85 protein-coding genes and 1 tRNA gene are annotated in these 94,320 nt (G+C 65.8%); 25 read left to right on the forward strand and 61 right to left on the reverse strand.

Annotated features, from left to right (window positions below):
* Positions 1 to 56 precede the first annotated feature (56 nt).
* Positions 57 to 1,481 carry a type I glutamate--ammonia ligase gene (gene glnA, locus ARTSIC4J27_RS12555; protein ID WP_050055503.1) on the forward strand — a complete coding sequence of 475 codons (1,425 nt, stop codon included), beginning with the start codon at positions 57 to 59 and terminating at the stop codon, positions 1,479 to 1,481.
* Between the two features lie 253 nt (positions 1,482 to 1,734).
* Here the strand turns inward: glnA (ARTSIC4J27_RS12555) and ARTSIC4J27_RS12560 are convergent, their stop codons facing one another.
* The 4 genes from ARTSIC4J27_RS12560 to glnA (ARTSIC4J27_RS12575) form a co-directional block, all read right to left on the reverse strand.
* Complete coding sequence (locus tag ARTSIC4J27_RS12560; RefSeq protein ID WP_200900826.1) at positions 1,735 to 2,277, reverse strand: GNAT family N-acetyltransferase; 543 nt, start codon at positions 2,275 to 2,277, stop codon at positions 1,735 to 1,737.
* Positions 2,278 to 2,279: 2 nt separating this feature from the next.
* A complete protein-coding gene (locus ARTSIC4J27_RS12565; protein WP_050055504.1) occupies positions 2,280 to 2,717 on the reverse strand; it encodes a VOC family protein in 438 nt (145 codons plus the stop codon).
* Positions 2,718 to 2,802: 85 nt separating this feature from the next.
* Positions 2,803 to 5,811, reverse strand: coding sequence for a bifunctional [glutamine synthetase] adenylyltransferase/[glutamine synthetase]-adenylyl-L-tyrosine phosphorylase (locus ARTSIC4J27_RS12570; RefSeq protein WP_050055505.1), 3,009 nt, complete (start codon positions 5,809 to 5,811; stop codon positions 2,803 to 2,805).
* 9 nt (positions 5,812 to 5,820) lie between these two features.
* Positions 5,821 to 7,161 (reverse strand): type I glutamate--ammonia ligase, encoded by a 1,341-nt coding sequence (gene glnA, locus ARTSIC4J27_RS12575; protein ID WP_050055506.1) that lies wholly within the window; start codon positions 7,159 to 7,161, stop codon positions 5,821 to 5,823.
* A 266-nt stretch (positions 7,162 to 7,427) separates the two neighbouring features.
* Between glnA (ARTSIC4J27_RS12575) and panB the strand changes: the two genes are divergently transcribed.
* Positions 7,428 to 8,324, forward strand: coding sequence for a 3-methyl-2-oxobutanoate hydroxymethyltransferase (panB, locus tag ARTSIC4J27_RS12580; protein ID WP_050055507.1), 897 nt, complete (start codon positions 7,428 to 7,430; stop codon positions 8,322 to 8,324).
* Between the two features lie 157 nt (positions 8,325 to 8,481).
* Here panB and ARTSIC4J27_RS22545 read toward each other — a convergent pair whose 3' ends face one another.
* The gene (locus ARTSIC4J27_RS22545; RefSeq protein WP_152683865.1) at positions 8,482 to 8,649 is read right to left on the reverse strand and encodes an SPOR domain-containing protein; all 168 of its coding nucleotides are present in this window, start codon (positions 8,647 to 8,649) and stop codon (positions 8,482 to 8,484) included.
* Between the two features lie 120 nt (positions 8,650 to 8,769).
* Between ARTSIC4J27_RS22545 and map the strand changes: the two genes are divergently transcribed.
* A complete protein-coding gene (map, locus tag ARTSIC4J27_RS12585; protein ID WP_050055508.1) occupies positions 8,770 to 9,648 on the forward strand; it encodes a type I methionyl aminopeptidase in 879 nt (292 codons plus the stop codon).
* Between the two features lie 151 nt (positions 9,649 to 9,799).
* Positions 9,800 to 10,603, forward strand: a complete 804-nt coding sequence (gene ppgK / locus ARTSIC4J27_RS12590) for a polyphosphate--glucose phosphotransferase (RefSeq protein WP_050055509.1) — start codon at positions 9,800 to 9,802, stop codon at positions 10,601 to 10,603.
* A gap of 126 nt (positions 10,604 to 10,729) precedes the next feature.
* On the opposite strand, the gene nrdR is transcribed toward ppgK, so the two are convergent.
* From nrdR to ARTSIC4J27_RS12605, 3 genes are all read right to left on the reverse strand, one after another.
* Entirely contained in the window at positions 10,730 to 11,236 is a 507-nt protein-coding gene (gene nrdR, locus ARTSIC4J27_RS12595) for a transcriptional regulator NrdR (protein WP_050055510.1), read from the reverse strand.
* Positions 11,237 to 11,380: 144 nt separating this feature from the next.
* The gene (gene hisD / locus ARTSIC4J27_RS12600) at positions 11,381 to 12,763 is read right to left on the reverse strand and encodes a histidinol dehydrogenase (RefSeq protein ID WP_050055511.1); all 1,383 of its coding nucleotides are present in this window, start codon (positions 12,761 to 12,763) and stop codon (positions 11,381 to 11,383) included.
* 4 nt (positions 12,764 to 12,767) lie between these two features.
* Positions 12,768 to 13,304, reverse strand: a complete 537-nt coding sequence (locus ARTSIC4J27_RS12605) for a hypothetical protein (protein WP_050055512.1) — start codon at positions 13,302 to 13,304, stop codon at positions 12,768 to 12,770.
* Positions 13,305 to 13,433: 129 nt separating this feature from the next.
* Here ARTSIC4J27_RS12605 and ARTSIC4J27_RS12610 point away from each other — a divergent pair, with 129 nt between their 5' ends.
* A complete protein-coding gene (locus tag ARTSIC4J27_RS12610) occupies positions 13,434 to 13,934 on the forward strand; it encodes a flavin reductase family protein (RefSeq protein WP_050055513.1) in 501 nt (166 codons plus the stop codon).
* 58 nt (positions 13,935 to 13,992) lie between these two features.
* On the opposite strand, the gene dnaE is transcribed toward ARTSIC4J27_RS12610, so the two are convergent.
* From dnaE to dinB, 23 genes are all read right to left on the reverse strand, one after another.
* Positions 13,993 to 17,550, reverse strand: coding sequence for a DNA polymerase III subunit alpha (gene dnaE / locus ARTSIC4J27_RS12615; RefSeq protein WP_050055514.1), 3,558 nt, complete (start codon positions 17,548 to 17,550; stop codon positions 13,993 to 13,995).
* A gap of 35 nt (positions 17,551 to 17,585) precedes the next feature.
* Positions 17,586 to 18,512, reverse strand: a complete 927-nt coding sequence (locus ARTSIC4J27_RS12620) for an RluA family pseudouridine synthase (RefSeq protein WP_050055515.1) — start codon at positions 18,510 to 18,512, stop codon at positions 17,586 to 17,588.
* Positions 18,505 to 19,074 (reverse strand): signal peptidase II, encoded by a 570-nt coding sequence (gene lspA, locus ARTSIC4J27_RS12625; RefSeq protein WP_050055516.1) that lies wholly within the window; start codon positions 19,072 to 19,074, stop codon positions 18,505 to 18,507. Before lspA ends, ARTSIC4J27_RS12620 begins: the two co-directional genes overlap by 8 nt.
* Before the next feature lie 92 nt (positions 19,075 to 19,166).
* Positions 19,167 to 19,853 carry a DivIVA domain-containing protein gene (locus tag ARTSIC4J27_RS12630; RefSeq protein ID WP_050055517.1) on the reverse strand — a complete coding sequence of 229 codons (687 nt, stop codon included), beginning with the start codon at positions 19,851 to 19,853 and terminating at the stop codon, positions 19,167 to 19,169.
* A 178-nt stretch (positions 19,854 to 20,031) separates the two neighbouring features.
* Positions 20,032 to 20,319, reverse strand: coding sequence for a YggT family protein (locus ARTSIC4J27_RS12635; RefSeq protein ID WP_050055518.1), 288 nt, complete (start codon positions 20,317 to 20,319; stop codon positions 20,032 to 20,034).
* 122 nt (positions 20,320 to 20,441) lie between these two features.
* Positions 20,442 to 20,972: a cell division protein SepF gene (locus tag ARTSIC4J27_RS12640; RefSeq protein ID WP_050055519.1), complete on the reverse strand. Its 531-nt coding sequence runs from the start codon at positions 20,970 to 20,972 to the stop codon at positions 20,442 to 20,444.
* An 89-nt stretch (positions 20,973 to 21,061) separates the two neighbouring features.
* A complete protein-coding gene (locus tag ARTSIC4J27_RS12645) occupies positions 21,062 to 21,799 on the reverse strand; it encodes a YggS family pyridoxal phosphate-dependent enzyme (protein ID WP_050055520.1) in 738 nt (245 codons plus the stop codon).
* Positions 21,792 to 22,481: a polyphenol oxidase family protein gene (locus tag ARTSIC4J27_RS12650; protein ID WP_050055521.1), complete on the reverse strand. Its 690-nt coding sequence runs from the start codon at positions 22,479 to 22,481 to the stop codon at positions 21,792 to 21,794. The genes ARTSIC4J27_RS12645 and ARTSIC4J27_RS12650 overlap by 8 nt, the downstream gene beginning before the upstream one ends.
* An 8-nt stretch (positions 22,482 to 22,489) precedes the next feature.
* Complete coding sequence (gene ftsZ, locus ARTSIC4J27_RS12655; protein WP_050055522.1) at positions 22,490 to 23,728, reverse strand: cell division protein FtsZ; 1,239 nt, start codon at positions 23,726 to 23,728, stop codon at positions 22,490 to 22,492.
* A gap of 184 nt (positions 23,729 to 23,912) precedes the next feature.
* Complete coding sequence (locus tag ARTSIC4J27_RS12660) at positions 23,913 to 24,917, reverse strand: cell division protein FtsQ/DivIB (protein WP_050055523.1); 1,005 nt, start codon at positions 24,915 to 24,917, stop codon at positions 23,913 to 23,915.
* Positions 24,910 to 26,283, reverse strand: a complete 1,374-nt coding sequence (murC, locus tag ARTSIC4J27_RS12665) for a UDP-N-acetylmuramate--L-alanine ligase (RefSeq protein WP_050055524.1) — start codon at positions 26,281 to 26,283, stop codon at positions 24,910 to 24,912. The genes ARTSIC4J27_RS12660 and murC overlap by 8 nt, the downstream gene beginning before the upstream one ends.
* Complete coding sequence (gene murG, locus ARTSIC4J27_RS12670) at positions 26,280 to 27,380, reverse strand: undecaprenyldiphospho-muramoylpentapeptide beta-N-acetylglucosaminyltransferase (protein ID WP_050055619.1); 1,101 nt, start codon at positions 27,378 to 27,380, stop codon at positions 26,280 to 26,282. The genes murC and murG overlap by 4 nt, the downstream gene beginning before the upstream one ends.
* Positions 27,381 to 27,387: 7 nt before the next feature.
* A complete protein-coding gene (ftsW, locus tag ARTSIC4J27_RS12675) occupies positions 27,388 to 28,731 on the reverse strand; it encodes a putative lipid II flippase FtsW (RefSeq protein WP_050055525.1) in 1,344 nt (447 codons plus the stop codon).
* 2 nt (positions 28,732 to 28,733) lie between these two features.
* Entirely contained in the window at positions 28,734 to 30,305 is a 1,572-nt protein-coding gene (gene murD, locus ARTSIC4J27_RS12680) for a UDP-N-acetylmuramoyl-L-alanine--D-glutamate ligase (RefSeq protein WP_050055526.1), read from the reverse strand.
* Positions 30,287 to 31,396, reverse strand: coding sequence for a phospho-N-acetylmuramoyl-pentapeptide-transferase (mraY, locus tag ARTSIC4J27_RS12685; protein ID WP_050055527.1), 1,110 nt, complete (start codon positions 31,394 to 31,396; stop codon positions 30,287 to 30,289). Before mraY ends, murD begins: the two co-directional genes overlap by 19 nt.
* Complete coding sequence (locus ARTSIC4J27_RS12690) at positions 31,393 to 32,859, reverse strand: UDP-N-acetylmuramoyl-tripeptide--D-alanyl-D-alanine ligase (RefSeq protein ID WP_050055528.1); 1,467 nt, start codon at positions 32,857 to 32,859, stop codon at positions 31,393 to 31,395. The genes mraY and ARTSIC4J27_RS12690 overlap by 4 nt, the downstream gene beginning before the upstream one ends.
* 6 nt (positions 32,860 to 32,865) lie before the next feature.
* Positions 32,866 to 34,494 (reverse strand): UDP-N-acetylmuramoyl-L-alanyl-D-glutamate--2,6-diaminopimelate ligase, encoded by a 1,629-nt coding sequence (locus ARTSIC4J27_RS12695; RefSeq protein ID WP_050055529.1) that lies wholly within the window; start codon positions 34,492 to 34,494, stop codon positions 32,866 to 32,868.
* Between the two features lie 66 nt (positions 34,495 to 34,560).
* Entirely contained in the window at positions 34,561 to 36,363 is a 1,803-nt protein-coding gene (locus tag ARTSIC4J27_RS12700) for a peptidoglycan D,D-transpeptidase FtsI family protein (protein WP_050055530.1), read from the reverse strand.
* Between the two features lie 47 nt (positions 36,364 to 36,410).
* Positions 36,411 to 37,121: a hypothetical protein gene (locus tag ARTSIC4J27_RS12705; protein ID WP_050055531.1), complete on the reverse strand. Its 711-nt coding sequence runs from the start codon at positions 37,119 to 37,121 to the stop codon at positions 36,411 to 36,413.
* Complete coding sequence (gene rsmH, locus ARTSIC4J27_RS12710) at positions 37,118 to 38,110, reverse strand: 16S rRNA (cytosine(1402)-N(4))-methyltransferase RsmH (RefSeq protein WP_050055620.1); 993 nt, start codon at positions 38,108 to 38,110, stop codon at positions 37,118 to 37,120. The genes ARTSIC4J27_RS12705 and rsmH overlap by 4 nt, the downstream gene beginning before the upstream one ends.
* Before the next feature lie 166 nt (positions 38,111 to 38,276).
* On the reverse strand, positions 38,277 to 38,705 hold the full coding sequence (gene mraZ / locus ARTSIC4J27_RS12715) for a division/cell wall cluster transcriptional repressor MraZ (protein ID WP_018763545.1): 429 nt from the start codon (positions 38,703 to 38,705) through the stop codon (positions 38,277 to 38,279).
* Between the two features lie 566 nt (positions 38,706 to 39,271).
* On the reverse strand, positions 39,272 to 39,646 hold the full coding sequence (locus ARTSIC4J27_RS12720) for a DUF3040 domain-containing protein (RefSeq protein ID WP_050055532.1): 375 nt from the start codon (positions 39,644 to 39,646) through the stop codon (positions 39,272 to 39,274).
* A gap of 287 nt (positions 39,647 to 39,933) precedes the next feature.
* Positions 39,934 to 41,142 (reverse strand): DNA polymerase IV, encoded by a 1,209-nt coding sequence (gene dinB, locus ARTSIC4J27_RS12725; RefSeq protein WP_050055533.1) that lies wholly within the window; start codon positions 41,140 to 41,142, stop codon positions 39,934 to 39,936.
* Positions 41,143 to 41,231: 89 nt separating this feature from the next.
* Between dinB and ARTSIC4J27_RS12730 the strand changes: the two genes are divergently transcribed.
* On the forward strand, positions 41,232 to 41,759 hold the full coding sequence (locus ARTSIC4J27_RS12730) for a hypothetical protein (protein ID WP_050055534.1): 528 nt from the start codon (positions 41,232 to 41,234) through the stop codon (positions 41,757 to 41,759).
* Positions 41,756 to 42,850 carry a polyprenyl synthetase family protein gene (locus ARTSIC4J27_RS12735; protein ID WP_050055535.1) on the forward strand — a complete coding sequence of 365 codons (1,095 nt, stop codon included), beginning with the start codon at positions 41,756 to 41,758 and terminating at the stop codon, positions 42,848 to 42,850. The genes ARTSIC4J27_RS12730 and ARTSIC4J27_RS12735 overlap by 4 nt, the downstream gene beginning before the upstream one ends.
* Before the next feature lie 23 nt (positions 42,851 to 42,873).
* On the opposite strand, the gene ARTSIC4J27_RS12740 is transcribed toward ARTSIC4J27_RS12735, so the two are convergent.
* The gene (locus ARTSIC4J27_RS12740) at positions 42,874 to 43,227 is read right to left on the reverse strand and encodes an Rv2175c family DNA-binding protein (protein WP_050055536.1); all 354 of its coding nucleotides are present in this window, start codon (positions 43,225 to 43,227) and stop codon (positions 42,874 to 42,876) included.
* A gap of 244 nt (positions 43,228 to 43,471) precedes the next feature.
* On the opposite strand from ARTSIC4J27_RS12740, the gene ARTSIC4J27_RS12745 reads away from it, so the two are divergent.
* Together ARTSIC4J27_RS12745 and pknB are read left to right on the forward strand one after the other, a co-directional pair.
* Positions 43,472 to 44,857, forward strand: coding sequence for a lytic transglycosylase domain-containing protein (locus ARTSIC4J27_RS12745; RefSeq protein WP_050055537.1), 1,386 nt, complete (start codon positions 43,472 to 43,474; stop codon positions 44,855 to 44,857).
* A gap of 102 nt (positions 44,858 to 44,959) precedes the next feature.
* The gene (gene pknB, locus ARTSIC4J27_RS12750; RefSeq protein ID WP_050055538.1) at positions 44,960 to 47,041 is read left to right on the forward strand and encodes a Stk1 family PASTA domain-containing Ser/Thr kinase; all 2,082 of its coding nucleotides are present in this window, start codon (positions 44,960 to 44,962) and stop codon (positions 47,039 to 47,041) included.
* A gap of 32 nt (positions 47,042 to 47,073) precedes the next feature.
* Here pknB and ARTSIC4J27_RS12755 read toward each other — a convergent pair whose 3' ends face one another.
* Positions 47,074 to 48,465: a class II 3-deoxy-7-phosphoheptulonate synthase gene (locus ARTSIC4J27_RS12755; protein ID WP_200900823.1), complete on the reverse strand. Its 1,392-nt coding sequence runs from the start codon at positions 48,463 to 48,465 to the stop codon at positions 47,074 to 47,076.
* Positions 48,466 to 48,530: 65 nt separating this feature from the next.
* Positions 48,531 to 49,250 (reverse strand): lysophospholipid acyltransferase family protein, encoded by a 720-nt coding sequence (locus tag ARTSIC4J27_RS12760; protein ID WP_050055540.1) that lies wholly within the window; start codon positions 49,248 to 49,250, stop codon positions 48,531 to 48,533.
* 111 nt (positions 49,251 to 49,361) lie between these two features.
* Here ARTSIC4J27_RS12760 and ARTSIC4J27_RS12765 point away from each other — a divergent pair, with 111 nt between their 5' ends.
* From ARTSIC4J27_RS12765 to ARTSIC4J27_RS12775, 3 genes are read left to right on the forward strand one after another with little or no spacing between them, the layout of a single operon-like run.
* The gene (locus tag ARTSIC4J27_RS12765) at positions 49,362 to 50,150 is read left to right on the forward strand and encodes an alpha/beta hydrolase (protein ID WP_050055541.1); all 789 of its coding nucleotides are present in this window, start codon (positions 49,362 to 49,364) and stop codon (positions 50,148 to 50,150) included.
* Positions 50,147 to 50,962 (forward strand): alpha/beta hydrolase, encoded by an 816-nt coding sequence (locus ARTSIC4J27_RS12770; protein WP_050055542.1) that lies wholly within the window; start codon positions 50,147 to 50,149, stop codon positions 50,960 to 50,962. The genes ARTSIC4J27_RS12765 and ARTSIC4J27_RS12770 overlap by 4 nt, the downstream gene beginning before the upstream one ends.
* On the forward strand, positions 50,949 to 51,515 hold the full coding sequence (locus tag ARTSIC4J27_RS12775; RefSeq protein WP_050055543.1) for a hypothetical protein: 567 nt from the start codon (positions 50,949 to 50,951) through the stop codon (positions 51,513 to 51,515). Before ARTSIC4J27_RS12770 ends, ARTSIC4J27_RS12775 begins: the two co-directional genes overlap by 14 nt.
* A gap of 17 nt (positions 51,516 to 51,532) precedes the next feature.
* Here ARTSIC4J27_RS12775 and ARTSIC4J27_RS12780 read toward each other — a convergent pair whose 3' ends face one another.
* On the reverse strand, positions 51,533 to 52,624 hold the full coding sequence (locus tag ARTSIC4J27_RS12780; protein ID WP_050055544.1) for an ROK family glucokinase: 1,092 nt from the start codon (positions 52,622 to 52,624) through the stop codon (positions 51,533 to 51,535).
* 188 nt (positions 52,625 to 52,812) lie between these two features.
* Between ARTSIC4J27_RS12780 and ARTSIC4J27_RS12785 the strand changes: the two genes are divergently transcribed.
* Positions 52,813 to 54,621, forward strand: coding sequence for an AMP-dependent synthetase/ligase (locus ARTSIC4J27_RS12785; RefSeq protein ID WP_050055545.1), 1,809 nt, complete (start codon positions 52,813 to 52,815; stop codon positions 54,619 to 54,621).
* Positions 54,622 to 54,730: 109 nt separating this feature from the next.
* Here ARTSIC4J27_RS12785 and ARTSIC4J27_RS12790 read toward each other — a convergent pair whose 3' ends face one another.
* A complete protein-coding gene (locus tag ARTSIC4J27_RS12790; protein ID WP_050055546.1) occupies positions 54,731 to 58,129 on the reverse strand; it encodes a pyruvate carboxylase in 3,399 nt (1,132 codons plus the stop codon).
* 301 nt (positions 58,130 to 58,430) lie between these two features.
* On the opposite strand from ARTSIC4J27_RS12790, the gene ARTSIC4J27_RS12795 reads away from it, so the two are divergent.
* Complete coding sequence (locus tag ARTSIC4J27_RS12795) at positions 58,431 to 59,249, forward strand: ParA family protein (RefSeq protein WP_050055547.1); 819 nt, start codon at positions 58,431 to 58,433, stop codon at positions 59,247 to 59,249.
* Positions 59,250 to 59,312: 63 nt separating this feature from the next.
* Here ARTSIC4J27_RS12795 and ARTSIC4J27_RS12800 read toward each other — a convergent pair whose 3' ends face one another.
* The 5 genes from ARTSIC4J27_RS12800 to gcvH all read right to left on the reverse strand — a co-directional run bounded on the left by ARTSIC4J27_RS12800 (position 59,313) and on the right by gcvH (position 62,407).
* Complete coding sequence (locus tag ARTSIC4J27_RS12800; RefSeq protein ID WP_050055548.1) at positions 59,313 to 59,906, reverse strand: MerR family transcriptional regulator; 594 nt, start codon at positions 59,904 to 59,906, stop codon at positions 59,313 to 59,315.
* Positions 59,907 to 60,143: 237 nt separating this feature from the next.
* Positions 60,144 to 60,647 carry a bifunctional nuclease family protein gene (locus ARTSIC4J27_RS12805; RefSeq protein WP_050055549.1) on the reverse strand — a complete coding sequence of 168 codons (504 nt, stop codon included), beginning with the start codon at positions 60,645 to 60,647 and terminating at the stop codon, positions 60,144 to 60,146.
* A complete protein-coding gene (gene ftsR / locus ARTSIC4J27_RS12810; protein ID WP_050055550.1) occupies positions 60,647 to 61,363 on the reverse strand; it encodes a transcriptional regulator FtsR in 717 nt (238 codons plus the stop codon). Before ftsR ends, ARTSIC4J27_RS12805 begins: the two co-directional genes overlap by 1 nt.
* Before the next feature lie 23 nt (positions 61,364 to 61,386).
* A complete protein-coding gene (locus ARTSIC4J27_RS12815) occupies positions 61,387 to 61,863 on the reverse strand; it encodes an FHA domain-containing protein (RefSeq protein WP_050055551.1) in 477 nt (158 codons plus the stop codon).
* A gap of 157 nt (positions 61,864 to 62,020) precedes the next feature.
* Positions 62,021 to 62,407 carry a glycine cleavage system protein GcvH gene (gcvH, locus tag ARTSIC4J27_RS12820; protein WP_050055552.1) on the reverse strand — a complete coding sequence of 129 codons (387 nt, stop codon included), beginning with the start codon at positions 62,405 to 62,407 and terminating at the stop codon, positions 62,021 to 62,023.
* Between the two features lie 161 nt (positions 62,408 to 62,568).
* Here gcvH and ARTSIC4J27_RS12825 point away from each other — a divergent pair, with 161 nt between their 5' ends.
* From ARTSIC4J27_RS12825 to ARTSIC4J27_RS12835, 3 genes are all read left to right on the forward strand, one after another.
* On the forward strand, positions 62,569 to 63,438 hold the full coding sequence (locus ARTSIC4J27_RS12825) for an Fpg/Nei family DNA glycosylase (RefSeq protein ID WP_050055553.1): 870 nt from the start codon (positions 62,569 to 62,571) through the stop codon (positions 63,436 to 63,438).
* Positions 63,439 to 63,836: 398 nt separating this feature from the next.
* Positions 63,837 to 64,133: a hypothetical protein gene (locus ARTSIC4J27_RS12830; RefSeq protein WP_050055554.1), complete on the forward strand. Its 297-nt coding sequence runs from the start codon at positions 63,837 to 63,839 to the stop codon at positions 64,131 to 64,133.
* A 99-nt stretch (positions 64,134 to 64,232) separates the two neighbouring features.
* Entirely contained in the window at positions 64,233 to 65,387 is a 1,155-nt protein-coding gene (locus ARTSIC4J27_RS12835) for an IS1249 family transposase (RefSeq protein ID WP_083435442.1), read from the forward strand.
* Between the two features lie 108 nt (positions 65,388 to 65,495).
* Here ARTSIC4J27_RS12835 and ARTSIC4J27_RS12840 read toward each other — a convergent pair.
* The 10 genes from ARTSIC4J27_RS12840 to ARTSIC4J27_RS12885 all read right to left on the reverse strand — a co-directional run bounded on the left by ARTSIC4J27_RS12840 (position 65,496) and on the right by ARTSIC4J27_RS12885 (position 75,131).
* Positions 65,496 to 65,572, reverse strand: a tRNA-Pro gene (locus tag ARTSIC4J27_RS12840).
* Positions 65,573 to 65,720: 148 nt separating this feature from the next.
* Entirely contained in the window at positions 65,721 to 67,271 is a 1,551-nt protein-coding gene (gene der, locus ARTSIC4J27_RS12845; RefSeq protein WP_050055556.1) for a ribosome biogenesis GTPase Der, read from the reverse strand.
* A 10-nt stretch (positions 67,272 to 67,281) separates the two neighbouring features.
* A complete protein-coding gene (locus tag ARTSIC4J27_RS12850) occupies positions 67,282 to 67,944 on the reverse strand; it encodes a lysophospholipid acyltransferase family protein (RefSeq protein ID WP_050055621.1) in 663 nt (220 codons plus the stop codon).
* A gap of 79 nt (positions 67,945 to 68,023) precedes the next feature.
* On the reverse strand, positions 68,024 to 68,737 hold the full coding sequence (gene cmk, locus ARTSIC4J27_RS12855) for a (d)CMP kinase (RefSeq protein ID WP_050055557.1): 714 nt from the start codon (positions 68,735 to 68,737) through the stop codon (positions 68,024 to 68,026).
* Positions 68,737 to 69,846 carry a prephenate dehydrogenase gene (locus ARTSIC4J27_RS12860; protein ID WP_050055558.1) on the reverse strand — a complete coding sequence of 370 codons (1,110 nt, stop codon included), beginning with the start codon at positions 69,844 to 69,846 and terminating at the stop codon, positions 68,737 to 68,739. The genes cmk and ARTSIC4J27_RS12860 overlap by 1 nt, the downstream gene beginning before the upstream one ends.
* Before the next feature lie 2 nt (positions 69,847 to 69,848).
* The gene (locus ARTSIC4J27_RS12865; RefSeq protein WP_050055559.1) at positions 69,849 to 71,057 is read right to left on the reverse strand and encodes a pseudouridine synthase; all 1,209 of its coding nucleotides are present in this window, start codon (positions 71,055 to 71,057) and stop codon (positions 69,849 to 69,851) included.
* 114 nt (positions 71,058 to 71,171) lie between these two features.
* On the reverse strand, positions 71,172 to 71,834 hold the full coding sequence (gene scpB / locus ARTSIC4J27_RS12870) for an SMC-Scp complex subunit ScpB (protein WP_050055560.1): 663 nt from the start codon (positions 71,832 to 71,834) through the stop codon (positions 71,172 to 71,174).
* Entirely contained in the window at positions 71,831 to 72,643 is an 813-nt protein-coding gene (locus ARTSIC4J27_RS12875; RefSeq protein ID WP_050055561.1) for a segregation and condensation protein A, read from the reverse strand. The genes scpB and ARTSIC4J27_RS12875 overlap by 4 nt, the downstream gene beginning before the upstream one ends.
* Positions 72,644 to 72,650: 7 nt before the next feature.
* Complete coding sequence (locus ARTSIC4J27_RS12880; protein ID WP_050055622.1) at positions 72,651 to 73,550, reverse strand: ParA family protein; 900 nt, start codon at positions 73,548 to 73,550, stop codon at positions 72,651 to 72,653.
* 234 nt (positions 73,551 to 73,784) lie between these two features.
* Entirely contained in the window at positions 73,785 to 75,131 is a 1,347-nt protein-coding gene (locus ARTSIC4J27_RS12885; protein WP_050055562.1) for a cation:dicarboxylate symporter family transporter, read from the reverse strand.
* Between the two features lie 164 nt (positions 75,132 to 75,295).
* Between ARTSIC4J27_RS12885 and ARTSIC4J27_RS12890 the strand changes: the two genes are divergently transcribed.
* The 6 genes from ARTSIC4J27_RS12890 to ARTSIC4J27_RS12915 all read left to right on the forward strand — a co-directional run bounded on the left by ARTSIC4J27_RS12890 (position 75,296) and on the right by ARTSIC4J27_RS12915 (position 82,104).
* A complete protein-coding gene (locus ARTSIC4J27_RS12890; RefSeq protein WP_050055623.1) occupies positions 75,296 to 76,930 on the forward strand; it encodes a sensor histidine kinase in 1,635 nt (544 codons plus the stop codon).
* Positions 76,927 to 77,640, forward strand: a complete 714-nt coding sequence (locus tag ARTSIC4J27_RS12895) for a response regulator (protein WP_050055563.1) — start codon at positions 76,927 to 76,929, stop codon at positions 77,638 to 77,640. Before ARTSIC4J27_RS12890 ends, ARTSIC4J27_RS12895 begins: the two co-directional genes overlap by 4 nt.
* A 194-nt stretch (positions 77,641 to 77,834) precedes the next feature.
* Complete coding sequence (locus tag ARTSIC4J27_RS12900) at positions 77,835 to 78,473, forward strand: GntR family transcriptional regulator (RefSeq protein WP_050055564.1); 639 nt, start codon at positions 77,835 to 77,837, stop codon at positions 78,471 to 78,473.
* A 12-nt stretch (positions 78,474 to 78,485) separates the two neighbouring features.
* Positions 78,486 to 80,006, forward strand: coding sequence for an MmgE/PrpD family protein (locus ARTSIC4J27_RS12905; RefSeq protein WP_050055565.1), 1,521 nt, complete (start codon positions 78,486 to 78,488; stop codon positions 80,004 to 80,006).
* Complete coding sequence (gene prpB, locus ARTSIC4J27_RS12910) at positions 80,006 to 80,908, forward strand: methylisocitrate lyase (protein ID WP_050055566.1); 903 nt, start codon at positions 80,006 to 80,008, stop codon at positions 80,906 to 80,908. Before ARTSIC4J27_RS12905 ends, prpB begins: the two co-directional genes overlap by 1 nt.
* A gap of 56 nt (positions 80,909 to 80,964) precedes the next feature.
* Positions 80,965 to 82,104: a bifunctional 2-methylcitrate synthase/citrate synthase gene (locus tag ARTSIC4J27_RS12915; protein ID WP_050055567.1), complete on the forward strand. Its 1,140-nt coding sequence runs from the start codon at positions 80,965 to 80,967 to the stop codon at positions 82,102 to 82,104.
* Between the two features lie 34 nt (positions 82,105 to 82,138).
* On the opposite strand, the gene ARTSIC4J27_RS12920 is transcribed toward ARTSIC4J27_RS12915, so the two are convergent.
* Complete coding sequence (locus tag ARTSIC4J27_RS12920; RefSeq protein ID WP_050055568.1) at positions 82,139 to 82,660, reverse strand: 8-oxo-dGTP diphosphatase; 522 nt, start codon at positions 82,658 to 82,660, stop codon at positions 82,139 to 82,141.
* Positions 82,661 to 82,735: 75 nt separating this feature from the next.
* On the opposite strand from ARTSIC4J27_RS12920, the gene ARTSIC4J27_RS12925 reads away from it, so the two are divergent.
* Complete coding sequence (locus tag ARTSIC4J27_RS12925) at positions 82,736 to 83,425, forward strand: hypothetical protein (protein WP_050055569.1); 690 nt, start codon at positions 82,736 to 82,738, stop codon at positions 83,423 to 83,425.
* A 42-nt stretch (positions 83,426 to 83,467) separates the two neighbouring features.
* On the opposite strand, the gene xerD is transcribed toward ARTSIC4J27_RS12925, so the two are convergent.
* From xerD to ARTSIC4J27_RS23235, 9 genes are all read right to left on the reverse strand, one after another.
* Entirely contained in the window at positions 83,468 to 84,472 is a 1,005-nt protein-coding gene (xerD, locus tag ARTSIC4J27_RS12930) for a site-specific tyrosine recombinase XerD (RefSeq protein ID WP_050055570.1), read from the reverse strand.
* Positions 84,472 to 85,131 (reverse strand): NUDIX domain-containing protein, encoded by a 660-nt coding sequence (locus ARTSIC4J27_RS12935; RefSeq protein WP_050055571.1) that lies wholly within the window; start codon positions 85,129 to 85,131, stop codon positions 84,472 to 84,474. The genes xerD and ARTSIC4J27_RS12935 overlap by 1 nt, the downstream gene beginning before the upstream one ends.
* 26 nt (positions 85,132 to 85,157) lie before the next feature.
* Positions 85,158 to 86,927 (reverse strand): CTP synthase, encoded by a 1,770-nt coding sequence (locus ARTSIC4J27_RS12940; protein WP_050055572.1) that lies wholly within the window; start codon positions 86,925 to 86,927, stop codon positions 85,158 to 85,160.
* A gap of 114 nt (positions 86,928 to 87,041) precedes the next feature.
* The gene (gene recN / locus ARTSIC4J27_RS12945; protein WP_050055573.1) at positions 87,042 to 88,781 is read right to left on the reverse strand and encodes a DNA repair protein RecN; all 1,740 of its coding nucleotides are present in this window, start codon (positions 88,779 to 88,781) and stop codon (positions 87,042 to 87,044) included.
* 3 nt (positions 88,782 to 88,784) lie between these two features.
* A complete protein-coding gene (locus tag ARTSIC4J27_RS12950; protein WP_050055574.1) occupies positions 88,785 to 89,810 on the reverse strand; it encodes an NAD kinase in 1,026 nt (341 codons plus the stop codon).
* Positions 89,811 to 89,823: 13 nt separating this feature from the next.
* The gene (locus tag ARTSIC4J27_RS12955; protein WP_050055575.1) at positions 89,824 to 90,639 is read right to left on the reverse strand and encodes a TlyA family RNA methyltransferase; all 816 of its coding nucleotides are present in this window, start codon (positions 90,637 to 90,639) and stop codon (positions 89,824 to 89,826) included.
* Positions 90,639 to 90,908: a hypothetical protein gene (locus ARTSIC4J27_RS12960; protein ID WP_050055576.1), complete on the reverse strand. Its 270-nt coding sequence runs from the start codon at positions 90,906 to 90,908 to the stop codon at positions 90,639 to 90,641. Before ARTSIC4J27_RS12960 ends, ARTSIC4J27_RS12955 begins: the two co-directional genes overlap by 1 nt.
* A gap of 9 nt (positions 90,909 to 90,917) precedes the next feature.
* The gene (locus tag ARTSIC4J27_RS12965; RefSeq protein ID WP_050055577.1) at positions 90,918 to 91,907 is read right to left on the reverse strand and encodes an HAD-IIA family hydrolase; all 990 of its coding nucleotides are present in this window, start codon (positions 91,905 to 91,907) and stop codon (positions 90,918 to 90,920) included.
* A 5-nt stretch (positions 91,908 to 91,912) separates the two neighbouring features.
* On the reverse strand, positions 91,913 to 92,827 hold the full coding sequence (locus ARTSIC4J27_RS23235) for a hypothetical protein (protein ID WP_235436655.1): 915 nt from the start codon (positions 92,825 to 92,827) through the stop codon (positions 91,913 to 91,915).
* On the opposite strand from ARTSIC4J27_RS23235, the gene ARTSIC4J27_RS23240 reads away from it, so the two are divergent.
* Positions 92,780 to 94,033 (forward strand): hypothetical protein, encoded by a 1,254-nt coding sequence (locus ARTSIC4J27_RS23240; protein WP_235436657.1) that lies wholly within the window; start codon positions 92,780 to 92,782, stop codon positions 94,031 to 94,033. The two genes, ARTSIC4J27_RS23235 and ARTSIC4J27_RS23240, sit on opposite strands and share 48 nt — an antisense overlap.
* Positions 94,034 to 94,320 lie beyond the last annotated feature (287 nt).

Genomic DNA, 94,320 nt, shown 5'->3' on the forward strand with positions numbered 1-94,320 from the left:
TGCGTTGGATCCGATGGCTTTCACGCCAGATATTTACATATGCGTTAGGAGCATAGATGTTCAAGACTGCGGACGAAGTCCTCAAGTTCATCAAGGACGAAGATATTAAGTTCGTCGATATCCGCTTCACCGATCTCCCGGGTGTCCAGCAGCACTTTAACGTCCCGGCCAAGAGCGTTGACGCCGACTTCTTCATCAACGGCCAGCTCTTCGACGGATCCTCCATCCGCGGCTTCCAGGGCATCGCCGAGTCCGACATGCAGCTGATCCCGGACGTCACCACCGCGTTCCTGGACACCTTCCGCATGGAAAAGACCCTCGCGCTGAACTTCTCCATCGTCAACCCCCGCACGGGCGACCCGTACCACCGCGACCCCCGCGGCGTGGCTGAGAAGGCCGAGGCCTACCTGGCATCCACCGGTATCGCAGACACCGCATTCTTCGCTCCCGAAGCTGAGTTCTTCGTGTTCGACAACGTCCAGTACCAGTCCTCACCGCAGGGCAGCTTCTACAAGATCGATTCCGAGGAAGCACACTGGAACACCGGCCGCGAGGAAGAGGGCGGAAACCTCGGCTACAAGACCCCCGTCAAGGGCGGTTACTTCCCGGTCTCCCCCACCGACAAGCAGGCCGACCTGCGCGACGCCATGTGCGTTGCCCTGGACGAAGCCGGCCTTGAGGTTGAGCGCAGCCACCACGAAGTTGGTTCTGCCGGCCAGGCCGAAATCAACTACAAGTTCACCACCCTGACGCACGCTGCCGATGACCTGCAGAAGTTCAAGTACGTCATCAAGAACACCGCAGACGCCTGGGGCAAGTCCGTGACCTTCATGCCCAAGCCGGTCTTCGGTGACAACGGCTCCGGCATGCACTGCCACCAGTCGCTGTGGAACGGCGGCGAGCCGCTGTTCTACGACGAGAAGGGCTACGCCGGCCTGTCCGACACCGCCCGCTGGTACATCGGCGGCCTGCTCAAGCACGCCTCCGCCGTCCTGGCCTTCACCAACCCGACGGTGAACTCCTACCGCCGCCTGGTCAAGGGCTTCGAAGCCCCGGTCAACATGGTCTACTCGCAGGGTAACCGCTCCGCCGGTATCCGTATCCCCATCACGGGCACCAACCCCAAGGCCAAGCGCATCGAGTTCCGCGCACCGGACCCCTCCTCCAACCCGTACCTTGCATTCGCTGCCCAGCTGATGGCCGGCATCGACGGCATCCGCAACCGCATCGAGCCGCCGGCACCGATCGACAAGGACCTCTACGAGCTTCCCGCAGAAGAAGCCAAGGACATCCCCAAGGCTCCGGGCACGCTTGAGGAAGCCCTGGAAGCCCTGGCCGAGGACAACGAGTTCCTGCAGGCCGGCGGCGTCTTCACCCAGGACCTGATCGACACCTGGATCGAGTACAAGTACGAAAACGAGATCCGCCCGCTGTCGCTGCGCCCGAACCCCTACGAGTTCGAGCTCTACTACGGCGTCTAGTCTCCACGATCCACGAGACGCCAAAGGCGGCCACCGGAACACTTCCGGTGGCCGCCTTTTTGGTGCCCTGCTCTAATCCTCGCTTGAAGGTGGGAATCCGGCTCCAGACGTGCTGAGACCGGGAGCCGGATCCCCTGGCGAGTGTCCCCCGAGACGAAGACTAAGGAAGCCTTCCCCCCAACAAGGTTTGAAGAACACCGCCAATCCACATGATCTGCCAATCCGGGACTGAGTGCAACGCGGCACCGGACGGTTACGCCTGGCCAACCCCCGCAAACGCCCGGAACATGGTCCGCTGGGGGCCCGAGGATCCGCCCAGGTACTGGCCGCGGTCTTCGAACCCGGCCCGCCGGTACGCGGACAGGCCCGCCGGATTCGCTTCGTTAACGGAGAGGACGACGCCGGCCTCTCCGGTCCCCTGCCGGCGGCTCAGTTTTTCAGCGGCCGCCACAGCGGCGGCAGCACCCAGCCGGCCGTAGCCTCTGCCCTGCTGCCGGCGGTCGATGAGGAACCCGCGCAGCAGCCAGGCGGAATGGTCGTCCGGCCAGCCGGCAAGCCTGGCTGCCCCTGCCTGCAGCGTAAGAACCCCCACGGCCTGGCCGTTGGACTCAATCACGTAGGGACGGCGGGACTCCTCCGCCAGCCCCGCCAGGGCCATCCGCAGCGGGTCACCGACAAACTTCTCCTGCCCGGGCCCCAGCTCCAGTCCCGCCACCGCCTCCAGCTGGATGGCGCGGGCGTCGTCGTCGAGGTCCTGCAGCGATATAAGCCAGACGCTGGATACCGCTCCGTTCAGGACTACTGGCCGGCGGATGCGCTGCCCGCGGTGGACTCCGCGGGGGCTCCGGCAGGGTCCATCCAGAAGACCTCCCACAGGTGCCCGTCCGGGTCCTGGAAACTGTGGTTGTACATAAAGCCGTGGTCCTGCGGGTCCTGGGACGCGGAGCCGCCATTGGCCAGGGCAGTACGGACGGCCTCATCCACTTCTTCCCGGCTGTCCACCGAGTAGGCGATGATTGCTTCCGCCGAGCCTTGGGTGCCGGACACGTCCTTGCTGGTGAAGGTTTTGAAGTAGGCCTCCACCAGGAGCATCACGCAGGCGTTCTCGTTCACGATCATGCACGTGGCATTCTCATCCGTGAAGTCAGGGTTGAAGGTGAAGCCGAGCGCCGTGAAAAAGTCCACGGTGCGGTTCAGGTCCTTGACGGGCAGGTTGAGGAAGAGTTGTTTAGGCATGGGCTCAAACTAGCACCCGCCCCTGACAGGTGTCAGCCCGTCCCCCGGTTCCTCCCGCAAAGGGCTGCCCGGGCCGGGCGCGTGGCTACTGGCCGTAAAAGACCCGCTCGAAGACCGCACGCGCCCGGCGGCTGACCCGCAGGTAGTCCTCCTCCAGGGCGGCGGCATGGCCTGGTTCGTAGCCGCACCAGCGTGCCACAGCTTCCAGGTCGCGCCGAGAGGACGGAAGCAGGTCCGAAGCCTTGCCGCTCCAGATGACGTTGGCGGACCTGATGCGGCTGGCCAGCCGCCAGGCCGCCGCGAGGAGCCGGGCATCTTCCCGCCCGAGCAGCCCAAGCTGCGTCGCGGCCTCCAGTGCAGCCACAGTGGAGGTGGTTCGCAGCTCCGGATGTTTGCCCGCATGCTGAAGCTGCAGCAGCTGGACCAGCCATTCGACGTCGCTGAGCCCGCCGCGGCCCAGCTTCAGGTGCCGGGCAGGGTCAGCGCCCCGGGGCAGGCGTTCCGACTCCACCCGGGCCTTGATCCGCCTGATTTCGCGCACGTCCTGCTCCGCCACGGACTCCGGGTAGCGGATGGGATCGATGAGGTCCAGGAAGTCTGCGGCCAAGGAGTCGTCGCCCGCCATGGGCCGGGCACGCAGCAGTGCCTGCGCCTCCCAGATCAGCGACCAGCGCCGGTAATACTCCGCGTAGGAATCCAGGGAGCGCACCATCGCCCCGCTCTTGCCCTCGGGGCGCAGGTCCGCGTCCACCTGCAGCACCCGTTCGGCCATGATCGCGGGCTTCAGGGGCTGGGTGAGGAGGCTGGAGACCTTGGCAACAATCCGCGACGCCTGCTCCTGCGCTTCTTCCTCGGAGAAACCCGGCAGTGCCCGGTGGACGTACATCACGTCCGCGTCGGACCCGTAGCCGATCTCGCGCCCGCCCTGCCGGCCCATGGCAACAACCAGGACAGCTGTTTTCAACGGCCCCTTGGCGGACACAATTCCTTCGGCCACACGCAGGGCACCCAGGACTGCAGCCCTGTCGGTGTCCGCCAGGGCGGTCCCCACCGCGTCCTGGTCCAGCAGCCCGGCGGAGTCGGCGATGGCGATCCGCAGTGTCTCGCGCCGCCTGATCAGGCGGATCAGCCGCATGGCACTTTCCGGATCGGCGTGGCGGGACATCTTGGACGTGATTTCCTGCCACTGTGCCTCGAAGCTGACCGGCACCAGGTCCTTGTCGTGGCCCAGCCACGCCACCGATTCCGGCGAGACTTCCAGCAGGTCCGCGATCAGCCGGGAGTTGGACAGGACATGGCACAGCCGTTCGGCTGCCGCCTTCGAGTCCCGGAGCATGCCCAGGTACCAGTGGGTGGTGCCCAGGGTTTCGCTGACCCGCCGGAAGGCGAGGAGGCCGGCGTCGGGATCCACGCCTTCGGCCAGCCAATCGAGCAGGATGGGCAGCAGCTGCCGTTGCAGGGCCGCCCTGCGGCTCACGCCGGCGGTCAGGGCCTCGATGTGGCGCATGGCGCCCTGGGGGTCCCGGTAGCCGAGGGCGGCGAGCCGGCCCTGCGCGGCTTCGGGCGTCAGCCTGGCGTCCTCGCTGCTGAGCTTGGCGGCCGTATTGAGCAGGGGACGGTAGAAGATCCGCTCATGCAGTTCACGCACCGAGCGTTTGGTCTTCTGCCACGCCGCGAGCAGGGCGTCCGGGTGCGGGCGCTCGTTCGAAAACGGCCCCAGCACGGCCTTGGCCAGTGCCCGGAGCGCCGGTTCGCCCACGGGCATGAGGTGCGTCCTGCGCAGCTGGAAGAGCTGGATGCGGTGCTCCAGGAGCCGCAAATACCGGTAAGCGTTGTCGAAGGCCGCAGCATCGGCCCGGCCGATGTAGCCCCCGGCGGACAATGCAGCGATGGCGGACGTGGTGTCGCGGCGGCGCAGCGATTCATCGGATTTGCCGTGCACCAGCTGCAGCAGCTGGACGGTGAATTCGACGTCGCGCAGTCCGCCGCGGCCCAGTTTGATCTGCCGCTGCTCCTCCGCGGGCGGGATGTGTTCGGTGACCCGGCGGCGCATGGCCTGGACGGATTCAACAAACCCGTCGCGGCCGGCCGAGCTCCAGATCAGCGGGGTGACGGCCTCTTCGTACAGTTGGCCAAGGGCTGCGTCGCCGGCGATGGTGCGGGCCTTCAGCAGTGCCTGGAACTCCCAGCTCTCCGCCCAGCGCGCGTAGTACGTCTGGTGGGAGGCCAGGGTCCGGACCAGCGGCCCGGATTTGCCCTCCGGCCGAAGGTTCGCGTCCACCTCCCAGAGCCCGGGTTCGCGGGCAACGGATGAGATGGCCCGGGAGATGCCGCTGGCCAGGGCAGTGCCGATGGTGGCAGCAGCATCGTCAAGGCCATCGGACTCCACCACGTAGATGACGTCGACGTCGGAAATGTAGTTCAGCTCGCGGGCTCCGCATTTGCCCATGCCAATGACCGCCAGGCCCACGCCCGCGATGTCGGAGGCACTGAACTGGCTGGCAGCTTCAGCCCGCGAGACGGCGAGGGCGGCCTCGATGGCCGCGCCGGCAAGGTCGGCGAGCTCCCCGCCCACGGACGGCATGAAGTCCAGGGGGTCGGCGGCGCACAGGTCCTTGACGGCCAGGTCCACGATGCCCCTGCGGTAGGCCGTCCGAAGCGCCGCGTAGGCGTCGGTTCCTGTGACGGCGGCGACAGGCCGGGCGGCGCGGGGATCGGCGCCGACGGATTGCAGCAGCGAAGCACGCAGCTCCTGCGGATCCGCCGGCAGCGGCTCAGGGCTGGGACGCACCTCGAAAGCGGCGAGGTGTTCCGGGTGGCGGATGAGGAACTCCCCCAGCGCCTCGGATGCTCCCAGGACCCGGTACAGCGGTTCGCTGGTCTCGGGGTCAGCCGCGGCAAGCTCCCGCAGGGCGGGGTGCTTCTCGATCAGGCGGACCAGGGACTGCAGGGCCGTGTCCGGGCTGGCAGCCATCTGGAGCCCCGCGAACAGCCTGTCTTCGTCCAGTCCTTCGAGCTCGCGGGCAGCGAGGAACCGCTCGCCCTTTTCGAGGTCGCTGAAGCCGGCGGAAATCAGGCGCCGTGCGAGGCTCACCACCGCTCCCTAGAGAATGCCCAGGTTGCGCTGCAGCTCGTAGGGCGTGACCTGGAGCCGGTAGTCCTGCCATTCGGCCCGCTTGTTGCGCAGGAAGTACTCGAAGACCTGCTCGCCCAGGATCTGGGGCATAAGTTCGGAGTCCTCCATGGAGCGGATGGCGTCATGCAGGCTTGCCGGAAGCGGGTCATGGCCCATGGCGCGGCGCTCGGCCGAGCTCAGCGACCAGACGTCGTCCTCAGCGGCGGCCGGAAGGTCGTAGCCTTCCTCGATGCCCTTGAGCCCGGCGCCCAGCAGCACGGCGTACGCCAGGTACGGGTTGGCTGCCGAGTCGATGCCGCGGTACTCGATCCGCGCCGACTGGCCCTTGCCCGGCTTGTACAGCGGGACGCGGACCAGCGCGGAACGGTTGTTGTGTCCCCAGCTCAGGTAGCTGGGAGCCTCGCCGCCGCCCCAGAGGCGCTTGTAGGAGTTCACGAACTGGTTGGTGACGGCTGTGAACTCGGGCGCGTGCTTGAGGATGCCGGCAATGAACTGGCGGGCGGTCTTGGACAGCTGGAATTCCGCCCCGGCCTCGTAGAAGGCGTTGGTGTCGCCCTCGAACAGGGAGAAGTGGGTGTGCATGCCCGAGCCGGGGTGCGACGTGAACGGCTTGGGCATAAAGGTGGCGTACGTGCCCTGCTGCAGCGCCACTTCCTTGATGATGGTGCGGAAGGTCATGATGTTGTCCGCCGTCTGCAAGGCGTCGGCGTAGCGGAGGTCAATCTCGTTCTGGCCGGGTCCGCCCTCGTGGTGGCTGAACTCCACCGAGATTCCCACCGATTCCAGCATGGTCACGGCTGTCCGGCGGAAATCCTGCGCCACGCCGCCGGGGACGTGGTCAAAGTAACCGCCCTCATCAACGGGCACCGGCGCGCCGTCGGGTCCCGGCTCCTGGGACTTGAGCAGGTAGAACTCGATCTCGGGGTGCGTGTAGCAGGTGAAGCCCATGTCCGCGGCCTTCGCGAGCGTGCGCTTGAGGACGTTGCGCGGATCCGCGGCGGAAGGCTCGCCGTCGGGTGTGAGGATGTCGCAGAACATGCGTGAGGTCTGCTCGGTTTCGCCGCGCCACGGCAGGATCTGGAAGGTGGACGGGTCCGGCTGCGCCAGCATGTCGGACTCGAAGACGCGGGCCAGCCCTTCAATGGCCGAGCCGTCGAAGCCGAGGCCTTCCTCGAAGGCACCTTCAACTTCGGCCGGCGCCAGGGCCACGGACTTGAGTGAACCCACGACGTCGGTGAACCACAGGCGCACGAAACGTACGTCGCGCTCTTCGATTGTGCGCAGGACAAACTCTTGCTGGCGGTCCATGATGGCCTCTTCTGTCGGTCAACGTCCATGCCCCGGTCCGCAGAGGAGGAAGCCGGAAAGCAGTTCACCAACACTGTACTAAGCAATTGGCGCCAGTGCTTGAGCCTGCGGGCCCCGTAACACAGCGTTAACACGTGGGCAGAGCCAAGAGCACCGGCCGCAGGGCCCGCGCAAAGCCGCCGCACGCCTGCCCATATGACGCGAATCACCCGGACGGGAGCCGCCGGCGCTGGTAAGGACTGCAGGTGCGGCACTACGCTCATGCCATGGCCACAAGCAACAGCTCCGACTCCAGCGTGCCCGCCGACGTTCCCGCCCCCTATGGCAGCGGTCCTGCCCAGGGCGGCACGGCGGCTACTGCTCCGAAGCCGGCAAAGGTCCGCATCCACCACCTGCAGCAGGCTAAGGATGACGGCACGAAATTCGCCATGCTGACTGCCTACGAGCAGTACACGGCAGAAATTTTCGACGCCGCCGGCATCGAGGTGCTCCTGGTGGGAGACTCCGCCTCCAACAATGTCTTCGGCAACGAAACCAGCCTTCCCGTCACCGTGGACGAACTGCTTCCCCTCTGCCGGGCTGTGGCACGTTCCGCCAGGCGCGCGCTGGTAGTGGCCGACCTGCCGTTCGGCAGCTACGAGGTTTCGCCCGAGCAGGCGGTCGCGGCGGGTGTCAGGTTCCTGAAGGAGGGCCTCGCGCATGCCGTAAAGATTGAGGGCGGGAAGTACTACGCGCCCACCGTCCGCGCCATGGTGCAGGCCGGGATTCCCGTGATGGCCCACATCGGTTTTACTCCCCAGAGCGAGCACGCCCTGGGCGGGTACCGGGTCCAGGGCCGCGGCGACGACGCCCAAAGGTTGATTGACGACGCCGTCGCGCTGGCTGAGGCGGGCGCCTTCAGCGTGCTGATGGAAATGGTCCCAGCGGAGACTGCCGCCGCCGTGGACGCTGCCGTCAGCGTTCCCACCGTCGGCATCGGCGCCGGCAAGGAAACCACCGGCCAGGTGCTTGTATGGCAGGACATGGCCGGCCTCCGGGGCGGCAGGATGGCCAAGTTCGTCAAACAGTACGCGGACCTGCGCACCACGCTCCTTGACGCCGCCGCCGCCTACGGCGAGGACGTCCGGTCCGGCCAGTTCCCCGGCCCGGAACACACCTTCTAAGCCCGGCGGCGCCGACTGACGGCACCGGGCCGGCAACCGTCCGGGCGCCTTGATGGTGTCTTGGGGGTACTGCGGAAGCGGACGTCAAGGTGAGGCCGCCCGCGGCCGAGGCAGTCCGCGGAGTAGTGCCGCCAAGACTCCCTGCCCAGCAAAGCCGTCAGTCGTCGTCGTCCTGCTTGTCCCACGCCTCATTGCGCGCGCGGACCTTTTCCAGGGCGTGCTCGGCTTCTTCCCTGCTTTGGTAGGGGCCGATCAGCTGGCTCCAGTCCGACAGCCGGTCCTCCTCCACCTCGTGGGTCTTGATGTTGTACCAGTACTCGGTCATCGCTGTTCCCCGTTCTGCCGGCAGGAAGCTGCGGCGTGATGCGCGTAACTTAAATTCTTACGCGGCACGGACCCGCCTCCCGGTTGTTAGGCCTTCTGTGGTGCCTTATATGATCAATCTATGCCTTCCCTTGCCTCGACTGCACCCACCGGCACCCTCACCCCGGGAACCGTGAGCCCGCAGCGTCCAGTACCGGCGTCCATCCCCCGCCCGGAGTACGTCGGCAAACCGGCACCGGCCAAATTCACCGGTTCGGAGGTCAAGTCTGCCGAGACGATCGAGAAGATCCGCGTGGCCGCGAAAATCGCCGCGCAGGCCATCGTTGAGGTGGGCAGGCATATCGAGCCCGGCGTCACCACGGACCAGCTGGACAAGATAGGCCACGAGTTCCTCCTTGACCACCACGCATACCCCTCCACGCTCGGATACCGCGGATTTCCCAAGTCCTTGTGCTCGTCCCTGAACGAGGTCATTTGCCACGGGATACCGGACAACACCGTGGTCCGCGACGGCGACATCATCAATATCGACATCACGGCGTACATCGGCGGCGTCCACGGCGACACCAACTACACTTTCCTCGTGGGCGACGTTGACGAGGAATCCCGGCTCCTGGTGGAACGGACGCAGGAATCCCTGAACCGGGCCATCAAGGCGGTCGCCCCCGGCCGCGAGATCAACGTAATCGGCCGTGCCATCCAGTCCTACGCCAAAAGGTTCGGCTACGGCGTGGTCCGGGACTTCACCGGCCACGGCGTGGGCGAAGCGTTCCATACCGGGCTGATCATCCCGCACTACGACGCCGCACCCGCATACAACACCGTCATCGAGACCGGCATGGTGTTCACCATTGAACCGATGCTTACGCTCGGAACCGTGGAGTGGGACATGTGGGCCGATGACTGGACAGTGGTCACCAAGGACCGCAAGCGCACCGCGCAGTTTGAGCACACCCTGCTGGTAACAGATACGGGCGCGGAGATCCTCACGCTGCCCTGACCGGCCCGCCACCGGCATCGCCCACGATCAAATGCCGCCGCCGGTGGCAAGAACCACCGCTGCCGAACAGCAGCCACCGCAGACTTAGCAACAACCGGGCCGGCCGCCCGCCGCCCCTCCCCTGCCCGCCCCTGCCACGAACGGAAACCCATTGGCCAAGAAGGACGAGAAGTCGCACAAGAACGCCCCGCTGATCGGCATCGACATCGGAGGCACGGGAATCAAGGGCGGCATCGTCGACCTGAAGAAGGGCAAGCTCCTGGGTGAACGGTTCCGCGTGCCCACCCCGCAGCCGGCCACTCCCGAGTCGGTCGCCGAGGCGGTGGCGCTGGTGGTTTCCGAGCTCTCTGCCCGTCCCGAAGCCCCCGCCGCCGGCTCTCCCGTGGGCGTAACGTTCCCCGGCATCATCCAGCACGGCGTGGTCCATTCCGCGGCCAACGTGGACAAGAGCTGGCTCAACACGGACATCGACGCCCTCCTGACCGCCCGCCTGGGCCGTCCCGTAGAGGTTATTAACGACGCCGACGCCGCCGGGCTCGCCGAAGCGCGGTACGGCGCCGGGGCCGGGGTTGCCGGCACAGTCCTGGTGATCACGCTGGGCACCGGCATCGGCTCTGCCTTCATCTTCGACGGCAAGCTGGTGCCTAACGCCGAGCTGGGCCACCTGGAGATCGACGGCCACGACGCGGAGACCAAGGCCTCCGCCGTGGCCCGTGAACGCGACGGCCTGTCCTGGGACGAATACAGCGTCCTGCTGCAGCGCTACTTCTCCCACGTCGAGTTCCTCTTTTCCCCCGAACTGTTCATCGTGGGCGGCGGCATCTCCAAGCGCGCGGACGAATACCTGCCCAACCTCAAGCTCCGCACGCCCATCGTCCCGGCGGTCCTGCGCAATGAGGCCGGCATCGTGGGCGCCGCCATCGAAATCGCGCTGAAGCACAAGCTCGCCAAGTAGAAGGCATCCCTGCAAGCAGGCAGCAAGGCCCCTTCCGTTCGGAAGGGGCCTTGCTGCAGCAAAGATGATGCCGGTGGTGGCTGCGGCTTCCCCTCCACTGCCACCACCGGAGATGAGGGCGAGCCCTTAGAGCGGGCTCTTTTCGGTGGTTTTGGCACCCTTCGCAGCGGTGCCGTTGGCGTCGTGTTCGGCTTCCTGGCGGAGCAGGGCGATGGCCGTTTCAAAATCTTCGAGGGATTCAAAAGCCTGGTACACGCTGGCAAACCGGAGATAGGCCACTTTGTCCAGCTTCTGCAACGGCCCGAGGATCACGAGACCAACCTCGTGCGCATCGATTTCGGCCGCACCCGAGGAGCGGATCTGCTCCTCGACTTCCTGTGCGAGCAACGCGAGGTCGTCTTCGCTCACTGGCCGCCCCTGGCATGCCTTGCGGACGCCGTTGATAACCTTGCTGCGGCTGAAGGGCTCCCCTACGCCGGACCGCTTGATCACGGACAGGCTGGTGGTTTCCACTGTGGTGAACCTGCGCCCGCATTCGGGGCACTGGCGGCGGCGCCGGATGGCCGAGCCATCGTCAGCCATGCGGCTGTCCACCACCCGGGAATCAGGGTTGCGGCAGAACGGACAGTACATGGCGTCCCTTCTTTCGCTTGGTGGCGGCTCGAGCGGCGCTCAAGGGCACAGAGGACCTTGCAGCGCCTTTAATTCTATGTCCCGGCATGGGGTAATAACAAGCGTGTAACTACTACATCTTGTGGTGCCCACTACTACATGGCGTTAGAGTGTTCCGGCAGCCCCGGGGAAACGGGCCGTCACAGCTTGCCCGTGTGCGGGCAGGTCTTCGGCACCGGAAAGGCTGACAATGTGTCCGCTGACCTCTGCGAGGGCTTCGCGGCTGTAGTTCACCACCTGGATGGCGCGCAGGAAAGTGGTGACGTTCAGGCCGGAGGAAAAGGCGGCCGTACCGCTGGTGGGCAGCACGTGGTTGGAACCTGCACAGTAGTCGCCCAGGGATACGGGGCTGTAGTCTCCCACAAAGATGGCGCCCGCATTGCGGATCCTCGCAGCCACGGCGGCGGCATCCCGGGTCATAATCTCCAGGTGTTCGGCGGCGTACGCGTCACAGGCTGCGATGCCCTGTTCCAGGCTGTCCACCAGGACAGCCCCTGACTGGGGGCCGGAGAGCGCTTCGCGGACCCGGGCCGAGTGCTTGGTGGCGGCGGCCTGCAGGTCAAGCTCTGCGCGGACGGCGGCGGCGAGGTCCTCCGAATCGGTGATGAGCACCGATGCTGCCTTGGGATCGTGCTCCGCCTGGCTGATCAGGTCCGCTGCTACCAGTGCGGGCTGGGCGCTGGAGTCCGCCAGGATGGCGATCTCCGTGGTCCCCGCCTCGGAGTCGATTCCCACCACGCCCTTCACCAGGCGCTTGGCCGTAGCCACGAAGATGTTCCCGGGCCCGGTTACCACGTCCACCGGCTCCAATGCAGGGCCGGACTCCGTGGCCGGCACCCCATAGGCAAACGCTGCGATCGCCTGTGCTCCGCCGATGGCGTACACCTCGGTGATGCCCAGCAGGGCTGCGGCGGCAAGGATGGTGGGGTGCGGAAGTCCTGCGAACTCCTTCTGCGGCGGCGAGGCCAGGGCGATGGACTCCACCCCGGCAGCGAGGGCCGGCACCACGTTCATGATCACCGACGAGGGGTAGACGGCCAGGCCGCCCGGAACGTAAAGGCCCACCCGCGCCACCGGCACCCAGTTCTGGCTGACCAGGGCGCCGTCGCCCAGTTCGACGTCAACGTTCCGGGGGCGCTGGCCGTCGGCGAAACGGCGTGCACGGCTGATGGATTCTTCCAGTGCCCGCCGCACGGCAGGGTCCAGCTGCTCAAGGGCGGTGGCGAGAGCCTCTTGCGGAACCAACGGGTGGTCCTGTTCCACGCCGTCGAAACGGAGGGCGAACCCGGCCAGCGCATCGAAGCCACGCTGGCGCACCGCTGCAATGATGTCGAGGACCTTCTCCTCAGCATCGGCCACTGTCTGGCCCTGGGCGCGCGGGACGGCGGCCCGAAGCCCCGCAAGGGTCAGGTTCCTGCCCCGGAGGTCAACGGTGCGGAAGCTCACGGCGGCGGCAGGGGTGGCGGGAAACTCCGAAGAAATGGTCACCGCACTATTTTACGGGCCCAGCCGCAGGGTGCCGCTCCTCCTCCGCGCCGCCGTCGTCCTTCCTGCCCAGGAGGTGCATCAGCTCCAGCACAAACACGGACACGGCTGTGGCGGCAGGCCACAGCAGCAGGACCGGCCAGGCGCGCAACGAAAAAGCGATGCTGGCGTTCGCGGTGGCATCCACGGCCGGGCCGAACAACCGGGCGGACAACACCCCCGTCTGCCAGGCCAGGACCGCGCCGCACAGGCCGCCGGCAAGGCCCATCAGGAGGTCCGCCTGCGGATCCTGGCGCTTTTTGTCGGCCAGGAACACAGCCAGCAGGCATCCTGCGAAGGCCAGGAGCCCGGCCAGCGTCAGGTCCCGAGGGAGCCACACTTGCGGGTGCGCGCCGTCGCCGAGGACCGGATCCCGGGTGATCAGGTTGAGGCCGCCCGGCGCCAGCAGCCACCAGAGAATCCCTGCCGGTACGCCGGCCACCGCCGGCAGCACGAGCATGGCCCAGGGCAGCCGCGGACGAGTGCGTCCGGTCCGTTGTGTCATGCAACAAACCTTAACAGTTGTTCCGGCGGCTTAACTCCCGGACGCGGGGCTTCCGGCAATTCCCCGCCTGCCCGGCAGGCCCATAGAGTGGAAGGAGAGAAGACAGCCACACACCATCAGGAGTTCGACGTGACCGACAACGAGGCGCCCTTCGAACGGACGTTCAAGGAAATGTTCCGGCGCCACGCGGCCGGGGTCGCCATCATCACGGTCAACTACCAGGACCGGCCGTTCGGCTTCACCGCCACGTCGGTCGCATCCTTGTCCGCAAAGCCGCCGCGTTTCACCTTCAACATGGCCCGCAGTTCCAGGTCCTGGCCGGCCGTGGCGAACACCACCCACATCGGGGTCCACATGCTCGGCCTCGAAAACCAGGCGCTGGCCGACAAGTTTGCCCGCGGCACCAACCGCTTCGAGGGCGACCACTGGGAAGTGGGGCCGCACGGCGTGCCGGTGCTGAAGGACGTGGCCGGATGGCTGATCGGCGAGGTGCAGATGCGCCTCTCATTCGAGAACAACGCCGTGGTGGTGGTCCAGGTGGTGGACGGCCAGGTGGGCGGCGAAGGATCCCCCCTGCTGTACCACGGCGGCGCGTACGGCCAGCCGGTCCCGCTGGACTACGAAATTTAGTTCCGCCCACGTGGCGGCCGACGGCGGCAGGTGCCTCCCGCCGTCGGCCGTTCCTTTGTCAGGCGTCCAGGCAGGCCGGGCCCAGCAGGACCTTCAGGTCACCGAAGAGCGACGGGCTCGGGTTTACCCGGAGGTGGACCGGCAGGCCCATGATCTCCGTGCGGGTATCACCCTGCAGGTGCAGCCGCACCTCGGAATTGCCGCGGTGCGTCCGGAGCACGTCACCCAGCTCCGTGACCACGGCCTCCGTGGCCTTGTGCGTGGGCATGGTGATCACCAGGGGTCCGCCCAGGCCTTCGCTCAGGTCCGGCACGGAAAGTTCCATGCAGTTCAGGGTGATGGCGCCGTCGTCGCGCTTCTGCAGGCGCCCCTTGACCACCACGATCAGGTCCTCGGCCAATACCGAGGCAATGGGTCCGTAGACCTGGCCGAAGAACATCACTTCCATCGAGCCGCCCAGGTCCTCCACCTCCGCCCGGGCGTAGGCGTTGCCGCTGGCCTTCGCAATGCGCCGGCTCAGGGACGTGATCATGCCCGCGATGGTGATGATGGCGCCGTCCTGCGGGCCGTCTTCCCCCAGGACGGACGTGATGCTCATTTCGGCGTGCTGGCTCAACACCCCTTCGAGGCCCTGCAGCGGGTGGTCCGAGACGTACAGGCCCAGCATGTCGCGCTCGAAGGAGAGTTTGTCCTTCTTCTCCCACTCGGGCAGGTCCGGAATTTCGATGCTCAGCGAGGATTCCGACTCCGCTTCCTCGAAGCCGGCGAAGAGGTCGAACTGCCCGATCGCTTCGTTCCGTTTGAGCGTGATGACCGAGTCGATGGCTTCTTCGTGGATCATCGCCAGGGCGCGGCGGTGGTGGCCCAGGGAATCGAAGGCGCCGGACTTGATCAGCGACTCGATGGTGCGCTTGTTGCAGACCACGGCCGGGACCTTCATCAGGTAGTCCTTGAAGGAGGTGAAGGCGCCCTCACTCTCCCGGGCCGCCACCATGGCCTCCACCGCGTTGACGCCGACGTTGCGGATAGCACCCATGCCGAAGCGGATATCGTTGCCCACCGGGGTGAAGTTCAGCGCGGACTCATTGACGTCCGGCGGCAGCACGGTGATGCCCATGCGCCGGCATTCGTTCAGGTAGATCGCGGACTTGTCCTTGTCGTCGCCCACGGACGTGAGCAGCGCAGCCATGTACTCGGGCGCATAGTGGGCCTTGAGGTACGCGGTCCAGTAGGAGATCACGCCGTAGGCGGCCGAGTGGGCCTTGTTGAAGGCGTAGTCGGAGAAGGGCAGCAGGATGTCCCACAGGGTCTTCACGGCCTCCATGGAGTAGCCGTTGTCCTGCATGCCCTGCGAGAAGCCGGCGAACTGCTTGTCCAGTTCGGATTTCTTCTTTTTGCCCATGGCGCGGCGGAGGATGTCTGCCTGGCCCAGCGAGTACCCGGCCAGCTTCTGCGCCACGGCCATGACCTGTTCCTGGTACACGATCAGGCCATAGGTTCCGCCGAGGATCTCCTTGAGGGGTTCCTCCAGTTCCGGGTGGATGGGGATGACTTCCTGGATCCCGTTTTTCCGCAGCGCGTAGTCCGTGTGCGCGTTGGCGCCCATCGGGCCCGGCCGGTAGAGGGCCAGCACAGCGGAGATGTCTTCGAAGTTGTCAGGCTTCATCAGCTTGAGCAGTGACCGCATCGGTCCGCCGTCGAGCTGGAAAACGCCCAGGGTGTCGCCGCGTGCCAGCAGTTCATAGGACGGGGCATCATCGAGCTCGAGGTTCTCAAGGTCGAGGTCGATCCCGCGGTTCATCTTGATGTTCTCGAGGGCATCGGAAATGATCGTCAGGTTCCGCAGGCCCAGGAAGTCCATCTTGATCAGGCCAAGGCCCTCGGACGTCGGGTAGTCGAACTGCGTGATGACCTGGCCGTCCTGGAAACGGCGCATGATCGGGATGACGTCGATAATCGGATCCGAGGACATGATCACGCCGGCGGCGTGGACGCCCCACTGGCGTTTCAGCCCCTCGATGCCAAGTGCTGTCTCGAACACCTTGGCGGCTTCCGGGTCGGTGCTGATCAGCTGCCGGAAGTCCCCGGCCTCGCTGTAGCGCTTCGCCTCCGGGTTCTGGATGTCCGCGAGCGGGATGTCCTTGGCCATGACCGCGGGCGGCAGCGCCTTGGTCAGCTGCTCGCCCATGCTGAAGGGGTAGCCGAGCACGCGCGAGGAGTCTTTGAGCGCCTGTTTGGTCTTGATGGTGCCGTAGGTGACGATCATCGCCACACGCTCGTCACCGTACTTGCGCGTCACGTAGTCGATGACTTCGGAACGGCGCCGGTCATCGAAGTCGACGTCGAAGTCAGGCATCGAGACACGGTCGGGGTTGAGGAAGCGCTCGAAGATCAGGCCGTGGCGCAGCGGATCGAGGTCGGTGATGCGCATCGCGTAGGCCACCATGGAACCCGCACCCGAGCCACGGCCCGGGCCCACCCGGATCCCGTTGTTCTTGGCCCAGTTGATGAAGTCGGCAACCACGAGGAAGTAGCCCGGGAAGCCCATGGACGTGATGACGCCGAGCTCGTAATCGGCCTGTTTGCGGACCTCGTCCGGGATTCCGGCCGGATACCGGTACTGCAGCCCCTTATCCACTTCCTTCACGAGCCAGGAGGTTTCGTCCTCCCCCGGCGGGCATGGAAAGCGTGGCATGTAGTTGGCGTCCGTGTTGAAGGACACTTCGCAGCGCTCGGCGATGAGCAGCGTGTTGTCGCAGGCTTCCGGGTGGTCGCGGAACAGCTCGCGCATCTCCTGCGGCGACTTGAGGTAGTAGCCGCTGCCGGAGAACGCGAAGCGGGAGCCGCCGTTGTCGTAGGTGGGTTCGAGGAGGGTTGAGCCGGACTGGATGGCCAGGAGGGCCTCGTGGGCCTTGGCGTCGTGCTCGTGCGTGTAGTGGAGGTCGTTGGTGGCGACGAGGGGAAGGTTCAGTTCCTTCGCCAGCCGCAGCAGGTCGCCGGTCACGCGCCGTTCGATGTCCAGGCCGTGGTCCATCAGCTCGCAGAAGTAGTTGTCTGCGCCGAAGATGTCGCGGAACTCGGCGGCAGCCTCAAGCGCTTCGCGGTACTGGCCCAGGCGCAGGCGCGTCTGCACCTCCCCGGACGGGCATCCCGTGGTGGCTATCAGGCCCTCGGAGTAGGTGTTGAGCAGTTCCCGGTCCAGCCGGGGCCACTTGCCGAAGACGGAGTCCAGCGATGCGATTGATGAGGCACGGAAGAGGTTCCGCATCCCCACGTTGTTGTAGCTGAGCAGGGTCATGTGGGTATACGAGCCGCCGCCGGAGACGTCGTCCTTGCGCTGGGACTCCTCGCCCCAGCGCACGCGTCCCTTGTCGGTGCGGGCGGTACCCGGTGTTACATACGCTTCGACGCCGATAATGGGCTTGATGCCCTTGTCCGTGGCCTTCCGCCAGAAATCGAACGCGCCGAAAAGATATCCGTGGTCCGTGGTGGCAAGTGCCGGCATACCCAGTCGTTCGGTTTCGTCGAACAGCTCACCCAGGCGGGCGGCTCCATCCAGCATCGAGTACTCGGTGTGCGTGTGCAGGTGGACGAACGAATCATTGCTGGAAGTCACCGCACTATTCTAAGCGCTGGCCCGAACGGGGACCGTCAGGCCCGCCCCGACTCCAGCACTTGCAGAGCAAACGCCAGGTCCTGCGGGTAGTCGCTGACAACACGCACGGACTCCCCCGTGACCGGGTGCTCAAAACCGAGTTCCCGGGCGTGCAGCCACTGGCGGGTCAGCCCCAGCGTGGCGGCGAGCCGGGGATCGGCACCATAGGTGAGGTCGCCGGCGCAGGGGTGGCGCAATGCGGAGAAGTGCACCCGGATCTGATGGGTACGGCCGGTCTCCAGGTGTACTTCCACCAGGCTCGCTTTGCCGAAGGCTTCCACTACTTCGTAGTGCGTGACGGACGGCCGGCCGTCCTCGATGACGGCAAACCGCCAGTCGTGCCCGGGGTGCCGGCCGATGGGGGCGTCGATGGTGCCCACCAGCGGATCGGGCAGCCCCTGCACCACTGCGTGGTAGACCTTGTCCACGGTGCGCTCCTTGAAAGCCCGTTTCAGGGCTGTGTAGGCGCGCTCCGACTTGGCCACCACCATCGCTCCAGACGTGCCGACGTCGAGCCGGTGGACAATACCGGCGCGCTCCGGCGCACCTGACGTGGAAATCCGGTATCCGGCCCCGGCAAGGCCGCCCACAACAGTGGGCCCCACCCAGCCCGGCGAAGGATGGGCGGCAACACCCACAGGTTTATCAACCACAACGAAATCGTCGTCGTCCAGCAGGATCTTCAGGCCTTCCACAACTTCCTCCACGACTTCCAGGGGGTCACGCCGTTCGGGCAAGCTCACCTGGAGGACATCCCCGGCCACGAGTTTGGCCGACTTGCCCAATGCTTTTCCTTTGCTGAGGATATGGCCCTCGGCGATCAGGGTTGCCGCGAGGGAACGCGAGATCCCCAGGAGCCCGGCTACCCCGGCATCCGCGCGGGACCCGCCGAACTGTTCAGCGACGACGACGCGCTCAAGCATCACCGGACTTTTCCTTCCGTGCCGTCAGCCGGGTTCCGTCCAGGGAGATGCCCCGCAGCGTCAGGATGCAGATGATCGTCACTGCCGAGACCACCGCTGAGTCGGCGATGTTGAAGATCGCGAAGTTCGGCAGCTGGATGAAGTCAACCACGTGCCCCATGCCGAAGGACGGTTCCCGGAAGAGCCGGTCCGTCAGGTTGCCCAGCGCACCGCCCAGCAGCAGGCCAAGCGCCACGGACCACCACAGGGAGCCGAGCTTGCGGACCTGGAACAGGATGGCGACGGCCACGGCGGCCATGATGATGGAGAACACCCAGGTGACGTTTTCCCCGATGGAGAAGGCAGCCCCCGAGTTCCGGATGAAGTACCAGTGCAGTACAGGCGGCAGTACGGGAATCCGCTCCCCTTCCACCATGGCGGACGTGACCCATAGCTTCGTCAGCTGGTCCAGCACGTAGGCAAATACTGCGAACCCGGCAAAGAGGGACAGCAGCACGGCGCGGCGGGGGCGCGGGGAGGGCGGGACAGGGCGCGCGGCGTCGGCGGCAAGTTCGTCAGTCATGATGCTTTCATTCGTAAAACCGGTGTTAATGCCAAAAGCCGGCGGCCGAGGAATCCTCAGCCACCGGCTTTCAGAATACGTGCTTTGACAGACTAGTTGGCTTCGCTGACTTCCGGCGTAGCCACAGAACCACGGGCGTCGAGGTCGCGCAACTGGCCCTCGATGTAGGCCTTCAGGCGTGAACGGTAGTCGCGCTCGAAGCCGCGCAGCTGCTCCACCTTGCGCTCGAGCACAGAACGCTGCTGCTCCAGGGCGCCGAGGATCTTGCGGGACTTCTCCTGAGCGTCGTTCACCAGGCTGCTGGCCTCGATCTGCGCCTCGGCGATGATCTTGTCCTTCTGCGCCTGGCCGTCTGCGACGTGGCGGTCGTGCATCTGCTGGGCCATGGCGAGCAGGCCGGCAGCCGACTCGGCTGAGGCGGTGGCGGCCGGAGCGGCAGCAACAGGAGCGGCAGCAGCCGGGGCAGCCTGCTGGACGTCCTTCTTCTTGCGCTCTTCGGCGGCCTTGGCTTCTGCTTCGGCCTTCTCGCGGGCTTCGTCCTTGTCGGACTTGACGGGCGCGGGGACCTTTTCCACCACGGGCGCGGCAACGGTGCTGGCCGGCACGCTGGAACCGGCTTCGGCGAGCTTCTTGCGAAGTTCGTCGTTTTCCTGGTTCAGGCGGCGGAGCTCGACGACGATCTCGTCCAGGAAGTCATCAACTTCGTCCTGGTCGTAGCCTTCGCGGAACTTGGTCGGCTGAAAGCGCTTGTTGACAACGTCTTCTGGCGTCAAAGCCATCTGGTCACCTCACTGGTCTGGTTAGTCAGTAGGCCTTCCGGCCGTCAAAACTACGGTACCTAAATTTGGTCTTGTTCCTCTAATTCAACACTGCGGTGTCAAACGCGAGTTTTTTCTTCACATGGCATTCGCGGTTCCCTGCGGGTTCCGTCCCTGCCCTGCTGGTCTATCCGGTAAATCAGGCGAGGCCCCTGGTGATCCCCATGGCAATGCTGACGCCGATGAACAGGACCAGGAAGCCCAGATCGAGGGAGATGCCGCCCAGGCGCAGCGGCGGGATCAGCCGCCGCAGGCCGTTCAGCGGCGGATCGGTGATGGAGTACACGGCGTGCGCCACCACCAGGGCTGCTCCCCGGGGGCGCCATTCCCGGGCAAACATTTGGACCCAGTCAAAAACCAGGCGAATGATCAATGCGACAAAGAACAGCAAAAGTGCGAGATAGACAAGCCCGAAAACAATTCCCATGACTTACTTCATATCTCCATGTCCTTTGTGGATACCGCGGTGTCCTGCGGATGTGTCTTGTCTATTTCAGCACAGATGCCAGGCAGGTGTATCCCTGCCTGGCATCTGCTTCAGCCTGCGGCTCAGCTTTGGTTGAAGAAGCTGGCAGTGGTCTCGCTGGCCTTTTTGTCGTCACCGATGACCTCAACGTAGGACGGCGAGAGCAGGAAGACCTTGTTGGTCACGCGCTCAATGCTGCCCCGGAGGCCAAAAACCAGCCCGGCGGAGAAGTCCACCAGGCGCTTCGCGTCAGCCTCACCCATGTCCGTAACGTTCATGATGACGGGGATGCCGTCGCGGAAGCTTTCGCCGATGAGTTTGGCATCGTTATAGGAGCGGGGGTGGATCGTGGTGATCTGGCGGAGGCCGGTGGCCTCCTCGCGGCTCGACGCCGCGCGTTTGATGGGGGTCACTGGGGCGCGGTATTCCTCTTCGGGGGTGTAGGACGATTCGCGGCTGACCTCACGGACGGGTGCAGGCGCACGGCGCTCCTCGCGGTCAGCTTCCATCGTTTCGTCCTCATCCTTACGTGTGGTCTGTTGCTCGGACTCGTAGTGTTCATCGCCGTCGGCGAGCCCAAGATAGATCATTGTCTTGCGCAGAGCGCCGGCCATGGTCGACTCCTAATCGTGTCCGTAAGCGGGCCGCCCAATGGCTTGATAGCACTGGAGTCCCCCGCCCATCACTTCCAATAGCACCGACGCTACCCCACGGGGGGACGCGATCCGAGAATATCGGAGCCGATTCTCAGGTGTGTCGCTCCGAAGGCGATGGCGGCTTCGAGGTCCTGGCTCATGCCGGCGGAAATGGCGGCGGCTGCGGGATGCTCCGCGACCAGCCGGGCTGAAACCCCGGCAAGTTTTTCGAAGGCCGCCTCCGGCGGGACGCCCAGTGGCGCTACCGCCATCACCCCCGCCAGCTCCAGGCCGGCGGAGGTTGCTATCCGTTCGGCAAGGGGCAGCACGTCTTCCGGGACGGCGCCGCCCCGGTGCGCTCCGGCGTCGTCCTCCAGGCTGACCTGGATGAAGCAGCGCAACGCAGCCCGCCCGGTGTTCCCGCGCTCAACCTCGGCGGCGCGGGCCAGTGCGTCCACGAGCTGGGGCCGGTCAACGGAGTGTACGGCCGCTGCGTAGCGGAGCACCGATTTGGCTTTTTTGCTTTGCAGCTGGCCCACGAAGTGCCAGGTAATGCCATACTCCGCCAGCTCAAGCGCCTTCGCCGACGCCTCCTGGTCGCGGTTCTCGCCCACATCGGTGACACCCAGCGCCGAGAGCCGTTTGATGTCCTCGGCGGGGTGGAACTTGGTCACCACTATCAGGGTGGGCAAGTCTTCCTGGCGGCCGGCGGCACTTGCCGCCGTGGCGATGCGCTGGTGCACTGCGGCCAGGCGCGTTCCGAGTTCCTGTGTCCGTGCGTCGCTGCCTGCGGCGGCCTCAGTCATGGCACCACACCAGGCCTGCGAAACGCCCGGTGAACTTGTTCCTGCGGTATGAGAAGAGTGACGGTGTTTCAAGAGTGCAGGGTCCGCTGTATTCGACAGCGACGCCCGCCTGTTCCAGCTGGCTGCGGGCACCCGCCGGCAGGTCCAGCCCCGGAGTTCCCCATGTGGTGGTGCTCAGTGAAGCCGGAACGGCGGCGGTCACCTCAGCCTGCAGTCCGGCCGGCACCTCGTAGCAGTTGCCGCAGATGGAAGGACCCAGCCAGGCGCGGATCCCGCCGGCACCGAGGGACTTCATGCTGTCCACGGCCGCCGGGATAACCCCGTTGGCGATCCCGGGACGGCCTGCATGTACAGCCGCCACAACAGGTCCCTCCGGAGCATCGCCGGCGAGCAGCACAGGGATGCAGTCCGCGACCATGACTGCAAGCGGGACACCGCGGGACACCATTGCGTCGGCTTGCGGCGCGGCGGTGTCCTGGTCCATGACCGCTACGGCATTGCCGTGCACCTGGTTCATGAACCGGAGCCCCTTCGGCGCGACGCCGATGGCCCGTTCCAAGTCCCTGCGGCGCCGGCCCACCTCGTCAGGATCATCCCCCACGTGCAGTGCCAGGTTTCCGGCGTCGGCGTCAGTAAAAGCGACAGAGAGGCCGGGCCGGATCTCGGCGCGCCAGTGGAACAAGCCGGGTCCTACTTCAGAAAGTCGGGGACATCCAGGTCATCCGAGTGGCTGCCGGTGAGGTCCGGCTCCACCACGGAGGGGAGGTCGACGTCGAAGCCTGAGTCAGCCGGGACAGCGGAGGGCCGCTGCTGGCCCCAGTTGCTGAGCCCCGCGGCGCCGACGCCGGCGTGGATGGGCTGGACGCTGGCGTGGTGGCTGCCGGCGGACGGCGCCTGGGCAGGCGCCGGAGCAGTCGCAGGTGCCGCCGGGCGCTGCGGAGCGGCCTGGGGCTGGGACTGGTCCATGGAGGGCGAGGTGGCCTTGACGTCGTCGAAGCCGGCCGCGATGACGGTCACGCGGGCTTCGTCGCCCAGGGCGTCGTCGATGACGGCGCCGAAGATGATGTTCGCCTCCGGGTGTGCCACCTCCTGGACGAGGCGGGCAGCTTCATTGATTTCGAACAGGCCGAGGTCCGAACCGCCCTGGATGGACAGCAGGACGCCGTGCGCGCCGTCGATGGAAGCTTCCAGCAGCGGCGAGGCGATGGCAAGCTCGGCGGCCTTCACGGCGCGGTCTTCGCCGCGGGCGGAGCCGATGCCCATCAACGCCGAGCCCGCACCCTGCATGACGGACTTGACGTCGGCGAAGTCAAGGTTGATCAGGCCGGGGGTGGTGATGAGGTCGGTGATGCCCTGGACGCCGGAGAGCAGCACCTGGTCGGCGGAGCGGAAGGCATCGAGCACCGAGACGTTGCGGTCGCTGATGGAGAGGAGGCGGTCGTTGGGGATCACGATCAGGGTGTCCACTTCGTCGCGCAGGGCGTCGATGCCGGCTTCCGCGGAACCGGCACGGCGGCGGCCTTCGAAGGTGAACGGGCGGGTGACCACGCCAATGGTCAGGGCGCCCAGGGACCGGGCAATGCGGGCGACGACGGGAGCGCCGCCGGTGCCGGTGCCGCCACCTTCGCCGGCGGTGACGAACACCATGTCGGCCCCGCGCAGGACTTCCTCGATCTCGTCTGCGTGGTCTTCGGCAGCCTGCTTGCCTACCTCGGGGTTCGCGCCTGCGCCGAGGCCGCGGGTCAGCTCGCGTCCCACGTCAAGCTTGACGTCGGCGTCGCTCATCAGCAGGGCCTGGGCGTCGGTGTTGATGGCGATAAATTCAACACCTCGGAGGCCGACCTCGATCATGCGGTTGACTGCGTTCACGCCACCGCCGCCGATGCCGACGACTTTGATGACGGCCAAGTAATTCTGCGGAGCTGCCACGTTACGTGTCCCTTGTTCGTGTCTTATTGCTAAATCTGATGAAGAGCTTAATGCCTGCAACCTTAACCTTCGAGTTGAAGGTTATAGTTATGTCAAGTAACTCATGTCTGTGACGGTATTTCCTCTGGTTCACACATTCAATAACCGGCTCCGCGTGTCGGATTAATACCGGAAAGAAAGCGTGTCAGCGGGTCACAGGGTGCCGGGGCACACTGACGTCGTACACCTTGACCGGGTTCTTCGGATCCACCGGAGCCTTGAGCAGTGCCGCCAGCACTTTAGCTTTGAGTTCCTTCTCGCTGGCATTGCCCCAGATGATGGTCTGGCCGTCAACAAGCTTGAGCTCCACCGCGTCCACCGACTGGGCCGAGGCATTGGAGAGCTTGGCCAGCACATCCGGCGGCAGGGCGCCCAGCACCTCTGCCGTGGCCCGGAAAAGATCCTTACCGATGGTACCGGCACCGCCGTCGATGACGGGCAACGACACCGACGCCGGATCAGCTGTCGAGGCCAGCTGGATGCCTTCCACGTCAACCAGCTGGTACTGCTCCCCCTGCTTCACCAGCGCCACCGGCACGCGTTCGCGGACGGCAACGGCAAGGCCCGACGGCGGACGCGCCTCCGCGGATACCGACTTCACCTGCACCAGCGGCTCGAGCAGGCGGCCTACTTCCTCGTCGGTGACCTGCGGCAGCGGTTTGCCGCGCAGGGGTTCCAGCGCGGTTTCCACCTGGGCCGGCGTCAGCAGGTGCGTCCCGGACACCGAGATGGTCCGCACGGCCAGGGCTGGGGAAAAGACCGCAACGGCAAGGAGCCCGGCCACCACGGCGACCAGGATGGCGGCCGCCACCAGGATGTTCTTCTTCCGCCGTTTCCCCTTGGGTTCGGGAAAAGCCACAACGTTCCCGGCGCTGCCGGAGGCCTGCGGGGCCCCGCCCGCATGTTCCTGGTCCGGCGCGCCTTTGCGGAGGGCTCCTTTTTTGGGTGCGTCCTTTTCCGGTCCGCCCTTTCCCAGTCCGGCGAAGGGCGCTTTCCTGGCCTTCGGGGCCGGCTGCGGAGCAGGCTCCGGCGCAGGCCGCGAGGCGGAGATGACGTCGTGGCTGGTGTCCGCATCCGGGCCGGACCGGGTGCCGGGATTGCCCGGCCGCCGGCCTGTGGACGTGTAAGTGGGGCGGCGCGGGCTAGGCACGCAGGGCCTCCACGATCTGCGGCCCGTACGCCGTTACGTCGCCTGCACCGGCGGTAAGGATGATGTCACCCTCCCCCGCCGCACCGGCGAGTGACGCTGCCGCCGCGGCGGCCGGAACCAGCCGCCCGCCCTCGTCCAGGTAATCGGCGATGAGCTGGCTGGTGACGCCGGGAATCGGATCTTCGCGTGCGGGGTAGATGTCCAGCACCCAGGCAGTATCGGCAAGGTTCAGGGCCTCGGCGAACTCCTTGGCGAATTCCCGGGTCCGGGAAAACAAGTGCGGCTGGAAGAGCACATGCACCTTGTTGTCGCCGGCCACCGACCGGGCCGCGGCAAGGGCCGCGCGGACTTCGGTGGGATGGTGGGCATAGTCGTCGAAGACCCGCACGCCGCGCGCCTGGCCTTTGAGTTCGAAACGCCGTGCTGCACCGGAGAAGTGCGCCAGGGCTCCGGCCGCCACGGCAGGCTCCACGCCCAGCTCAAGAGCCACGGCAAAAGCGGCGGCCGCGTTCAGGGCGTTGTGCCGTCCCGGCACCTGCAGCTCAAGCGGGAACCGGCCGGCCGGAGTGGACACCGCAACGTCTCCCGGACCGCCGTCGTGCAGCACCAGGTCCGCTTCGCTGCCCGTGCCGTAAAGGATCACGCGGGTGTTGCCGCGATCCCTGGTGCGCCGCGCCAGGGCCAGGGCGCCGGCGTCGTCCGCGCAGGCCACCAGTACGCCGTCGGCGGGCAGCAGTTCTGTGAACCGGTCGAAGGATTCGTAGACGGCTTCGGCGGTGCCGTAGTAGTCCAGGTGGTCCGGCTCCACATTGGTGACCACAGCGATCTTCGGCCGGTAGTTCAGGAACGACCCGTCGGATTCGTCTGCCTCGGCCACAAAGATGCCGGACGTGCCGTGGGCCGCGTTCACGCCGAGAGCCGGGACGTTGGCTCCGATGGCAAAGGAGGGATCGAGGCCGGCACCCTGCAGCAGGACGGCCACCATGGAGGTGGTGGTGGACTTGCCGTGGGTTCCGGCTACAGTCACCACCACGTCCTCCCCCATGGTGGCGGCGAGGGCTTCCGAACGGTGCAGCACCGGCAAGCCGGCCTCCCTCGCTGCCGCCAGCTCCGGATTATCGGCGCGGATGGCGGAGCCGGCCACCACGGTCTGGGCGTCCGCCAGGTTGGCAGCGTTATATCCGACGGCGATGCGCGCGCCGGCGGCGGCGAGGTCCGCCATCACCGGCAGGTCCTTGGCGTCAGAGCCGCTCACGGGAACACCGCGGGCCACCATGATCCGGGCGACGGCGGACATGCCTACGCCACCGATCCCCACGAAGTGGACCCTGCCCAGCGACGCCAGGGTGGGGATGCCGTGACTCATTTGGATACCGCTTCCATGACAAGACCAGCCATGCGCTGGTCAGCGTTTCGAATACCAAGCCGGTAGGAATTGGCTGCCATGGTGGCGAGCCGGGATTCATCGGTGACAAGCGGGATGAGTTCCCGGCCCACCCACTCGGGCGTGAACTCCTTGTCAGACACCAGCACGGCGCCCCCGGCGGCTACCAGTCCGGCAGCGTTGAGCGCCTGTTCGCCGTTGCCGATGGGCAGCGGTACCAGGACGGCGGGCACGCCGGCGGCGGCGACCTCGCAGACTGTGGCGGCTCCGGAGCGGGCCAGCAGGACGTCGGCGGCCGCGTAGGCGAGCTCCATGCCGTCGATGTATTCCACCTGGCGGTAGCCGTCGGCAGCCAGCGGCCTGCCGGCGTCGTCCAGGACGGACTTGCCGCGGCCGGTGACGTGCAGGGTCTGGATACCGGCCCCGGCCAGCTGCCCCAGGGCGCCGGCGATGGTCCGGTTGATGCTTTGTGCCCCCGATGATCCGCCGGTGACGATCAGCGTCGGTTTGGCCGGGTCCAGTCCGAGGCTTGCGCGGGCTGACGCGCGGGCCGCGGACCGGTCAAGGTGGGAGATTTCGGTGCGCATGGGCATGCCCACGTGCACGGCGGCGCGCAGCGGTGTGGTGTCGAAGGCCACGGCCACGCGTTTGGTGAACAACGCCCCCACCCTGTTGGCCAAGCCTGGGCGGATGTTGGCCTCATGGATCACGATCGGGATGCCGCGCTTCCGCGCCGCGAGGTACATGGGGGTGCACACGTACCCGCCCACACCCACCAGCACGTCCGCTGCGGCGTTGTCCAGGATGGCACCGGCCTGCCGCACGGCTCCGGCGAGGCGTTGCGGAAGGCGCAGGAGGTCAGCGGAAGGCTTCCGCGGAAACGGCACGCGGTCGATCGTGGCGAGCTCAACCCCGGCGGCGGGAACCAGCCGGGTCTCCATCCCGGCGGGGGTGCCGACGGCGAGGATCGCCGCGGCGGGAGCGGCGTCGCGGATGGCTGCTGCGATGGCCAGGAGCGGACTGATGTGGCCGGCGGTTCCGCCGCCCGCCAGGACGATTGAGGGATTGTTCGAGGTCATCTTGGGGTCAGGCACGCTTTCTTGCAGTCTTTTTGGCGGCAGCGGCGGTCCGAGCCGGTTTGGCCTTGAACTTCAGCATCCGCTTGGGGCGGATGGCCGGGGCCATTTGCTCCCGGGCAAGGGAGAGCACCACCCCGATGGCGCAGAGCGACATCAGCAGCGCTGAGCCGCCGTAGGAAATGAAGGGCAGCGGCACGCCGATGACGGGCATCAGGCCGGTCACCACTGACATGTTGACGGTGGCCTGGCCCAACAGCCACACCATGATGGTGCCGGCCAGGACGCGGTGGAACATGTCCTCCTGTGCTACCACCACGCGGTAGATGGCGGCGCCCAGGATGGCGAAAAGGATCAGGACGACCACCGTGCCCACGAGGCCGAGCTCCTCGCCGATGATGGCGAAGATGAAGTCGTTGTGGGCTTCGGGGATCCAGCTGTACTTTTGCCGGCTCTGGCCCAGTCCGACGCCGAACCAGCCTCCGGACGCGAGTCCGTACAGGCCGTTGGTGGCCTGGTAGTTGGCGTCGATGCCGTCGGCGCAGGACTCACCGGTCCACCAGGAGGTGATGCGGCACATGCGGTTTGAACTGGTGACCGCCATGACGGCCGTCCCGGCCGCTGCCGCCAGCCCTGCGATGCCGAAGAGATAAAGGGGCGCCCCGGCAAAGAACAAAGCGGCGGCCGTGATCATCATGATGATCATGGCCGTTCCAAGGTCGTTGCCCACCAGGACCAGGCCAACGATGATGATGGCCATGGGGACGGCAGGAATCGCCACATGTTGCCAGCGGCTGAGCAGCCGGCCCTTCCTGGCCAGGACGGTGGCCATCCACAGCGCGAGTGCCAGCTTTGACGCTTCGGAGGGCTGGAAGGTGATGCCGCCGATGTCGATCCAGTTCTTGTTGCCGTTGACCTCCGCCCCCACGATCTGCACCAGGCCCAGGAGGACCACCGCGGCGATGATTGCCACCCACGCGAGCCGTTTGAGCCACACCACATTGATGCGGGACAGCACAAACATGGTGAAAATGCCGATGGCGGCGAACACCCCCTGCTTCAACGCGTCGCCGTAGGGCGACTTTCCGGCGGCGATGGATTCCACGCTGGAGGCGGAAAGGACCATCATGATCCCGATCGCCGTCAGCGCCAGGGTTGAGCCGAGGATGAGGTAGTAGGTGGAGCCGTTCTTGGAGGTCCCGGTGCCCTCCAGTGCCGACCAGAATTTCCGGTAGGCAGCTTTGATGCGCACGGGGGCGGAAACCGGGCCTTGCACCGGTACTGCCGAGGAGCCAGGGCCTGGCTTGCCGGCCTGCCGTTTGTCTGGCTGGGGCCGGGTGGGCGTGCTGACCATTGTTACTCCTCGCCGGTCTGGGCCTGCCCTTCCACCAGCTCGCGGACAGCTTCGATGAAAGTGTCACCACGGTGAGCATAGGAAGAGAACTGATCCATGGAAGCAGCTGCCGGAGCCATCAGCACAGTATCGCCGGATTCAGCGAGCTGCGCTGCTGACGCAACAGCACTGGCCATCACCGTCCCACCGGAGGAACCGGCGTGGACGGCACCAGCCGCTGCGGCAGTCTGCACCTCTTCAGTTTCGCCCGTGCCCGGGATGATCACCGGGACATCGGGCGCGTGTCGCTGGAGGGCCTGGCTGAGGGCAGAGGTATCGCTTCCGATGAGCACCACGGCCTTGAGGCGCTGGACGTGCTCACGGATCAGGTCGTCGTAGCTGACTCCCTTGGAGAGGCCGCCGGCAATCCAGACGACGTTGCTGAAGGTGGCCAGCGAGGCCGATGCAGCGTGCGGGTTGGTGGCCTTGGAGTCGTTGATCCACAGGACGCCGTTGTGGCGGGCTACCGGCTGGATCCGGTGGTCGCCGGGGATGTAGTCCTGGATGCCCTTACGTACCGCCTGCGCGTCCACGCCGTAGGCGCGCACCAGGCCTGCGGCTGCCAGGGCGTTGGCCACCATGTGGCGGGGTGCGAAAGCGCCGAGGTCGGTCATGGAGGCGAGTTCCGCGGCGCTGTCCTTGCGCTCGGCGATGAACGCCCGGTCCACCAGGAGGCCTTCCACCACGCCGAGCATGCTGATAGCGGGAGTGACGGTGGTGAAACCGACGGCCCGGCAGCCCTCCACGACGTCGGCGTCTTCCACCATCCGCTCTGTTTCGATCTGCTCGGCGTTGTAGATGCAGGCCTTCTGGGTCTGCCCGTAGACCTTGGCTTTGTCCGCCAGGTAGGAATCGTAGGAGCCGTGCCAGTCAACGTGGTCCTCGGCGACGTTCAGGCACACACTGGCCACCGGCGACAGCGAGTGCGCCCAGTGCAGCTGGAAGCTGGAGAGTTCGACGGCGAGGACGTCGTACTCGACGGGGTCGCGGAGGGCGTCAAGGATGGGGGTGCCCACGTTCCCCACGGCGATGGCCTTCAGGCCGGCCGCCCGGAGCATGGACTCGGTGAGGCCAACCGTGGTGGTCTTGCCGTTCGTTCCGGTAATGGCGAGCCAGTCGGCGGTCTTGCGGCCCTCGCGGACCCGCACCCGCCAGGCCAGCTCGACGTCGCCCCATACCGGGATGTGGGCACGAGCGGCCGCGGCGAGGAGCGCCTGGTCGGGACGCCAGCCCGGTGAGGTCACAATCAGTTCGGGCAGCTCACCGTCGATCCTGGGGATGCGGGTGACCGCGTCCTCCCCCAGCAGGACATCGGCGGCGCCCACGATCTTCAGGGTTTCGGCATGGGCTTTGGCGGTGTCGGACGTGGCAGCGTCAACCACCACCACCCGCGCGCCCAGTTCGATGAGGGTATCGGCGGCCGCAAAGCCGGAAACGCCGATGCCGGTCACCACAACGCGGAGGCCGGACCAGTCGGAGTCCCAGCTGACGAGGTCCTTGAGGCGGGGAGAAACAGTCACAGCAGCACAACCCATTCAGCGTAGAAGATGCCCAGGCCCACGGCCACAAAAAGTCCGCCGAGGATCCAGAACCGGACCACCACGGTTACTTCGGCCCAGCCCTTCAGTTCGAAGTGGTGCTGCAGCGGTGCCATCTTGAAGACGCGTTTACCGCCGGTAACCTTGAAGTAACCCACCTGGATGATGACGGACAGGGTGATCAGGACGAACAGGCCGCCGATGATGCCCAGCAGCAGCTCGGTCCGGGACAGGATGGCGAAGCCTGCGATGGCCCCGCCAATCGCCAGCGAGCCGGTGTCGCCCATAAAAATCTTTGCCGGCGACGTGTTCCACCACAGGAAGCCGACCAGGGCCGCGCTCATGATGGCCGCCAGCAGGGCAAGGTCCAGCGGATCGCGGACCGAGTAGCAGCCGCTGCCCGCCTCCCGCGGCGATCCGCAGGCCTGGTTGCTTTGCCAGATTCCCATCAGCGTATATGCGCCGAAGACCATGACTGACGCACCTGCAGCGAGCCCGTCGAGCCCGTCGGTGAGGTTGACGCCGTTTGTTGCGGCGGTGACGATCAGGTTGGACCACACCACAAAAAGGATTGCCCCGAGGACCGTGCCGCCGAAGGCCAGGTCCAGCCAGGGAAGATCGCGGACCAGGGAGATTTTGGTGGAGGCCGGGGTGACTCCGGCACCGTTGGGAAAGTTCAGCGCGAGGACCGCGAAGATGATTCCCACGGCACCCTGCAGGATCAGCTTGGCCTTGGCGTCCAGGCCAAGGCTGCGCTGCCGCGAGATCTTGATGAAGTCGTCGAGGAAGCCCACCAGCCCCATCCCCACCATCAGGAACAGCAGGATGAGGGCGGAGGCTGAGGGCCCGGGAGCACCCGGGTTCACCATCAGCATGATCAGGTGGGTGAGTCCGTAGCTCAACAGTACGGCTGCCACCACCACGGTTCCGCCCATGGTGGGGGTGCCGCGCTTGGTGTGGTGCGAGGTGGGTCCGTCATCCCTGATGAACTGTCCGTAGCCGCGGCGGACCAGCAGCCGGATGAAAAGCGGTGTCCCCACCAGGGCAAACAACAGGGCCAGGCCGGCGCCGATCAAAAGTGCAATCACAGCAGAGTGCTCCCTTCGTCGGCCAGTTGGGGGGTTTGTGGGGGTAATGCTATCCGATCACCCAGATGCCGCAGTCCCACGCTGTTCGAGGACTTGAACAGCACCAGGTCCCCGGGTTCGAGTTCGATGTTCAGCACGTCGTAGGCCTCGTCCACTGTTTCGGCGAAGAGGCATTCGTCGCCCCAGGAGCCTTCCTGGACGGCGGAGACATAGAGCGCGCGCGCTTCCCTGCCAACCACCAGCAGGCGGGAGATGTTGAGCCGGACCACCTGGGTGCCCACGGCGGTGTGTTCCCGGATGGAGTCATCACCGAGTTCGAGCATGGCTCCGAGCACCGCCCAGGTGCGGCGTCCGCGGCCGAGGTCTGCCAGGGTGCGCAGGGCGGCGCGCATGGATTCGGGGTTCGCGTTATAGGCGTCATTGATGATGGTGACGCCGTCTGCCCGTTCGGTGCGTTCCATCCGCCAGCGGCTTGCGGCGGCCTGGCTGCTGAGGGAGGACGCGACGTCCTGTCCTGGAACGCCGGCCGCCCAGGCTGCCGCGGCGGCGGCCAGCAGATTGCCCACGTGGTGCGCGCCGATGAGGCGGCTGCTGACGTGCAGGCCGCTTTCGCCGTCCGGAAGCTGGAGATCGAATTCCGGGTTGCCGTCACCGTTGGTGTCGGCGTTGAGTGCCTGCACGGCCGCATCGGCGCGGCCTTCCGCGGAGAATCCGAGTACTTTTGCGGTGGTGCGGGTGCGCATGGCGGCCACGCGGTCGTCGTCGAGATTGATAATCGCGGTGCCGGCGGGAGCGAGTGCCTCCACAAGCTCACCCTTGGCCAGGGCGATGTTCTCCACTCCCCCGAACTCGCCGGCGTGCGCGGTTCCCACGGCCAGCACCACTCCGATGTCGGGTTTAACCATGTCTGCCAGGTAGCGGATGTGTCCGATTCCGGTGGCGCCCATCTCGATCACGAGGTAGCGCGTATCCGGGCCGGCCCGGAAGACGGTGAGCGGAACGCCGATCTCACCGTTATAGGAACCCTGCGGCGCAACGGTGTTCCCCTGCGTGGACAGTATTCCGGCGAGGAGGTCCTTGGTGGTGGTTTTCCCGGCCGAGCCGGTGATTCCCACCACTGTCAGCTCGCTGCCCTGCTCGGCGCGGGCCTTGCGGATCCGGCGGACGGCCTCTGCAGCCAGGGCCCCCATCGCCAGGACCGCGTCCGGAACCACCACGGAGGGGTAGCTTGTCCCGTCCGCAGCCGCGACAGGGCGTTCCACGAGGGCAAGGCTGGCACCGGCCGAAAACGCGACGGCCACGAAGTCGTGGCCGTCGGCGTGCTCGCCGGGCTTTGCGACGTAGAGCGAACCGGGCATGGCTTCGCGTGAGTCCGTGACCACCGAAAGGGGCGTGATTCCGGGATCGGCGTCCAGGCGCCCACTAGTGATTTCGGCGATCTCCGCCGCAGTAAAAGCAATCATCTCGGTCTAGGACTCTATCCGGTCGTCTTGGAGAGCGTTGAATCCCCTGGCTGTCAAGGCGCTGCGAAGCTCCACCCTGTCGTCCAGGGCATGGTTGACGCCTTTTACTTCCTGCCACACTTCATGGCCACGGCCGGCCACCAGGATGGTGTCCTGCGGCCGGGCCAGTTCAACGGCACGCCGGATGGCTTCGGCGCGAGGGAAAACTTCCAGGACCTCGCAGGCCAGGGAGCCTTTCTCCTGCGCTTCCCGGGCTCCGGCGAGGACATCGGCGCGGATGGCGGCCGGATCCTCGTCGTGGGGATCGTCGTCGGTGATGATGACGGTATCGGCAAGGCGGGCGGCGATGGCACCCATGGCCGGCCGTTTGCCCTGGTCGCGCTGGCCTGTGGCGCCGAACACCACGATGAGGTTGGAGTCTTTTTCCGGGGACCGCACGGCTTCCAGTGCCCTGGCCAGCGCGTCGGTGTTGTGGGCAAAATCAACAATGGCAGCGGGTTGGGCGGACACCAGCTGCATGCGTCCGGGGACTGCCACGGTAAACGGATCCGACTCGTCAAGCGCCGCCTGCAAGGCTGCGGCGTCCACTCCTGCCGTCAGCACCATGACTGCCGCAAGCGCTGCGTTGGCCACGTTGAAGCTGCCGGGCAACCCGGTGTGCAGGGTGAGCCGCGCGCCGTCCGGGCCGCTCAGCGTGAACTCCGTCCCGAGTCCGCGCGGGGCAGTTCCTGAGACAGTCCAATCCGCAGCCGCTCCGGCGGTGCTGAGGGTGGTGACCGGCACGGCGGTGGTGCCGGCGAGCTGCCGGCCCCACTCGTCGTCGACCGTTACCACTGCGGCGCGGGCACGGCGCGGCGTAAACAGCTCCGCCTTGGTGGCGAAGTAGTCATCCATGGTGAGGTGCAGGTCCAGGTGGTCCTGGGTGAGGTTCGTGAAGCCTGCAACGTCGAACAGCACACCGTCCACGCGCTGGAAGGAGATGGCGTGGGAGGAGACTTCCATCGCAGCGGCCGCAAGCCCCCGTTCGCGCATCAGGGCGAGCAGTGCGTGGACATCGGTGGATTCCGGCGTGGTGAGGAGGCTGGGAATCGGATCGCCGCCGGCGTGGATCTCGATAGTGCCGATCAGTCCGGTACTGCGGCCGAGGGCGCGCAGCAAGGAATTGATGAAGTAGGTGGTGGTGGTCTTCCCGTTCGTGCCTGTCACGCCGAACAGCTGCGGCTGGCCGGCACCCGGCTGGCTGCGGTAGATCAGTGCGGACAACGGACCCACCACGTTGCGCGGCGACTCCACGATCACCACGGGTACCGGGGTCTCGGCGGGTGCCAGCAGCCTGGCACCGGCGTCATCGGTGAGAACTGCCACCGCCCCTGCCTCGACGGCCTGCGGCACGAAGTCTGCACCGTGCCTGGTGGCGCCGGGGAGGGCCACGTAGAGGTCGCCGGGTTCCACCGCACGCGAATTCAACGAAATTCCGGTGACTTCCACCCCGGCAGCCGGGCCGGGGACCGCAACATCGATAGCTTCGCCGATGCTTGCCAGCCGTACCGGTTCCACAACAGAGGGGCGGAAGCGGCCCTGGCCGGCGGGTCCCTCCGGGACGGCGCGGTTGTTGGGCGGGTTGATCTCTGTCAAGGAATCTCCGATGGTGCTAGTCGTGCCGGCATGGGTGGGCCGGTGGTGGTGCTCTACGCGGGACTGCTACTTGGCGAACTGGGGCAGCCTGGCCGGTTCGCCCGTGGACGGCTGGACGTTGTACATCCGCAGTGCCTGGCTCATGACCGACCGGAAGACCGGCCCGTTGGTAATCCCGTAGATGCTGCCCTTGGGCCGCTGGAGTACCACCTCCACAATAAACCGCGGATCATCCATCGGTGCCATTCCCACCATGGAGGCGGTGTATCCGCAGAAGCCGGACTTCCCGTCGTCGCACGGTGATTCCGAGGTGCCGGTCTTGGCGCCGACCCGGTATCCGTCGATCCCTGCGTCCTTGATCTGGCCTTCCGTAACGGCACTTTCCAGGATGTCCCGGACCTGCTGGGCCGTGTTCTCCGAGACCACCCGGGTGGACGGTGCGGCCGGCACCTTTTCCTCGGTGCCGTCCGGGGAGACGTAAGAATCGATCAGTCGGGGCTGGAGCATCACGCCGTTGTTGGCGACCGACTGGAACGCCCGGACCGTTTGCAGGGTGGACTGCGAAACGCCCTGGCCGAACAACACGGTGTATTCCTGGCGCCCGTCCCACTGCTCCCAGGGCGTGAGGATCCCGGACGCCGTTGCAGGGAGTCCGATGTCCGGAGCCTCGCCGATGCCGAATTTTTTCAACCAGTTGTAGCGCTGTTCCTTGCTCAATTCCTCGCCGGCCATCACGGTGCCGGTGTTCATCGAGTAACCCAGGATGCCGGCGAGAGTACGCTTTTCGGTGCCGTGGGAAAAGGAGTCGCTGAAGGTCTGGCCGTTGACCGTGTAGGACGGCGGCAACGTGTACTCGCTGAGCGGATTGGCTTTGCCTTCCTCGATCAGCGCCGCCGCCGTGAGCATTTTTTCAACGGAACCGGGCTCGTAGGCTGCAGTGACCGCACGGACGCCGCGGTCCTTGGCAGCCACCCGGCCGGGGTCATTGGGATCCGGGGCGTTGGTATCGGCCATGGCCACCAGGTTGCCCGTTTTGACGTCCATCACGATGATGACGCCCCACTCTGCGCTGAGCTTGTCCGTCTGGCTTTGGATGGCCTGCTGGGCGAAATACTGCAGGTCCGAGTTGATGGTGAGCTTGACGTCCTTGCCGTCTTGCGGTGGGGTCAGTTCATCCATGCCCACCGGGATGCGCAGGCCGTCGGCACCGATTTCGAACAGGCGCTTGCCGTCCGTACCCTTCAGGAGCCCGTCCTGGGTCTGTTCGATACCGGCCTGGCCAGTGCTGCCGTCCTGCAGGAACCCGATAATGCCGCCCGCCACCGAGCCATTGGGGTAGACGCGCTTGCTGACGCCTTCGGTGACGATGCCGGGAATCTGGAGCTTGGAGATGCGGTCCTCAATGTCAGGCTTCACATCCTTGGCCACAATGTAATACGGCTGGTTGCCGGTGACGGCGTCGCGGATGGCATCCTTCTCCATGCCCAGTGCGGCTCCGAGCTCAGTCAGTCCCTGGTCGCGGCTGACGTCCACCAGTTTTTCCTTGCCATCCACCGTTTCCAGGCGCTTGAAGGTCTCCGTTTTGGTGTTGACGCGCTGGTCCACCACTACGTTGTAGCGGATCACGCTGTTGGCCAGGACGGTGCCTGTGGAGTCCAGGATGCTGCCCCGCTCGGCGGGAAGCACGGTCTGCTTCATCCGGCTGTTAAGCGCGGCCTCGGCCATTCCCCCAACGTCCAGCCCCTGGACCAGGAAAAGCTTTCCGCCCACCACCAGCAGGAGCGAGAGCATGATCCCGAGGCCGAGCCGGAGGCGTTTAGTGGCGTTGGGCACCTTGCTGCTTCTTGCCTTGCCGGTCCTCTGCGCCACCGTGATATTCCTTGCTGCTCGACCCTGTTGCCTGCCAGACCTGCCTGTTACTGCCCGGGAACCTTCTGCTCCGGCGCGGGAATCGAGCCGCCGTGGAGTTCCACGGGCGGCACCGCCGCCGCGGCCGGGGCCTGGGCTGCCGCATCCGGAGCAGCACCTGCGGCAGTGCCTGACGCACCGCCGCTTGGGGTGTCCGGCGATGCAGCGGCCGGAGCCGGGGTCTCTTCTACCGGCTTCTGGGCTTCCTGCGGATCGCTCTTGCTTGCCGGCGGAACCACTGTCAGCTGGCCTGCAACAGCCGGCGCCGGGATCACGGCACCGGCGGCACCGTCCTTAACCGCCGGTGTTGCCTTGCCGGTCACCGAGAGCGTGGACAGGTCGATCTGGCCCTTCACCGTGGAGGGCACCATCCCCAGTTTTGTCGCCTGGGCGGCAAGATTCTGCGGAGCCTCGAAGTTCTGGACCTGCTGGGTGAGGTCCTGGTTCTGCTTGGTCAGGGTGCTCTGCTTTGCGCGCAATTCCACCAGCTGGTACTGGGCGGTGGAAACCGAGATGTTCAGTACCAGGACGGCGATCAGGGCCACCGCGAGCAGGCCGAAGCACAGCACCACAAATGGCGCGCGGCGTTTGCGGGGAACGGTCCGGACAACTGAGAGGGGCGTCCGGCTCCGGCGTGGCGCTTCGGGCGAACCGGCAGGAAGCTTCTTCGCCGCCGCACCGGAGACGACGGGAAAGTTCTTCACGGCAGCGGTGCTCATTCAGCTCTCCTGGCTCGGATTCGTTCCACCGCGCGGAGCCTTGCTGAGGCTGCGCGGGGGTTTTCGGCGATTTCGACGGCGGTTGGCACTTCGGTGCCTTTGGTCAGGGTCTTCAGTTCGGGTTTGTGTTCTTCCAACTCCACGGGGAAGCCCAGCGGAGCGGAGGATTTCGATCGGGCCTGGAAGACTCCCTTGACGATCTTGTCCTCGAGGGAGTGGTAGGACATCACCACAATGCGGCCCCCGAGTGCTGTGGCCTCCACTGCGGCAGGCACAGCACGTTCCAGCACCTCGAGTTCCTCGTTGACCTCGATCCTCAGGGCCTGGAAGGTCCGCTTGGCGGGATGTCCGCCGGACTTTGCCGCCCCCGCCGGAACAACGGCACGGATCTGCTCCACGAGTTCGCCGGTGGTGGTGAACGGCTTGGCGGCGCGGGCGGTGACGATCCTGTTGGCAATCCGGCCGGCGAACTTCTCCTCGCCCCACTTGCGGATAATCCGGACCAGTTCCTCTTCGCTGTACGTGTTCACCACGTCCGCAGCTGTCTGCCCGCGGCTGGTATCCATGCGCATATCCAGCGGAGCGTCGAATGAGTAGGCGAAGCCTCGCTCACGCTCGTCGAGCTGGAGCGAGGAAACGCCGAGGTCCATCAGGATCCCGTGCACCTCACGGACGCCGAGGTCAGCCAGGACATCCCCGATTTCGTCATAGACGGCGTGCACGAGGTCGGTGCGTGCTTCAAAGGGCGCCAGCCGTTCTCCGGCCAGGGCAAGGGCTTCTTCATCACGGTCGATGCCGATCAGGTGCAAGTCAGGGAAACGCTGCAGCATGGCCTCGGAATGGCCTCCCATGCCCAGCGTGGCGTCAATGGCCACCGGTGTTTCGCCGCGGCTCCTGGCCGCTTCGAATCCGGGCGCCAACAAATTGATGCACCGGTCCCGAAGGACCGGCACATGGCGTTCGGACGTGGGCTTCGGTTGATCGTTCATGCCTCGTCCTTTCTCGCCGTCGCTGTCACCTGGATGCTTCTTGACCCGGATCCCCATCCGCGCCTACCGTCCTGCCCGCCTGGCTCCGGGGAAGGTGAGCCAGGTTGGCCGGCTGATGGGCCGGCTGGAGATCCCAACCAAGAAGGTGTCCGCTGTCCTGTTCCGGTCACAAAATGCCCGGAATGGGGTCATCGGTTTCAGAGAAGGCCGTTTCCTTCTCCGCAAGGTATTCATTCCAAGCCTGGGCGTCCCAGATCTCGGCGCGGGTTCCGGCACCAATCACGGCCAGCTCCCTTCCGAGTCCTGCATACTCCCGGAGCGCCGGCGGAATGGTCACGCGCCCCTGCTTGTCAGGTACCTCGTCCGAGGCTCCAGAGAGAAAGACGCGGATGTAGTCCCGCGCCTGTTTAGAGGAGATTGGCGCCTCCCGCATTTGCTCGTGGACCCGGGCAAATTCCTTCTCGCTGAAGACGTAGATGCAACGTTCCTGGCCCCTGGTCAGGACCAGTCCGCTGGCAAGTTCCTCCCGGAACTTCGCGGGGAGAATGATCCGCCCCTTTTCATCCAGACGCGGCGAATGTGTGCCCAGAAACACTGGCCCACCGCCTGTCCGATGTCAGGAACTGCACATCCCCTGTGTTGCAACCACCCTCTTATGTCCTCCACATTACTCCACTTTCCCCCACAGTCAACGTGAATTGGCGTCCGGGACACGCATTCTTTGGGATAGCAGGCCCGAAATGGCAAGGAATTATGCCGGTGGTGGGAAGTGGAGGACTTTCCACCACTCCGGTGGAATTCAGGTTGGCGCCCGGCCCTGATTCAACTTTGCTTTTCACCCTGGCGGCGTTGATGCCTGCAAAAGGCCCCGCCCTTAAACGCAAAAGACCCGCCGACGGGGGTCTATTTACTGCCTGCACCATGCGGGGGAGCAAAGTGGGGAGGATGCGTTCGGATCAGCATGTTGACCGGCTCAAAGCCCTGCTGCCCGGACGCGTCATCAGCTTTTGCCACTTTCTGCACAGCGCTCCATCAGCTCCTGCGGCTTTCAGCACCTGCTCAAACACAAAAGACCCGCCGAAGCGGGTCTATTTGTTGAATCTCCCCTATTCCAAGGGAGCAAAGTGGGCGGAATAAGTCCCGCCACGCCGGCCGAACGGCTTAGGGTTCTCCCCTGCGCCTTTCGTCCCACCGTTCCTCGAGGCTGCTCATGAATGAGCTGCGCTGCTTGCCGGCCTTGCCGCTGCCGGGCTTCGAGCCCTTGGCCCCGGATGAGCTGCTCCGCATTGTGGCGAAGTACACGCCGCCGCCCATCACAATGAAACCGAGGACACCAACGAAAATGTTCTGGAGGGTGACGCCGACGAGCAACAGGAAGACGCCGGCCAGCGCACAGAGGACGCCGATCACGACGTGTCTTGTCGACCACGAACGTCCTGGGTCCGATCCCATTGAATTCGCGAACTTCGGGTCATCCTCGTGAAGCTGCTTCTCAAGCTGCTCAAGCAGCTTCTGTTCGTGCTCCGACAGCGGCATCACGACCTCCTTTTGTAGGCCAACGTCCGGGCTGGTCCCAGCCACTACTTCTGCTCCAATAACGTCTGGTATGCCCTGGTGGTTCCCGTACCCGCCGGCTGTGGCGGTAAACGAAAGCCAGGCATGCAGACCCGGAGCGGGAGCATGTCCAAGAGAGTCCGGCAGTATGTCCAGTCACTCAAAAACTTTGTATTTATAAGGATAGTTTGTTGAGGGCTGTTCTGAAAGACGGCAATGACTTTCGCCGGTACTCCGGAGGAGCCCATTTGAGGCCCTGAACCAAAGCCTCATTCGGTGCCGCTTTCCGGCTCCAGGAGCCGGGCAGGAAGGACGGATTTGCTCCCGAATTTGCGGGCTACCTGGTCAAGTGCCTGCTCGGCGGCCCGCCAGTTGTCGTCCCGCCGGTCGATGCTGAGCTGGAGGGAGGTAGTGGCTGCGTCTTCGAGGTGTTCGGCCCGCACGCCCACCAGCCTCACTGCCATTGGCCGGTCCACCGATTCCAGGAGCTGCAGCGCGACTCCGTAGATGAGCTGGGCACTGTCCACGGGTGTCTGGATTGTCCGGCTGCGGGTGATGGTGGAAAAGTCGGCGAAGCGCAGCTTCAAGGCGATGGTCCGGGCCACCATTCCCGAAGTCCGGAGGCGCCCTGCCGTCCGGTGCGCGAGGCGGAGCAGTTCCCGGTGGAGGAGGGCGTCGTCAACTGTGTCAACGGCGAACGTTTCTTCGGCACCGATGCTCTTTTCCAGCCGGACCGGCGTTACGGGACGCGGGTCTTGTCCCCAGGACAGTTGATGCACGTGCACTCCAGTGGCACCCAGCATCTTCCGGAGCGAGGAGACCGGCGTGGCGGCCACATCAGCAACGGTCCGGATGCCCATCCTTGCCAGGACGTCCGCGGTTTTGGCTCCGATGCCCCAGAGTGCGCCCACCGGCAGGCTGTGGAGGTAGGGCACCGTCTGGTCGGGGCCGATGAGCAGCAGCCCGTCCGGCTTGCACCGGGTGGAGGCGATCTTGGCCACGAACTTCGTCTCCGCTATCCCGACTGAAGCCGTGATGCCCAGCTCGGCGGCAACCCTGCTGCGGATCAGTTCCCCAATCGCCCGGGGCGGACCCAGCCTGCGAAGGGCGCCAGTCACGTCCAGGAATGCCTCATCAACGCTGAGCGGCTCCACGAGCTCAGTCACGGATTCGAAGATGGCCATCAGCTGCGCCGAGACTTCGTAGTAGACCTTGTGGCGCGGCTCAATGATGACTGCCTGCGGGCACATCCGCATAGCCACAGCCATCGGCATTGCCGACTTCACACCAAAAGCCCGGGCCTCGTAGGACGCCGACAAGACCACTGAGCGCTCCGCGGGAAAGCCGACGATGACGGGCTTACCCCGGAGTTCCGGCCGCGTTCGCAGTTCCACGGAGACGAAAAAGGCGTCCATGTCCACGTGCATGATGCACTTGCGCCTGCGGGCCCGGAGACCGGCTCCGGCCGGCTCATTCATCCCAACAGGTCCCACGGCTGCAATCCTATCGCTTTGTACTGACTAAACTGGAGGCTGAATCCGGCATCAACACCAGGAGGAAAGTCCCTGTGACGGTCTTTGGAAACCTCAAGCCAGCAGCCCTGGCCGCTTTCGCTGCCGCGGCAGCACTGGCCCTCGCTGCCTGCAGCCCAACACCGTCAGGAACCCCTGGTCCCACTGCTTCCGATTCCTCGCCGGCAACAGCCCAGTCAACCACCACAGCCTCCGCCAGCCCCTCCGCTTCCCCCAACACCTCCGCCACGGTAGGCGCCGTCGTCGAAGGCTTCCCCCAGCAGCTTCTGCCCCTCATGCCGGGCGCCAGTGTGGTGTCCAGCAGCTTCGACAAGGCCTCCACGCCTGCCACTGCCGCCCTGGTTGCGACCATCAGCTCCCCCACTGCCGCTGTCCTGGACTTCTACACCAAGGAGCTTGAGGCACGGGGATTCAAGGCTGTGCCGGGCGAGGCGGTGGGGGCCGTTGCTTCCAAGGATTTTGTCCGGGGGGACAACGAGACGGTCAATCTGTCTGCGGTGGAAGCGGCCGGTGTGGTGACCTTCGCCATCGGCGCCAACGTGGCAGCTGAGTCAGCCAAGTGACGGCGGCCGAGCAGCTAAGAAATGAACAAGCCGCCTTTGTGGCGGCGGTGGCCGGCGAACTGACCGATTTCCTCACCTCCCGGCAATCCGTTATGTCCGGGATCTCCCCGGACATCGAGCCCATCATGGGCTCCATCTCCAACCTGGTCACGGGCGGCAAGAGGCTTCGGGCGCTGATGTGCTACTGGGGCTGGCGCGGCGCCGGTGGCGAGTCCGGCGCCCAGCAGGTGGTGACTGCGGGAGCGGCCCTGGAACTGTTCCAGGCGGCCGCACTCATCCATGACGACATCATTGACCGCTCGGACACGCGGCGCGGCGGCCCCAGCGTACACCGCCGCTTCAGCCAGCTGCACGGCACCCATGGCTGGGCACTGGACAGTGAGCGGTTCGGCCAGGCTGCGGCCATCCTCACGGGCGACCTCTGCCTCTCCTTCAGTGAAGAGGCCTTCACGGACATTGGCGAGCGTGCTGCTGCGGGCAGCCGGGCGCGGCTGATCTTCAACCTCATGCGCGCCGAAGTCATGGCGGGACAGTACCTGGACATCCTCGAAGAGGTTGCCGGACCGGTCCGCGACCGTGCCGGTGCGGTGAGCCGGGCGCAGTCCATTATCAGGTTCAAGTCTGCCAAGTACTCCACTGAGCATCCCCTGGCGTTGGGCGGTGCCCTCGCGGGAGCCTCGAACGAACTGCTCCGCGGCTATTCGGCGTTTGCCCTGCCCCTGGGCGAGGCCTTCCAGCTCCGCGACGACGTGTTGGGCGTTTTTGGTGATCCGCTCACTACCGGCAAGCCTGCCGGCGATGACCTCAGGGAGGGCAAGCGCACGGTACTCGTGGCGCTGGCCCTGGACCAGGCCTCGGCAGCCGAGTCCGCCTTTATCGATGCCCGGCTGGGAAGCCCGGATCTCACGGATGAGGACATCCGTGAGATCCGGCGGATTATCGAAGAATCGGGAGCCTTGCAGGCCACCGAGGTCCTGATCAACGAATTCGGCGAAGCGGCTTTTGACGCCCTCGAAATGCTTCCCCTGGACGACCTGCCTAAAACCGCGCTGCGGAGGCTGGCTGAAGCAACGGTCAGCCGGGCGTCCTGATTCCTTAGTTTTTAGACTGGCAATTACCAGGCAAGGGTTTGCGCCCTGCGCCTGATTTCAGTTTTGCGGCCCTCCCGCAAAGCGTCGATGGGCCGTCCCCGCAGTGACTCGTCAGGCGTGAAAAGCCAAATGATGAGGTCCTCGTCCGAGTAGCCTGCGTCAGCGAGCACAACAATGGTGCCTTTGAGGCTGTCCACCACCTGGCCGTCCTGAATAAATCCAGCCGGGACTGAGCGGATCTTCCGTTCCCCCACGCGGACAGCAGCCAGCGCCCGCTCGTCAATCAGGCTGTGGACTTTGGTGATGGAAACGTCCAATAAACGGGCGACGTCAGGAAGGGGCAACCATTCGCCCACGAGGTTTTCTACATTACTCACGGATCAAGGTTGCCACGCTGCCCGCCGTGGCGCCTAGTCAGGAATTACTGCCGGGCAATGCTGACGTGGGGACACTCCGGAAATTCTGCCATCCCGGCAAAGCGCGAATTCTTGTGCTAACCGCGAATCCGTGAGAGATTCACATACATCACTTTCGTAACAGAAATAACAGCAGTAACAGTAGTATCGAAAATGACAGCGGCATCCCCGTCCGCGCCCGCAGTTGAGAAGAGGATCCCTTCACATGACGATGTCCCGCTCGCCGAAGCAGCCCCCGAAGCCGAGCCTGCCTATGATTGCTGCCACAACGGCAGCGCTGCCAGCGGTCGTATTGTCGTCTTTAGCCCTCGCCCAGCCCGCCGCGGCCCAGCAGCCGGCCCGTCCTGTTCCAGCCACGCTCGCAGCGGCCATGAAGGCCCAGGCAGCACAGGCGACGGCGGCCGTCATCCCGGCGTCGTCTGTTTCCACCACCATTCCCGCCGCCTTTAAGCCGGCCCAACCGGCCGCACCGGCGGAGTACACCATTGCCCGGGGTGACACCATCAGCGCCATCGCAGGCAGGTTCGGGCTGAACACCGGCGAGATCCTGGCGCTGAACAACCTCCAGGCCAACACCATCATTTACCCCGGGCAGAAGATCAAGCTCTCGGGCTCGCCGGCCGCACCGGCCGCTCCCGCCGCCCAGCCGGCCCCCGCCGCACCTTCGAATGCCGGAGCGGGCGCAACGTACACCGTGAAGCCGGGCGACACACTGGGGGCGATCGCGGCAAAGCACAATGTGAGCCTTTCGGACGTGTTCTCGTGGAACAACCTCAACATGCGCTCCATCATCCACCCCGGGCAGAAAGTCAAAGTAGGCGCAGGTGGTGCTGCCCCGGCCCCGGCTCCAACAGCACCGGCAGCCCTGGCCAACGCGTCTGCTCCTCCGGCCAGCCCGGCCGCGCCCGCTCCGGCAACGGGATCCTACACCGTCAAGGCCGGTGACACGCTGTCCGCCATCGCGTCCCGCCACAACGTCAGGCTTTCAGAGCTCCTTTCCGCGAACCAGCTGAGCATGTCGTCGGTGATCTACCCGGGAAACAAGCTGGCGATCCCGGGCGCGGCCGCCCAGCCGGCCCCGCAGCCGGCGGCGTCAGTCACGCCGCTGGTTCCCAATTCCTTCCTCGGCTTCACGTACCCGGCAGCTGTCGTGAGCTCGGCCAACGAGAACAAGGCGCTCCTGAACGCTTCGCCGGTCCCGTCCAGGGAACAGATGAAGGTCATCGTGGCGGACACTGCCCGGGCGATGGGCGTGGAGCCCTCGCTTGCCCTCGCCTTCGCCTACCAGGAATCCGGGTTCAACCAGCGGGCTGTGTCACCCGCGAACGCCATCGGGACCATGCAGGTGATTCCCAGCTCCGGCCAGTGGGCCTCGGATCTGGTGGGCCGGAAACTGAACCTCCTGGATCCCCATGACAACGCAACGGCCGGTGTGGCGATCATCCGCCAGCTCCTGGCCACCAGCAAGGACCGGGACACGGCCATCGCCGGTTATTACCAGGGCCAGTACTCAGTGAGCAAGTACGGCATGTACGACGACACCAAGACGTACGTTGAAGCCATCAAGGCGCATCAAAAGAACTTCGGCTGACACCCGCGGCAGCCCGCTGGAAAACGGGCGCGAGGGGACATCGGCACGGGTCCGGACCAGTATGGGTTCGGACCCGTTTCATTGCTGGCTTACGATCGTAGGGTGACGGAACACGTGTCAGACCCGCTGGTAGGAACCCTGGTGGACAACCGGTACGCGGTCCGGTCCAGGCTGGCACGTGGCGGAATGTCCACGGTTTACGTAGCGACCGACCAGCGGCTGGATCGGGACGTGGCCCTGAAAGTGCTGCACCCGCATCTGTCCGCTGACGAAAGCTTCCTGGGCAGGCTGGGCCGCGAAGCGAAGGCCGCCGCCAGGCTGTCACACCCCCACGTTGTGGGAGTGCTGGACCAGGGCACCGACAACCACACCGCGTACCTGGTCATGGAGTACGTCAAGGGCCACACGCTCCGGGAGGTCATCAATACCAAAGGGGCGCTTCCGCCCAGGCTTGCCCTGGCACTGATCGATCCCGTGGTGGAGGGCCTCGGCGCCGCCCACGCCGCCGGGTTCATCCACCGGGACGTCAAACCCGAAAACGTCCTGATCGCGGATGACGGCAGGATCAAGGTTGCCGACTTCGGCCTGGCGCGTGCCGTCACCACGTCCACCAGCACCGGAGCCCTGCTCGGGACCGTGGCCTACCTTTCGCCTGAACTTGTCCTGGGCAAACCCGCTGACGCGCGCAGCGACGTGTACTCCGTGGGCATCATGCTCTATGAAATGCTCACCGGCCAGCAGCCCTTCACGGGCGAGGTTCCCATCCAGGTGGCGTACCAGCATGTCAACGGTACGGTCGGCCCGCCGTCGGCGCTGGTGCCCGGCCTCGCGGCCGAGGTGGACGAACTGGTGCAATGGTGCACTGCCAACGATCCCGAGAACCGGCCGATCGACGGGAACGCGCTGCTCCAGGAGCTGCGGCACATCAGGACCAACCTCAGCGACCGTGAATTGGACCTGCAGCCTCCGGCGGCCGCAGGGATGGCGTCCCAAGGCCATACAGAAGTCATAGCCCGGACCAGCAGTCCAACCAGTGTTATGCCTTTTGGCCGCCCACCTGCCCCGCCTCACGGCCCGCCCCAGAACCCTGCCGTTAGGCACGGGGACCAGGAAGGACGCCCGGCGCCCTCGGGTGCGCACCACAACCTCACTCCCCCGGACTCAGACGACGAGGCATGGGCTCCCGCCGCCGCTGCCCCGCTGAGCAAACGGGCGCAGCGCAAGGCGGAGAAGGAAGACGGGAAGGCCCGGGCACGGGCTGCCGCCGTGCCGGCGCGAAGCCTGCGCGAGGGCAGTGCGCGCCGCCGGGGAGTCCTCTGGGTTGTTGTCCTGGTCTTAGCCGCGCTCCTGGCCACGGGCGCCGGCTGGTTCTTCGGCATGGGCCCCGGTTCTGCCGCGGCTATCCCGGCGGTAGCCAACAAGACGGTGGCTGAAGCTCAGGAGTTGCTGAGCAACGCCGGGTTCCGGTCCACCACCAGCGATGTCTTCGACGACGATGTGCCCAACGGGCTGGTAGTAGGGACGGAACCGCCGGCCGGTTCAGAGATCCGGAAGTTCCAGCCGGTCTCCCTGTTTGTCTCCAAAGGCCCGCAGCTTTTTCCAGTGCCGGAGCTGGCAGGCGGGACTCTTGAAGAAGCCAAGAACGGGCTCAACGCCGCCGAGATGGCGTTGGGAGGGGTCACGGAACAGTTCAGCGAGACGGCCGCGGCGGGCGTTGTCCTCTCGCAGGATCCCGCCCCCGGGACGCCCGCACGGCATGGCACACCCGTATCGCTGGTTGTGTCCAAAGGCCCCGAGCCCATCCCGGTACCGAACGTGGTGGGCCGGGACGAGGACGCAGCCGTGGATGCCATCGAGGCAGCCGGGCTGAAGGCTGACGTGGCTCGGGAGGAGGTCTTCGACAAAAACGTCCCCGAAGGCGCAGTGGTGAGCCAATCCCCCGCGAACGGAACTCTCACCCGCGGCGGAACGGTGACCCTCACCATTTCGAAGGGCCCGCGCATGGTGGAAGTACCGAGCTTCATCGGCAAGCAGGCCGCGGAGGCAAAGAAGGCCCTTGAAAGCCTCGGCTTCCAGGTCAAGGTGAACAACATCCTGGGCGGTTTCTTCGGCACAGTCCGGGACCAGGATCCCGTTGATACCGAAGTTCCTGAGGGTTCAGTCATCACCCTGACCGTGGTGTAGGCGGACCTGCCGCCCACACCACCATCACGGCATCAGCGTTTGGCGAGGGCTCCGGCCACCAGGAAGGCCATCTCCAGCGACTGCATGTGGTTCAGCCGCGGATCGCAGACAGACTCGTAGCGGTCCAGGAAGGCCTCCTGGTCGATGGGGTCCGCCCCGCCGAGGCATTCGGCAACGTCGTCGCCCGTCATTTCCACGTGCAGGCCGCCCGGAACCGTGCCCAGGGAGTGGTGCACCTCGAAGAAGCCGCGCACTTCGTCAATGACGTCGTCGAAGTTTCGGGTCTTGTAGCCGTTCGGGGACGTGACGGTGTTCCCGTGCATGGGGTCGGTGACCCAGAGGACCTGCGCACCCGAGGCAGTGACCTTCTCGACGACGGCGGGCAGCTTCTCGCGGATGTTGCCTGCGCCCATGCGCGTGATGAAGGTGAGGCGGCCGGGCTCCCGCTCCGGGTCCAGCTTGTCGATCAGGCGGAGGGCGTCGTCACCGGTAGTGGAGGGGCCCAGCTTCACGCCGATGGGGTTCCGTACGCGGGAGAGGAAGTCAACGTGGGCGTGGTCCAGTTCCCGGGTCCGCTCACCGATCCAGAGGAAGTGCGCCGAGGTGTCGTACGGGAAGCCGGTCCGGGAGTCGATGCGTGTGAGGGCACGCTCGTAGTCCAGCAGCAATGCCTCGTGGCTGGCGAAGAATTCAACGCGCTTGAGCGCCTCGAAGTCAGCCCCGCAGGAAGCCATGAACTTGATGGCCCGGTCGATGTCCCGTGCCAGGGACTCGTAGCGGGCGTGCGCAGGGTTCTCAGTGAAACCCTTGTTCCACTGGTGCACCGAGCGCAGGTCTGCGAACCCGCCCTGGGTGAAGGCCCGGATAAGGTTCAGCGTGGACGCTGAGGTGTGGTACGCGCGGAGCATGCGGGCGGCGTCGTGGCCGCGGGACTCAGGGGTGAAGTCGTAGCCGTTGACGATGTCGCCACGGTAGGCCGGAAGCGTTACGCCGTCGCGGGTTTCGTCGTTGGATGAGCGCGGCTTGGCGAACTGGCCTGCCATGCGGCCCATCTTGATGACGGGCATGGCCGCGCCGTAGGTGAGGACCACGGCCATCTGGAGGATGGTTTTGACGCGGGCGCTGATCTTGTCTGCGGTGGCCGCTTCGAAGGTCTCGGCACAGTCACCGCCCTGGAGCAGGAACGCCTTTCCCTGGGCAGCGGCAGCCAGCCGCTCGCGCAGGACATCGACCTCGCCGGCGAACACCAGCGGAGGGAGGACGGAAAGTTCCTTCACCGAGGCATCAAACACCTCCCTGTCCTGCCAGCTGGGCTGCTGGGAGATGGGAAGGTCCCGCCAGTTGTCGAGTCCCGGATAGTTGGCCGCTCCGCTCTGGGCGGTGCTGGACAGCGAGAAGGCAGGTTTTGCAGATAGCTCAGTCACTATCTAAGACTAACGGCAGAGCAGGGCGGCCGGGCACCGCAGCGTCACGCATCCTGGACAGTGCGTCATGCGGGCGGTTCCGCCCCTGCCCCGGAGTCGGAAGGCTTGCCTGCCAGCCGGAGCTTCACCACGGCCGCATATTCGTCCACGTATTCCTGGCCTGAGAGCCGCATCAGCTCGAACATGATCTCGTCAGTGACCTGTCGTTGAACCACGCGGTCGTCGGCCTGCTCCCGGTACTGGGAAAAATCCAGCGGTTCACCAAAGATCATGCCGATCCTGCGGATGTTCGGGAGCCGCTTTCCGATCGGCTGCACCTTGTCCGTCCCGATCATGGCCACGGGGATCACAGGTACCCCGGCTTTGAGCGCGAGCCTGGCCACGCCCACCTTGCCGCGGTAGAGACGCGCATCGGGGCTCCGCGTGCCCTCCGGGTAGATGCCCAGCAGTCCATCGTGCGAGAGGACTTCCATCCCGGCGTTGAGCGATGCCTCAGAGGCGGCACCCCCGGACCGGTCCATAGGCAGCTGGTTGGTGAGCCGGAAGAACAGGGCAGTCAACCTGCCCTTGATCCCGGTGCCGGTGAAGTATTCGGATTTAGCCAGGAACACCACGGGGCGCCGGACCATCAGCGGCATAAAAATCGAATCGGAGAACGAGAGGTGGTTGGAGGCGATGATGGCCGCGCCCTCGGCGGGAATGTTATCCAGGCCCTTGACCCAGGGGCGGAAAAGCAGCTTCACGACCGGACCGAGGAAGATCCTTTTCATGACCCAATAGAACACGTGTGAAACCTCTCCGGAAGGCAGCCTTCACGCCCGGCATCGGGCCTGGTCAGCAGTTCAATGACACCCTACTCTAGTGAGATTTATCCGGAACAGTGACACGATGGAGTCATGAGCGAAAGCAGCATCCCGTCACGTCCTGCCGCTTTCAGCTATCCCGGCCACGGGGCCAACGCCCGGATCGGCGTGGCCATCTGCCACGGCTTTACCGGCAGTCCCCTGAGCGTCCTGCCGTGGGCACAGCACCTCGCCTCGCAGGGCTACGCGGTCACCGTTCCCCTGCTTCCCGGCCACGGCACGGACTGGCGCGAGCTTTCCCGGACCAGGTGGAACGACTGGTACGGAAGTTTCGAAACTGCCTACCTGGACCTTGCCGAAAGCACCGACACCTGCCTTGTTGCCGGCTTGTCCATGGGCGGAGCCATCGCCCTGCTTACTGCATCCCGGCATCCGGTGGCGGGCGTCTCGGTGGTCAACCCCGGCCTCAGCTTCTACGACCGGCGGATCCGGGTCATCGGCGTCCTGAAGTATTTCCAGAAAACGACCATGCCCATCCGTGAGGAGCAGGCCACCGCCACCGTGACGGAGGACGGGGACTATTCACGCACTCCGCTTTCCGCGGTGCACGAGCTGAAGAAGCTGTTTGGGGCAGCGATCCGGGGCCTTACCCGCATTACAGCTCCGGTGCAGGTTTTCAAATCGCAGACGGACGAGGTGGTTCCGCCCACCTCCCTGGCCGTGCTGCGGCACCGCCTGGGCGCCCGCCTTACCGAGGTAGTCAGCCTTGCCGGCAGCGGCCACGTAGCTACGCTGGATGTGGACGCGCCGGAGATCTTCGAGAAATCAAGCTCCTTTTTCCGCACCCATGCCCGCCAGACCACGTCGATGGAGACCCCATGACCTCCAGCCCTGACCACAGCCCCTTCAGCAGTCACTTCGGCAGCGACGGGCCCCGGATCGGCGTGGTCCTCTCACACGGGTTCACCGGCAGCCCCCATGGCCTGCGCTCCTGGGCGCACGCCTTTGCCGCCGCCGGTTTCGCTGTCCGGATGCCCCTGCTTCCAGGGCACGGGACCAGCTGGCAGGACCTCGCGCGGACCCGGTGGCAGCAGTGGCACGGCGCACTCGACGAGGCCTACCTGGAACTGGATGCAGACTGCGACTACGTTTTCTCCGCCGGGCTGAGCATGGGCGGGGCACTCGCCCTGCGCATCGCCGCCACCCGTCCCGTGGCCGGAGTGGTCCTCGTGAATCCGGGGCTGGTGATTGACGACCCCCGCGCCCCTCTCGCCGGGATCCTGAAGCTGATAATGAAAAGCACGCCGGCCATTGCCAATGACATCCTCAAGGAAGGCATGGACGAAGGAGCGTATCCGCGCACTCCCGTCGCCGCCGCCCACGAACTCAACAAGATGTTCAAGGACACCCTCAGGATCCTGCCCAGGGTCACGGCGCCCGTCCGGGTCTTTCGCTCCACCATCGACCACGTGGTATCCGATTCCAGCATCACGGCGCTTCGCCGCGGCCTCACGCACGCGCCCCTGGAGCTTATCCGGTTGGAAAACAGCTACCACGTGGCCACCATGGACAACGACGCGGAGCAGATCTTCGAAGGCTCCGTGGACTTCATCCGCAGCGTTGTCGCGGCCGCCGGTCCCGCTTCCGCCTTTCCCGCACCATCCGGCCAGGAGGCTTCCCGTGAACAGGCCTGACCCCGGCTCACCGGACCAGGGCGCCAACCAGGACGACGCCGTCTGGCTCGACCTGGTGGCCCGGCTTGAAGGAAACTCCCCGGCCGATACCGGCGACGCGTCAACAGAGCCGTCGCTTGGTACGCAGAGCGGCACACCTGCCGCAGCGGGAAGGCCAGCCTCCTTCCGGGACTTCGACCCCCTGGGCCTTGCCGCGCCCACCGAACTCTCTGCCAACGAACGGCAGGACGCCTCGGCCTCCGGCCGGCAAGCCGATACGTCCGCCGTGGACCGCAGCGGGGCAGGGCCGCGCGATTATGACGCCCCGGAGGACGAGGGCGAATTCATCCCCGAGGATCCGCCCAGCCTCGCCGGCACGGATCCGTTGACCATGCTGGCCTGGCTCGCGGCGGTAGGCGGGCCCATAGCCCTCCTGTTGTCCGCCATGTTCTGGCGCTCGGCGCCGCTGCTGGCCATTGTGGGAATCGTGGCCGTGTTTGTCCTGGGGACGGTCTACCTGATCATGAAGCTTCCGCAGGAAAAAGACGAGAACGACGACGGCGCCCGGGTTTAGTGCCCCGGTCCACCACGTCAGCCGCGCAGCCTGCTGCTGACCCGGGAGAGGTCCGCCGCGCCAATCAGTCCGGCGTTCGGGCCCAGTGCCGCCAGCTCGATGCCGGCCGCGGGCCGGAAGCCCCGACCGGTCAGGTTCCGGGCGAAGGCCTTCCGGGCAGGCTCCACCAAGAGGTCCCCGGCCGAACACAGGCCGCCGCCGATGACGAACAGGCCCGGATCCAGCGCCGCCGCCAGGTTGGCAAGCCCCAGCCCAAGCCACTCGCCCACTTCGTCAATAAGTTCGCGTGAGGCAGCGTCCCCGCCGAGGGCCAGTTCGGTGACTGTTGCTCCAGTGATGGTTTCGGAGTGTCCGCCTACGGCCGCCAGGAGCTCCTGCGCCACCGGACCGTTGGCCCGCGCCAGGATGCGCGCTTCCCGCCCCAATGCGTTGCCGGAGGCATACTGCTCCCAGCACCCCCGGTTGCCGCACTCGCACCGGTGCCCGCCGGGCATGATGATCTGGTGGCCGAACTCGCCGGCCACCCCAAACCTGCCGCGCTCCACCCGGCCGTCCATCACCATGGCTCCGCCGATTCCCGTGCCCAGGGTGATGCATACCAGCCGGTCCTCACCCTGCCCGGCACCAAAGCGCCATTCAGCCCAGGCCGCGGCATCGGCGTCGTTGGCCAGCAGGACCGGCCGGCGCAGGAGTTTCTGGAGGTTCTCCCGCAACGGCTCGTTACGCCAGGCGAGGTGCGGGCTGAAAAGCACCGTTCCGCCATCGAGGTCCATCCACCCGGCCGCTCCGATCCCTACGGACCAGATCCGGTGCCCGCGGCCCAGCTCCTCAACAAGCTCGACGATGACCTGTTCCACTGCCCGCGGATCCGTCCCGGGGGTGGAACGGCGGGCTTCGCTGAGGATCCTGCCCTCGGCGTCCACCACGCCGGCGGCAACCTTGGTTCCGCCAATGTCGATGCCGATGGCCAGGCCCCGCCGCCCGAGGCGCAGGTGCTCACGGAAGCTTTCACCGTGCCGCCTTCGCGCCCTGCCGGGATTTGGGCGCTGCCTCCATGGAACCGGTCGTCGCAGGGGGCCGGCCTGTTCGCCGGGGGGCGGTGCATACATAATCAACCATTCTAGGCGTGCCCCTCCCGGGCTGGCGGCTGCGCGGCCAGCATGTCCAGGCAAGCGTGCGGGCCGGGCATTGACGGCTAAGTTACCGACCAGTAACTTTAGATACTGCACGGCCCGCTGCAGGCGTACTAGTCTTTAGGCATACCCTGCCCGGGTCTTCGGATATCAAAGGAGCTATAGTGCGTGAATTCAGTGTTCCGCCTCTTGTTGTTGTCCCACCGGAAACCAACATCACGGACCTGGTCCTGCGGCAGGCCGCCAAGCCCAGCAACCCCTCACTGTTTTCCCGACTGGACTCCGCGGGATCCTGGCAGGACGTTAGCGCCACGGATTTCCTCGCCGACGTCAGCGCCCTCGCCAAGGGCCTGATGGCCAGCGGCGTGGCCGCCGGCGACCGCGTGGGGATTATGTCCCGGACCCGTTACGAGTGGGCCCTGGTGGATTTCGCCATCTGGTTTGCCGGAGGCGTATCGGTGCCGATCTATGAGACCTCCTCCCCCTCACAAGTCGCCTGGAACCTGGGCGACTCCGGTGCGGTGGCAGCCTTCGGCGAAGCGGCCCACCACGAGGACGTGATCCGCCAGGCAGTGAACGCCGAGGGACTCACCGCGCTCCAGCACGTGTGGCAGCTCGAAGGTCAGGGGCTGGATGCGCTTCGCGAGGCCGGCAGGAACGTCAGCGACGAAGAACTGGAAGCGCGCCGCACCTCAGCCAACCTGTCCGACGTCGCCACCATCATCTACACCTCAGGAACCACCGGACGCCCCAAGGGCTGCGAACTCACGCACGGCAACTTCGTGGAACTGTCGGAGAACGCGCTGGCCATCATCGGCGAGATCGTCCACGAGAACGCCAAGACCATCATGTTCCTGCCGTTGGCCCACGTTTTCGCCCGTTTTATCTCTGTTCTGGCCATGGCAGCCGGAACCACCGTGGCCCACACGCCGGACATCAAGAACCTCCTCTCCGACCTGCAGAGCTACGAGCCCACCTTCATCCTCGCCGTGCCCCGCGTGTTCGAGAAGGTCTACAACTCGGCGCTGACCAAGGCCGAGGACGGCGGCAAGGGAGCCATCTTCCACCGGGCTGCCGATACCGCCATCGCCTTCTCCAAGGCACGCCAGAACGGGCGCGTGGGCCTGGGACTGAAGCTTCGCCACGCCCTCTTCGACAAGCTTGTGTACGGCAAGCTGCGGGCCGCGATGGGTGGGCACGTTGCGCACGCGGTATCCGGCGGCGGGCCGCTGGGCGAACGCCTGGGCCACTTCTTCCAGGGCATCGGCCTGCAGGTGCTTGAAGGCTACGGCCTCACCGAAACCACCGCCCCCATCTCCGTCAACACTCCGTCATTGATCAAGATCGGCTCCGTCGGCAAACCCCTTCCGGGTAACGCCGTCAGGATCGCCGAAGACGGCGAGATCCTGGCCAAGGGTGTCTGCGTGATGCGCGGCTACTACAAGCGCGAGGACCTCACCGGAGAAACGTTCGACGGCGACTGGTTCCGTACCGGCGACGTCGGCCGCCTCGACGAGGACGGTTTCGTCTGGATCACCGGGCGCAAGAAGGAAATCATCGTCACCGCCGGCGGCAAGAACGTGATCCCCGCGCTGCTCGAGGACCAGATCCGCGCCGACGCCCTGGTCTCCCAGGTGCTGGTGGTCGGTGACAACCGGCCCTTCATCGGGGCTTTGGTCACGCTGGACCAGGAGGCCCTGCCCGGTTGGCTGCAACGCCACGGCCTGCCAGCCACCACTTCCCTGGCGGAAGCCGCGAAGAATTCCGTGGTCAAGGCGGCAGTCCAGGACCTCATCACCGCGGCAAACTCCTCGGTTTCCCAAGCCGAGGCCATCAAGTCGTTCCGCATAGTCCCCGCCGACTTCACCGAGGCATCAGGCCACCTGACCCCGTCCATGAAGGTCAAGCGCGCCCAGGTCATGAAGGACTTCGAGACCGTCATCGAAGAAATGTACGCAACACCACGGTCGTAGCAAAGCACCACGCAGAGGATCGGGGCCTGCCTCCACCACTGCCGCAAACGCAACGAGAGGGTCCTCCTGATGGGGGACCCTCTCGTTGTACGGGGCTAACTCGGCGGCTCTACTGCTCCACTACCAGCAGCAAGTCTCCACCCTGGACCTGCTCCACGGAGGAGATGGCGAGGCGGGAAACCTTGCCCGCCACCGGCGTCGTGATGGATGCTTCCATCTTCATGGCCTCGATGGTGGCCACGGTGTCGCCCGCGTTGACTTCGTCACCCGGCTTGACCGTGACGGTCACGGCACCGGCGAACGGGGCAGCGACGTGGCCCGGCTGGGCGGGGTCCGCCTTCTCGGCGGCCTTGACGTTGCTGACCACTGAACGGTCGCGGACCACAACAGGACGTGACTGGCCGTTCAGGGTGCACATGACCGTGCGCATGCCCTTCTCGTCAGGCTCTGAGACGGCTTCCAGGGAAGCGATCAGCCGCACGCCCTTCTCCAGCTGGATCTCGTGCTCCTTGCCGCGCTGGAGGCCGTACAGGTAGTCGCGGGTATCCAGGACCGAGATGTTGCCGTAGGTTTCCACGCTCTTCAGGTAGTCCTTGGTGGGGCCGTCGAAGAGCAGCCTGTTGAGAGTGTGCTGGCGGGTCTTGGAGTCGGACTTCAGGGCAGCACTGTCCTCCGCACTGAGCTCCGCGTCCCGGACCTTCACGCTCCGGCCCTGGAGGGCTTTGGTGCGGAAAGGCTCGGGCCAGCCGCCCGGAGGGTCGCCGAGTTCGCCGGACAGGAATCCAATGACCGAATCCGGGATGTCGTAGTTCTGGGGGTTCTCGTTGAAGTCTGCCGGGTCCGCGTTCAGGCCCACCAGGTGCAGGGCGAGGTCGCCCACCACCTTCGAGGACGGGGTCACCTTGACCAGGCGGCCCAGGATCCGGTCGGCGGCGGTGTACATGTCCTCGATGGCTTCAAACCGCTCGCCCAGGCCCAGTGCCATTGCCTGCTGGCGGAGGTTGGAGAGCTGGCCGCCGGGGATCTCGTGCTGGTACACGCGGCCGGTGGGGCCCGGAAGGCCTGATTCGAACGGTGCGTAGACGCGGCGGACAGCCTCCCAGTACGGTTCCAGCGAGCTGACGGCCTCGAGGCTGAGCCCGGTGTCCCGCGGGGTGTGTGCCAGGGCTGCCACCAGGGCCGAGGCTGAGGGCTGGCTGGTGGTTCCCGCCAGGGACGCAGAGGCGACGTCGACGGCGTCCACACCGGCATCCACGGCAGCCAGCAGGGTGGCCAGCTGGCCTCCGGCGGTGTCGTGGGTGTGCAGGTGCACCGGAAGGTCGAAGCGTTCCCGGAGTGCTGAGACCAGCTTCGCGGCTGCCGCCGGACGGAGCAGGCCGGCCATGTCCTTGATGGCCAGGATGTGGGCCCCGGCGTCAACGATCCGCTGAGCGAGCTCCAGGTAGTAGTCCAGGGTGTAGAGCTTCTCGTTGGGGTCCAGCATGTCGCCCGTGTAGCAGAGGGCAACTTCCGCCACCGCAGTGCCGGTGGCCCGCACCGCACGGATGGCGGGGGCCATCTGGCTGACGTCGTTCAGGGCGTCGAAGATCCGGAAGATGTCGATACCGGTGGCCGCGGCCTCGTTGACGAAGGCTTCGGTGACTTCCTCGGGGTACGGCGTGTACCCCACGGTGTTGCGGCCGCGCAGGAGCATCTGCAGGCAGACGTTCGGAAGCGCCTGGCGCAGGGCAGCAAGCCGGTCCCAGGGGTCTTCGCCCAGGAACCGCAGGGCAACATCGTATGTGGCACCGCCCCAGGCCTCCACGGACAGCAGCTGCGGCAGGAGTGCGGTCACGGCGGGGCCGGCAGCGACGAGGTCGCGGGTCCGGACGCGGGTGGCGAGCAGCGACTGGTGTGCGTCGCGGAAAGTGGTGTCCGTGACGGCCACCGCGTCCTGCTCACGAAGCGCTTTGGCGAAGCCTTCCGGTCCCAGCTCGAGGAGCTTCTGGCGTGAGCCGGGTGCGGCCTGCTGGTCCTTGACGGACGGCAGCTTGCTGGCGGGGTTGGAGTGGACCGTGAGTTCGCCGTTGGGCTTGTTGACGGTGACTTCGGCCAGCCAGGTGAGGAGCTTGGTCCCGCGGTCCGCGGAAACCCGGGCCTTGAGGAGCTCCGGGCGCTCGTCGATGAAGGACGTGGCCACATCGCCGGCAATGAAGTCGGGATGGTCGAGCACTGCCTGCAGGAAGGAGATGTTGGTGGAAACGCCGCGGATCCGGAATTCCGCAAGGGCACGGCGTGCGCGGGCCACGGCAGCCGGGTAGTCCCGGCCGCGGCAGGTGAGCTTGACCAGCATGGAGTCGAAGTGCGGGCTGATTTCGGCACCCGAGTAGACGGTGCCGCCGTCGAGCCGCACACCCGCGCCGCCGGCGGAGCGGTAGCCGGTGATCTTTCCGACGTCGGGGCGGAAGCCGTTGGCCGGGTCTTCGGTGGTGATGCGGCTCTGCAGTGCGGCGCCGCGCAGCTTGACCGTGTCCTGGGAGAGGCCAAGGTCAGCCAGGGTCTCTCCGGCGGCGATGCGCATCTGTGCCTGGACGAGGTCGACGTCGGTCACCTCTTCGGTGACGGTGTGCTCCACCTGGATGCGGGGGTTCATCTCGATGAAGACGTGCTGGCCCGCGCGTTCACCCACAGTGTCCACGAGGAATTCCACGGTGCCGGCGTTGACGTAGTTCAAGGCCTTGGCGAATTTGACGGCGTCCCGGTAGAGCGCCTGCCGGATGCCCTCGTCCAGGTTGGGAGCCGGGGCGATCTCGATGACCTTCTGGTGGCGCCGCTGGATGGAGCAGTCCCGCTCGAACAGGTGCATCACGTTGCTCTCGGCGTCGGCGAGGATCTGTACTTCGATGTGCCGCGGGCGCAGTACTGCCTGTTCGAGGAACATGGTGGGATCACCGAACGCGGCGTCGGCCTCGCGCATCGCGGACTGCAATGCCTCGGGCAGGGCCTCACGGGTGTCCACCCGGCGCATGCCGCGTCCGCCGCCGCCGGCCACGGCCTTGGCGAAGATGGGGAAACCGATCTCATCGGCTGCGGCAAGGAGTTCGTCCAGGTCCTTCGAAGGAGCGCTGGACTTGAGGACCGGAACGCCGGCGTCACGCGCGGCTTTCAGCGCCGCCACCTTGTTGCCGGCAAGTTCCAGCACTTCAGCCGGAGGGCCAACGAAGGTGATGCCGGCGTCCTTGGCTGCCCGGGCAAGGTCGGGGTTTTCGGAGAGGAACCCGTAACCGGGGTAGATGGCGTCCGCACCGGACTCCTTGGCAACCCGCACTATTTCTGCAACGTCCAGGTACGCACGGACGGGGTGGCCCTCTTCGCCAATCAGGTAGGCCTCGTCCGCCTTCTGGCGGTGGATCGAGTTCCTGTCTTCCTGTGGGAAAACGGCAACGGTCTTTGCGCCCAGCTCGTAGCCGGCGCGGAAGGCCCTGATCGCGATTTCGCCGCGGTTGGCCACCAGAACTTTGGAAAACATACTTCTCCTGCATCATTGCGGGTGGATCGGTGAGTGGTCACAGTGTCTAGGACCTACAAGGACAAACACAAATCTTTGTGGCCACCATCACAGATTTTCCCGTCATGTCCCGAACCCTTTCGCCGGGCCGGGCGGAAACCGCCTTCAACAGCACAGTCGGTGCCATGCCGACGCCCTTAAAGCGGGATTCGCCGACGCATCCACATATGATGAGTAGGGCGGCAGGACCGTCCGGCTTCGGCACTGCCGGAGCAAACATTACCCCCAACACGGCATCCGGCGTTAGGTTTTGGTCTCTCAAGTGCAAGTAGTCAGCATCAGCAGCCTCAAGGGTGGAGTCGGCAAGACTTCGGTCACCACAGGATTGGCATCTGCCGCGCTTGCCGCAGGTGTCCGCACGCTGGTGGTGGACCTTGATCCCCACGCAGACGCCACCACCGCCCTGGGCGTCCAGCCCGGCGACCAGCTGGACATCGGCAGGATGCTCAAGAGTCCCCGCCGCGCCAAGCTGGCGGAGAACGTGGCGGGCAGCAGCTGGACGGCGCTGGCCCACCCCAACGGCTCCGGCGCCGCTGTCCTGGATGTCGCCGTCGGCTCTGCCTACACCGGAATCTACGACCGCCCGGATCTTAGCCGCCGCGACCTTCGCCGGCTTTCTTCGGTCCTGGCCGGCGCAAATGATTACGAGCTGGTCCTGGTTGACTGCCCGCCGTCCCTCAACGGCCTGACCCGCATGGCGTGGTCGGCCAGCGACAAGGTGGCCCTTGTTGCCGAGCCGGGGCTGTTCTCCGTGGCCGGTACCGAGCGGACCATGCGGGCCATCCAGCTGTTCCGGCAGGAATTCGCACCCAACCTGTCACCGGCCGGGATCATCGCCAACCGCGTCCGGTCCGGCTCCTCGGAGCACAGCTACCGGCTCGCCGAAATGGAATCCATGTTTGGTGAACTCCTGTTGAGCCCGAGGATTCCGGAGCAGGCTAACTGGCAGCAGATCCAGGGCGCCGCCCACCCCGTGCACCACTGGCCCGGAGATTCCGCCAAGTCAGCCGCCTCCCTGTTCGATGACCTGCTGGCGAACCTCATGGCAGTGGGCAGCGGGCTGCGCAGCCGCGTCCGGTAAAAGATTGGCTTTTAACGGCAGAAGCCGCCCTCCAGGGGAGAGCGGCTTCTGCGGTTAAAGCTGTCAGCTGATCTTGCGGGCGGCCCGTCGCTTGCCCAGTTCGTCGTCGGGAAAGGACTGCTCGGCAGCGTGCTCACTCGGCAGCGATGCCAGGCTGCCTTCCACCTCGCGCCAGACCCGGCCCACCGCGATGCCGAACACGCCCTGGCCGCCCTGCACGAGATCAATCACCTCGTCCGCCGAGGTGCACTCGTAGACGCTGGCGCCGTCGCTCATCAGCGTGATCTGGGCGAGGTCTTCCACGCCGCGTTCGCGCAGGTGCTCCACAGCGGTGCGGATCTGCTGCAGTGAAACGCCCGTGTCCAGGAGGCGCTTGACCACCTTCAGGACCAGGATGTCGCGGAAACCGTAAAGGCGCTGGGACCCCGAGCCGGCGGCCCCGCGGACGGCCGGCTCAACCAGCCCGGTGCGTGCCCAGTAGTCCAACTGGCGGTAGGTGATGCCTGCAGCCTTGCAGGCGGTGGGACCCCGGTAGCCGGCGTCCTCGTCCAGGACGGGAAGGTCTTCAGTGAACAGGAGGCCCTGGGCACCGCTCGCGGGCATCGCAATACCAGCCGTGGGCTGTTTCAGCCCGCCTGCTTCGCCTTTGGGCCTCACCTGGATCCTCCTTGTCATAAGCCCCCCCGTGAACAACTGCAACGGCAGGAACAGGTACGAAGACCATTCCTGTAATTTCCGCGGGGCGCACCTTCCAGTGTGACTTGCGCGGCTGCCGTAAGCAATGGGAACTTGATACTTCGACGTTAGGCCTGCCGGGACCCAAGGTCAAAGACGTTGGCCGGTTCGAGCAGGCGTGTCGAGACTTTCGACCTCAACTTTAACCTTAACGTGACTTTAGCCGTCGAAGTCCTCGGGCTCCACGTCATCCAGGAACTCCCGAAAGCGGCGCAGTTCGCGCTCCTCGTCCACGCTGGGGCCGGGCTCGGCGTCCTCCCCCTCGTCGTGCTCGGTAATCCGGACCCCGGCTTCGTCCATCACCGAGTCCGCGCACCAGATGCGGCATTTGGCGCGCAGGGCGATGGCGAGTGCATCCGAGGCCCGGGAGCTTACGGTGGTGCCGTTCTCGAACTGGAGCTGGCCGTAGAAGATGTTGTCCTCCACCGCCACGATGTTAACGCTGACCACTGAATGGCCAAGCGACTCCACCACGTCCACGAGGAGGTCGTGCGTCATGGGCCGGGGCGGAACCACTCCCTGCTGGGCGAGGGCTATGGCACTTGCTTCCGGGGTGCCGATCCAGATGGGCACATGGCGTTCGCCGTGCATCTCCCGGAGGAGGACCAGCGGCTGGTTGGAAGGCAATTCAATCCGAACGCCTACGATCTCAACTTCAATCATCAGATGTCCATGCGTGAGATGTGGTCCTGCACCAGAGCCCGGTGCAGGGTAAGGCAGAGGTCGCTGATTTCGCGGGCCGCCTCCGCCGCGCGCGCCTGGGATGCGGCGTCCTTGCGTGAGGCAAGAGGCGCCACAGCGCGTTCCACCAGCCCGAACTCGCGTTCGGCAGCTGCCTGGAAGGGACGAAGGTGCCGCGGCTCGAGCCCGTGGCTTTCCAGCTGCACGCAGGCGCGCGCCACCTGGAGGGCGTGCTCGTCAAACTGTCCGTTGGTGTGGCTGATCAGGCCGAAGCTCAGCAGGGCCTGGAGCAACGGGACACTGGCGCCGGACTCCGTCCGCAACTGTTCCTCGGTGAGCTTGCGCCCCCTGCTCTGCAGCTCCGCGGCGAGTTCGTCGGAGACGATCCGCGGGGAAACCACGACGCCGGGCGGCAGGTTCTCGGGCCGCTCTCCCCTGTCGATGGCGTCAAGGTAGTCCTTGATGACTTTCAGGGGCAGGTACTGGTCCCGCTGCAAAGCCAGGACAAACCGCAGACGCTCCACGTCGCCGTCGGAATACTGCCGGTAGCCCGCAGGGGTACGGCGGGGATTAATCAGCCCCTTTTCCTCGAGGAACCGGATTTTTGACGCGGTCATTCCCGGGAAGTCGCCGCTGAGCTGGGCGAGGACTTCGCCGATGTTCAGGACCTGCGGTCCCCGGCGTTCCGGTTGTGCCATTGCCACAGGCAGCGGTCCCCGGTTCAGCCGCGGCCTGCAGCGCTGGCAGGGCTCAGGTAGAAGGTGAGGCGGAATTTGCCGATCTGGACTTCACTGCCGGACTTGAGCTCAACGCTGTCCACGCGGTCGTGGTTGACGTAGGTCCCGTTCAGGCTGTTCTTGTCCACCACTTCAAAGCTCCGGGCGGTGCGGCGGAATTCCACGTGGCGGCGCGAGACGGTGACATCATCGAGGAAGATGTCGGCATCCGGGTGGCGGCCGGCGGTAGTGACGTCCGAATCGAGCAGGAAGCGGGCTCCGGCGTTCGGGCCGCTGTGCGCTACGAGGAGGGCGGACCCGGCCGGCAGCGCCTCAACGGAACTGCGTTCGTCGGTTGAGAGTTTGGGGGCGATGGTGGGTTCATCGGTTACCGGGGTGAGGTGGATCGAGGTGGTCTCCGACGCCCTAGCCGCACCATTGCCGTATTCCCCATCGGCAGGGTTGTTTGTGTGGCCAGCCATGGACTCCTCCTCTTCGACGATCCGGCGCTCGCGCCGGTATTCAACTTTTGCCCTCCGCACCTGCTCTGCAGGTCCGGTACCGGCTCCCGATCCGGCCGCTGACGTGCGGAGACGTTGCTCTTGCACGTCCGGCCGAACCGGATGTACCGGTTAGCTTTTAGCCTACCTGTTGTTCGTACTCGGATGCACTGAGCAATGACTCCACGGCATCCGGTTCGGCCAGTTTGACTTCGATGAGCCAGCCGTCGCCGTAAGGATCGGTGTTGATCAGGGCCGAATCGGTGTCCAGGGAGTCGTTGCGGGCCACCACTTCGCCGCTGACCGGGGCGTAGATGTCGCTGACGCTCTTGGTGGACTCAACTTCGCCCACCACTTCGTTCGCCGTAATCTTTGTGCCAACTTCGGGCATCTGGGCATAAACAACATCCCCTAGCGCGTCCTGGGCGAAATCGGTGATGCCAACCCGCACCACGCCGTCGGCATTCGGAGCAGTAACCCACTCGTGTTCGGCGGTGTAGGACAGTTCTTCGGGAATGTTGCTCATCAGGGGCCTTTCATCGGGTCGAACACCAATGTCAACGGGGCCAACAGGCCGCCGCTGAAAGTATAGGCACAAGTGCCGGGGCGTTCGCGGGGGATTCTGACAAGATGGGACGCATGACCGAACGCACCGTTCCGGGGCCCGGGGAAGCCGCAGGGTAAGCCATGCCCGAACTTCCTGAGGTGGCCGGCCTGGCCGAATTTCTTGACGAGCATCTGCAGGGAACCTCGGTGACCAAGGTGCAGATTGTTTCCTTCGCTGTGCTCAAAACGGCAGATCCGCCGTTCAACGCCCTCGAGGGCAGAACGGTGACGGGTGTGCGGCGCTTCGGCAAGTTCGTCAGTATCGATACCGGCGGAATCTCGCTCGTCTTCCATCTGGCACGTGCGGGCTGGGTGCGCTTCACGGACTCCCCCACGGATGCGCAGCTGAGGATGGGCAAGGGCCACATTGCGGCCCGTTTCACCTTCACAGGCCCTGATGGTCCGCGCGGCATCGACCTCACGGAGGCTGGAACCAAGAAGAGCCTGGCAGTCCATGTGGTGCGGGACCCGCAGGACGTTCCCGGCATCGCCACGCTGGGGCCGGACCCGTTCACGGAAGCGTTCGACGCCGACATGCTGGCTGAGATCCTCGCCGGCAGTTCACAGCAGATCAAGGGACTCCTCAGGAGCCAGAGCGCCATCGCCGGAATCGGCAACGCCTACAGCGACGAGATCCTGCACGCTGCGCGGATCTCGCCCTTTGCCACCGCCAAGTCGCTGGACCGCCCAACGGTGCAGGTCCTTTATGACGCCATCCACAGCGTCCTGGGCACAGCTTTGGCGGAAGCGCGGGGCAAGCCGCCCAAGGACCTGAAAGACGTCAAGCGGAGCCATATGCGGGTTCATGCCCGGACCGGCTTGCCATGCCCGGTATGCGGGGACACTGTGCGGGAGGTTTCCTTCGCCGATACGGCGCTGCAGTACTGCCCCACCTGCCAGACGAAGGGCAAGATCCTGGCCGACCGCAGGACCTCAAAGTTCCTGAAATAGGGTAAGGGCGGCCCTTCACAGCGCGGAAAAACGGCGTGTATCGTGAGTGGCACGTCCCCTCCCAATAACCATTCCGGGCGGACGGAAGCTGATTACATGAGGGTCCAGAAACCGGCGCTCACTGCTCACAGACAGTGCCTCTCTGGGCCTTTCGCATGTGTTCAGGCAATCACCCACACCCTGCAGATGAAGTTCCCCGGGAATTGATCACGCTTCATATACAGGGCATTCGCACCCTCAAGTACGGCGCCTCCCCGCGCCCATCGGACTTGAGAGGCAAACCGCAGACAGGCGAGTCGACGACGACGTTGACCGCGCCTCCAAACGGCCAGCGCCGCTCTGCCTGCTCTCCCGTTCCTGCGGCATCGAAAGTAATTGATGCACGATAGGACAGTTCAATGAACAAAGTAACCCGCCTCCTTGGCTCAGCAGCCCTTGCCACGGGCCTGATCTTCGGAGGATCAACCGGTGTGGCGTTTGCCAACGACAACAACTACAGGGATAGCCACAAGTCGTCGTATGACAACCGCGGTGACGACCGCCGCTATGACGGCCGTAACTCCTACCACAACGACTACAAGTACCTCTACCGCTGCAGCAGCTGGCGGGGCCACCACCACTGGTACGAGTGGAGCGACCGGTACGAGCACAGGAGGAACTGCGATTTCATTCTCAAAGTAAGAGTGCGCTACTGATTTCCCGGGTTAGCGGCCAAAATGTGTGTACGCGATGGCCTTGGTTGTCATTGTTCACTTGGGTTGTAGGGGCTTGCACATGCTTTGAAAGCATGTGGAGTGACGGTTCCATCGAATCAACCCAGGTGTGGTGTATGTGCTCGGAAGCTTGTGAAGAACGGGACCACCAGTTCGGGCCGGACGAGATGGCGGTGTAAATCGTGTGGTGCTTCGAGCACGCAGACCCGGGTTGATGTCACGAGGAAGGCTGAGTTCACGGCGTTCCTGTCCTGGCTCACTGGGAAGCAGCGCCAGGGCGGGTACGCGGGCTCCGAACGGACTTTCCGCCGCCGCAGTGCCTGGTGCTGGAATGTGGTCCCGCAAGCGCCTGTGACCGGGGAGATCCATCCTGTGCTCATGCTCGACGGCACGTACTTCAACGGCTGGTGCGTGCTGGTGGCTTACACCGGTTCCCACGTCATCGCATGGCAGTGGTGCGACCGGGAAAAGCACGCTTCCTGGTCCGCGCTCCTGCAACAAATCCCCGCGCCGGACGTGGCAGTGGTGGACGGGCACAAAGGCCTCGAGAGCGCCCTGCGGGAACACTGGCCGGAAACGAAAGTCCAGCGGTGCCTGTTTCATATCCGCCAGAACATCCGCACGCATCTGACGCTGCGCCCGAAACTGGAAGCGGGCAAGGAACTGCTGGCCCTGGCCAAGGCCCTGACGCACGTGACAGACCTTGATGAGGCAGCATCGTGGATGGGCGAGTTCGCGTCCTGGGAAGCCCGCTGGGAGTCGTTTCTCAAGCACCGCACCTACGCGAAAAAGAACACCGTCAGACCCGCCCATATCGGGGCCGGCCAACTCTGGTGGTACACCCACCTGGGCTTACGCCGGGCACGGGGAACTCTGGCCGGGGCGATCAAAGCCGGGCACATGTTCACCTGGCTCACCAGCGCGACTGCAGGACAGAACATCGCGCGGACAACCAGCCCGCTGGAGGGCGGGATCAACGCCGGACTCAAAGACCTGCTCCGCACCCACCGCGGGCTCACCCCAGACCACGCCGCCCGTGCCGCCGACTGGTACCTCTACCTGCGCACAGAGCAACCTCAGGACCCCTGGCATCTCGTGCAACCCCGCCACTGGCAACCCCAAAGAAGGAACCACCCGCGGGCCGAAGACCCCATCGGCCCAGCCCTCTACGACACAGCCTTCACCAGCGAGGACGGAAACGGAATCCAACAAGGATGGGGCGGACGACGCAGATGACACGCCAAAGCCGTACACACATTTTGGCCGCTAACCCGATTTCCCGGTGTCTGCGCCGGGAACAAGAAAAGGCCGGAGCTACGCGTTTCCGCGTGGCTCCGGCCTCATTGGTCGGGCTGACAGGATTTGAACCTGCGACCCCTTGACCCCCAGTCAAGTGCGCTACCAAGCTGCGCTACAGCCCGTTAGTTCCGCCGTTCTCCGCTGCGCTTCATCCGCGGGCTAACCCGGGGAATTCCACCAGCAGTCCGGCCGAACCACCTAGAAGAGCTTACACGATCCCGGAGGGTGCCAGTGACACTTTCCGGGATTCGCTCGTGAGGTGTGTCGTAATTAACGCTTCTTGCCCCGCTTCTCCCGGACACGCATGCTGACCTCGATGGGCGTGCCTTCGAAGCCAAACGTTTCCCGCAGCCGGCGGGTGATGAAGCGGCGGTATCCGGGGTCCAGGAAGCCGGTGGTGAACAGCACGAACTTCGGCGGCCGGCTGGAGGCCTGCGTGCCGAAGAGGATGCGGGGCTGCTTGCCGCCGCGGACCGGGTGCGGGTGGGCAGCCACAAGCTCGCCCAGGAAGGCGTTCAGGCGGCCGGTGGCAATGCGCTTGTCCCAGCTTTCCAGCGCCACATCCAAGGCAGGAACCAGGCGGTCTTTGTGCCACCCGGTTTTCGCCGAGATGTTGACCCGGGGAGCCCAGTTCACATGCGCCAGGTCCTGTTCAATTTCACGCTCGAGGTAGCGCCGGCGTTCGTCGTCGAGCAGGTCCCACTTGTTGAACGCCAGCACCAGGGCGCGGCCCGATTCAATGGCGAGCTGCAGGATCCGGACGTCCTGTTCGCTGAGGACCTCGTCCACGGCGAGCAGCACGACGGCGACCTCCGCCTTTTCGAGCGCAGACTGCGTCCGCAGGGAGGCATAGAAGTCCGCGCCCTGTGCCATGTGCTGGCGGCGGCGGATGCCTGCCGTGTCCACGAACCGCCAGGTCCGGCCGCCGAGCTCAATGAATTCGTCCACCGGGTCACGGGTAGTTCCGGCGGTGTTGTCCACCACCACCCGCTCGGTGCCGGCGAGCTTGTTCAGCAGCGAGGACTTGCCCACGTTGGGGCGGCCGATCAGGGCGACGCGGCGTGGGCCACCGGAACGTTCCAGTCCTTCGATGGTGGAGAACTCGGGAAGCACATCCATCACGTGGTCCAGCAGGTCAGCCACGCCCCGGCCGTGCAGGGCCGAGACGGGGTAGGGCTCGCCGAAGCCGAGACCCCACAGTGCGGCCGAGTCGGCTTCCTGCGCGAAGTCGTCAACCTTGTTGGCCACCATGATGACGGGCTTCTTGCTGCGGCGCAGCATCTTCATCACGCCTTCGTCGGTGGCGGTGGCGCCCACGGCGGAGTCGACGACGAAGAGGACCGCGTCGGCGAGCTCCACGGCCATTTCGGCCTGCTCGGCCACCCGGGCGTGGATGCCGCGGGCGTCGTGCTCCCAGCCGCCGGTGTCCACCAGCGTGAAGTTGCGGCCGTTCCAGTGGGCGGAGTACATCACACGGTCGCGGGTGACACCGGGGGTGTCTTCCACCACTGCTTCACGGCGGCCCAGGATGCGGTTTACCAGGGTGGACTTGCCCACGTTGGGGCGGCCGATGATGGCCAGGACGGGATCCAGCTTGACCGGGCCGTCGTAATCCTCGTCGCCGAATTCCCCGCTGAGGAGCGCGGCGTCGTCCTCGTCGAGGTCGTAGTCCTCAAGGCCCGCCCGGAGGGACGCCGCACGGAGCTCCGCTTCGTCGTCGTCAATCGCGGCCAGCCGTTCGGCGACCTGGTCGGTGCCGGTGGGGGTGTATTCGTCGTCGCCGGCGCCTGGGTGGCCGGAGGTCTGGGTGGTGTCGCTCATTGCACTGTCCTTAGTGGTCATCTGCCGGCGTCCCGGCTACTGCTTGAAGTCTTTGTGGGTTGGGGCCCGCCGGCAGCGGCTGCCCGGTGAGTTGAATGGAATCCTGCACGTGCCCTGACAGTGCGTCACGGATCTCCTGCGCCGCCCTGTCCATTGAAGCACGGCCGCTTTCCCCGGCCCTGCGGCCCAGGGTCAGCGCATTTCCGAAGCTGACGTGGAAGCGCCGGCCCGGCCGCGGTACGGAATCAAGGTGCTCGTTGCCCTTGCGGGTGCCGAGGATCGCAACCGGCACTACCGGGGCTCCGGAGTTCAGTGCCAGCCAGGCAACGCCGCCGTTGATGTCTTCTGCTGCCCCGCTCCCCCGCGTTCCTTCAGGGAGAATCCCGACGCAACGGCCGGCGTCGAGCACTTTCCTGCAGCGCTGCAGCGCGGCGCGGTCTCCCGACCGCTCCACCGGGAGCTGCCCCGCTGCAGTGAGGACCCGGCCCAGGAACCCGGTGAACATCTCCTGTTTCACCAGGATGTGCATGGGGCGGGGGGAGGCACCGAACATGACCGGGCCATCCAGGAAGCTGATGTGGTTGGCGGCAAAAATCACCGGACCGCCGGTGGGGACGTTGTCCCGTCCGGTGACTGATGTTCGGTAGACCAGGTGGTCCAGGGCCCAGCCCACCGGCCTGCTCCAGGCCGTGGTCCAGCCGGACGGGATTTCCGGCCTGCTCCCGCCCGTGGCCGGCTGGTTCCTGGCCGGCTCAGTCACGGTTCAGGACCTTGGTCACAATCACCAGGGCTGCGGCAACTGTCTGGTCGAAGTCGAGGTCCGAGGAGTCCAGGGTCACCACGCCCGAGGCAGCCTGGGTGAAGTTGACCACGGTGGAATCCTTGGCATCGCGGTGGGTCACCTGCGCGGCCAGCTGTTCGGCGTTCTGCGTTCCGCCCAGCTGGATGCCGCGGCGGCGAAGCCGGGCTTCCTCGCTGGCGGTGAGCAGCATCCGAACCTCTGCTCCGGGCGCGACGACGGTCGTGATGTCCCTGCCTTCCACCACCATGCGGCGGTGGTGCTTTTCAATCAGGGCCCGCTGCCGCCGGATAAGTTCCGTCCGGGCGCCAAGGGTGGTGGCCACTGCACTGACTGCCGAGGAGATGGCAGGTTCCCGGATGGCGTCCGTAACGTCCACGCCGTCAACCCGGACGTACTCCTCATTGGGGCTGGTGCTCAGCTCCAGGACCAGGTCGCGGGAGGCCTGCTCCACGGAAGCGGCGTCCTCCAGGTCAATGCCGTTCGTGACGCAGTGCCAGGTCAGCGCGCGGTACATCGCGCCGGTGTCCAGGTAGGCGAGGCGGAGCCTGCGGGCCACTTCCTTGCTGACACTGGACTTGCCCGAGCCGGACGGCCCGTCGATGGCAACCACCAGCGGCCTGCCGAGGCGGAGCGCCGGCAGGGTGTCAAGAAGTTCCTGTGTCATTACTGAAGTACCCGCCATCCGCGGTCGTTTAATGCTTCGATCAGGTGGTCATGCTTATTGGGCAACACTGACAATTCCACCATGCCCACGTTCTGGCCGGACGAATGGTCCAGCCGCAAGTCCTCAACGTTTACCCCGATTTCACCGATTTCGGTCAGGAGCTGCGCGATCTGGCCAGGCTTATCGTCCACCAGGACGGTGAGCCACGAATACGCCTGCGGTGGCCCGCCGTGCTTGCCCGGAATCCGGGCCTGTCCGGCATTGCCTTCGCTGATCAGCTGCGCGAGGTCCAGGCGGGCACCCGGCGCCGCGGGCTGTTCCAGCGTTCCGATCAGCCGGTTAAGGTCCTCGCGCACACCGTAAAGGATCTCCACCACCTTCGCCGCATTGCCGCCCAGGATCTGCACCCAAAGGGTGGGATCGCTGGCAGCAATCCGGGTAACGTCCCGCAAGCCGTTCCCCGCCAGGGACAAGGCGTGCAGCGGTGTGCCCTGCAGCCGGCTGGCCAACAGCGATGACATCACCTGGGGCAGGTGCGAAACCAGCGCCACGGCCTCATCGTGCTCGTCCGCCGTGAACTGGGAGACGACGGCGCCCAGGTCGGCAGCCAGCGAGCGGGCCACCTGGAGGGCATCGCCGGACGTCTCGTCAGACGGGCAAACCACCCACGGCATCGACGTGAACAGCTCGCCACGGGCAGCAACCGGCCCGGACTTTTCCCGTCCCGCCATGGGATGGGTGCCCACGTAGCGTGACAGGTCGACGCCGCGGCCGCGCAGTGCTGAGAGGATCCCGGCCTTGACGCTGGCGATGTCCACCACCACCGATTCCGGGTAGTCAGCCAGCGCCTTCGCCACAACATCGGCCGTGACATCCGGCGGGGCGGCAACAACCACCAGTTGCGGCGCGTCCCCGGCCAGGGCAGCGAGGGGCTGCCCCGCCCCGATGTCCACGGCAACAGCCTGGTTGGTGGGCGACGGATCGGAGAGGTACACCGGAACCCCGCGGCCCCGCAGGCCAAGCCCGATGCTGGTCCCCAGCAGCCCCGTGCCGAGGACCACCACGGGACCGTCCAGGTGCCCGCGGCCCTGGCTGTGGAAAGCCGACATGGTCAGAGCCCTACGGATGCCAGCAGGTGGCCGACTTCCTGCTTGCCAAGGTTGCGGATGCTTCCCTGGCGCTGGTCGCCCAGGCCAATGGGTCCCACCTTCACGCGGACCAGCCGCAGGACCGGGAACCCGACGGCGTCGAACAGGCGGCGCACGATGCGGTTCTTGCCGGAGTGCAGCACCACCTCGATCAGCACGTGGCCCGGGGTGGAGTCGACCAGCCGGAAGGAATCGACGGAGGCAAAGCCGTCTTCCAGTTCAACACCCTGCTTGAGCTGGGCGCCGATCCCCTGCGGGAACGGGCCGCGGACCTGGACCAGGTATGTCTTGGGAACCTCGTAGGACGGGTGCGTCAGGCGGTTGGCCAGCTCGCCGTCATTCGTCAGCAGGAGCAGCCCCTCGGTGGCGACGTCCAGCCGGCCCACGTGGAAGAGCCGCTCGCCGTGCTGGTTCCGCAGGAAGTCGCTGATGCAGGGCCGGCCCTCAGGATCCTCCATGGTGGAGACGACGCCCTTGGGCTTGTTGAACACCATGTAGACCATGTTCTCGTCCAGCTGGATCCGGATGCCGTCCACGTGGATGACGGCGGTTTTCGGATCGACGCGGACGCCGAGCTCGGTGACCACCTGGCCGTCCACTTCCACCCGGCCCTCGGCGATCATCTCTTCGCAGACACGCCGTGATGCCACGCCGGCGGAGGCCATCACCTTTTGCAGGCGCACGCCGTCGGCGTCGTGGAGTTCGGACTGGGGAACGTCACCGCGCGGGCCTTTCCTGCGTGACGGCTTGCGGATCGGCCCGAGGTTCTGGCCGAAGCGTTCGCTGCCAAAGGCTCGTGAGGCGGCTGCCCCGGGGGCGCCGGTCCGCGGCTTCTGCTTGGGTGCCCCGGGAGTGCCGGGCACTTTCTTGGCACCGGGCTTGCGCGCGGCAGGTTTCCGGGAAGAAGGCTTGGCAGCCCTTGCTTCCGGGGCTCCCCCGCCGGTCCGGGCTTCAGGTGCCTGATCCGGATCGATGAAGCGCTCCTCGCGCGGCTTGGGCGCGCGGTGCGGCCGGTCGCTGCCGAACCCGGCGCCGCGCTTGGCCGAACCGCCGCGGAAACCGCCGGCGGAAGCGCCGCCCTGGGAGGTGCCGCGTCCCGGCGTGTTGTTGTGCCCGGAGCTGTTGCGTCCCGAACTGTTACGTGGTGAACCCTGGCGTCCCGCCTGTGTCATGACCCGTCCTTCGATATGTTGACCGGCAAGGTGTCCAAAGACAACCCTAGCCAGCCGTGCAGAAATAATCTGCCCTTGTAAGTACTCGTGCTGCAGCCAGGGCTGGTTCCCTGCCTACGTTGTTTCGGCGTCGTAGAACTCCGCGATCCCGTCCAGCCCCGGGAGGTGCGGGGACAGCTGCGGCAGCTCGGCCACTGAACTGATGCCCATCCGCTCGAGGAAGTACGACGTGGTCCGGTAGAGGATGGCGCCGGACTCGGGATCAGTTCCCGAGTCCTCGATCAGCCCGCGCTGGGCGAGTGTCCGTACGACGGAGTCAACATTGACTCCCCTGATTGCGGACACCCTGGCCCTGGAGACCGGCTGGCGGTAAGCGATCACCGCGAGCGTTTCCAGGGCGGCCTGGGTGAGCCTGGCCGTCTGCCCCTCCAGCACATATTTGCCCACGATATGGGCGAATTCAGCACGGGAGTAGATCCGCCAGCCACCGGCGACTTTCCGCAATTCAAAACCCCGGGGGCTGGAGCCGAAACCAGCTGGGCTGGCTGAATCCATATCCGGGGCGTTAACAGTATAGCCGTTATACTCCCGCTGGAGTTCTGCCAGCAGGGCGCTGACCGCATCAACGGTCAGCTCAAGGCCCGCGGCCAGCTCCTCTTCCGTGGCGGGCTCATCGATGACCATCAGCACGGCCTCAAGGGCAGCCTTGGCGCCGCCGGGGAGGCTGTTGACGTCCGGCTCCCCCTGGCTTGGCCCTTCTGTTGGTTGTTGGGTCACAACTGCTCCTCAAATTCCTCGCTCAGGTTCTCCGCGGACCAGACCCCGTTGCCGGCCGTCCAGTGCACGGCCAGGTCCCCCAGCGGCGAGAGTTGGTCAAACGAGACCGCCTTGTCCCGGAACAGTTCCAGCAGGGCAAGGAACCTGGCCACCACCACCAGGGTGGAGTCGGCGTCGGCGATCAGGGTCCGGAACGTCAGCGGAGATTCGAGCTGCAGCCGAAGGCCCACGATCTCAGCCTGCTCCTTCACGCTGACCGTGCCGCCGTGAAGGTGGGCCAGGCCTACTTCGGTTGGCTGTGGAGCCTTGGGCCGCATGGCTGCTTCGGCCAGGCGGGCAAACTGTTCGGGCGTGTGCTTCCAGACGAGTTCAGGGAGCATTGCAGCGAAGTGTTCTTCCAGCGCCACCTGCCGGGGGAAGCGCAGGGCCTCCTGGTGCAGGGTTTCGCCGAGGAGGCCGGCCACCTGCTTGAACGCTTTGTACTGGAGCAGCCGGGCGAAGAGCAGGTCCCTGGCTTCCAGCAGCGCGATGTCCTCGTCGTCGTCCACCTCGCCGGCGGGCAGGAGCCGGGCAGCCTTGAGGTCAAGGAGCGCTGCCGCGATCACCAGGAATTCGCTGGCCTCATCCAGGGCCCACTCTTCGCCCAGCTTCTGCAGGTTCCGGATGTACTTGATGAACTCGTCAGTGACGGTGGCGATCGCCACCTCGGTGATGTCCAGCTGGTGTTTGGCAATCAGCCCCAGGAGGAGGTCGAACGGACCCGTGAAGTTGGCCAGCCGCACCTCGAAGCCGGGCTTGGTTTCGGCCACGGCGTGGCTAGGGTGCGCCGCCGCGCGAAATCAGTTCCTTGGCCAGCCTGCGGTAAGCGTCGGCCCCCACGTGGGTAGCGGCGTAGCTCGTGATGGGCTCGGCGGCCACGGTGGCGTCGGCGAACTTGATGGAGCGCTTGATGACGGTTTCGAAGACCTTGTCCCCAAAGGCTTCCACCAGGCGGGCTATCACTTCGCGGCTGTGCAGAGTGCGGGCGTCGTACATGGTGGCCAGCACGCCGTCCACCTGCAGGCGGGGGTTCAGCCGGTCCTGGACTTTGTCGATGGTTTCCACCAGCAGTGCCACAGCGCGGAGGGCAAAGAACTCGCAGATCAGCGGGATGATCACGCCGTGGGCGGCGGTGAGGGCGTTGACGGTGAGGAGGCCGAGTGACGGCTGGCAGTCGATGAGGACGACGTCGTATTCGTCTTCGACTTTCTTGAGCGCACGGTCCAGTACCTGCTCGCGCGCCACCTCATTGACCAGCTGCACTTCGGCTGCCGAGAGATCGATGTTTGCCGGCAGCAGATCGACGTTCTCCACACCGGTCTGGTGGATGGCGTCCCGGATGTTTACTTTGCGGTCCATCAGGACGTTGTAGACCGTCAGGTCCAGTTCATGGGGGTTGACGCCCAGGCCAGCGGACAGGGCGCCCTGGGGGTCAAAGTCCACCAGGAGCACACGGCGGCCGTATTCGGCCAGTGCCGCCGCCAGGTTGATGGTGGAGGTGGTCTTTCCGACGCCGCCTTTTTGGTTAACCATGGCGATGACGCGGGCCGGACCGTGGGAGGACAGCGGCGCGGGTTCCGGGAACTCGCGGTATGGGCGCCCGGTGGGCCCCATCACCGCGTCTTCCAGGTCGAATTCCGTGCCCTCCAGAGTTGCTGAACCCTGTTCGCTGCTCACGTATCTATCCACACTTTCGATGACGGTGATTTCCTGCCGCTGGATGGCCAGCAACGCTCCTGCTTCTCCCCAAGGTTACAGCGCCCGACACGGTATTCGAGGCAACTTGACTTTCCCCGGATGTTGAGCCTTTACCCTCTAGCTGAGGTCGAAGGTTGCCCCGCTCGAGCACGCAAAACTGCCCCCGCAGCAAGGGGCTGCGGGGGCAGTAGCGGTGGCTGCGGGGGCTGGCGCCTAGGCGTTCGCCGGCACCAGCCGTGCCTCGGTTTCAGCAACTGCGGGCTCCGCGTGGCCGGCAATCATGGTCTGCTCGTCGAAGGGCAGTTCACCGGAGAGCACCTGGTTGACCTGGCCGCCGTCGATCTCCTTGACCCACGTGCCAATGAGCACGGTGGCTACGGCGTTGCCGGTGAAGTTGGTCAGGGCGCGGGCCTCGGACATGAACCGGTCGATGCCTACGATCATGCCCACGCCGCCCAGCAGCTCGGGCTTGTGGGCCTGCAGGCCGGCAGCGAGCGTGGCAAGGCCGGCGCCGGTGACACCGGCTGCACCCTTGGAGGCAATGATCATGAAGATGAGCAGGGAAACCTGTGCGCCCAGGTCCAGCGGCGTGCCCATCGCGTTGGCAACGAACAGGGAAGCCATGGTCAGGTAGATGGCCGTTCCGTCAAGGTTGAAGGAGTAGCCGGTAGGTACCGTGACGCCCACGACGGGCTTGGAGACACCGAGGTGTTCCATTTTGGCGATCAGGCGGGGCAGGGCAGCTTCGGAGGAGGACGTGGAGAAGATGAGCAGGTACTCGCGGCCCAGGTACTTCATCAGCTTGAAAATGTTGACGCCCGTGACCACCTTGAGCAGGCCACCCAGGATGACCACGATGAACAGTGCGCAGGTGATGTAGAAGGCAGCCATCAGGGTGAACATGCTGACAATGGCCTGGAAGCCGGTAGCTCCCACGACGGCGGCGATGGCACCGAAGGCGCCCACGGGGGCAAGCCACATGATCATGATCAGGATGCGGAATACGAGGACCTGGGCGTGGCCGATTGCCTTGAGGGTGGGAGCGCCCTGCGGGCCCATCTTCTGGAGGGCAAACCCTACGAGGATTGCAGCAAAGAGGGTGGGGAGAACGGGAATATCTCCAGGAATGATGCCCAGGAGGAAGGCAACGGTGCTGTCTACTTCCGCCTTCTTGTTGGGGTCGTAGGGGGCAAGCTTCAGGCCCTCGCCCGGGTGGATCAAGTTGCCGACCACCAGGCCGATGGCGAGCGCGAACGTCGACATCAGGACGAAGTAGCCCAGCGCCAGGCCGCCCACCTTGCCTACGGTGGCAGCCTTCGCGATCGAGCCGATGCCCAGGACGATGGTGCAGAAGATGACAGGAGCGATCATCATCTTGATGAGTTTGATGAAGCCGTCGCCAAGCGGCTTCATGGACTTGCCCACTTCAGGGAACATAAGTCCCACCAACGCGCCGAGGATGACGGCAGCGATAACAGCGATGTAGAGGTAGTGCGATTTGTCGATGCCCTTGCGCCGCGTCTTCACGGTGTCAAGCGACTCTCCTCGTTGAGAAGCCATGATGTGTCTCCTTTGGATAATCTGATAGACGCTGCGGCACAATCTCTGGGCTGAACGCGTCCTCCGGTGTGATATCCATCATTGGGCAGGTGGTGACCCAGCTCACCGTTGCGTTCATATTGGTCGTGGAGCACATATGTGCGGAAGATGCCTGGGAGGTACAGATGATCCACCGCTGGAGTATCGCCCGACGGCTCTTCGTGGCGAACCTGCTGATCGTGGTGGCGTTCGTCGCCATCGTTGGGTCGGCCACGTACGTGGACGCCAGGGACCGTACCTATGACGAAGCCGGACGGCGGATGGCAGGAATCGCCGCCTCGGTGGCGGCAAATCCGCTGGTTCTGGAAGCGGCTGATGCTCCGGACCCTACGGCCCTCCTGCAGCCCTATACGCGCGACGTTATGGCCGCGGCCGACGTCGACTTCATCACCATCATGGCCCCGGACCGTACCCGCTGGACCCATCCGCGTGACGAGGAAATAGGTCGCCCCTACATCGGCTCCATTGACGCAGCACTCAAGGGTGAAACCCTCACCGAGGTCACCGCCGGCACCCTTGGGCCGTCCGTAAGGACCATCGTTCCGGTCAAGGATGCCGGCGGCGCGGTCAGGGCATTGGTGGCCGCCGGGGTCACGGTGGGAACCGTGGATGTTGCCTTCGCCGCCCGCCTGCCCGCCCTCCTGGCCATTGGCCTTGCCCTGCTGGTGGGAGGTTCGTTGGCTTCGTGGCTGCTGGGCCGGTACCTCCGCCGTGTCACCCGCGGCTGGGGGCCCGAGCAGTTGGCCCAGCTGTTCGCCTACTACGAATCAGTGCTTCATTCCGTCCGGGAGGGACTGATACTGATCGATACAAAAGGCCGCGTGGTGATGTACAACGACCAGGCGGCCGAGCTGCTGGGCCTTGACGGTCCCGGCAGCAAGGACCCCACCCGGCCGCCGTCGCTCGCCGACCTGCCGCTGGATGAGGGGCTGCGGAGCCTGTTCGAGTCGGGGCGCAGCGCCAAGGACGAGATCCTCCTCACCGGTTCGCGCATCCTGGTGGTCAACCAGGCACCTGCCAAAGGCCCCCAGGAAACCGGCGGCCGGGGCAAAACCCCTGTGTACGGCACGGTGGCGACGCTCCGGGACCGGACAGAGATCGAGGCCCTGGGCAGCGAGCTGGAAACGATGCGTACGCTCTCCGATGCATTGCGGGCGCAGACCCACGAGCACGCCAACCGGCTGCACACGATGGTTTCGCTGCTGGAGCTGGGCCGCACGCAGGAAGCGCTTGCCTTCGCCACGAAGGACCTGGAGCTCAGCCAGCAGCTGACCGATGACATGGTCAGTTCGGTGGACGAGCCGGTTCTTGGTGCCCTGGTGATGGGCAAGGTGGCCGAGGCGCACGAGCGCGGAGTCCAGCTGGACGTTTCCGCGCTGGGCTCGGCGAGCGTGGCGGGGATCGCCGTGCAGGACCTGGTGACCATCCTCGGCAACCTGCTGGACAACGCCATGGATGCAGCTGCGGACGGACCGCCTCCGCGGAAGGTGGAGCTGACGGTGGAAGCGGATGAGGAAGGCCTGGACATCACAGTGCACGATTCCGGTCCGGCCATTGATCCGGGGGCAGCGGAGAACCTGCTCCGGCACGGGTTCAGCACCAAACCGTCCGGCCCCGGCGGTCGGGGCATCGGCCTGGCGCTGGTCCGTCAGGCTGTACACCGCCTGGGGGGTACCCTGACAATCAACGGCCGGCGCGGTGCCAAGTTCGAAGTGTTCCTCCCCGCAGCGGCCACCGCAGAGAAGGAGCACAACCGTTGAGCAATATCCGCGTCCTCGTCGTGGAGGATGAGGCCATCGCAGCTGCCGCCCATGCGGCTTACGTCGGGCGGCTGGCCGGTTTCGAGCTGGCCGGCACGGCCCCGGACGGACAGTCCGCACTGCGGCTGCTCAGCGAGTTCGCGGCGGCGGGCAACCCGGTGGAACTCGTCCTGCTGGACATGAACCTTCCCGACCTCCACGGGCTGGACATCGCCCGCCGGATGCGGGCGTCCGGGATCCTGGCCGACATCGTTGCCATTACCGCCGTCCGCGAACTGGCCATCGTGCGCAGCGCTGTGGCCATCGGTGTGGTCCAGTACCTGATCAAGCCGTTCACCTACGCCACCTTCGCGGACAAACTCGAAAGCTACCGCCAGTTCCGGCAGCAGCTGGCCGGCCCGCCAGGGGGCTCGGGGAAGGCCGGAGCTTCGCAGACGGACGTGGACCAGGCGTTCGCCAGCCTCCGCGCACCCTCTGAATTGCCATTGCCGAAGGGTCTTTCGGTGTCCACGCTGGCTTCGGTCCAGGAATTCATGAAGGAGCAGCAGGGCGCCGTCTCCGCCACCGAAGTGATGGACGCCCTGGGCATGTCCCGGGTCACCGCCCGCCGCTACCTGGAGTACCTGGCCGACGCCGGGACCGTGTCCAGGACGGCCCGTTACGGCACCCCCGGCCGGCCCGAGAATGAGTACCGCTGGGCAGCACGGTGATTGCGCGTTCCGCCCTCGGGTCATTGGCCGGCCGCCGGCCGATTGAGCCCGCCACCGGAGGGTGACTGAGCTTGGCGGAATCCCAGCCGGACGCCGTGTATACATAAATCCCTGTTTTCGTTGAAAATTTTCCCGATGAGCTGCTTTCTTCGCGCCTTCTGTATACACTGACTGTACCAACGAAGGGACAACCAGTGCGAGCCAGCGACCGCGCCTATACCGCGCTCCGCGATGACATCGTCCAGTGGCGGCTCCAGCCGGGGACCTTGCTGGCCGAGGTGGAACAGGCGGAGCGGCTTGGCGTCTCACGCACGCCGCTCCGGGAGGCGCTGGCCCGCCTGACGGCAGAAGGCCTGACGACGGCGGGCGGCCGCGGCGTCGTCGTCACCGGCATCTCGCTGGAGGACATCGAGGAACTCTTCGAGCTTCGCGAGACATTGGAAAGCAAGGCTGCAGCACTTGCGGCGGAACGCGGCGACCCCACAGTTTTCCGGACACTCGAGGCGGAGTTCCGGGCGGCGCCCGCGCTCCTCAACGGCAGCGCACCCGCCCTTGAGGACTACTACCTGCTGGTGCAACGCCTGGACTCAGCCATCGATGCCGCAATCTCCAACTCTTACATGGCCCAGGCGATGCGCGGTCTCCGAGTGCATCTTGTCCGGGTCCGTCGGCTGGCCGCCGACGATGCCGCCCGGCTGACCGCTGCGGCAGCCGAACATGCGGCTATCGCGGAGGCGATCGCCATCGGAAACCCGCGACTGGCGCAGGCGGCCACCACGCTGCATCTGCACCGCAGCCTCTCCCACATCAAAGCAACCCACACACCCCGTTAACAAGGAGCCCCCATGGTCAAGGAACACCACGTCCGCGTGTACAAGAGCGAAGAGAACCTGCCCCGCGAGGACCAGCTGGCCCACAAAATCGCCACGGTTGCCGCCGACCCCGTGGAGGTCACCGCCGACGTCACGGAGATGGTGATCAACCGGATCATCGATAACGCTTCGGTGGCGATCGCCTCGCTGAACCGGGCGCCGATTGTGGCGGCCCGTGCCCAGGCCCTGACCCATGGGCCCAGTACGGGCGGGAAGGGTGCGAAGGTCTTTGGCATCGGCGAACGGGTCTCCCCCGAGTGGGCAGCCTGGGCCAATGGCGTAGCTGTCCGTGAACTGGACTACCACGACACCTTCCTCGCGGCCGACTACTCCCACCCGGGGGACAACATCCCGCCGATCCTGGCCGTTGCCCAGCATGTGGGCTCCAGCGGCCGGGACCTCATCCGTGGGATCGCGACGGGCTATGAGATCCAGGTGAACCTGGTCAAGGCCATCTGCCTGCACAAGCACAAGATCGACCACGTCGCCCACCTCGGCCCCTCCGCTGCAGCCGGCATCGGCACCCTCCTGGGCCTCGACGTCGAGACCATCTTCCAGTCCGTCGGGCAGGCACTGCACACCACCACAGCCACCCGCCAATCGCGCAAGGGCGAGATTTCAACGTGGAAGGCGCACGCCCCCGCGTTCGCCGGGAAGATGGCCGTCGAAGCCGCGGACCGGGCGATGCGCGGCCAGACCTCCCCCGTGCCGATCTATGAAGGTGAAGACGGCGTGATCGCTTGGCTGCTGGACGGACCGGAGGCCTCCTACATGGTTCCGCTGCCCACTCCCGGTGAGGCCAAGCGCGCGATCCTGGACACCTACACCAAGGAGCACTCCGCCGAGTACCAGGCCCAGGCCTGGATCGACCTCGCCCGCAAACTCAACCGCGAGCACCCCGAGGCCACGGACCCGGCCAACGTGAAGTCCGTACTGATCAAAACCAGCCACCACACCCACTACGTCATCGGCTCCGGCGCCAACGACCCCCAAAAGTACAGCCCCACCGCATCCAGGGAGACGCTGGACCACTCGATCCCCTACATCTTCACCGTCGCACTGCAGGACGGGGCCTGGCACCACGTGGACTCCTACTCCCCCACCCGTGCCGCCCGCCCGGACACGGTGGAGCTGTGGCAAAAGGTCACTACCGAGGAGGATCCGGAGTGGACCCGCCGCTACCACTCCCTGGACATCAACGAGAAGGCCTTCGGCGGGTCAGTGGAAATCACCCTCACCGACGGCACCGTCATCACCGATGAGATCGCCGTCGCGGACGCGCACCCGCTCGGTGCCCGGCCCTTCGGCCGCGAGCAGTACATCACCAAGTTCCGCACCCTCGCCGCCGGCCTCGTGGAGGAAGCCGAAATCGAACGGTTCCTCACCGCCGTCGAACGCCTCCCCGAACTCGGTCCCGGTGAACTGGACCAGCTGAACATCACCGCCGCCCCCGGCGTCATCGACCTGGGCGCCGCACCCAAGGGACTCTTCTGATGCTGTATTCCAAGGTCACGCCCGAGCAGAAAAGGATCCGGTTCCGCGAACTCCTCGCCTTCGGGACCATCGCCCAGTTCCCCGGCGCGTTCAACCCCCTCTCAGCCCGCCTGATCGAGGAGAAAGGCTTCGCGGGGGTCTACATCTCCGGCGCCGTCCTGGCAAACGACCTCGGCCTGCCCGACATCGGCCTGACCACCCTCACCGAAGTCGCCACCCGGGCCGGGCAGATCGCCCGGATGACCGACCTGCCCGCCATCGTGGACGCCGACACCGGCTTCGGCGAACCCATGAACGTGGCCCGCACTGTCCAGGAAATCGAAAACGCCGGCCTTGCCGGCCTGCACATCGAGGACCAGTTCAACCCCAAACGCTGCGGCCACCTCGACGGCAAAAACGTGGTGGACCTGGACACCGCGACCAAGCGCATCCGTGCCGCCGCAGACGCCCGCCGCGACCCGAACTTCCTCATCATGGCCCGCACCGACATCCGCGCCACCGACGGACTGCAAGCAGCGCAGGACAGGGCCAAGGCACTCGTTGACGCAGGAGCTGACGCCATCTTCCCCGAAGCCATGGCCACCCTGGACGAATTCCAGGCCATCCGCGACGCCATCGACGTCCCGATCCTCGCCAACATGACAGAGTTCGGCAAAAGCGACCTGTTCACCACCGAACAGCTTCAGGGCGTCGGCGTCAACATGGTGATTTATCCGGTGACACTTCTCCGTAGTGCCATGGGCGCTGCCGAGCGTACGCTGGAATCGATTATGGCCGAGGGCACGCAGGAGGCGCAGGTCGGCAGCATGCTGACCCGCGCACGCTTATACGATCTCGTTGACTACGAAGGCTACAACCGCTTCGACAGCGGAGTGTTCAATTTCCGGGTCCCCGGGGAGTAGGGAAAACCGCGCCGGTACCGCCGGTACAAAGGCGACAGGAACGAAGGAGTTTCAGCATGGCTGAAGAGGACATCAAAAAGGGTCTTGACGGCGTCGTGGTGGATTACACGTCGGTCTCGAAGGTCAACCCGGACACCAACTCCCTGCTGTACAGGGGCTATCCCGTCCAGGAACTGGCGGCAAGGTGCAGCTTCGAAGAAGTGGCCTACCTGCTCTGGAACGGCGAACTGGCTGCCCCTGACCAGCTGGCGGAGTTCACGGCCCGGGAGCGGGCCGGCCGTGCCCTGGATCCGGTGGTCAAGCAAGTGATCGATGCGCTGCCGGACACGTCCCACCCCATGGATGTCTGCCGGACGGCGGCGTCGGTTATGGGCGCCCGGCACCCCCTGGCCGAGGACGCGTCGCGCGAAGCCAACATGGCCAAAGCTATCGACCTGTTCGCGGCCATGCCGGCCGTTGTGGCCTACGACCAGCGGCGCCGCCACGGGCAGGGCGTCATCGAGGCGCGTGATGACCTTGGCTATTCGGCGAACTTCCTGTGGATGACGTTCGGCGAGGAGCAGGTGCCGGAGGTGGTGGAGGCGTTTAACGTGTCGATGATCCTCTACGCCGAGCACTCCTTCAACGCGTCCACCTTCACCGCCCGTGTCATCACCTCCACCCTCTCGGACCTGCATTCGGCAGTTACTGGAGCCATTGGTGCCTTAAAGGGCCCGCTGCACGGCGGGGCCAACGAGGCCGTGATGCACACCTTCGACGAGATCGGCATCCGGCCGCAGGAATCCCTTGAGGAAGCGGCGGCCCGGGCCAAGTCCTGGATGGAAAACGCGCTGGCGCAGAAAAAGAAGGTCATGGGTTTCGGCCACCGCGTCTACAAGCACGGCGACTCCCGGGTGCCCACCATGAAGGCCGCGCTGGACAAGATGGTTGCCCACTACGGCCGGCCCGAGCTGCTGGGGCTGTACAACGGCCTGGAGGCCGCCATGGACGAAGCCAAGGGCATCAAGCCGAACCTGGACTATCCCGCCGGCCCCACCTACCACCTCATGGGCTTCGACACCGCCACCTTCACTCCCCTCTTTGTGGCCAGCCGCATCACCGGCTGGACGGCGCACATCATGGAGCAGCTGGACGCAAACTCCCTGATCCGTCCCCTGAGCAAGTACGTCGGTCCCGAGGAGCGGCACGTACCGTAGAGCAGGACTTCACTGAAGCACGACGGCGGGCGGGTCACCTTGGCGTGGCGGGTCCGCCGTCGGGCGTTAATGCCTGGGGCAGCACACTTTCCGAGGACGCGACGCCTTCGTTGTCGCTGTCCATCGTGACCACGATGTTGACCCTGCCGCCTTCCAGGACCACCGGAAGCCAGTGGTCGGCGTCCTGCCACATCCGGTCCACCGGGAGGGTGTCCACGCGGAACCACTCCGGCAGGATTTCGTCGCTTTCCGCCGGCTCACCCTGCCAGGTCCGGGCGGTGAAAAGGCTGGTGTGCATGTTCCACTCAGGCCGCGCGGGGAAGACGAACTGCACCACGCCCGCGTCCGTGAGGTCTTCCTGCCGGACCACCACGCCGGTTTCCTCAAGGACCTCACGCACCACGGCTTCGCCGTCGGTCTCGCCGGGTTCGACGTGACCCCCGATGCCCACCACCTTGCCCAGCCCAAAGCCGGTCCGTTTGAGGCCCAGCAGCACCTCCGGGCCCGAATCCCCGTCACGGAGCAGGAAGCAGAGAGTAACCCGTGCTGCAGTCATGCGCTCAAGCCTAGGGGCTCCGGGAGTTGTCCGCGAGGAGGCGCCAGGGTCCGCCGAGTATGCCAAGCTCTACGTGTGACTCCCGAAACTGTTGACGGGATACGGCCGGCCCGCATCTCGGCCATTGACGCCCGCTTGCCGGAGTGGCTGGTGCGCAACCCTTTGCACTGGGGCTGGGCCTGGGCCTGTTTCTGGGCGGTGCTGATTGTTGTGGATGAATTTGTGGACCTGGCCGGCTGGACGTGGTATCTGCTGGTGGCTGCGGCCGCCCTGCCCACGCTGCTCAGCACCTTGGCCGTGCTCCATGTGACTCCCCGGCAGCTGGTGAAGGCCACACGGGAATCGGTGCTGGGCCTGTTCTTCGTGCGTTTTCTGGCGCTCGTTGCGGCATTTATGGTCTGGGCCATCTCCGTTGTGCTGAGTGCGTCCATCTCCACCACCATCCAGGCCCTGGCGGGTGATTCCGAGCGTGAGGTGACCGCCCTGGGGTTCAACCTGATGGCAGCCCTGGTCCCGCTGGTGGTGGCCGTCCTGTGGCTGGCGTTTGTAGCCCGCTGCGCCTGGTTCCTGCGGAGGCTTCGCGGCTGGCGGCAGGTTCCGGCGTTCTCGCGGGTGCCCAAATCTTTCCTGCGCGGACGCCCGCGGCTGCGTCGGGTGGTGATTGGCCTGGCGCATCCGGGACTGATGCTGCTCGCCGGGATGGGCACGTCCGTGCTGGCTTTCCTGCTGGGCCCGGTGGAACTGACCATCGAGGCGCTGCTCTAGGTGCCCAGCCGGCAGTTCAGCGGGCAGTTCAGCGGGCAGCTTTCAGCCCAGCGCCCGGGGGTGGGCTGCCGCGTAGATCTCCCGCAGCGTGTCCGCGGTGACCAGCGTGTAGACCTGGGTGGTGGTCACCGAGGCGTGGCCCAGCAGTTCCTGGACCACACGGACGTCCGCGCCGCCTTCGAGCAGGTGGGTGGCGAAGGAGTGCCGGAGGGTGTGCGGTGAGACGTCCTTGGTGATGTTGGCCTTCTCGGCGGCGGCCTTCAGGATGGTCCAGGCGCTCTGCCGGCTGATCCGGCCGCCGCGTGCATTCAGAAACAGGGCAGGGGTCCCTTTGCCCTTGGCTGCCAGCAGGGGGCGGCCGCGGATGAGGTAGGCGTCCAGGGCCCTGGCGCCGTACGACCCGAGCGGGACCAGCCGCTCCTTGGAGCCCTTTCCGAAGAGCCGCACAATGGCAGGGCCGCTTTCCGCCTCCTGGAGGGAGATGTCGTCCACGTCCAGGCCCACCGCCTCGCTGATGCGGGCACCGGTGGAATACAGGAACTCGAGCAAGGCGCGGTCCCTCAGGCCGGTGGCGGTATCGGTGCCGGCCGCCTCCAGGATCCGCGTGACCTCGTCCACGCTGATGGCCTTCGGCAGCCGCTTCCCGGGCATTGGCGGGTGGACGTCGCTGGCAGGGTCGGCCGGCGTGAATCCTTCGAGGGCCCAGAACTTATGCAGGCCCCGGACGGCCACCACCGTCCTCGCCGCGGACCGCACGCCCAGGGCGGTACCGCCGTCGGACCCGTCCGACAAAGCACGGACGTATCCGGTGACGTGATGGCGCGTAATGTCCTCCGGGCGGATGCAGCCTGCGGTGGCAAGGTACCGGGAGTAGCGGGCAAGGTCCCGGCGGTATGCCGCGAGGGTATTGGCGGCCAGGCCGCGTTCCACGCCCATGTGCTGAAGGTAGTCGGTGATGGCGCGGTCAATGGCTGTGGGGGCCGCCACCGGGACTGTCTCCGCCTCTGCAGCCGGAAGGGCAGTCTCAGCCGAAGGACCAGGGGCCATCAGCGCTGGCTGGGGTGCTCGGGCCAGGGCGCGTCCGCCGGCCGGAGCCCCGCAAATCCGTCAGCGCGGGCAGCAGCCGCGGCAAGGATCCCGACGACGGCGGACGGGTTGTGCAGGCGGCCGGCCAGCACGGACTCCACGGCGTCGTCCAGGTTGATCCAGTGGAACTCGATCTCGGCTTCCTCGTCTGTCCGCTCGTGGCGATCATGGTGCGGGACTTCGGTGAGGTCGCGGGCAAGGTAGATTCGAATGGCCTCGCTGGAGGAACCGGGCGAGTTGAAGACATCGGCCAGCACGTTCCACGTGCCGGCGGCAAGGTCCGCCTCTTCGGCGAGTTCGCGCGCGGCGCCCACCTGGAATTCCTCGCCCTCAACATCCAGCAGTCCTGCCGGGATCTCCCACAGGTCCATGCCCACGGGGTGCCGGTACTGCTTAAGGAGGAGGATCTCGCCTTCGCTGTTCATCGGCAGGACGGCAACGGCGCCCGGGTGGTCAATGTAGTCCCTGGTCAGTGCCTCGCCGCTGTCCTGCAGCTGGAAGGTATCACTGACCACATCCCAGATGCGGCCTTCGTAGACCTTCTCGGTGGACAAAAGACGGCGCGGGCTCGGTGCATCCGAAACCTTGACTACGTGGGTGGCTTCGTGTGTACCGGGCATCGCGCCGTCCTTTATGTCGTGCTGAACTACTTAGCGGCTACCGTACCGGACGGCTCGGCCTCGGAAGAACCGGCACCCTGGACGGCGGCCGTGTCGGCGCCCTCCTGGTGGTCCAGTGCCGCCTTCACCAGGCCTGCGAACAGCGGGTGCGGCCTGGTGGGGCGCGAGCTCAGTTCGGGGTGTGCCTGGGTGGCCACGTAGTACGGGTGGACGTCGGCGGGCAGCTCGACGAACTCCACGAGCTTGCCGTCCGGGGACGTGCCGGAGAAGACGAGGCCCTGGGCGGCAATCTGGTCGCGGTACTTGTTGTTCACCTCGTAGCGGTGGCGGTGGCGTTCGCTGACGGTGGTCTTGCCGTAGGTTTCGGCGATGACCGAGCCGGCGTCGAGCTTGGCTTCGTACAGGCCCAGGCGCATGGTGCCGCCGAGGTCGCCGCGGCCTTCCACAAACTCCAGCTGCTCTTCCATGGTGGCGATGACCGGGTACTTGGAGTCCGGCTCGAATTCGCTGGAGGACGCGCCTTCCATCCCCACCACGTTGCGGGCGTACTCGATCACCATGCACTGCAGGCCCAGGCAGAGTCCCAGGACCGGCAGTTTGGTTTCGCGGGCGAACTTCAGGGCGCCCAGCTTGCCCTCGAGTCCGCGGATGCCGAAGCCGCCCGGGACGCAGATGGCGTTGACGCCGTCGAGTGCCTTGATGGCGCCTTCGCGGGTTTCGCATTCGTCCGAGGGGACCCAGCGGATCTTGACCTTGGTGTCGTTGGCGAACCCGCCGGCGCGCAGGGCTTCGGTGACGGAAAGGTAGGCGTCCGGCAGGTCGATGTACTTGCCGACCAGCGCGATTTCCACGTGGTGCTTGGGGTTGTGGACAGCTTCGAGGAGTTTGTCCCAGCTGGTCCAGTCCACGTCCTTGAACGGAAGGTCCAGGGCCCGCACGATGTAGGAATCCAGGCCCTGGGAGTGCAGGGTCTTGGGGATGTCATAGATGCTGGGCGCATCGGCGGCGTTGACCACGGCGTCGATGTCGACGTCGCACATCCGGCCGATCTTTTCGCGCATCGCCTCGGGCACTTCGCGGTCCGAGCGGATGACGATCGCTTCGGGCTGGATGCCGATGGAGCGCAGCGCGGCGACGGAGTGCTGGGTGGGCTTGGTCTTCAGTTCCTGGGACGGCCCGATGTACGGAACCAGCGAGACGTGCAGGAAGAAGACGTTGGTCCTGCCGATGTCCTGGCGGACCTGACGGGCCGATTCGAGGAACGGCTGGGATTCGATATCGCCTACGGTGCCGCCGATTTCGGTGATGATAACGTCCGGGGCGTTTTTGCCTTCGGCGGGCAGGCGCATGCGGCGCTTGATCTCATCGGTGATGTGCGGGATGACCTGCACGGTGTCACCGAGGTATTCGCCGCGGCGTTCCTTGGCGATGACGGTGGAGTACACCTGGCCGGTGGTGACGTTGGCGGAGCCTTCGAGGTTTTCGTCGAGGAAGCGCTCGTAATGTCCGATGTCCAGGTCCGTCTCGGCGCCGTCATCCGTGACGAAGACTTCGCCGTGCTGGAAGGGGTTCATCGTGCCCGGATCCACGTTCAGGTAGGGATCGAGCTTCTGCATAGTTACAGACAGGCCACGTGCCCGCAGCAGATGACCGAGGCTTGATGCCGTCAGTCCCTTACCGAGCGAGGACGCCACACCACCGGTTACGAAGATGTGTTTGGTCGTCTTGGACGAGCCCGGGAACCGGGAATTTACACGGGAATTTGATCGCTGCACCACGGAATTCGAGCCTATCATCAAATGCGCCTTCCACGGGTCCGGCAAACTGTTTCGCCAAATGATCCAGTCTGCGTGTCCGGGCGTCCCGGAAGCAAGGGGTGGTTTCTCCTCGCCAACCCCTTGCTGGCCCTGTCAGGCCCGTTGTGGCAGGAGTTTGGCGTCGTCCAGCAGTTCCTGCGCGTGCGCCTGGGCCGATTCCGAGTCCTCCTGGCCGGCCAGCATGCGGGCCAGTTCGCGGACCCGTTCGGGGCCGTCAAGGAGGCGGACATCACTTGAGGTGAACCCGGTGGCCGTTTTGCCGTCGGCTCCCCTGACGGAGGTTTTGGTGACGGTGATGTGCTGGTCCGCGAAGGCGGCCACCTGCGGCAGGTGCGTGACCACCAGCACTTGCACGTGCCTGGCCAGCATGGCCAGCCTGCGGCCGATTTCGACGGCGGCACGTCCGCCCACGCCTGCGTCCACTTCGTCGAAGACGAACGTGGGGACGGGATCCACGGCGGCCAGCACCACTTCGATGGCCAGCATGACCCGTGAAAGCTCACCGCCGGACGCGCCCTTGCCCAGCGGTCTGGCGGGGGCACCCGAGTGCGGCTGCAGCAGGAAGCTGATCTCGTCAGCACCGTGCGGTCCCAGCTGCCCGGTGGGCTCGAGGTTGATCAGCAGGGTTGCGTCGGCCATGGCGAGGGCCTTGAGCTCGGCGCTGACCCGGGTGGACAGTTCCTTGGCGGCCTTGGCCCTGATCTTGCTGATGGCGGCCGCCTGCTTCTGCAGGTCCGCCTCGGCCCGGACCACTTCAGCGTCCAGCGTTTCGATCCGGGTGGAATCGTCCTGCAGTTCGTCGAAGCGCACGCGGGATTTCTCTGCCCACTCAAGCACTTCGTCGATGGACGGGGCATACTTGCGGATCAGCTTGGCCAGGACTGCCCGCCGGTCCTCGATCTCCGCGAGGCGTTCCGGCCCCTCAGTGTCCAGGCTGGCCTGGTAGCTGGCGAGATCGGTGGCGATATCGTTCAGCAGGAAGCCTACTTCGGCCAGGCGGGCTGCCGCGGAGCCGAGTTCGGCGTCGTGTTCGGCGACGTGTTCCAGCGTCCGCTTGGCGGCGTCCACCAGTGTGGTGGCGTCGCCCGCTTCGCCGAAGTCCTCCGCGATCAGCGCCTGGTGTGCCGTGCTGGCCGCAATCCGCAGCTCCTCCACGTTGGCAAGCTTCACCGCTTCAGCCTTGAGGAGCTCGTCCTCCCCCGGCTGCGGGTCCACCTCGTCGATTTCGGCGAGGGCGGCCTCCAGGGACTCTGCTTCCCGGAGCCTGTCCCGGGCTGCGCTGCGCAGCTCGTCCAGCTCTGCCTGGCTGGACTTCCAGTGGTTGTACAACTCCTGGTAGCCGGCCAGCGGGCGCGCCAGGGAGTCGCCGGCAAACTTGTCCAGCGCACCGCGCTGTGCCGCGGCGCCCTTGAGCCGGATCTGGTCCGACTGGCCGTGAACCACCACCAGGGTCTCGCCGATCTCGGCCAGGACGCCCACAGGGGCGGCCCTTCCGCCCAGGAAGGCACGGCTGCGTCCGTCCGCACCCAGCCGGCGGGCCAGGATCAGTTCCGCGCCGCCGTCGAACTCTTCCGCCTCCCCGCCTGCCTCCAGCGCACGTTCAATGGCGGGATGCCCGGCGTCGAGCTTCAGCACTGCCTCGGCAGTTGCGCTCTTGGCGCCGCTGCGGACGGCGCCGGCGTCAGAGCGGGCACCCAGGAGGAGGCCGACGGCGGTGACCACCATGGTCTTGCCGGCGCCGGTCTCGCCGGTCACCACGCTCAGCCCGGGGCCCAGCGGCAGTGTTGCGTCGGTGATGACGCCCAGATCGCGGATTCTCAGTTCTTCAAGCATGGTTCACTTTGCGGTTGAGGGATCGGGATCGATATCCGGCTGCCCGCTGCCCGGCACCTGGAGCGGCGGCATGGGACGGGGCGTCCGGACGATGGGAATGGGGCCGGTGTGGATGGCTTCAGCCTTGGGGACAGGGCCCCGCCAGCCGTGGATGGGCAGCTCGAATTTGCGGACCAGCCGGGCCGAAAAGGGAGTCTGGTGGGTGCGGGCAAGCCGCACCGGGGTGGCTGATTTGGTGACCTCCACGCGGGCGCCCGGAGGCAGGTCCACCGAGCGCCGGCCGTCGCACCAGAGGACGCCCTGGGCATCGGTCCGGCCCAGGACTTCGACGGCGAGGCGTGAGCGGGGCGAGACCACCAGGGGCTTGGCGAAGAGCGCGTGGGCGCTGATGGGCACAATGACCAGGGCTTCCACCTCCGGCCAGACCACCGGGCCGCCGGCAGAAAAGGCGTAAGCGGTGGAACCTGTGGGGGTGGCGAGCACGATGCCGTCGCAGCCGAAGGAGGTCAGCGGACGCTGGTCCACCTCGGTGACCACTTCGAGCATGCGTTCCCGGTTGGCTTTTTCAATGGCCGCTTCGTTCAGGGCCCAGGTGTGCCAGATCTTCTGTCCGCGCACCCAGACCTGGACGTCGATGGTCATGCGCTCTTCAACCGTGTAGTCGCGGCTGGCGATCCATTCAACGGTCTGGGCAAGGTCCGCCCGCTCGCTCTCGGCGAGGAACCCCACATGGCCCAGGTTCACGCCCAGCAGGGGCACATCGACTTCGCGGACCAGTTCGGCCGCGCGGAGGATGGTGCCGTCCCCGCCCAAGACCATCACTAGTTCGACGTCGGGCAATTGGACGTGGTCGTGGAGCACTTCCACGGGCTGGGCCAGGTGGCCGAAGAAGCGTTCCATGTCCGCCAGTTCGGAGTCCTGCATCACCGGGACAATGCCGGAGGCGTGCAGCAAGGCGCAGGCCTCCCAGGCGGCCTTCAGTGATTCCTCGCGGCCGGTGTGGGCGAGGACCAATACGCGCCTGCTCATCAGGTTCCGCTCTCTAGTGGTTGTGCCAGATAGTTCCGAGCAAGGCAGCGGTGGCTGCGTCTCGCTCTTCGATCTTAGGCAACTCTTGGCTCATCCTGCGCTTTATCCACAGGAAGTATTCGACGTTTCCGTCCTGGCCGGGCAGCGGGCTCTGCGCGAGGCCACGCAGATCCAAGCCCGAATCGAGGGCTGCCCGGGCCACTTTTTCCACCGCCATCCGCCGCTCCCGCTGCGATGTGACCACTCCGGTGCGTCCCAGCCGGTCCTTGCCGATCTCGAACTGCGGCTTCACCATCAGCACCAGGTCGCCGCCGGGTTCGGTGCATTCCGCCAGGGGCCGGACCACCAGGGTCAGGGAAATAAAGGACAGGTCAGCCACGGTGAGCGCTGCCGGGCCGCCAATGTCGGTGGGAGACATGTACCGCACGTTGAGTCCCTCGTGGACTTCCACGCGCGGGTCTTCCCGCAGCCGGGGCACCAACTGGCCGTGCCCGACGTCGACCGCCACCACGTGCGCGGCGCCCCGCCGCAGCAGGACATCAGTGAAGCCGCCTGTGGAGGCTCCGGCGTCAAGGCACCTTTTCCCGGCGGCCTGCACCTCGGGAAATGCTTCCAGGGCGCCGGCCAGTTTGTGCCCTGCCCGGCTCACATAGGTGTCCTGTTCGTCATGCTGGACCACGAGGTCCTTGTCCTCGGCGACCTGGAGTGATGCCTTCTCGAGAACCTGGCCCGCTGAGCTCACTTTTCCTTCGGCGATCAGCGAGGCGGCGTGGGTGCGGGACCTGGCGAGGCCGCGGGCCACCAGGGCCTGGTCGAGCCGCAGCGGCATCAGGCGCCACCGTCCGAGGGGCCACTGTTTGAAGGATCCATACTTGCGGGGTCCGCGCTTGCGGGGTCCGTGTCCAGGGCTGCCCGCAGGTTGTCATGCAGTGCGTTATAGACCTCTTCGTGATCCGCAACGGGAATCCCGGGTAGGCCATCCAGGGGTGCGAGGGCGCGGTGGACCAGCTGGTCGGTCACCCCGTGCTGGCTGTTCAGCGGCCAGTCCGGGGAGGGCTGGGCTGCTGCGGATTCGTCAGGGGCGCTCAGCTCAGTCATCCAACCAGCCTAGTGATCCAGCCACGCCAGTTTTGGTTCCTGTGCCGTGGAGGCGTCCGGGGTGGCCGCCCACCATGCTGCACAGGCGGCGCGCCAGGCGTCGAGGCTGTCCTTACTGCCAATGATGCCCACGGCTCCGTTGGCCACGCGCGCGGTGGCTTCACCGCACGTGTAGGTGCCGTCGTCGTGCGTTACCTCGGGGTAGGGGCGGTACAGGTCCGTGAGGTCGTTGATGATGTAGTCGGGCCGTTCGGCGGCACGGGCGGCAAGGATGGTGCGCCGCGTGTCGACGCCGGTCAGGACAGCGACGGTGGCGAAGCCGGCGTTATTGCCGCCCAGGATATCCGTGTCCAGCCGGTCCCCCACCACCAGCGGGCGCTCTGCTCCGAGCCGCTTGGCGGCTGAGTGGAAGAGCGGAGCCTCCGGCTTGCCGGCCACGCGGGGCGTCTGGCCCGTGGCGGCCGTCACTGCGGCCACCAGCGTTCCATTGCCGGGAGCGATGCCGCGGGCCTGCGGGATGGACATGTCCGTATTGGTTGCCACCCACAGCGTTCCAGCCGAAACAACGTAGGAGGCCTCGGCTAGTTCTTTCCAGCCGATGGCCGGGTTGAAGCCCTGGACCACTGCCACCGGTTCCTCGTCCTGGCTGTACACCGGCACCAGGCCCACGAGTTCGATTTCCTGGGCCAGCGCCGGGCTTCCGGTAATGAGCACGCGGGAGCCCGGGGGCAGCTCTGAAGCCAGCAGCTCCGCAGCAGCCTGTGAGGAGCTGACCACTTGGTCGTCAGCTGCGGGTGCGCCCAGCTCACGGAGGTGCGCGGCCACCTGCGCCGGGGTCCGCGACGCGTTGTTCGTCACATAGCCCAGGCCGACGCCGATCCCCGCCAGCTGCTGCAGTGATTCCACCGCCCCGGGGATGGCGTGCGGGCCGGCGTACACCACACCGTCCAGGTCCGCGAGCAGAGCGTCGAACCGGGAGATCAGGGTTGCTTCAGTCATCCGTCTTAGTCTTCCCGGCGGTCCTGCTGGTCCTGCTGGTGCTCCGGAGCGTTGCCGTCCTGCAGGTCGTCTCCATTGTGGCCCAGCTCGTCGTGGCCCAACTCATCGGGTTCCAGTTCGTCGGGTTCCACTGAGTCCTCGTCCGACTCTGCGTCGTCCGAAACGAAGTAGTCCGCTTCCTGGTCATCGATGCTGGCGTCCACGGCTTCTTCGGCGGCCGGGGTTTCTGTTGCCCCGGTGCCTGCTGCCGGTGATGTGGCGGGGGCGTCAGAAGCAGCGGATGCGGTGGGTGCTGCACCGGATGCGGTGGATGCCCGGTCCAGGAGGCGGCGGCGCTCGGCCTCCTCGCGGGCTTCTTCCTCCTCGTCCCAGCCAAGGTCGATGATGTCGGGTTCTTCGTCAATGCCAAGGCCCAACGCGTTCTCAGCCACTACGGCCTGCTTCTGCCACTTGTCCGCCTCGGTGGTCCGGCCAACGGCGGCCAGTGCGTCGGCGTAGGCACGGAACAGACGGGGGCTGTAGGAGAAAGCGCGGTTCATGTCCAGCTGCGGGATCTCCAGCTCGGCGACGGCAGCATCCAACTGGCCAAGGTCGGTGCGCGCACCGGCGGCCACGATGGCAAGTTCAACCTTGCCGGGGGCGTCCAGGTCCTGGGCTTCCTCGGACCGGACCACGTCCAGGGCGCGGTCCGGGCGGCCCAGCCCGCGTTCGCAGTCGGCCATAACGGGCAGGTGCACGTTGGAGCCGCTGATCCTGCGGTATGTCCGGAATTCCCGAAGTGCCTCGCCGTAATGGCCGGCGGCGTACGCCGTGAGACCCACGGCCTCGCGGACAGCCGCAAGCCTGCCGCCGCGCCGGCTGGCGGCCAGGGCGTGCTGGAAGGCAAGCTCAGGCTCGTCGTCAATGAGGCGCCCTGCCATCACCAGGTGCCGGGCGACCCATTCGGCACTGTTGGCCTCGAGAGTTTTGATCTGGTGCTGCGTGGCCCGGTCGAGTTCCTTGCCTGTAACATCGTCGTCGATTTGCGGAGACCGTTCCCGGTCAGGGCGGTTGGCGCTGCGGAGGTCGCGCACATTGGGTACACGGGCCGGGCGTTCTTCCTGGCGGTCGCGGCCGAAGGTGCGGGGACCGGCGTCGCCGCGGCTCTCGCCGCGACCGGGGCCACGGTCAAAGTTGCGGGGCGCGCGCCGTTCTTCCTGGCGGTCGCCGCGGTTGGGACGGTCTGCGCGGTCGCCGAACGGCTTGCGGTTTTCTCCTCCGCCAAACCCGCGGCGGTCACCTTCACCGTCGCGGCGCGGACGATCGCCGAAGGGCCGGTTCTCCCGGTCACCGTAAGGCTTACGGTCACGGTCACCGAACGGCTTGCGGTCGCGGTCGCCGGACGGCTTGCGGTCGCCACCACCGAAACCGCGGCGGTCGCCTTCGCCATCGCGCCGCGGACGATCACCGAAGGGACGGTTCTCCCTGTCGCCATAGGGCTTACGGTCACGGTCTCCAAAGGGCTTACGCTCGCCTCCGCCAAACCCGCGGCGGTCACCTTCGCCATCACGACGTGGACGATCACCAAACGAACGGTTGTCCCGATCGCCAAAAGGCTTACGCTCACGGTCACCGAACGGCTTACGCTCGCCTCCGCCAAACCCGCGGCGGTCACCTTCACCATCACGGCGCGGGCGATCACCAAAAGGCTTTTTATCGCGGTCGCCGAAAGGCTTGCGCTCTCCCCCGCCGGCTGCGCGCTTGGAGGGATCGTTGTTGTCCCGGCCTGGCCGGGAGCGGAATCCGCGGGGTTCACCGCCGGAGTTGTTGTGTCCGCGGAACCCGCCGCGATCATTCCCGCCGCGATTGCCGCCGTTGTGCTCAGCCATGTGGATTCCTCCTGTTGTGAGCCGACCACTGGCGCAACTGCAGCCGCTCGTATCCGTGTTTCGTTTCCTACGCAACCCGAAATCAAGCGCTTCGAAGTCCGTACATCTTCATCAATTCTAGTGGAGTTGCCCCACCGGGCAGGACAGGTCAACCACCAGGCAGCAGCATCGTGGCAATCTTCACACCCCCCGGACGCTCTCTCACTTGATGCGGTGTTTGGGCTGACGCTCTCTCACTTGATGCGGTGTTTGGGCTGACGCTCTCTCACTTGATGTGGTGTTTGGGGTGTCGCTCTCTCACTTGATGCGGTGTTCCAGTTGCTCTTCGGTGTGGTGGAGGACGACGGGCGGCTGGTTCGGGACCCTGCCCGGTGAGCCGTATCTGGTGGACGGGTGAGAGAGCGTTGAGCTCGAAGCCACATCAGCTGAGAGGGATCCTGGAAAGCCCGCGTTAAGTGAGAGAGGGAGGGTGGAAAGCCCGCGTTAAGTGAGAGAGCGATCGGGAAAACCCAGAGTTAAGTGCGAGAGCGATCGAGAAAACCCCA

Source organism: Pseudarthrobacter siccitolerans (assembly GCF_001046895.1).
GTDB lineage: Bacteria > Actinomycetota > Actinomycetes > Actinomycetales > Micrococcaceae > Arthrobacter > Arthrobacter siccitolerans.

Bases quoted from the DNA above. Each gene is read 5' to 3' on its own strand.
- ARTSIC4J27_RS12705 (WP_050055531.1), bottom strand. From the start codon at position 37,121: ATGAGCACCGCTGCCGTGAAGAACTTTCCCGTCGTCTCCGGTGCGGCG.
- ARTSIC4J27_RS12965 (WP_050055577.1), bottom strand. From the start codon at position 91,907: ATGACTGAAGCAACCCTGATCTCCCGGTTCGACGCTCTGCTCGCGGAC.
- ARTSIC4J27_RS12640 (WP_050055519.1), bottom strand. From the start codon at position 20,972: ATGGCCGGCGCTCTGCGCAAGACAATGATCTATCTTGGGCTCGCCGAC.
- ARTSIC4J27_RS12690 (WP_050055528.1), bottom strand. From the start codon at position 32,859: ATGATTGCTTTTACTGCGGCGGAGATCGCCGAAATCACTAGTGGGCGC.
- ARTSIC4J27_RS12780 (WP_050055544.1), bottom strand. From the start codon at position 52,624: ATGTATGCACCGCCCCCCGGCGAACAGGCCGGCCCCCTGCGACGACCG.
- nrdR (WP_050055510.1), bottom strand. From the start codon at position 11,236: ATGTACTGTCCGTTCTGCCGCAACCCTGATTCCCGGGTGGTGGACAGC.
- panB (WP_050055507.1), top strand. From the start codon at position 7,428: ATGGCCACAAGCAACAGCTCCGACTCCAGCGTGCCCGCCGACGTTCCC.
- prpB (WP_050055566.1), top strand. From the start codon at position 80,006: ATGCTGTATTCCAAGGTCACGCCCGAGCAGAAAAGGATCCGGTTCCGC.
- ARTSIC4J27_RS23235 (WP_235436655.1), bottom strand. From the start codon at position 92,827: ATGGCAGGGCGCCTCATTGACGACGAGCCTGAGCTTGCCTTCCAGCAC.
- glnA (WP_050055506.1), bottom strand. From the start codon at position 7,161: ATGGACCGCCAGCAAGAGTTTGTCCTGCGCACAATCGAAGAGCGCGAC.
- ARTSIC4J27_RS12790 (WP_050055546.1), bottom strand. From the start codon at position 58,129: ATGTTTTCCAAAGTTCTGGTGGCCAACCGCGGCGAAATCGCGATCAGG.
- map (WP_050055508.1), top strand. From the start codon at position 8,770: ATGCCTTCCCTTGCCTCGACTGCACCCACCGGCACCCTCACCCCGGGA.
- ARTSIC4J27_RS12605 (WP_050055512.1), bottom strand. From the start codon at position 13,304: ATGACACAACGGACCGGACGCACTCGTCCGCGGCTGCCCTGGGCCATG.
- ARTSIC4J27_RS12950 (WP_050055574.1), bottom strand. From the start codon at position 89,810: ATGAGCAGGCGCGTATTGGTCCTCGCCCACACCGGCCGCGAGGAATCA.
- ARTSIC4J27_RS12920 (WP_050055568.1), bottom strand. From the start codon at position 82,660: ATGACTGCAGCACGGGTTACTCTCTGCTTCCTGCTCCGTGACGGGGAT.
- murG (WP_050055619.1), bottom strand. From the start codon at position 27,380: ATGACCTCGAACAATCCCTCAATCGTCCTGGCGGGCGGCGGAACCGCC.
- ARTSIC4J27_RS12890 (WP_050055623.1), top strand. From the start codon at position 75,296: ATGATCCACCGCTGGAGTATCGCCCGACGGCTCTTCGTGGCGAACCTG.
- ARTSIC4J27_RS12565 (WP_050055504.1), bottom strand. From the start codon at position 2,717: ATGCCTAAACAACTCTTCCTCAACCTGCCCGTCAAGGACCTGAACCGC.
- recN (WP_050055573.1), bottom strand. From the start codon at position 88,781: ATGCTTGAAGAACTGAGAATCCGCGATCTGGGCGTCATCACCGACGCA.
- gcvH (WP_050055552.1), bottom strand. From the start codon at position 62,407: ATGAGCAACATTCCCGAAGAACTGTCCTACACCGCCGAACACGAGTGG.
- ARTSIC4J27_RS12645 (WP_050055520.1), bottom strand. From the start codon at position 21,799: ATGACTGAGGCCGCCGCAGGCAGCGACGCACGGACACAGGAACTCGGA.
- ftsW (WP_050055525.1), bottom strand. From the start codon at position 28,731: ATGGTCAGCACGCCCACCCGGCCCCAGCCAGACAAACGGCAGGCCGGC.
- ARTSIC4J27_RS12935 (WP_050055571.1), bottom strand. From the start codon at position 85,131: ATGCCCGGTACACACGAAGCCACCCACGTAGTCAAGGTTTCGGATGCA.
- ARTSIC4J27_RS12940 (WP_050055572.1), bottom strand. From the start codon at position 86,927: ATGATAGGCTCGAATTCCGTGGTGCAGCGATCAAATTCCCGTGTAAAT.
- murD (WP_050055526.1), bottom strand. From the start codon at position 30,305: ATGGGTTGTGCTGCTGTGACTGTTTCTCCCCGCCTCAAGGACCTCGTC.
- der (WP_050055556.1), bottom strand. From the start codon at position 67,271: ATGAGCGACACCACCCAGACCTCCGGCCACCCAGGCGCCGGCGACGAC.
- xerD (WP_050055570.1), bottom strand. From the start codon at position 84,472: ATGGCCCCTGGTCCTTCGGCTGAGACTGCCCTTCCGGCTGCAGAGGCG.
- rsmH (WP_050055620.1), bottom strand. From the start codon at position 38,110: ATGAACGATCAACCGAAGCCCACGTCCGAACGCCATGTGCCGGTCCTT.
- ARTSIC4J27_RS12765 (WP_050055541.1), top strand. From the start codon at position 49,362: ATGAGCGAAAGCAGCATCCCGTCACGTCCTGCCGCTTTCAGCTATCCC.
- cmk (WP_050055557.1), bottom strand. From the start codon at position 68,737: ATGACACAGGAACTTCTTGACACCCTGCCGGCGCTCCGCCTCGGCAGG.
- ARTSIC4J27_RS12955 (WP_050055575.1), bottom strand. From the start codon at position 90,639: ATGCCGCTGCGGCTCGACCAGGCCCTGGTGGCCCGCGGCCTCGCCAGG.
- ARTSIC4J27_RS12745 (WP_050055537.1), top strand. From the start codon at position 43,472: ATGACGATGTCCCGCTCGCCGAAGCAGCCCCCGAAGCCGAGCCTGCCT.
- ftsR (WP_050055550.1), bottom strand. From the start codon at position 61,363: ATGGCACAACCGGAACGCCGGGGACCGCAGGTCCTGAACATCGGCGAA.
- ARTSIC4J27_RS12825 (WP_050055553.1), top strand. From the start codon at position 62,569: ATGCCCGAACTTCCTGAGGTGGCCGGCCTGGCCGAATTTCTTGACGAG.
- ARTSIC4J27_RS12960 (WP_050055576.1), bottom strand. From the start codon at position 90,908: ATGACTGAGCTGAGCGCCCCTGACGAATCCGCAGCAGCCCAGCCCTCC.
- ARTSIC4J27_RS12635 (WP_050055518.1), bottom strand. From the start codon at position 20,319: ATGGGAATTGTTTTCGGGCTTGTCTATCTCGCACTTTTGCTGTTCTTT.
- ARTSIC4J27_RS22545 (WP_152683865.1), bottom strand. From the start codon at position 8,649: ATGACCGAGTACTGGTACAACATCAAGACCCACGAGGTGGAGGAGGAC.
- lspA (WP_050055516.1), bottom strand. From the start codon at position 19,074: ATGACTGACGAACTTGCCGCCGACGCCGCGCGCCCTGTCCCGCCCTCC.
- ARTSIC4J27_RS12630 (WP_050055517.1), bottom strand. From the start codon at position 19,853: ATGGCTTTGACGCCAGAAGACGTTGTCAACAAGCGCTTTCAGCCGACC.
- ARTSIC4J27_RS12860 (WP_050055558.1), bottom strand. From the start codon at position 69,846: ATGTCGGCTTTCCACAGCCAGGGCCGCGGGCACCTGGACGGTCCCGTG.
- ARTSIC4J27_RS12885 (WP_050055562.1), bottom strand. From the start codon at position 75,131: ATGGCTTCTCAACGAGGAGAGTCGCTTGACACCGTGAAGACGCGGCGC.
- ARTSIC4J27_RS12620 (WP_050055515.1), bottom strand. From the start codon at position 18,512: ATGCTTGAGCGCGTCGTCGTCGCTGAACAGTTCGGCGGGTCCCGCGCG.
- ARTSIC4J27_RS12805 (WP_050055549.1), bottom strand. From the start codon at position 60,647: ATGATTGAAGTTGAGATCGTAGGCGTTCGGATTGAATTGCCTTCCAAC.
- ARTSIC4J27_RS12770 (WP_050055542.1), top strand. From the start codon at position 50,147: ATGACCTCCAGCCCTGACCACAGCCCCTTCAGCAGTCACTTCGGCAGC.
- dinB (WP_050055533.1), bottom strand. From the start codon at position 41,142: ATGAATGAGCCGGCCGGAGCCGGTCTCCGGGCCCGCAGGCGCAAGTGC.
- murC (WP_050055524.1), bottom strand. From the start codon at position 26,283: ATGAGTCACGGCATCCCCACCCTGGCGTCGCTGGGCAGGGTCCACTTC.
- ARTSIC4J27_RS12830 (WP_050055554.1), top strand. From the start codon at position 63,837: ATGAACAAAGTAACCCGCCTCCTTGGCTCAGCAGCCCTTGCCACGGGC.
- ARTSIC4J27_RS12915 (WP_050055567.1), top strand. From the start codon at position 80,965: ATGGCTGAAGAGGACATCAAAAAGGGTCTTGACGGCGTCGTGGTGGAT.
- ARTSIC4J27_RS12865 (WP_050055559.1), bottom strand. From the start codon at position 71,057: ATGACACAGGCGGGACGCCAGGGTTCACCACGTAACAGTTCGGGACGC.
- ARTSIC4J27_RS12905 (WP_050055565.1), top strand. From the start codon at position 78,486: ATGGTCAAGGAACACCACGTCCGCGTGTACAAGAGCGAAGAGAACCTG.
- ARTSIC4J27_RS12720 (WP_050055532.1), bottom strand. From the start codon at position 39,646: ATGCCGCTGTCGGAGCACGAACAGAAGCTGCTTGAGCAGCTTGAGAAG.
- glnA (WP_050055503.1), top strand. From the start codon at position 57: ATGTTCAAGACTGCGGACGAAGTCCTCAAGTTCATCAAGGACGAAGAT.
- ARTSIC4J27_RS12815 (WP_050055551.1), bottom strand. From the start codon at position 61,863: ATGGCTGGCCACACAAACAACCCTGCCGATGGGGAATACGGCAATGGT.